The sequence below is a fragment of the Bradyrhizobium sp. Cp5.3 genome (assembly GCF_000426265.1).
In the GTDB taxonomy this organism is placed as follows: domain Bacteria; phylum Pseudomonadota; class Alphaproteobacteria; order Rhizobiales; family Xanthobacteraceae; genus Bradyrhizobium; species Bradyrhizobium neotropicale.
The window spans coordinates 57062-160672 of the sequence record NZ_KE384516.1; the positions used below are offsets into that span (position 1 = coordinate 57062).

87 protein-coding genes and 6 pseudogenes (1 of these 93 running past the window's edge) are annotated in these 103611 nt (G+C 61.2%); 35 read left to right on the top strand and 58 right to left on the bottom strand.

The window, feature by feature from the left end; genetic code table 11:
- The 8 genes from K289_RS0143170 to soxY form a co-directional block, all read right to left on the bottom strand.
- Positions 1-1023 carry the 5' portion of a hypothetical protein gene (locus tag K289_RS0143170; protein ID WP_027556965.1) on the bottom strand. The gene continues 456 nt to the left of window position 1, outside the view, so the window shows 1023 of its 1479 coding nt (coding positions 1-1023); the start codon lies at positions 1021-1023; the stop codon falls past the left edge of the window.
- Positions 1024-1058: 35 nt separating this feature from the next.
- Positions 1059-2606 (bottom strand): amino acid adenylation domain-containing protein, encoded by a 1548-nt coding sequence (locus K289_RS0143175; RefSeq protein ID WP_027556966.1) that lies wholly within the window; start codon positions 2604-2606, stop codon positions 1059-1061.
- A 6-nt stretch (positions 2607-2612) separates the two neighbouring features.
- Positions 2613-3773 (bottom strand): class I SAM-dependent methyltransferase, encoded by a 1161-nt coding sequence (locus K289_RS47525; RefSeq protein ID WP_063614300.1) that lies wholly within the window; start codon positions 3771-3773, stop codon positions 2613-2615.
- A gap of 485 nt (positions 3774-4258) precedes the next feature.
- On the bottom strand, positions 4259-4963 hold the full coding sequence (locus tag K289_RS0143185; RefSeq protein WP_156918514.1) for a c-type cytochrome: 705 nt from the start codon (positions 4961-4963) through the stop codon (positions 4259-4261).
- A complete protein-coding gene (gene soxC / locus K289_RS0143190; protein WP_027556968.1) occupies positions 4947-6224 on the bottom strand; it encodes a sulfite dehydrogenase in 1278 nt (425 codons plus the stop codon). The genes K289_RS0143185 and soxC overlap by 17 nt, the downstream gene beginning before the upstream one ends.
- Before the next feature lie 73 nt (positions 6225-6297).
- Complete coding sequence (soxB, locus tag K289_RS0143195; protein WP_027556969.1) at positions 6298-7995, bottom strand: thiosulfohydrolase SoxB; 1698 nt, start codon at positions 7993-7995, stop codon at positions 6298-6300.
- Positions 7996-8052: 57 nt separating this feature from the next.
- On the bottom strand, positions 8053-8382 hold the full coding sequence (gene soxZ / locus K289_RS0143200) for a thiosulfate oxidation carrier complex protein SoxZ (RefSeq protein WP_027556970.1): 330 nt from the start codon (positions 8380-8382) through the stop codon (positions 8053-8055).
- 46 nt (positions 8383-8428) lie between these two features.
- Complete coding sequence (gene soxY, locus K289_RS0143205) at positions 8429-8893, bottom strand: thiosulfate oxidation carrier protein SoxY (RefSeq protein ID WP_027556971.1); 465 nt, start codon at positions 8891-8893, stop codon at positions 8429-8431.
- 194 nt (positions 8894-9087) lie between these two features.
- Between soxY and soxA the strand changes: the two genes are divergently transcribed.
- From soxA to K289_RS0143220, 3 genes are all read left to right on the top strand, one after another.
- Positions 9088-9912, top strand: a complete 825-nt coding sequence (gene soxA / locus K289_RS0143210; RefSeq protein ID WP_035688354.1) for a sulfur oxidation c-type cytochrome SoxA — start codon at positions 9088-9090, stop codon at positions 9910-9912.
- Between the two features lie 11 nt (positions 9913-9923).
- Entirely contained in the window at positions 9924-10553 is a 630-nt protein-coding gene (gene soxX, locus K289_RS0143215) for a sulfur oxidation c-type cytochrome SoxX (RefSeq protein WP_371260928.1), read from the top strand.
- Between the two features lie 218 nt (positions 10554-10771).
- Complete coding sequence (locus K289_RS0143220; RefSeq protein WP_371260929.1) at positions 10772-11206, top strand: hypothetical protein; 435 nt, start codon at positions 10772-10774, stop codon at positions 11204-11206.
- Between the two features lie 6 nt (positions 11207-11212).
- On the opposite strand, the gene K289_RS0143225 is transcribed toward K289_RS0143220, so the two are convergent.
- The 7 genes from K289_RS0143225 to K289_RS47530 all read right to left on the bottom strand — a co-directional run bounded on the left by K289_RS0143225 (position 11213) and on the right by K289_RS47530 (position 20426).
- Complete coding sequence (locus K289_RS0143225; RefSeq protein ID WP_027556975.1) at positions 11213-12307, bottom strand: YeeE/YedE family protein; 1095 nt, start codon at positions 12305-12307, stop codon at positions 11213-11215.
- A 67-nt stretch (positions 12308-12374) separates the two neighbouring features.
- The gene (locus tag K289_RS0143230; RefSeq protein ID WP_027556976.1) at positions 12375-12752 is read right to left on the bottom strand and encodes a helix-turn-helix transcriptional regulator; all 378 of its coding nucleotides are present in this window, start codon (positions 12750-12752) and stop codon (positions 12375-12377) included.
- A gap of 186 nt (positions 12753-12938) precedes the next feature.
- Positions 12939-14915, bottom strand: coding sequence for a methyl-accepting chemotaxis protein (locus tag K289_RS0143235; RefSeq protein ID WP_027556977.1), 1977 nt, complete (start codon positions 14913-14915; stop codon positions 12939-12941).
- A 157-nt stretch (positions 14916-15072) separates the two neighbouring features.
- A complete protein-coding gene (locus K289_RS0143240; protein ID WP_027556978.1) occupies positions 15073-17427 on the bottom strand; it encodes a TonB-dependent siderophore receptor in 2355 nt (784 codons plus the stop codon).
- A gap of 512 nt (positions 17428-17939) precedes the next feature.
- Positions 17940-18878 carry a U32 family peptidase gene (locus tag K289_RS0143245; RefSeq protein WP_027556979.1) on the bottom strand — a complete coding sequence of 313 codons (939 nt, stop codon included), beginning with the start codon at positions 18876-18878 and terminating at the stop codon, positions 17940-17942.
- 25 nt (positions 18879-18903) lie between these two features.
- Complete coding sequence (locus K289_RS0143250; protein WP_027556980.1) at positions 18904-19881, bottom strand: peptidase U32 family protein; 978 nt, start codon at positions 19879-19881, stop codon at positions 18904-18906.
- Positions 19881-20426 (bottom strand): SCP2 domain-containing protein, encoded by a 546-nt coding sequence (locus K289_RS47530; protein WP_027556981.1) that lies wholly within the window; start codon positions 20424-20426, stop codon positions 19881-19883. Before K289_RS47530 ends, K289_RS0143250 begins: the two co-directional genes overlap by 1 nt.
- 48 nt (positions 20427-20474) lie before the next feature.
- On the opposite strand from K289_RS47530, the gene K289_RS0143260 reads away from it, so the two are divergent.
- Entirely contained in the window at positions 20475-22058 is a 1584-nt protein-coding gene (locus K289_RS0143260) for a UbiD family decarboxylase (protein ID WP_084788983.1), read from the top strand.
- Positions 22055-22651: a UbiX family flavin prenyltransferase gene (locus K289_RS0143265; protein ID WP_027556983.1), complete on the top strand. Its 597-nt coding sequence runs from the start codon at positions 22055-22057 to the stop codon at positions 22649-22651. Before K289_RS0143260 ends, K289_RS0143265 begins: the two co-directional genes overlap by 4 nt.
- Positions 22652-22663: 12 nt before the next feature.
- Here K289_RS0143265 and K289_RS0143270 read toward each other — a convergent pair whose 3' ends face one another.
- From K289_RS0143270 to K289_RS0143295, 5 genes are all read right to left on the bottom strand, one after another.
- Positions 22664-23215, bottom strand: coding sequence for a DUF2478 domain-containing protein (locus K289_RS0143270; RefSeq protein WP_027556984.1), 552 nt, complete (start codon positions 23213-23215; stop codon positions 22664-22666).
- A 16-nt stretch (positions 23216-23231) separates the two neighbouring features.
- Positions 23232-23552 carry a metal-sulfur cluster assembly factor gene (locus K289_RS0143275; RefSeq protein ID WP_027556985.1) on the bottom strand — a complete coding sequence of 107 codons (321 nt, stop codon included), beginning with the start codon at positions 23550-23552 and terminating at the stop codon, positions 23232-23234.
- On the bottom strand, positions 23549-24055 hold the full coding sequence (locus K289_RS0143280) for a DUF2249 domain-containing protein (RefSeq protein ID WP_027556986.1): 507 nt from the start codon (positions 24053-24055) through the stop codon (positions 23549-23551). Before K289_RS0143280 ends, K289_RS0143275 begins: the two co-directional genes overlap by 4 nt.
- A gap of 12 nt (positions 24056-24067) precedes the next feature.
- Entirely contained in the window at positions 24068-25414 is a 1347-nt protein-coding gene (locus tag K289_RS0143285) for a hypothetical protein (RefSeq protein ID WP_027556987.1), read from the bottom strand.
- Between the two features lie 420 nt (positions 25415-25834).
- Positions 25835-26719 carry a ferritin family protein gene (locus K289_RS0143295; protein WP_027556988.1) on the bottom strand — a complete coding sequence of 295 codons (885 nt, stop codon included), beginning with the start codon at positions 26717-26719 and terminating at the stop codon, positions 25835-25837.
- A gap of 206 nt (positions 26720-26925) precedes the next feature.
- On the opposite strand from K289_RS0143295, the gene K289_RS0143300 reads away from it, so the two are divergent.
- Genes K289_RS0143300 through K289_RS0143330 form a run of 7 tightly spaced genes read left to right on the top strand, consistent with a single transcriptional unit; the run spans position 26926 to position 35860 of the window.
- The gene (locus tag K289_RS0143300) at positions 26926-29223 is read left to right on the top strand and encodes a NosR/NirI family protein (protein WP_027556989.1); all 2298 of its coding nucleotides are present in this window, start codon (positions 26926-26928) and stop codon (positions 29221-29223) included.
- 23 nt (positions 29224-29246) lie between these two features.
- Positions 29247-31196 carry a TAT-dependent nitrous-oxide reductase gene (gene nosZ / locus K289_RS0143305; RefSeq protein ID WP_027556990.1) on the top strand — a complete coding sequence of 650 codons (1950 nt, stop codon included), beginning with the start codon at positions 29247-29249 and terminating at the stop codon, positions 31194-31196.
- A 31-nt stretch (positions 31197-31227) separates the two neighbouring features.
- Positions 31228-32568: a nitrous oxide reductase family maturation protein NosD gene (locus tag K289_RS0143310; RefSeq protein WP_035688358.1), complete on the top strand. Its 1341-nt coding sequence runs from the start codon at positions 31228-31230 to the stop codon at positions 32566-32568.
- On the top strand, positions 32565-33485 hold the full coding sequence (locus tag K289_RS0143315; RefSeq protein WP_027556992.1) for an ABC transporter ATP-binding protein: 921 nt from the start codon (positions 32565-32567) through the stop codon (positions 33483-33485). Before K289_RS0143310 ends, K289_RS0143315 begins: the two co-directional genes overlap by 4 nt.
- Positions 33482-34309, top strand: a complete 828-nt coding sequence (locus tag K289_RS0143320; protein ID WP_027556993.1) for an ABC transporter permease — start codon at positions 33482-33484, stop codon at positions 34307-34309. Before K289_RS0143315 ends, K289_RS0143320 begins: the two co-directional genes overlap by 4 nt.
- Positions 34306-34854, top strand: a complete 549-nt coding sequence (locus K289_RS0143325) for a nitrous oxide reductase accessory protein NosL (protein WP_027556994.1) — start codon at positions 34306-34308, stop codon at positions 34852-34854. The genes K289_RS0143320 and K289_RS0143325 overlap by 4 nt, the downstream gene beginning before the upstream one ends.
- A complete protein-coding gene (locus tag K289_RS0143330) occupies positions 34820-35860 on the top strand; it encodes an FAD:protein FMN transferase (protein ID WP_371260926.1) in 1041 nt (346 codons plus the stop codon). Before K289_RS0143325 ends, K289_RS0143330 begins: the two co-directional genes overlap by 35 nt.
- A gap of 126 nt (positions 35861-35986) precedes the next feature.
- On the opposite strand, the gene K289_RS0143335 is transcribed toward K289_RS0143330, so the two are convergent.
- The 4 genes from K289_RS0143335 to xylB form a co-directional block, all read right to left on the bottom strand.
- Positions 35987-36934, bottom strand: a complete 948-nt coding sequence (locus tag K289_RS0143335; RefSeq protein WP_027556996.1) for an ABC transporter substrate-binding protein — start codon at positions 36932-36934, stop codon at positions 35987-35989.
- Positions 36935-37035: 101 nt separating this feature from the next.
- Positions 37036-38079, bottom strand: a complete 1044-nt coding sequence (locus K289_RS0143340; protein ID WP_027556997.1) for a ribose ABC transporter permease — start codon at positions 38077-38079, stop codon at positions 37036-37038.
- Positions 38072-39595, bottom strand: a complete 1524-nt coding sequence (locus K289_RS0143345) for a sugar ABC transporter ATP-binding protein (RefSeq protein WP_027556998.1) — start codon at positions 39593-39595, stop codon at positions 38072-38074. Before K289_RS0143345 ends, K289_RS0143340 begins: the two co-directional genes overlap by 8 nt.
- A 138-nt stretch (positions 39596-39733) precedes the next feature.
- On the bottom strand, positions 39734-41179 hold the full coding sequence (gene xylB / locus K289_RS0143350; protein ID WP_027556999.1) for a xylulokinase: 1446 nt from the start codon (positions 41177-41179) through the stop codon (positions 39734-39736).
- 99 nt (positions 41180-41278) lie between these two features.
- On the opposite strand from xylB, the gene K289_RS0143355 reads away from it, so the two are divergent.
- From K289_RS0143355 to K289_RS52970, 5 genes are all read left to right on the top strand, one after another.
- A complete protein-coding gene (locus tag K289_RS0143355) occupies positions 41279-41734 on the top strand; it encodes an RbsD/FucU family protein (RefSeq protein ID WP_027557000.1) in 456 nt (151 codons plus the stop codon).
- Between the two features lie 400 nt (positions 41735-42134).
- On the top strand, positions 42135-43760 hold the full coding sequence (locus tag K289_RS0143365) for an extracellular solute-binding protein (protein WP_027557001.1): 1626 nt from the start codon (positions 42135-42137) through the stop codon (positions 43758-43760).
- 88 nt (positions 43761-43848) lie between these two features.
- Positions 43849-44964 (top strand): carbohydrate ABC transporter permease, encoded by a 1116-nt coding sequence (locus K289_RS0143370; protein ID WP_027557002.1) that lies wholly within the window; start codon positions 43849-43851, stop codon positions 44962-44964.
- A gap of 90 nt (positions 44965-45054) precedes the next feature.
- Entirely contained in the window at positions 45055-45915 is an 861-nt protein-coding gene (locus tag K289_RS0143375; RefSeq protein WP_156918517.1) for a carbohydrate ABC transporter permease, read from the top strand.
- A 132-nt stretch (positions 45916-46047) separates the two neighbouring features.
- Complete coding sequence (locus K289_RS52970) at positions 46048-46170, top strand: hypothetical protein (RefSeq protein ID WP_256380050.1); 123 nt, start codon at positions 46048-46050, stop codon at positions 46168-46170.
- Between the two features lie 29 nt (positions 46171-46199).
- Here the strand turns inward: K289_RS52970 and K289_RS0143385 are convergent, their stop codons facing one another.
- The 10 genes from K289_RS0143385 to K289_RS0143430 all read right to left on the bottom strand — a co-directional run bounded on the left by K289_RS0143385 (position 46200) and on the right by K289_RS0143430 (position 55499).
- Positions 46200-47213 carry a formate dehydrogenase subunit gamma gene (locus K289_RS0143385; RefSeq protein ID WP_027557004.1) on the bottom strand — a complete coding sequence of 338 codons (1014 nt, stop codon included), beginning with the start codon at positions 47211-47213 and terminating at the stop codon, positions 46200-46202.
- Positions 47214-47254: 41 nt separating this feature from the next.
- Complete coding sequence (gene fdh3B, locus K289_RS0143390; RefSeq protein ID WP_011088224.1) at positions 47255-47851, bottom strand: formate dehydrogenase FDH3 subunit beta; 597 nt, start codon at positions 47849-47851, stop codon at positions 47255-47257.
- A gap of 12 nt (positions 47852-47863) precedes the next feature.
- On the bottom strand, positions 47864-50806 hold the full coding sequence (locus tag K289_RS0143395; RefSeq protein WP_027557005.1) for a formate dehydrogenase subunit alpha: 2943 nt from the start codon (positions 50804-50806) through the stop codon (positions 47864-47866).
- Between the two features lie 2 nt (positions 50807-50808).
- Positions 50809-51027: a twin-arginine translocation signal domain-containing protein gene (locus tag K289_RS0143400; RefSeq protein WP_027557006.1), complete on the bottom strand. Its 219-nt coding sequence runs from the start codon at positions 51025-51027 to the stop codon at positions 50809-50811.
- A gap of 29 nt (positions 51028-51056) precedes the next feature.
- The gene (locus tag K289_RS0143405; RefSeq protein WP_027557007.1) at positions 51057-51836 is read right to left on the bottom strand and encodes a Cro/CI family transcriptional regulator; all 780 of its coding nucleotides are present in this window, start codon (positions 51834-51836) and stop codon (positions 51057-51059) included.
- A gap of 130 nt (positions 51837-51966) precedes the next feature.
- On the bottom strand, positions 51967-52593 hold the full coding sequence (locus K289_RS0143410) for a DUF3306 domain-containing protein (protein ID WP_027557008.1): 627 nt from the start codon (positions 52591-52593) through the stop codon (positions 51967-51969).
- Between the two features lie 11 nt (positions 52594-52604).
- Entirely contained in the window at positions 52605-53120 is a 516-nt protein-coding gene (locus K289_RS0143415; protein ID WP_027557009.1) for a DUF3305 domain-containing protein, read from the bottom strand.
- Positions 53117-54124, bottom strand: a complete 1008-nt coding sequence (locus K289_RS0143420; RefSeq protein ID WP_027557010.1) for a DUF6352 family protein — start codon at positions 54122-54124, stop codon at positions 53117-53119. The genes K289_RS0143415 and K289_RS0143420 overlap by 4 nt, the downstream gene beginning before the upstream one ends.
- Positions 54121-54660 (bottom strand): DUF6505 family protein, encoded by a 540-nt coding sequence (locus tag K289_RS0143425; RefSeq protein WP_027557011.1) that lies wholly within the window; start codon positions 54658-54660, stop codon positions 54121-54123. The genes K289_RS0143420 and K289_RS0143425 overlap by 4 nt, the downstream gene beginning before the upstream one ends.
- Positions 54657-55499 (bottom strand): biotin/lipoate--protein ligase family protein, encoded by an 843-nt coding sequence (locus tag K289_RS0143430; protein WP_027557012.1) that lies wholly within the window; start codon positions 55497-55499, stop codon positions 54657-54659. Before K289_RS0143430 ends, K289_RS0143425 begins: the two co-directional genes overlap by 4 nt.
- A gap of 63 nt (positions 55500-55562) precedes the next feature.
- On the opposite strand from K289_RS0143430, the gene K289_RS0143435 reads away from it, so the two are divergent.
- On the top strand, positions 55563-57533 hold the full coding sequence (locus K289_RS0143435; protein WP_027557013.1) for a 4Fe-4S binding protein: 1971 nt from the start codon (positions 55563-55565) through the stop codon (positions 57531-57533).
- A gap of 3 nt (positions 57534-57536) precedes the next feature.
- Positions 57537-57830, top strand: a complete 294-nt coding sequence (locus K289_RS0143440; RefSeq protein WP_027557014.1) for a hypothetical protein — start codon at positions 57537-57539, stop codon at positions 57828-57830.
- A gap of 6 nt (positions 57831-57836) precedes the next feature.
- Here the strand turns inward: K289_RS0143440 and K289_RS0143445 are convergent, their stop codons facing one another.
- Positions 57837-59129, bottom strand: a complete 1293-nt coding sequence (locus K289_RS0143445; protein WP_027557015.1) for a c-type cytochrome — start codon at positions 59127-59129, stop codon at positions 57837-57839.
- Positions 59130-59409: 280 nt separating this feature from the next.
- On the opposite strand from K289_RS0143445, the gene K289_RS0143455 reads away from it, so the two are divergent.
- Entirely contained in the window at positions 59410-59649 is a 240-nt protein-coding gene (locus tag K289_RS0143455; protein WP_027557016.1) for a hypothetical protein, read from the top strand.
- A gap of 80 nt (positions 59650-59729) precedes the next feature.
- Here K289_RS0143455 and K289_RS50095 read toward each other — a convergent pair whose 3' ends face one another.
- The 3 genes from K289_RS50095 to K289_RS47540 form a co-directional block, all read right to left on the bottom strand.
- Positions 59730-59939 carry a hypothetical protein gene (locus K289_RS50095; RefSeq protein ID WP_063676855.1) on the bottom strand — a complete coding sequence of 70 codons (210 nt, stop codon included), beginning with the start codon at positions 59937-59939 and terminating at the stop codon, positions 59730-59732.
- Between the two features lie 168 nt (positions 59940-60107).
- Positions 60108-60995, bottom strand: coding sequence for a Crp/Fnr family transcriptional regulator (locus K289_RS48160; protein ID WP_084788984.1), 888 nt, complete (start codon positions 60993-60995; stop codon positions 60108-60110).
- A gap of 509 nt (positions 60996-61504) precedes the next feature.
- The gene (locus K289_RS47540) at positions 61505-62173 is read right to left on the bottom strand and encodes a response regulator transcription factor (protein WP_084788985.1); all 669 of its coding nucleotides are present in this window, start codon (positions 62171-62173) and stop codon (positions 61505-61507) included.
- A gap of 584 nt (positions 62174-62757) precedes the next feature.
- Here K289_RS47540 and K289_RS47545 point away from each other — a divergent pair.
- The gene (locus tag K289_RS47545; RefSeq protein WP_145927411.1) at positions 62758-63642 is read left to right on the top strand and encodes a response regulator transcription factor; all 885 of its coding nucleotides are present in this window, start codon (positions 62758-62760) and stop codon (positions 63640-63642) included.
- Positions 63643-63791: 149 nt separating this feature from the next.
- On the opposite strand, the gene K289_RS0143475 is transcribed toward K289_RS47545, so the two are convergent.
- The 6 genes and pseudogenes from K289_RS0143475 to K289_RS51385 form a co-directional block, all read right to left on the bottom strand.
- Positions 63792-65219, bottom strand: a complete 1428-nt coding sequence (locus K289_RS0143475; protein WP_027557018.1) for an HlyD family type I secretion periplasmic adaptor subunit — start codon at positions 65217-65219, stop codon at positions 63792-63794.
- The gene (locus K289_RS0143480; RefSeq protein WP_051311434.1) at positions 65206-67356 is read right to left on the bottom strand and encodes a type I secretion system permease/ATPase; all 2151 of its coding nucleotides are present in this window, start codon (positions 67354-67356) and stop codon (positions 65206-65208) included. Before K289_RS0143480 ends, K289_RS0143475 begins: the two co-directional genes overlap by 14 nt.
- 303 nt (positions 67357-67659) lie before the next feature.
- A pseudogene (locus K289_RS52800) lies at positions 67660-67974 on the bottom strand (cysteine peptidase family C39 domain-containing protein); the annotation flags it as partial.
- Positions 67975-68642: 668 nt separating this feature from the next.
- Entirely contained in the window at positions 68643-71201 is a 2559-nt protein-coding gene (locus K289_RS48165; RefSeq protein WP_051311402.1) for a right-handed parallel beta-helix repeat-containing protein, read from the bottom strand.
- A 301-nt stretch (positions 71202-71502) separates the two neighbouring features.
- A complete protein-coding gene (locus K289_RS53345; protein ID WP_198024907.1) occupies positions 71503-71982 on the bottom strand; it encodes a hypothetical protein in 480 nt (159 codons plus the stop codon).
- Positions 71918-72177: pseudogene (locus tag K289_RS51385) on the bottom strand (integrase core domain-containing protein); the annotation flags it as partial. The pseudogene K289_RS51385 and the gene K289_RS53345, both read right to left, overlap by 65 nt.
- 367 nt (positions 72178-72544) lie before the next feature.
- On the opposite strand from K289_RS51385, the pseudogene K289_RS0143500 reads away from it, so the two are divergent.
- Positions 72545-73019, top strand: a pseudogene (locus K289_RS0143500) (transposase); the annotation flags it as partial.
- Positions 73016-73257, top strand: a pseudogene (locus K289_RS47560) (hypothetical protein). The pseudogenes K289_RS0143500 and K289_RS47560, both read left to right, overlap by 4 nt.
- A gap of 134 nt (positions 73258-73391) precedes the next feature.
- Here K289_RS47560 and K289_RS47565 read toward each other — a convergent pair.
- The 5 genes from K289_RS47565 to K289_RS0143530 form a co-directional block, all read right to left on the bottom strand.
- Positions 73392-74489 (bottom strand): right-handed parallel beta-helix repeat-containing protein, encoded by a 1098-nt coding sequence (locus tag K289_RS47565; RefSeq protein WP_051311404.1) that lies wholly within the window; start codon positions 74487-74489, stop codon positions 73392-73394.
- Between the two features lie 306 nt (positions 74490-74795).
- Positions 74796-76199: a glycosyltransferase family 4 protein gene (locus K289_RS48170; protein ID WP_084788987.1), complete on the bottom strand. Its 1404-nt coding sequence runs from the start codon at positions 76197-76199 to the stop codon at positions 74796-74798.
- Between the two features lie 99 nt (positions 76200-76298).
- On the bottom strand, positions 76299-77123 hold the full coding sequence (locus tag K289_RS0143520; RefSeq protein WP_198024908.1) for a WecB/TagA/CpsF family glycosyltransferase: 825 nt from the start codon (positions 77121-77123) through the stop codon (positions 76299-76301).
- On the bottom strand, positions 77120-78199 hold the full coding sequence (locus K289_RS47575) for a glycosyltransferase family 4 protein (protein WP_051311407.1): 1080 nt from the start codon (positions 78197-78199) through the stop codon (positions 77120-77122). Before K289_RS47575 ends, K289_RS0143520 begins: the two co-directional genes overlap by 4 nt.
- Positions 78200-78555: 356 nt before the next feature.
- Positions 78556-79542, bottom strand: coding sequence for an NAD-dependent epimerase/dehydratase family protein (locus tag K289_RS0143530; protein WP_027557023.1), 987 nt, complete (start codon positions 79540-79542; stop codon positions 78556-78558).
- Between the two features lie 155 nt (positions 79543-79697).
- Between K289_RS0143530 and K289_RS47580 the strand changes: the two genes are divergently transcribed.
- The 6 genes and pseudogenes from K289_RS47580 (at position 79698) to K289_RS53355 (ending at position 84332) form a co-directional block, all read left to right on the top strand.
- Positions 79698-81194, top strand: coding sequence for a UbiA family prenyltransferase (locus K289_RS47580; RefSeq protein ID WP_084788989.1), 1497 nt, complete (start codon positions 79698-79700; stop codon positions 81192-81194).
- 115 nt (positions 81195-81309) lie between these two features.
- Positions 81310-82410, top strand: a complete 1101-nt coding sequence (locus K289_RS50100; protein ID WP_198024909.1) for a glycosyltransferase family 4 protein — start codon at positions 81310-81312, stop codon at positions 82408-82410.
- 187 nt (positions 82411-82597) lie between these two features.
- On the top strand, positions 82598-83278 hold the full coding sequence (locus K289_RS47590) for an FkbM family methyltransferase (protein WP_198024910.1): 681 nt from the start codon (positions 82598-82600) through the stop codon (positions 83276-83278).
- 203 nt (positions 83279-83481) lie between these two features.
- A pseudogene (locus K289_RS53350) lies at positions 83482-83796 on the top strand (transposase); the annotation flags it as partial.
- Between the two features lie 243 nt (positions 83797-84039).
- Positions 84040-84198, top strand: coding sequence for a hypothetical protein (locus K289_RS52065; RefSeq protein WP_198024915.1), 159 nt, complete (start codon positions 84040-84042; stop codon positions 84196-84198).
- A gap of 8 nt (positions 84199-84206) precedes the next feature.
- Complete coding sequence (locus K289_RS53355) at positions 84207-84332, top strand: hypothetical protein (protein ID WP_371260927.1); 126 nt, start codon at positions 84207-84209, stop codon at positions 84330-84332.
- Here the strand turns inward: K289_RS53355 and K289_RS50110 are convergent.
- From K289_RS50110 to K289_RS0143575, 3 genes and pseudogenes are all read right to left on the bottom strand, one after another.
- Positions 84329-84697, bottom strand: a pseudogene (locus K289_RS50110) (transposase domain-containing protein); the annotation flags it as partial. The gene K289_RS53355 and the pseudogene K289_RS50110 overlap by 4 nt on opposite strands.
- Positions 84698-84823: 126 nt before the next feature.
- Complete coding sequence (locus K289_RS0143565; RefSeq protein ID WP_198024911.1) at positions 84824-86167, bottom strand: O-antigen ligase; 1344 nt, start codon at positions 86165-86167, stop codon at positions 84824-84826.
- Positions 86168-86511: 344 nt separating this feature from the next.
- Positions 86512-88026, bottom strand: a complete 1515-nt coding sequence (locus K289_RS0143575) for a lipopolysaccharide biosynthesis protein (protein WP_245284176.1) — start codon at positions 88024-88026, stop codon at positions 86512-86514.
- Positions 88027-88151: 125 nt separating this feature from the next.
- Between K289_RS0143575 and K289_RS0143580 the strand changes: the two genes are divergently transcribed.
- Complete coding sequence (locus tag K289_RS0143580) at positions 88152-89105, top strand: CheR family methyltransferase (RefSeq protein WP_027557027.1); 954 nt, start codon at positions 88152-88154, stop codon at positions 89103-89105.
- A gap of 67 nt (positions 89106-89172) precedes the next feature.
- On the opposite strand, the gene K289_RS0143585 is transcribed toward K289_RS0143580, so the two are convergent.
- From K289_RS0143585 to rfbC, 6 genes are all read right to left on the bottom strand, one after another.
- Positions 89173-90504, bottom strand: a complete 1332-nt coding sequence (locus K289_RS0143585; protein WP_027557028.1) for a UDP-glucose/GDP-mannose dehydrogenase family protein — start codon at positions 90502-90504, stop codon at positions 89173-89175.
- On the bottom strand, positions 90501-91631 hold the full coding sequence (locus tag K289_RS0143590; protein WP_027557029.1) for an NAD-dependent epimerase/dehydratase family protein: 1131 nt from the start codon (positions 91629-91631) through the stop codon (positions 90501-90503). Before K289_RS0143590 ends, K289_RS0143585 begins: the two co-directional genes overlap by 4 nt.
- A 24-nt stretch (positions 91632-91655) precedes the next feature.
- Positions 91656-92306: a PIG-L deacetylase family protein gene (locus K289_RS0143595; RefSeq protein WP_027557030.1), complete on the bottom strand. Its 651-nt coding sequence runs from the start codon at positions 92304-92306 to the stop codon at positions 91656-91658.
- Entirely contained in the window at positions 92287-93642 is a 1356-nt protein-coding gene (locus K289_RS47600) for an NAD(P)/FAD-dependent oxidoreductase (RefSeq protein ID WP_084788995.1), read from the bottom strand. The genes K289_RS0143595 and K289_RS47600 overlap by 20 nt, the downstream gene beginning before the upstream one ends.
- 162 nt (positions 93643-93804) lie before the next feature.
- The gene (locus tag K289_RS47605) at positions 93805-95160 is read right to left on the bottom strand and encodes an NAD(P)H-dependent oxidoreductase (RefSeq protein WP_051311417.1); all 1356 of its coding nucleotides are present in this window, start codon (positions 95158-95160) and stop codon (positions 93805-93807) included.
- Entirely contained in the window at positions 95157-95735 is a 579-nt protein-coding gene (gene rfbC / locus K289_RS47610) for a dTDP-4-dehydrorhamnose 3,5-epimerase (RefSeq protein WP_051311419.1), read from the bottom strand. The genes K289_RS47605 and rfbC overlap by 4 nt, the downstream gene beginning before the upstream one ends.
- A 369-nt stretch (positions 95736-96104) precedes the next feature.
- Here rfbC and K289_RS0143615 point away from each other — a divergent pair, with 369 nt between their 5' ends.
- The 5 genes from K289_RS0143615 to K289_RS52070 all read left to right on the top strand — a co-directional run.
- Positions 96105-96902, top strand: a complete 798-nt coding sequence (locus K289_RS0143615) for a glucose-1-phosphate cytidylyltransferase (protein ID WP_027557031.1) — start codon at positions 96105-96107, stop codon at positions 96900-96902.
- Between the two features lie 253 nt (positions 96903-97155).
- Entirely contained in the window at positions 97156-98319 is a 1164-nt protein-coding gene (locus K289_RS47615) for a glycosyltransferase (RefSeq protein ID WP_245284177.1), read from the top strand.
- Positions 98320-98467: 148 nt separating this feature from the next.
- Entirely contained in the window at positions 98468-99838 is a 1371-nt protein-coding gene (locus K289_RS0143625) for a polysaccharide pyruvyl transferase family protein (protein ID WP_027557032.1), read from the top strand.
- A complete protein-coding gene (locus K289_RS48190) occupies positions 99835-100743 on the top strand; it encodes a glycosyltransferase family 32 protein (RefSeq protein ID WP_198024912.1) in 909 nt (302 codons plus the stop codon). The genes K289_RS0143625 and K289_RS48190 overlap by 4 nt, the downstream gene beginning before the upstream one ends.
- A gap of 905 nt (positions 100744-101648) precedes the next feature.
- A partial coding sequence (locus K289_RS52070) for an alpha/beta hydrolase-fold protein (RefSeq protein WP_245284178.1) occupies positions 101649-103611 on the top strand: 1963 nt, incomplete at its 3' end.

The window sequence follows — 103611 nt, forward strand, 5'->3', positions numbered from 1 at the left end:
GGACTCCAGCGGCCGGTACGTGTTGCGCAGCAGGCGAAAGCCGGCGAGGCGCGCGGTCGCCACGATGATCCCACCGAACACGGTCATGCCGAGGAGATCTTCGACGAAGTAGGCGATCAGGCTGGTCCAGCCGATCCAGCGCGGATAGGGATCGTGGACGATATGGCGGAGCAAAGTGTCGTCGAAGGTCGGCAGCCACAAGATGCCGTGGACAAGCTCATTGAAGCAGCCTCGCCCGACGGCCAGCAGCAGCGTCCATGCCGCCAGCTTCACGCCCTTGAGCTGGGTAACGGCGAGTTCCTCCGGCGTCTTCGCTTCGAAGCGCCGAAGATAGGACAGGCCCTTTCCGAATGGCGTCAACGTCGCTCCCCAGAAGGGATGAAAGACGCTCAATTTTTGCCAGACCGGTGACTGCTCCTTGCCGGCATCAGCCAGCGCATAGGCAAGAAACCAGAGATAGGGCTGGCACGTCACCAGGAATGACCACAGCAGGACACGCGGCATGCCGACAGTCAGCGTCGACTGCGTGGCTAGTACCAGTCCGAGGAAGCCCAAGAGCAGGCACATCGTGGGGCGACGCAACGCCGTGGCCGCGTTACCCTGCAGCACGAGCAGGCCGGAGAACAAGGCGAATACCAGCGTCAGCATCGCCGACTGCAGCAACGGCTGGCTGATACGATCCGTCACACCTTCCTGCGCTGCCAGACGCTCCAGCAGCGGCGTATCAACCAGGAAGCCGCTCCGGTAAAGCAGCAACGACGTCGCGAGCAGGATGAAGATGCGGCGATACGTCCCGGCATAGGCGCACCCCATCGCGAGCGGCGCCGCGGAGAAATCGATGCCCACCAAACTGAGCAGTGCCACGAGCACGGCCACCGCGCCACACAGCGCGATACGGCCGGTCACGCCCTGGACGCTCGTCACGAGCGTAGTATCCCGGTCGATCTCAGGGATCAGACGCCAAGCGGGCCGAGCGCGCGAACGCGCCGCCATACACGCGCTCGGCTGGCTTTCGATGCTCATCGGGAAAGGCGCGCTGGCGGACCGGCTTCTCGCATTCACGAGGCCTTTGCGTGGGCTTCATCAAGCAGCGAGGCAACTGAACGCCGATCTGCCTTGCCGTTGGCGTTGACGGGAATCTCTTCCAGCCAAATGAAACGGCTCGGGATCATGTAAGCCGGAAGACGCGCCGCGCAGTGCTGGCGCAGATCGATCTCTGCCTGCTTCGTCCCCGAATAGGCGGCCAACAGGCGGCTTGCACCGTTGGCGTCGTGAAGCACGGCCGCAAGCGCGCGCGTGATCCCTGTCCGGGCAGCGATCGCATGGTCAATCTCCTCGAGCTCGACCCGATAGCCCCGAAGCTTGACCTGGTTGTCGGCGCGGCCGCGAAAGCGCAGTACACCTGCCCCGTCCACTTCTATGAGATCACCGCTGCGGTAGAGGATCGAGCGATAACCGTCGATCAACGGATCCTGGCGAAACCGCCGTGCCGTCTCCTGCGGATTGTTGATATAGCCGAGCCCTACGCCGGGACCACCCAGCCACAGCTCGCCCACGCCTCCTGTGGCGACCGGCTTCATGTCCTCATCGAGGATGCGGTAGTTGAAATTCGGATTGAGCCGTCCGAGCGGCGCCAATCCCTCGCTTGTATCGAACACCTGCGCAGTAATGTCGAAACCGCTACAGATGCAGCTCGTCTCGGTTGGTCCATAGCAATTGATCAGCTTCGCGCGACCTGCGAACGCGTCGTAGAATCGACGCAACCGCGCCAGCGGATATCCCTCGCCTCCGAACATGAAGCGGGTCACATTCGGTAGCCAGTCGGGCGATAGAAGGTGCATGGAGTCGAGAAACATGAACAGTGTCGGCACCGCGAAAAAGAACGTGCACCGATGCCGCGTGATCTCCGCAACCAGTTCCGCCGGCGGCCGGCCTCTCAATGCGTCGATAGCAACGATGGCGGCCCCATTGAGGAGTCCGGCGTAGATGTCGAACACCGAGTTATCAAAGTAGATCGGGTTGACGTTCGTCAGCCGGTCCGCTGGACCGATGCCAAGATCATTCCCCGCCCACTCGACCAGATGAAGAACCCCCTGATGGGGAATGACCACGCCCTTCGGCTCTCCCGTCGAGCCGGACGTGAACATGACATAAGCCGGATCTGCGCCGGTGATTTCGGTCGTCTGCGGCAGGTCGCTGCCGTCGAATTCGGCGATAGCTTTGCGGAGCTCGGCGCGTGCGGCTGCATCACCGACCACGATACGCGTACCGGGCCCTTCCCTGACACTGAGAATCAAGCTGGCCCGGCACCGGTCGAGCATCAACCGCGAACGCTCCGCTGGAGCGGCGGGATCGAGAAATGCGTACGGTGCACCAATCTTGATGCAGGCCAATGCCAGCGCATAGGCCTCCATGATCTTCGGCATCTCAAGGCAGACGACGGCGCCGCGATCCACCCCCACCGACACGAGCCACCGCGAGAACCGGTTCGCCGTTTCATTCAGCTCTCTGAACGAGCAGCTATTACCTTCGCAAAAAAGAGCGGGTGCCCCCGGCGTGGCGGCCACGATCTCCTGAAAGCGCAGCCCCAGATTATGGCCGACCATCTTCGATCACCCCTCAATCCGCTCGCGGCTGAAGCAATCGTCCGATGCCAAGGAAGGCACTAGCGAAGGAGGTTGCACCAGTTCCAAAAATGCGCGCGGGCTCAATGCAACAACGGCAGAAGGCAAATGCGCATCGGGAAATTGCGCCTGCAGCGCATTTGCAAGCTCGATCCCGAGCTGCTGCCGGTATGCGGCAGCCAACGGATCGGTCGCCATGTGATCGGTTTCCCTTGGATCGGCCGAGGTCAACGGAAGATGGTCTGTCCTGCCGAAAGCAGGAACGTCATCGTGGTCGACGTGCAGCACCACGTCGTATCGATAGCGCGTCAGCTCGTTATCGGAACCGCGCTTGCGCAAGCCTTCTGCGGCGGCGATTCGCGGGATGGATCTGCAGGTGGCATGGAAGAAGCGGGGATCAATGACCAGCTCCCGCTCCTGCGCTATCGATAAGGAAACCTTTCGCTCAAGCCACCGCTCAGCGGCCCCTGGCGGCGCCTTGACGGATTGAACCGCGGCGTGGAACGTTCGCAACAGGCCGAAATGGCGCACGTCGCCCACGAAAATATGGCCTCCCGGCGCCACGACACGAACCGCCCGCTCGAGAACATCCTGTAGATATTCGATGCTGGGGAAGTACTGGACAACCGAGTTGAGAACGACGACGTCGAAGGACTGCGACGGCAAGCCGTCGAAATCCGCTGCTTCGCGCTCCAGCAATTCGACATGGCAAAGGTCCGCCTTCGACGCGGTGAAAGTACGTAAGCGGTGAACGGCGACGGGCGAAAGATCCGTTCCGAAATAGGTCGTGCAGCCGGGCGCAAGCCGCTCGACAAGGAGCCCGACCCCGCAACCGACCTCCAGCACCCGTTTCGCACCCAACCCGCGGATGCGCTCGACCGTGCAATCCAGCCACTCGGCCATAGCAAGTTCGGGAATGGGCTTGTTCGTGAAGTTGCTGGTCCACCCGACGAAGGACGGCGCAAAGCCTTCGTCGCCACGGCTATACACCTGGTCGAACGCGCGGCGCCACTGCAGAACTCGCCGCTCCCGCTCCGCCAGGTAGAGGCGCGATTTGGCAGCCTCTAAGCGATCGGGATCTACCGCGACATAGGCGAGCTGATGGCTGTTCCCGCCAACTCCCTCTTCGACAACGAGCGTGGCGTGCATGACATCTGGGTGTGTCAGCAGCGCCCGTTCAATCTCGTTTGCAGGGAGTGAGCGCAACACACGTACCAGACTTCGACCAAGACCACGTCGCTATCCTAGAAGACGGACTCTTAAGCAACTCTAAATTGGCGCAACCAAAGATGGTGGCGGGGGAGCTGCGACCGCGAGCGGTGCCACCTGCCGGGCAGGCGCATTTGCGGCGCGCCCAATCTCGGTCTCTACGGCGCCGACGACTTCAACAGCACCGATCCCGTGACACCGCTCGGGACTTCTTGCCTTGCCGTCCCGTTCTGACCCCTCAGTACCAACTTGAAGGGGCAAGTTAGACCGCTTTCGCAGGAGTAGTATAACCATCAAGGATTTCAGAATCTTATGGCACGTTCCTAAGAGCGCTTCTCGCCTGCCATAGAGCTCATCGAGCGCCGCACCAAACGCCCGATCATTAATCTCCGGCTCCTTTCACGGCAGCTGTTGTCACACCGATCTCAGTCAACCTTGGGCCCGCTCTTCCCGTCCGGCGTCACATCGACCGAAATCGCCTTGCCGGTGACCTTGGGAAGCTCTCGGCAATTCCTCATGCAGGGATCCTTGTTCCAGAACTTCTTCTCCGACGTTTCGCGATCGTCGTCGAAAAACGCTTCGGCGTTCGGCAGCTTGATCGACGCAAAGTTCTTGTCGTTGAGCTCGAAGTTCTCGTCCTTGACGATGTCGTTGAGATTGAGCAGGAACGCCACGAGTGCGTAGGCTTCGTCATCCGTCAGCGAACGCGCATTGCCGTAGGGCATTGCGCGCCTGATGTAGTCGTAGACCGTCGACAGATCCGGCCAGAAGGAGCCAATGGTCTTGTCAGGCCTGTCCGCCCTCAAGGTGCCCTGCCCGCCCGCGAGCACGGGCCAGCGGCCGGCGCCCTGCCCGAACTCGCCGTGGCATGACGCGCAACGCTCCTGAAAGAGCTCATCACCTTGCTTCACAGTGCCTCGACCAACCGGCAAGCCGCGGCCGTCGGGACGCACGTCGGTGTCCCAGGCCGCGATTTCTTCCGGAAGGGCTTCCCGACCAAGCCCCATCTTGGCGGCCGGCTTGGCAGGCGCCGCGCCAACCCGCGGGCGCTCCGCCGACCACGCACCGGAGAGGCCAGTCATGAGGCCGACGGCAATGCCGGCCGCGAGCAGTCTAGCCCAGCTCGACATTCTCAGAGTCTCCGTTGCGATGCACCAGCCAGGTCTGGATGCCATTGTTGTGATAGATCGAGTTGACGCCGCGAACCTTTCTCAACTCGTCCTTGGTCGGCTGCACATAGCCGGTGGAGTCGATCGCGCGCGACTGAACCATCAGCTCTTCGCCGTTCCAGTCGAAGTCGACGTAGAACCGCGTCAGCGACTTATCCAGCACGGGACCGTCAATCCGCGCCGTCTGCCAGTTTCGTCCGCCGTCGAGGGACACGTCCACGCGCTGGATCGTGCCGCGCCCCGACCAGGCGAGGCCGCTCAATACGTTGCGGCCCTTGTATTTCAGCGGTGCCTGCGGCGACGGGCTCGTCACCACCGATTTCGCATCCATGATGAAGGTATGCTTGCGCGAGCGACCATCGGCCAGGAGGTCGGTGTACTTGGAGGTCTCCTCGCGGGTCTGCCACGGCTGGTCGCCGACTTCGATGCGGCGCAGCCATTTGACCCAGAGATTGCCTTCCCAGCCGGGGATCACGGCACGCAACGGATAGCCCTGCTCGGGGCGAAGCGCCTCCCCGTTCATCGCAAAGGCGAGCAGCACATCGCTCAAGCCTTTCTCGATCGGAAGTGAGCGGTTCATGCCCGAGGCATCGCCCCCCTCGAGCATCAGCCATTTGGCGTTCGGACGCAGGCCGGCCTCGTCGAGCACTACCTTCAACGGAACGCCGGTGTACATCACGTTGTGCACCATGCCATGCGTGAACTGGCAACCGTTCAACTGCGCGCCGCGCCATTCCATGCCTGAGTTGGCGGCGCATTCGAGGAAGTAGATGCGGTTGGTGCGCGGCATCCGCTTGATGTCATCCATGGTGAACACCAGCGGCTTTTCGACGAGGCCGTTGATCATCAGACGGTGCTTGGCCGGATCGATCTCGGCGACGCCGCCGTGATGACGCTCGAAGCAAAGCCCCGACGGGGTGATGATTCCGTCGAGCTCGTGCAGCGGTGTGAAGTTCACCGACGACTCGGCAGACGCCGTCAACCAGGACACATCGCGCCTGATGACGTTCTTTTCGAACTTCGACGGCGATCCGTAGGGCCGCTTGTCGACGCCGTCACCGAGATAGCGTTGCCAGTCCTGCACCTCGGTGATGAGCGGGTCCGGCTTGGTCGTATCCGTGGCCGAAGCACCGCGCGTCATCGCCAGGCCGGCGCCCGCAAGGCTCGCGGCCGACAGAAAGCGTCGTCGGTTGACAAGATCAGCTCGCGACTTGTCCCGCATGGAGCTTACCTCTCTTCATGCATCAAGATATATGAATGTGTTGGACACACAGCATTGCGCGCATGTCCTTCGTTCAGGCGCCGGTGACGCGCACAGCGGAATTGGGAGAGATGGTGACGGCGCCGGTCTTCGAGATGTGCGAAGCAACGACATCCCAGATTGGCGGACCTTGCGTATTCTCGTTGATGCTTGCCCAGCCTGCCACCGTATAGGTCCTGGCTGGATCGATCGGTTGTCCTGACTTCAGATGTGTCATCTGCGATATCCGAGAGCCCATTGGCCTGGATACGTCGATCGCGTAGCCCATTCCCCCGATGCGAACCATGTCACCGCCACCCTGGTAGTACGGGTCGGGATGGAAGATGTTGTCTGCGATATCTTCGAGCGTTTCCTTCAACTGAAGTCCGGTCATCTGCGCCCGATAGCAGTTGGGGTACGTGATCGCGGTGGCATTGGTGACGTGCTCCCAGGTGATCGTCTCGCCCGGAAGGAGCGTACCGCCCCAACGGAAGCCCGGAGACAGCGCAATTTCCACGTCACGTTCGGAGAGCATGGCGTCGCAGATCAGATCGTCGAAGGTGCCGTTGAAGTTGCCGCGACGATAGAGCAGCGAGTCGGTCTTGCCGAGTGGCTTTGCGAGCTCGGTTGCGAAGGGCGCGCGGATCTTCTCGACGAGCGAGGCCATGGCGGGATCGGGCGGAATCGCGTCGGCGAACACCGGCATCAGCTTGAATCGAACTCCAGCAACTTTGCTATCACGCACGTCGATATCGAGCCGCGACACGAACTTGCCATGCGAGCCGGCCGCGATCAGCACGGTGTCGCCAACGCGGACGAGGCCCGGCATCGCGTCATGGGTATGGGCAGTGAGGATGACGTCCAATCCCTTCACGCGTCCGGCGAGTTTGCGATCGACGTCGAAGCCGTTGTGAGACAGCAGAACCACGACGGAGGCGCCGTCCGCGCGCGCCTCGTCGACCTGCTTCTGCAGGTCTTCCTCGCGGATACCGAACTCCCATTTCGGAAACATCCAGCGCGGATTTGCTATCGCCGTGCGCGGCAGCGCCTGTCCGATCACTGCGACCTTGGCGCCGCCGCGTTCGTATATTTTACGCGGCTCGAAGACCGGCTCCTGCCATTCATTGTCGCGGACGTTCTGTGCGAGGAATGCGAAAGGCGCCTTGTCGGTGAGTTCTTTCACGCGTTCGGCACCGTAGGTGAACTCCCAGTGCCCAACCATCGCGTCGACCTTGAGCAGCGAAAGCACGTCAACCATGTCCTGCGCTCGCGTCTTGAGCGAGGTCCAGCTTCCCTGCCAGCTATCGCCGCCGTCGAGCAGCAGCACGTTGCTCTCACCGCGCTCGGCCCGTACCGCCGCGATCAAGGCGGCAACGCGGTCCATGCCGCCCATGCGCCCGTAATTGCGCGCGAGCGAGATGAAATCATCTGATGTCAGCGCAAATGCATCCGCCGAGCCCGCGGCGATCTTGAAGTACTTCCGGAACTCCGCGTCGGTGATGTGCGGCGGCAGCCCCCTCGCCTCGCCGACCCCGAGATTGACGGCGGGTTCACGGAATTGCAGCGGCACCAGTTGCGCGTGGGTATCGGCCACATAGAGGATCGTCAGCCGCCCGAGCGGATCGAAGCGCAGGATGTCGGATTGTGTCAGACGTTGCTGGGCTGCGACCCGGCCGAGAGGACCGAGGCCGCTGCCCGCGAGCAGCGCAGCCGTTGCAGCGGTCGCCTGGAGAAATTCGCGCTTCGATATCATGGTCGCGTCGCACCCATCTGGTAGGATGATCCGTTTCTCGGGCAGGCACCCGGGCCGTCAGGCTACGGTCAGCTTGTTCACGGTGACATGTTCGGAGCCGTCATCGTCCTTCCAGGTGAAGGTGAATTCGCCGCTCTCGACCGCCTTGAAGAAAAACGACTGGTACGGATTGGCCGAGATCGCCGGATGCCATTCGGCTTCGAACACCGGCTTGCCGTTGAAGGCGGCAATGAATCGATTGATGATCTTGCGCGGAATGATCTGGCCTGAGACATCCTTGCGTTGGCCCGATTCCATCTCGTGGGCGATCAGCGTCTTGATCTCGATGATTTCCCCGGCTTTGGCCTGGGCTTGCAGACGGACTTTCGGTATCGGCTTCGCGGTCATCTGAAAAACTCCCCGTGTGATGTAATGCGGAAAAGCGCGCGACCGCTCAGCCGCCGCAGCCGCCAATCGTAACCTTGACGGACGCAGATGCCTTGTAGAGGCTGCCGTTCGACATCTCGGCGAGACAGATGATGTTCTGGGTCTGCGCCAGGCGCATGCGCGCCGATGCGGCGGCCTTGCCGCAAGCCGGCGTGAACTTGTAGCTGACGACGTTGGGCAGCGGATTGCCCTCGGCGAAGATGTGGACTGCCTTGACGTAGTCGGCGTCCGTCATCGGGCTCTCAACCTCGACATTGACCGGAACGACGAGGCCGTTCTCGGCGATTTCGGGGACATCCAGTTTGATCTTGCCGCTCTCGGGCTTCTTCTCCCCGTAAAGCTTGGCAATCGCCGCGGACACTTCGTCCGGCGTGGCCTGCGCACCGTTTGAAGTCACGATCAACGCCAGGCCCGCGAGCCCCGCAATCCTGAGCGTCTCGCGACGCGAATGTTCGATCGACATGAAGTCCATGGCCAACTCCGTTGCATTTCCTCAACGGGCGCTTGGTGCGTGCGCCCAACGATAGTTTCGCTTGACGGCAACAGCCGCGCTCTATCATTATTTGTACATATCATTATATTCTTTTTTTTGAATGTAAAGCGGCTGTTGGGGCCGCATTGGCGGAAAAGTCGCGCAAGACGACCAAAATGAGGAGGAAAAAGTCGATGAATCGTCCCAAGCTTGGGGTTGCAGCCGTTCTGGCGCTGCTTTCGGTCTGGCTGCCCCAGGCCAGCCGGGCGCAGGACGCGGCCGAGAAGGAGATCGAGCGCTACCGCGCCATGATCTCCGACCCGATGTCGAACCCGGGCTATCTGGCGGTCGATCGCGGTGAAGCGCTCTGGCAGGAAAAGCGCGGCACCAAGGGCGTGTCGCTGGAGCAATGCGATCTCGGACTGGGCGCGGGCAAGCTCGAAGGCGCGTTCGCGCAATTGCCGCGCTACTTCGCCGATACGGACCGCGTCATGGATCTCGAGCAGCGCCTGCTCTGGTGCATGCAAAATCTGCAAGGGCTCGACACCAAGGACGTCGTGGCGCGACGCTTCTCTGCTCCCGGAAAACCGTCCGACATGGAAGATCTCGTCGCATTCATCGCCAACAAGTCCAACGGGATGAAGATCAACATTCCATTGAACCATCCGAAGGAGAAGGAAGCGGCGGCGGTCGGCGAAGAAATGTTCTACCGGCGCGGCGGCGTCAACGATTTCTCCTGCGCGACCTGTCACGCCGACGACGGCAAGCGCATTCGCTTCCAGAGCTTGCCCAACCTCTCCAAGGCCGGTCAGACTGCGCAGGAAACCATGGCGAGCTGGCCGACTTACCGGGTTTCGCAAAGCGCGCTGCGGACGATGCAACATCGTCTGTGGGACTGCTTCCGGCAGCAGCGATGGCCGGCTCCCGAATACGCCTCCGACGGCACCACCGCGCTGACCGTGTTCCTGCAAAAGCAGGCCGCTGGCGGCGAAATCAACGTTCCCTCGATCAAGCGCTGAAAGACATGACGATGATCTCGTTCGGCAAGACCCTCCTGGTGGGCGCGGCTCTTTCAATCTCATTCGCTGCATCCGCCGCTGCGCAGACGGCAACGAAGTCCATCGACCTCACGGTCGTCGACAGGTATGTCGCGTCGACCTTCGGCAAGGCCGCTCCGGAATGGCAGGCGCGGATCAAGCCCGACGCGACGCTCGAGACCTGCAACGCGTCCCGAAACGACGTTCCCTCCGCCGAAGCCGACAAGATCACGGCGCGCGAACTGGCGCGCGTGGTCTATCCGGCCGACGGCAAGCTCTTGGGTAACTGGAAGGAAGGCGCCAAGGTCGCCAATGACGGGCGAGGAAACCAATTCTCGGATCCGCCGGGACTCGTCGCCGGCGGCAATTGCTATGCCTGTCACCAGATGGAGCGGAGCGAGCTGAGCTACGGCACGCTTGGTCCAAGCCTGACCAACTATGGCAAGGACCGGAAATATGACCCCGAAGAGGTCAAGCGCGCTTACGCCAAGATCTACGACTCCCAGGCCTTTGCCGCCTGCTCGATCATGCCGCGGTTCGGCGCGAACAAGGTTCTGACCGAAACGCAGATCAAGGACATCCTGGCCTTTCTGTTCGACCCGGAATCGCCTCTCAACAAATAGGGCAGCACATTCGCCCGCCGACCAGCGGGTGATGTCGGGAACGACAATGAATCGACGCGGGCTGATCGAATATCTTCGCGCCCGCGCGTCAATCCGAATGCCGTCGAGGTCGAGGCCGGTGTGGCCGAACTGCTTTCCCTTGCCACGCGCGGCTACACCATCATTCGTCCATAGGGAGACTCAAGATGATATCGACGCGAAAAGCGATGCTGGCGGTAATGGTTGCGAGCCTCGCGCTGCTGATCGGCGCCTGCACTGGAAGTTTCGCGGGGGAGCCGAAGGAACATCGCGTCGCCATTCAGGTCGACCAGGACGATCCCGCAATCATGAATCTGACGCTGAACAACGTGTCGAACATCATCGAGCACTACAGAGCAAAAGGCGAACCGGTCGAGGTGGATGTGATCGCCTTCGGCCCCGGTCTTCACATGCTTCGCGCCGATACATCGCCGGTTAAGGACCGCATCAAGCAGATCACTGATGCGGCCTTCCCGTCGACCATTCAATATTCGGCCTGCAACAACACCAAGCAGGGAATGGAGCGGCGCGAAGGCAAATCGATCAGCTTGGTGCCGGAGGCCACGCTGGTGCCCTCCGGTGCCGTTCATCTCATCGAACGGCAGGAGCAGGGCTGGCCCTATCTCAGGCCGTGACGATTTTCAGCTCCGACCGAACAGCCGGCTGAAATTGCGCTGAAGCAGCGTGCCGGGCGAGTCGTCCACCAGGATTGCGATTCCGAGACGTGCACCCGCGACCATGCCGGCAACGGCGAATGGCCACGACAGCGCGAGCATCGACCCAGCCGTAATGCCCTGACCGATGGTGCAGCCGCCGGCGAGGATACCGCCCGCCCCCATCAAGGCAGCGCCGCAAAGGTGACGGCGCATTTCGCGATCGTCGTCGAAGGCTTCCCATTGGAACTGACCTGCCTGACGGGCAGCAACGTATGCTCCAAGGATGGTGCCGATCACGCTGCCGACGCCGAAGTCACCGAAGGCCGACACGTTCATCAGCCCCGCATAGACCGTTTTGCCGACTGTCGAAACGAAGCTCAGACTCTGCGGACGGTTCGGACCTGCGAAATCGTCATTGAGGATCGAGGTCAGAATCCAACCCGCCGTGACCAGGAGCCCGAGCGCTATGCCCGCCGTGACAAGCCGGGGCGTCCGCCGCAGCCGGACATCGCGCAACGCCAGCACGCAAAGTCCGATACCCGCGAGCGCGGCGATCAACGGCCTCGTCTCAAAGCCGACCGCACGCGAGATCAGGGCGGCGATATCGGTCCCTCCTTCGGGGAGCGGGACAGCGAAGCGTTCGAGAAAGCCGATCCGAAGGTCGGCTAGCATGCCCCGCAGCATGGCGTAAGCCGCAGCTCCAAGGACGAAGACGACGAAGAGACTGCGAAGATCGCCGGTCCCCAATCGCACAAGCGAACCCATGCCGCAGGTCCCGACCAAGGCCATGCCCACGCCAAAGGCGACGCTGCCGATTACGATGGACAGCAAGGGAAAGGCCACGGGCGCATATGACGTTTCGGCAGGATTGAGGATGCCGGCCAGAACGAGGGCCTGTGTGCCGAGAAGCGCGATGCCGAGCGCCAGTGCGAACACCCGAAGGCGGCGGCTGTCGCCGCCGATGAGGAAGTCCTCGATCGCACCAAACGTGCACAATTTCGAACGCTGGATGGCGAATCCAAGCGCGCCCCCAATTGCAAGTCCGCTCAACGCCTGCATCCAGGCAGACATATTCTGCACGGATTCCTCCCATCCCGCCTGCGGTTACGCCGCCAGCGGTTTCCCGCGGATACGATGGCCGCGGTGCTTACTTGTTCTGCGGATCAGGACCGGTCGCGCAGAAGATATCGTAGATGACTGAAATCACTCGACGCACGTCATCATTGGCGAGACTGTAATAGATTGTCTTTCCGTCGCGACGGGTATCGACCATACCGTCGTAGCGAAGACGGGCAAGCTGCTGCGACACGGCCGACTGCCTGAGCGACAAGATGTTCTCGAGTTCGGTCACCGATCGTTCCCGCTCGGCGAGCAGACACAGCAGCAGCAATCGGCTTTCATGCGACAGCGCCTTGAGGAAGTTGCTCGCCTTCCGCGCCTTCCGCATCAACAGATCGAGCTCCGGCGAATATTCTGCTCCGTCCCGGAGTTCCGTCTCGATTTCGTTGGAGAGAATGGAGTTCATCGCGTCTCGTCGCCTGTTTGAGAAAACCGGCAGCTACGGCAGGCCATGGCTTCCGTCCAAATGCGGAACTCGCCAGCGCCTCCGCCGCATACATACATGAATTCGCATATATATCAATGAGCTATGATTGCAAGGCAATCTCCGCTCCGGACACGCGGCGCGATACTTTCGTCCCCGGCCCCGGTCTCACGCGGCGCGGATCGACACCAGGAACTGGCGAACCTCGCGGCGGAGCACTTCCGCCTGGGTCGCAACCTGATCGGCCGAGCTCACGACCTGCTCGGCGGCGGCGCCGGCATCGGAGACGGCCGCCGTGACGACAGAGATGTCGTTGGTCACCTGGTCGGTTCCTGCGGCGGCGCGCTGCACGCTTTGCGCGATCTCCTGCGTTGCGGCGCCCTGCTCGGAAACCGCGTTGGCGATCGAGGCGGAGATCTCGCTGACCTCCGAGATTGTCGCGCAAATCACCTGGATGGCCTCGACGGCCTGCTTCGTCTCCTGCTGGATGACGGAAACCTGCTGGCCGATCTCGTCGGTCGCCTTTGCCGTTTGCGTCGCCAGCGCCTTCACCTCGCTTGCCACCACGGCAAAGCCTCTCCCGGATTCGCCTGCTCTCGCCGCCTCAATGGTTGCGTTCAGCGCCAGGAGGTTGGTCTGGCTCGCGATGTTGTTGATGAGTTCGACGATCTCGCCGATCTTCTGGGCGGCGGAGGCTAGCCCCTGCACGCGCGTATTGGTGCGCTCCCGCTCCTGCGAGGCCCTGCCGACGATCTGCGAGGCTTGGGCGACCTGACGCGTGATTTCAGTGATCGACGAGGAGAGTTCCTCGGCTGCGGCCGCGACCGTCTGCACGCTCGCGGATGTTTCCTGCGATGCGTGCGTGACTGCAAGAGATTGCTGCTTCGCGCTGGTCGCGGTGCCCGACATCGATTGCGCAGTCGATTTCATCGAACCCGCCGAGTTCGAGACTGTCTCGGCTACGCCCTGGACACTCGCCTCGAAGCGATCGGCGAGGCTAGCCATGGCGGCTCGCTTCTCGGTCTCCGCTTCGCGCTTCATCCGCTCCTGCTCGCTGCGGATTCCGGCAACCTTGATCGCATTCTCCTTGAAGACGTTCACGGCCTGCGCCATGCGACCGACTTCGTTTCGGCCCTCACAATCGGGGAGTTCGATGTCGTGCGTACCGGCCGCGAGCTTCCGCATCGCCTCTGTGAGGGTCAGAATCGGACGAGAGATGCTGCCCGAGATCACGAGGCCAGCGATGCAAGCGATCAAGATCGCGACCGTTGCGGCGGCCGTGGCCATGAGCTGCGCATCGGTGATGGCGGAAACGTAGCTGCTGTTGTCCATGACGATCTCGACAGCACCGATCGGCTTTCCGGAGAAATCAACGATCGGACCGAGCAGCGCGGCCACCGGCGTGGCGCCAAGCTCGCCCTTGCGAAGCAGGAACTGGCCTTTCGCTGCGTCTCGATATTCGCCTTGCGAGTAGAAGGTCTTATGTCCGAGTGTACCGCCGAAGGTCGCAAAGCTATCCTTGTCGGCCAGGTGAAACACGCTGTCGACACCGCGGCTTTTCTTGAAGTTCTCAAAGAACTGCTGCCCGAACGATAGACCAAACTCGACCGATCCGACCTGCTTTTCCGCGTGCAGCACGGGCACTACCCCGCGAATCCCAAGCCCGGCTACGCCGCCCTCGAGGCCAAGCACGGTCTTGCCCTGAGTATTGGTCTCGACCACCGTCTTGCGGAATGACGAGAGATCATCGCCGAACTTCTGCGGTTGGTGCACGCGCAGGAAGGACGTCGCCGGCGCCTTGTGGAACTGGAATTGCTCGACCTCGTAGACCTTCTTGAGGTCATCGAAGCCGGCTCCAAAGTATCCGAGCAAGGTCGTGCGATCGTCACGGGACATCGCCTCCTGGATCTGCGGTATCGAAGCCACCACCGCACTCATCGCGGCGGCGCGACGCGATTCCTGCGTCAGGCGGGACTGCAGAGCATCGTAGTGGCTGCGCAATTCGCGCTCGTCGGCACGGTTGACGATGCCGTGGATGATCCAAAGCACCCCCATCAGCACAACGACCGCCGTCCCGGCAGATGCCGTGGCAAGCGCCAGCGTGATCTGCATCCTCAGACCAACATTGCGAAACGGCGATTTCATCGGCCCCCCAGCCAAAAGGCGCTGCACACCTCTCCGACGATGAAATCTCTCAGGACGAAATTAAATTTGCGTTAATCATTCATGTTTGTGAATTTGTTGCGGGACGCTTGAATCAATCGGTCGAACACCCAAGCGATGACCAGAGTAAGAGCAGCGATTACATGTCCACGGTCATCGACAGGAGATACGTGCGCGGTGCTCCCAGGAAGAACGTTCCGAATGAAGCCACGCTGGACCAGTAAGTCGTACCGGTCACGTTCTGAACGTTCGCGCGGAACGTCGTCTTCCTGCCGTTGATCGCCGTCGTGTAGCGGGCGCCGAGATCAAGTCGCGTCCAATCCGGGATCGGCTGCTTGTTCGCGGTATCGACGAACTGCTTACCCGTGTAGATGACGGCCCCATTCAAAGTGAGCCCTCTCATCCACGGGAGATCCCACTCAGCTCCAATATTGGCCTGGATGTTCGGAACGCCGATTGGCGTGTTGCCCAAATTCGCCGCGACGGCAGTCTTCGTCAGGGTGCCATCCAGCAGCGAAAAGCCTCCGAGGACACGAACATCGGGCATGAGTTCGCCGTACACGTTGAACTCGAGCCCACGGACTTGCTGTTCGGCGGTCGCGGCGAAGCGCCCGGCGGATAGCTCGCCGCTTGCCTTCGATATCTGGAAGGCGCTGACGGTGGTTGCGAACCGACCGAAGTCCACCTTGATGCCGGCCTCGTACTGCTTGGCAATGTAGGGCGGAAGCACTTCGCCGAAATTGGAAGCGGCCTGCGGCGCGACGTCGCCCCGGCTTAGACCTTCGATGTAGTTCGCATACAGAGAGACGTTGTCCCGGGGCCGGATGACAAGGCCGACCACGGGAGTGGTCGCGCTCTTGTCGTAGGACGACGTCAGCGTTCCGACATTGGAGAGATAGTTGTTCGCCTCGATGCCCTGGCGCCGGACACCCAAAGTCAACAGGACCCGCTCATCGAGCACGGACAAGGTGTCAGCAATCGAGAGCCCCGTGAGTTCACTGTCCGAGAGCCGAGGGCGCCCGCTGATCTCGTTCGCAAACTGAGTTGGCGCCACTATCGGATTATAGATGTTCGACGTGACCAGACTGCCATTGGTGAGCCGCCGGTACAGCGCATCTTGATAAAACGAGGCCTGGAAGGCGACGGCATGATGGACGAAGCCAGTGTCGAACCGGCCGCGGACGCCGCCATCATATGTGGTTCGATCGACGCTAAGCCCGAAGAATTGGGGCGTCGAGGTCGTGTCGCCGCTCGTGTTGATGATCGTCGGAAGACCGAAGAATCTCTCGACATTGGTCCGAGAGCCGCCGACGTCGGCGAACAGCGTAACCTGATCGCTTAGATCGTATTCGGTGCGCAGCAAGGCAGATTGATCGTTGATGTGCGACCATTCCCAGGGCTGGGTCACGTTCAACCGACCGTCCGGCGCCTTTGGCACTTGTAGGCCCGGAGCCATGAGGAAGGGACGTGACGGAGCGTCGAACCGATCGGTCTGGGCGATGAGGTAGAGCCACGACCTGAACCGTTCGCCCTGATAGTCGAGGGCGAGCGATCCGACACCCGTCGCTTCGGACTGGCGGTCAATGGGCGTATCGCCGTCGCGCACACTGCCGCTGGCTCGCACGCCCCATTCCTTGCTGTCGCCGTAACGCCTCGCGACATCCCAGTGACCGCCGAACCGTGCGGCCGAGCCGTAATCCACCGTGAAGCGGGTCAAATCATCTCCCGCGCGCTTAGGCACGACATTGATGACGCCGCCGACGCCGCCATTGGGTGCGATGCCCGAGAGCGCGGCCGAGGGGCCCTTGAGGACTTCGATGCGCTCGACGTAATCCGTGAAGATGCGGTATGTCGGCGCGATCCCGTAAAGGCCCTCGAAGGCAAACTCACCGTTGTTGCCTTCGTTGATCGGGAAGCCGCGAATGTTGAAGGAATCGAGCACACCGCCCGTTGGGTGGGAACTGCGCACGGAAGGATCCAGGATCAAGGCATCCGCGGCCGTCGCCGCCTGCTGATCCCGGATGAACTTGTCCGTGTAACTCGTCACGTTGAACGGTGACTTCATTGTGTCCGTATTTCCGAGCAGTCCCAGCCGCGCGCCTTGAGCGACCTGACCGCCTGCAAAGGCAGGCACGATGCCCGACTGCGATGGCTTCGATTGCACCGCGACCGTTTCGGCTTGCGGAGCACCAGGCGCCGTGGGGCGCCGAGAAGTTGATCGGACCGGGACAGCATTTCGGCTGGTCGGTGCACGGCGAAGCGACCGTTGCGTTGGAGCATCGACGGTAACGGGTGGAAGCGAGTTCACGCCTTGCGGTGTTTGGGATTGAGCGGGCAACTCGAACCACGCCAGCAACGCTACTCCACCCAGCAGCTTCGCACCAAAGCGAGCTACCGTCCCAACCTCACCTGCACGTCGCATTCCCAGAAAGTCCCTCGTCAACAGCACGTCGCCCAACGTGAAATGGCACCACGCTCGGCCTGCAACGACCATGAATCGAAGATCCGCTCTCACGTCAGAGTTCGGCTTATCGCTCGTGAATCAGTTGCTTCGCAGACTCGCACTCAGGCTTGGTTGCCTACGTTATTGTCGGCAACGTCCGATTGCTCGCGATCCGCACCGCTTCTTTAGAGAGACGCCATCGTGGCCGCAACGCAAATGCGCGCGCTGCGAATTAGAATGTCTCGATCATCGACGACTCGTGTCGGTCGACATCGCGTTTGGAAACACTCCAAAGATGCCTGGAAGATTCCAAATCATTGCTGTTGAGGGAAAGGCCATGCTTTTCCTGGACGCGGCAACGCTCTCGACCTCGTCATGGACCGGCTGTTGCTGGTCACTATCTCGTTGCCATCGCTCTCATCGCGACGACATGCCGCGGTACAAGATGTGCAGATGAAAGGGCTCGTGATGAGCTCTCGCGGTGGTTCAATGGGCCGACGTTGAGCGACCGCACCAGGGGAAACTAGCCAACATCTGCCCAAGGGCTCGCTCTTGATGGTGCTTCACTGAGAGTCTCGATTTGCGGCGCTGAGCCGTTGCTCATCTCCTGACCGGGTACGACGATAGACGTGACCTGGCTCTGCCCACAAGAACCCATTCGAAAAGGGTACACCGGGATAGACTGCGGCAAGGCGGCGGTTGCCGCCGTGGATGTCGTCACGACCGTCCAACACGTCGCGAAAGGTCTTGGCGACGACGACCATGTCGCAATCCTGCGGCGACAGGCGCAGCGAGCCAACGTGGCTCTCGCGCAATGAACCAGCGTCGCCCAGCAAATTGGCGCAGGTGTGAGACAGGGTTTGCACGCCGTTGATGGTCAGGAAGTCCTGCTGCTCCAGCGTGTTCAGGAGGAGACCATCCGGGTCCTTCTCGCAGACGAAGCGGCAATTATCCTTGGTGAGCTTGTGAAGGCGCGCATGATAACAACGGGCGGAGATCGCCAGCGGCACCCTGCCGAACGCAAACACCTCGATCGTGACATCGGGAATCGCCCTCGCGATCGTCGCCACCGAGGACAGCGGCAACTCTGGCGGCAGGCAGATGCGCCTCGCCCCGCGCGCGGCGTGAAAAGCCGCGCTTGCCTCGTTGTAGATGTTGACGAATGGCCCGATGGCGTGCGGCCGGCCGGCGAGCGTTCTGAGACAGGTCAGGTCGTTCACCTCGATCGACACGTCCTCGGCCGCGGCAAGCTCTTCCGTCTGACGGCGCTCGCGCCGCAACGAGACCAGGATCAGCGACCCCAGCAGGACCTGCTTGCCTGCTTTTTGCAGCCGTTCGACCACAGCCGGCATGTGGGCTGCGAGGAACGGCGAGCGCTTCGAGCAGACGATCTCACCGACGGACACGACATCGACCGGCGCCTCGTCGGCGATACGGAAATAGAAGTCGCGCCATCGTTCCGGCGCCCAATTGTACAGAACTGGACCGAGGCTGAGTTGCATCGATGGACCTCAAATATTCGAAAGATTACCGCCACGTCTTGCGATAGGCGCCGAGGGTGGAGGCCTGCCCTTCGGTGAACGATTTCAGGCTCGCAATGTCCGCCTCACTCCCGCTCTCGAGCGCGGCGAGCGCATGACGGAAATGGCGCACCACGCTTTCGACATAGGCGCGGCCGCGCTGGCGGCCCTCGATCTTGAGCGCGGTCACGCCGGCATCGCGCAAGCCCTTGAGAAGGGTCGTGGCATCCAGGCTAACGGGATCCTCAAAAATGTAGCCGGCGCCCTGTGCAGTCGAGAAGCGCCCCTTGCACAGCGTCGGATAGCCCGAGGGCTCGCTCGATCCGAATCGGTTGATGGTGAATCCGCCCAGCCTGGAGTTCGTCCCCTGCCCGGTCTGTTCGTAAGCCACATGGCTTGGAGGTGAGCAGACGCCCTGCATGTTCGGCGACTTGCCGGTGGCATAGGACGACAGCGAGCAGCGCCCTTCGGCCATCACGCACAGGCCGCCGAACACGAAGACCTCGGTCTCGCAGGCCGACTCCCTGGTGATCTCGACAATCTCCGGCACGCTCAAGACGCGGGGCAGCACGACGCGCCGCGCTCCGAAAGTCTCGGCGTAGAAGGCGATGGCATCCGGATTTGCGGCCGCGGCCTGCACCGAGACGTGCAAACGCTGGTTCGGATGGCGCCTGGCGGCGTAGTCCATCAATCCGACATCGGCGAGGATCAGCGCATCGGCGCCGGCGCTCACCGCATCGTCCACCGCGCGCTGCCAGATGTCGACGGCCGAGGCGCGCGGAAACGTATTGATCGCCACCAGTATCCTCGCGCCGCGGCTATGCGCTAGCGCAATCCCCTTGCGCAGCTCGTCGCGGCTGAAATTCAGCCCTGGAAAATTTCGCGCGTTGGTTTCATCGTTGAAACCGCAATAGATCGCATCGGCGCCAGCATCGATGGCGCTCTTCAGCGCAGCCGGCGTGCCGGCAGGACAGATCAATTCCATCATCTGAATTCCCCGCCTGGACGCGACGAGCCGATCACGCGGTAACGCGCGGCCTCAAAGGCGCGCCTTGCCGACCCGGCCAGCGGACCGAACAGCGAGGATAGCTCGGCGGCAAGATCGAGCTGGGCGTCGTCGATCGCATTGCGCAGCGCGAGCACCGCTTCGACATCGCCCTCGACGACGAGCTCGCGCGAGAACATCAAGGCATCGCCATCGACCTTGCCTTCGAGCAGGGCCAGGAGATTGGCGAGCGAAGCCGCGATCCGCGCATCCACACCTCGCGGCAAATCGCGCACGACGGATAGACGCGGCGGCATGGCTTCGACCACGAAGGCGAACGGCAGATCGATCGGCTTGATGCCGAACCGCGCCCGAGCGTGATCGCCGAGCCGGTCGAAGATTGCAGGGTTGCGCCGATGGATGCGCTGCAGGACACCGGCGAGAACGAGCTGCAGCGGCAGCAGAGGCAGGGGACGCATGGCAAATGCGACGAGCGGCGGGATCGTCGGCAACGGGCCGGGCGATGCGGCGGACGGATCAATCATGGGAACACATCTGGACGGATTGCGCGCAAATGTATTTGAGCCGGAACAATGAGAACCGAAATCAACCCGGCTAGCTCTGGCTCTTCTCAAGGAGCTGGTTCATTGCAGCGTGATGTCCCGCGCTTTCGCGCATTGTCCGACTTCCTGCGCTTCATCGAAAGCCGGGGACAGTTGCGACGCATTCGCGAAAAAATCTCCGTCGTCCACGAGATCACGGAAATCCACCGGCGTGTACTCGGCGACTGCGGACCGGCATTATTGTTCGAGCAGCCCGTCAAGGCCGACGGTCGTCTATCGGACATGCCGCTCCTCACCAATCTGTTCGGAACGGTCGAGCGGATCGCCTGGGGATTGGGCATCGCCCCCGATCGTCTCGAAGAGCTTGGCGCGCTGATGGCCGAACTGCGCGCGCCGCAACCACCGCACAGCATCAGAGATGCCTGGAACAAGGTCCCGCTCGCGCGCGCCGCACTGGCGACGCGCCCACGCACGCGCACGGCGGCGCCGGTCCAGGACTGCGTCACGATGGGGCCCGACATCGATCTCGCAAAATTGCCCGCACAGGTCTGCTGGCCTGGAGAGCCTGCGCCGCTGATCACCTGGCCACTCGTCATCACCTTGCCGCCTGAATCCGCGATGGCCGACCAGGAGGAGAATGTCGGTGTCTACCGCATGCAGGTGCTCGGCCGCGACCGCACCATCATCCGCTGGCTCGCGCATCGCGGCGGCGCTCGCCATCACCAGCAATGGAGGGCGATCGGGCGCGATATGCCGGTTGCGATCGTCATCGGGGCCGATCCTGCCACGATCCTCGCCGCAGTCTTGCCGCTGCCCGAGACGCTGTCCGAGCTGCGCTTCGCCGGCATCCTGCGCGCCGAACGGCCCGACCTCACGCCATGCCTTACCGTTCCGCTCGCCGTCCCTGCCGAAGCAGAAATTGTCATCGAGGGCTTCGTCTCCGCGACCGAAACCGCGCCGGAGGGACCCTATGGCGATCACACCGGATATTATAATTCCGTCGAGGAGTTTCCCGTGATGCGCGTGACGGCGATAACCAGCCGACGCCAGCCGATCTATCTCTCGACCTTCACGGGACGGCCGCCGGACGAGCCCTCGCGCATCGGCGAGGCGCTCAACCGCCTGTTCGTGCCGCTCATCCGGCAACAATTCCCAGAGGTGACGGACTGCTGGCTGCCGCCGGAGGCCTGCTCCTACCGCATCGCGATCGCCGCGATCAGGAAGCGCTATCCCGGCCAGGCGCGGCGGCTGATGCTCGGTCTGTGGTCGATGCTGCCGCAGTTCAGCTACACGAAACTCCTGATCGTGGTCGACGACGACATCGACATCCGCGATTGGCGCGCCGTGATGTGGGCCGTCTCGACCCGCAGCGACTCTTCGCGCGATCTCGTGACGCTCACCGACACGCCGATCGACTATCTCGACTTTGCCTCGCCGAAATCCGGTCTCGGCGGCAAGCTCGGCATCGACGCAACCACAAAGATTCCGCCGGAGACGGATCGGGCCTGGGGCGCCCCTCTGACCATGGACCCTGCCGTGACCGCGCGCATCGACGCGATGTGGTCGAGCCTCGGGCTGACCGAAGCGCCGGCACCCTCTCCGGTTTCCGTATGAGCGAACGGCAAGGCATCATCGTCGGCATCAGCGGCGCCTCGGGCGCTGCGATCGGCGCGCGCATCGTCGAGCTGCTGGCTGACAATCCGCACTACGCGGTGCACCTCGTGGTCTCGCCGGCGGCCGAGCGTACGCTGCAGGAGGAGGTTGGCGTCGACGCGCTTGCGCGGCTGCGCGCCCTGGCCTTCCGCCACCATCTTCATTCGGACATCGGCGCCTCCATCGCCAGCGGCTCCTATCCCGTCGCAGGCATGATCGTCGCTCCGTGCTCGATCCGTACGCTCTCGGCCATCGCCTGGGGACAGCTCGACGACCTCCTCGTGCGTACTGCCGACGTGCAGCTCAAGGAACGGCGCCGGCTGGTGTTGCTTGTCCGCGAGAGCCCGTTGCATCTCGGCCATTTGCGGGCGATGCTACAGGCGACTGAGATCGGCGCAATCATCGCCCCGCCGATGCCGGCCTTCTATCTGAGGCCACGGTCGCTGGCCGAAATGATCGACCAGATCGCGGCCCGGGCGATCAATCTGCTCGGCCTGGAAAACCTTCTCGCACCGGCGAAAGCCTGGTCCGGCTCGCGCTTCGAAGGCGTGTAGACAGCGGAGTCCTCACTTCAATCTCGCTGCCCATTGCTCGATCTCGTCGATGTCCTCGGACAACTCGACGGAGAGCGAGCCGGCAAAATCCCTCCAGGCCTGCAAATTTGTCTTCGGCACGCCGATGACGACCGTAATCTGGCGATCCATCGCGCTGGCGATCAGGTCGAGCAGTCCGCCACCGGAGCACTCGGCCTTGCCGAACTTGTTGAGGATCAGCAGGTCCGGCCTGTTGTCCATGTTTCCTTCGATTCGGGCAGCGGCTTCGGTCAACGCCGCCTCATCGAGCCTGCAGCCCGCGGCACCTGCGCCGCGATCCTCGAAGATGGAGGTGCAGCGACCGGTGCTGAGATCTTCCAGCAAGACATCGCATCGCCGGTTGGGGGCCTCCGACACGCGGCGTTGCAGCACGCCGGCCAGCGACAGCCCGAGGCTGCGGCATTGCGTCACCAGCGCCGCAAAGGCTGCATCGGGATACACGTTATCAGCATAGACGATCGCCGCAAGCGATGGTGCGAGCTTCACTTTTTCTTCGCCGGCTGTTGCAGGCTTCATTGCAGTCATTGGAATTCACCTCGGATCAGTTCACTTCGGCAAAGCCGAGCGATGCCTTTACGCCGGGCGAGATCATCCAGGGCTGCCAGGGCGGATCGAACGTCATGGTGACTTCGACCGACTCCACGCCCGGAACGAGACACGCGCTGTTGGCGACGCCCTCCTTGAGAAAGGACGCGGCGGGACAGCCTCGCGTCGTTGCCGTCATGGTAATGTGCGCGACGCCGTCGTCGACCGATACGTCATAGACAAAGCCGAGGTCGATGATGTTGTGTCCGAGTTCCGGGTCGATCACGACTTTCAGTGCCTGCCTTATCTGCGTCACAAGATCATCGCTGGCCGTCATGCGAGCACCCTCACCGTCAGCCGGTAGACGTCCTTCTGCGGCGTGAAGCCGCCGCGCCACTGATGGCCGCGCTTGGTCAGCTCCCGAAACAGGAAGACCGGTTCGCGACTGAGCAAGGCGGAGAGCGTCTGCCCGGGCGCGAGCTGCTCCGCCGCGGCCAGAATTCGAACCATCGGCTCCGGCGGATCGAGGTCACGGTTGTCGAGATGAACCACGGGCTCCGGCCAATCGCCATCGGCCAGCGCGGCGGGCGCCGGTTCAGCCGCTTCGAACGAGCCGACGGGCATGAACCGGATCTCCCATTCGCCGGCTTCGAGCTCGGCTTCCTGATGCGCAAAGCCCTTGCTCGCCATGACGTCAAACAGAGGGACCGGCTTGAAGGGGGCATAGAGCCGCAGGCCCTGCCCCGGCGCGAGCCGGTCGAGCGCGGCCATGATGATCGAGAACGGCTCGCCGCCTGCGCGCAGGATTGGCCGGACATCGACGTCGATGAATTCGCTCATTGCAGTCTCCTTTCAGTTTCGCGAGATCAGGAGGTGCGGCACGGCTGCTCCCGTCGGCAGGCGCAACGGCTCCGCCACATCCGCGAGCCGCCGGGCCCTGATCAGCTCCTCACCCAGGCCGAGCGTCGCAAGCGTGACGACCGCGAGAGCGACGCGGAAGCCGAGTGCCGCGTCGATCAACAGCATCAACGTTGCCGCCCAACTCCCGGCAAAGAACAGGACGAACCATTTTGTCGCGCGGCGCTCGGCAACGAGATCCTGCACGCGGGGCGTCGGCACTCTGCCCATCACCGGGCCGTAGGCCTCAAGCCAGGTCAGGAACGGGACGATCTTGTAGAGATTGGCAAGCACCAGGCCGGTGAGCCAGCCGAACGCGACAAGGAAGACAAGCGCCCCGACATGCGACTGGAAGGAACCAGCCGCAAGAAGTGCGGCGCCAAGGATTGCGACCGCGGCGAGGCTCGCCAGCGACAGGACGCTCATGCGCGTGTTGAGCTCGAGCGCGCGGCGCCTGCGGGTCCTGTACAGGCTGAGCACATCACGGCCGTAGGCCATCAGCGATAGCAGCGCCGCGGCTCCTGCAAGCAGAAGCACCAAGTCCAGCCCGGTCGCACACCAGAGCGCAAGCACGCCACCGACAACACCGACGGCCAGCGCGGTTAGTCCGGCAAGCCAGGCAAGCCGACCCAGCCTCGCCTCTCCATCGGGCGCGAGCATGAACATCGCAAGCAGGCGATAGCTGACGCCCATCGCCGTGAATGTCAGCCATCCGCCAAGTCCCGCAATCGCATGGATCGGAACGCCTGACACCAACAGGTCCGGCCATTGCGCCCCCACGGCAGTTCCGGAAAGCACCAGGGAGAACATGCCGCCGAATATCGCCGTGACACAAATGCAGGCAAGCCCGACTGCGGCGAACCGCGCCGGCCCCGGCAGCGGACGGGCCAACCAGAGCGTCATGCCGAGATTGGCAACCACCAGCACGAAGCCGGCAATCAACAGGCCCGCGCCGACGGGAAGCAGCCAGCGCGGCCCGTTGATGTGACCGCCCAGGGCCAGAAAGCCTGCGAGCAGGATGGTCAGCCCAAGCGTCAGCAGCGCAAGAGCCGGCAGCGTCCAGCGCTCCGCATAGAGCGGCCTTGCGACCAGCACCGGCACGAACTGGAACAGCGCGCCGCAAACGACCATGCTCAACCAACCGATGCAAACCATGTGGACGATGACGAGCGTGTCCGGTCCTCCGATGTCGTCATTCGGAAAACCGAATCCGGCAACCATCAGAACTTCTGCAAGCAGCAGCCATACGATTGCGGCCGCGAAGTAGCTGATGGCCCATTTGCAAAGGCTGGTTCCGATCACGGCTTGCTTCCCATCGCCTGCACACACAATCCTGTGCCAGCGCTCGAAAAACGGTAAGTAGTTGCAGCCACGACCTCTTTGTCGAGGCACAAACTCGAGCGCCTATCGCAGCGGTCTTTGCGCCAGCGCAAGGAGCGCTGCGGTGCGGCAGCCGATGAACCTGTGACCACGGGAATCGGGAGGATGGCTTGCGAAAATTGCGAAGGCTACGCTGGCGGAGCCGCAAAGTGGCCAGGGTCGAACGGAGACTTTTCGAGACCGTCTTCGTGGGATTATTGCGAGAGATGACGGCCGAGATCGAGCCGGGCCCGCGTTCGCGCGAGAATAGCGCCGGCGGCCATTCGGCCGGCTCCTCAAAATCGGAAACCCGCCCCGGCTAGCGATGCCACGCCCCTGAAATGACGCGGCGCAGTCACGACACTAGGAACTCTTCACGTTCAGGGACCGCAACCAAGCGAGTCGCGCGATTGCGCGCCCGGCGAGCCTTTGCAACTTGTCGAGGCGAGCCGGCTCGCCGGCATTCTCGGCGCTCTCGAGATATGCGTCCACCAACGCCTCAGCGATGTGCTCGGCATCACCCTGCGCAAGACTTGAAGGAAATCGCCCGACGCCCGCGGCTTCGACAGCCATCTCGGTCGTTTCCATCAGCAGTTCGTGCGCCCGGTTGGCCACCGCCCCGGTGTGAGCGCGCTCCAGCTCAACGACAAGCACGGCCAGCCGACGTTCGAGTTCGCCTGCGTCGATGTGGCCGGCTGCGGCGCTGCCTTGCCGGCCGGCTCGCATTTCATCATGCTCCCGGTGGTAGGCGCGGCGCCGCTCTTTCCTGAGTGTTGCCACGTGGCCCAATTCCTCTTGCGCCATCGCCTCGGCGGCCTTCTTGATTTCAGCGTCTTTCGAGTAGGCCGACAGATAAGCCCAGAAGGCGAACGCACGCTCCTCGTTGCGTACCGCCATCGCGAGGGCGCGATACGGCGTCATCAGCCGCGACGCCTTTATCTCCGCGGCCGTCCCGGCGTCAAACGTGTCGGGGACATCCCAGCGAACGAGGGCGGGATCGGGAGCCTTATGCCGGCGCGATTGCGACCACCTTGTGACACTGTCAACATGCTCGCGCTCGGCCGCAGCGAGATTTGCAAAAACCTCCGCCAGATCGACCTTCTTCTGACGCCGCATCTCCTCGGCAAGGTCAGTGTATCTCGTTGCTGCCTCCTGCTCCATGGCGTGTGCGAGTGCGAACAGTTCATCGAGCGAGTGCAAGGTTCCGGCCGGCTCGGATCCCAGGAGGAGAGTTTTCGCGAGCAACATGACACACCTGGCCCAGTTTCTTTGTCCTAGATCAAACCCGATCAGTCATTGGGCGACTAGACAACCGTCACGAACAGGAGTCAAACCGCGATGGCTGGATCATCGATCCCATTAGGGCCGTCCGCGGCAACGGCCACTGCTCGCAGATCAGACAACGAAGGAATGCGCATCTTCGATCGATGCGCGATTCCGCGCTGAGGTGCGTCATGGTCTGGTGTCCTTTGGATGCGTCGCGGGCGTTGCGTAGCGGCCTGATCCTGACCGTCCTCCTCGGCGTGTTGGTGACTTTCTGGACGCACGCCGCCTGCGCAGCCAGCGACGTGGCAGGCTTTTTGTCCAAGGTCCAGCCCACGGACTTCTTCCCATCCGCCGATCGATTCGGCCCCCCGCAAGGCGACCCGCCTCTCGTCCCCGTCTACCGCGGCGATCAGCTTCAGGGATTCGTCTACCTCAATTCAGATTTTACCAATTCTGTCGGCTATTCCGGCAAGCCGATCCACATCCTGGTCGGGATCGATCCCAACGGCGTCATCACCGGCGTGAAGCTGGTCGATCACAAGGAACCGATCGTGCTGGTCGGAATACCGGAGGCCCGCATCGTCGGCGCCATGAATTCCCTGATCGGCAAGGACATGAAGCCGGTTGCCAGTGGCGCCGAGCATCCGCCGCAGGTCGACATCGTGAGCGGTGCGACCGTCACCGTACTGGTAATGAGCGACAGCATCGTCCGCTCCGCGGTGCGGCTGATCCGCACCGGGCGCGTCGGAGCGGGCGGCGCCGCCGCGGCCTCTGCCGCTTTACCGCCAGTCACCAAGACGCTCGATCTCGAGCGCAGCGAGGTACGTGATTGGGCGAGCCTCGTCGGGGAAGGTTCGATACGCCGGCTGCACCTGACCATCGACGACATAAACCAGGCTTTTGCGAAGTCCGGCAACGCTGCGGCCGCCCAAAATCCCGAACCTGGCGACGCAGGTGACAGCTTCGTCGACCTCTACGTGGCGCTCGTCACCGCGCCCACCATCGGCCGCAGTCTGCTCGGTGACGACGGCTACCAGCGACTGAAAGAACGGCTGCAGCCGGGACAGCAGGCCATTCTGGTCGCCGGAAACGGCGTCTATTCGTTCAAGGGCTCGGCCTATGTGCGGGGCGGGATATTCGACCGGATCGAGGTGCTGCAGGAGGGTTCCAGCACGCGCTTTCGCGATCGCAATCATACCAGACTTGGGGCGCTGGCCGCTCCAGATGCACCCGAATTCCGCGAGATAGGCCTGTTCGTGACGCCTCCGGAATTCACGCTGGATCCGACGCATCCGTGGCAGCTTCAGCTGCTCGTTCAGCGGAGCCTCGGCACAAGAGACAAGGCGTTCCTCACCTTCGATCTCGACTACGTCCTGCCTGATCGCTACATGCGCCGCGAGCAGCCGGCTGTGACCGTGCCGGCCAGCGCTCCGGCGCCAAGCGCCCAAGCGCCCGCCCCGCAATCTGTCTCCGCCGGCGAAGGCGAGGAGCCGCTGTGGATGCGGATCTGGCGCTCCGAGCCGATTTCGATCGGCATCACCGCTCTCATGCTGGCGGCACTCACCGGAATCTTCTTCTTTCAGAACATCCTCGTGCGCCGACCCGTCTTCTACAATTGGGTACGCAGGGCTTACCTGGCTTTTGTCCTGGTGTGGCTTGGCTGGTACGCGAACGCGCAGCTTTCCGTCGTCAATGTGATGACCTTCTCGAACTCCCTGATCACGGGATTCCATTGGGAGTTCTTCCTTGCCGCGCCGCTGATCTTCATCCTGTGGGCGGCGACTGCCTCGGCTCTCCTGTTCTGGGGACGTGGACCCTTCTGCGGCTGGCTGTGCCCGTTCGGCGCGCTGCAGGAGCTCACCAACACCATCGCGAAGTGGCTGAAGGTGCCCCAGATCACCGTGCCGTGGAGTCTTCACGAGCGGCTATGGCCGGTCAAGTACATCATCTTCCTTGGGCTGTTCGGGCTGTCGCTCTACTCGGTCGATCTGGCCGAACGGTTCGCCGAAGTCGAGCCGTTCAAGACCGCGATCATCCTGAAGTTCGCACGTGGCTGGCCATTCGTGCTCTACGCGGTGGCGCTTCTCGTCGTCGGCCTCTTCATCGAGCGCTTCTTCTGCCGCTACCTCTGTCCGCTCGGTGCCGCGCTCGCAATTCCCGGCCGCATCAGGACGTTCGAATGGCTTCGCCGCTGGCAGGAATGCGGATCCCCGTGCCAGCGATGCGCCAAGGAATGCCCGGTCCAGTCGATCCATCCCGAAGGGCACATCAACGTCAACGAGTGCATCTACTGCATGCACTGCCAGGAGCTTTACTACGACGACCAGCGCTGCCCGCACATGATCCAGGTCCGGCTGAAGCGCGAGAAGTTCGCGGCCATGTCCTCGCCAGCGATGCGCGCGGGCGGCAAGGGTCCCGCGACCGTCATCACCGCCGGCGGCAAGCCTGTCGGCGCATCATCCGCCATCTCTCCACCAGCAACCTGAAACCGAAAGCCGAGGAGGCAATCATGAGCGAGAACGAAAAAGCAAAGGGCGTCAACCGACGGACTCTGCTGGGGACAACGGCGGCCGCAGCTGGCGTGGGCCTGGCTGGCGGAGCGGCGATGAAAGCCGGCGGCGGCTTCGTCTCGACCGCGGACGCGCAGACCAAGGCCGCTGCACCGAAAGCGCCGGCTGCCCGGCCGGCTGTGCAGAAGACAGAGGTCGCGCCCGGCGAGCTCGATGAATACTACGTGTTCTTCTCGAGCGGCCAGTCCGGAGAGATGCGGATCATCGGCCTTCCGTCGATGCGCGAGTTGATGCGCGTTCCGGTCTTCAACCGTTGCAGCGCGACCGGTTGGGGCCAGACCAACGAAAGCCTCAAGGTTCTGACGGAAGGGATGCAGCCGGCGACCCGCGAATTCCTCAAGAACCGCGGCGGCACCTTCATGAACGGCGACCTGCACCATCCGCACGTCTCGTTCACGGACGGCACCTACGACGGCCGCTACGCCTTCATGAACGACAAGGCCAACAGCCGCGTGGCGCGGGTGCGGCTCGACATCATGAAATGCGACAAGATCATCGAACTGCCGAACCAGCACACGGTTCATGGCCTGCGACTGCAGAAATATCCGCGCACCGGATACGTGTACTGCAACGGCGAAGACGGCGTGCCGCTGCCAAACGACGGCAAAATTCTCGACAATCCGAAAGAGTACCACTCCATCTTCACGGCGCTCGACGGCGACACGATGAAGGTGGCCTGGCAGGTGATCGTCAGCGGCAATCTCGACAACGTCGATTCCGACTATCAAGGCAAGTACTGCTTCTCGACCTGCTACAACAGCGAAGAAGGCGTCACCCTGGCCGAGATGACGGCCAGCGAACAGGATTGGGTCGTCATCTTCAACCTCAAGCGAATCGAGGAGGCGGTCAAGAAAGGCGACTTCAAGGAAATGAACGGTGTACCCGTTATCGACGGCCGGAAGGGCTCGCCATACACCCGCTATGTTCCGGTCTCGAACAATCCGCACGGCATGAATACCGCTCCCGACGGGATCCACATCGTGGCGGCCGGGAAGCTTTCACCGACGGTGACCGTGATGGACGTCCGCAAATTCGATGATCTATTCGACGACAAGATCAAGCCGCGCGACGTCGTCGTCGCGGAGCCGGAGCTCGGCCTTGGCCCGCTGCATACCGCCTACGACGGCAAGGGCAACGCCTATACGACGCTGTTTCTCGACAGCCAGGTCTGCAAATGGAACATCGAGCTGGCCAAGCGAGCGTTCAAGGGCGAGAAGGTCGACCCGATCATCCAGAAGCTCGACGTGCACTACCAGCCGGGCCACAACCATTCCTCGATGGGCCAGACCAAGGAGGCAGACGGAAAGTGGCTGATCTCGCTGAACAAGTTCTCGAAGGACCGCTTTCTGAACGTCGGTCCGCTGAAGCCCGAGAACGACCAGCTCATCGACATTTCCGGAGACAAGATGGTTCTGGTCCACGACGGTCCGAGCTTCGCCGAGCCGCATGACGCCACGATCGTCCATCGCTCCAAGATCAATCCGATCTCGATCTTCGATCGTGCGGATCCGATGTTCGCGGATGCGGTGAAACAGGCCAAGGCCGATGGCATCAACCTCGAGGCGGATTCCAAGGTCATTCGGGATGGCAACAAGGTCCGCGTCTACATGACGGCGACCGCGCCCGCCTATGGCCTCGAGCAGTTCCAGGTCAAACAGGGTGACGAGGTGACCGTCTTCATCACGAATATCGACGCGGTCGAAGACCTGACGCACGGCTTTTGCATCGTGAACTACGGCATCCAAATGGAGATCGCGCCGATGGCGACGGCGTCCGTGACATTCATGGCCGATAAACCGGGCGTCTACTGGTACTACTGCTCCTGGTTCTGCCACGCCATGCACATGGAGATGAAGGGTCGCATGTTCGTCGAACCGAAGTCGGTCTGATCGGAGCGGCATCGTGGGCCTCTTGTCACGCATGTTTCCGGCGGCGCTGGTCGCCGCCGGATTTTCCAGCTTCGCCGACGCGGAGACCTTGACGGCTGCGCCAGGCCGACCGCTCCAAGCGTTGCTGGATGGTGCTCGCGCCGGCGACGTTGTCGAACTTGCGCCGGGTGAATATCACGGCTCGGTCCGGATCGACCGTCCTTTGGAGCTGGTGGGGAGGCAGGGCGCGGTGCTTGATGGCGACGGCGCCGACAGCGTCATCACCGTCAGCGCACCCGACGTCACTGTCCGGGGCGTGACCATCCGAGGGTCCGGCCGCGATCTGCAGGCGATGAATTCCGGAATCTTCCTTCAGAAGTCGGCCGAACGCGCGAAGATCGAGAACAACCGTCTGGTTGGAAACCTGTTCGGCATCTACGTGCATGGCGCCCAAGGCTCGCGGGTCGTCCACAACGAGATCGAGGGACTGCGTGGCGGGCGTCTTAGCGAGGCAGGCAACGGCGTCTCGCTTTGGAATGCGCCCGACGTCACCATCGCGGACAACGTATTCCGCTATGGTCGCGATGGCATCTTCTCGATTTCAAGCCGCAACGACCGTTTCGTCAAAAATCGCTTCGAGCAGGTTCGCTTCGCGATCCACTACATGTACACCAACGACAGCGAAGTGAGCGGCAACGTTTCGATCGGTAACCATGTCGGGTACGCCATCATGTATTCGAGCCGGCTGGTGATCCGCGACAACGTTTCCGATCACGATCGCGACCACGGACTTCTGTTCAACTACGCGAACTACGCCGAGATCGACGGCAACCGCGTGACGGGTGGCCTGCTGAGCACGGCGATGGACGATGCGGAAGACGGTCCGAACGACGAGCGCGGCATGCTTCCGGAGCCGAAACGGGAGCGAGCTCTTCGAAGCGGCCCCGAAAAATGCGTCTTCATCTACAACACCAATCACAACAAGTTCCGCAACAACTGGTTCGAACGCTGCGCTATCGGAGTGCACTTCACCGCGGGCTCCGAAGGCAACGAAATCACGGGCAACGCCTTCATCAGCAACGCCAACCAGGTGAAATACGTCGGCACCAGACACTTGGACTGGTCGACCGGTGGGCGGGGTAACTACTGGAGTGACAATCCGGCGTTCGACCTCAACGGGGACGGAATCGCTGACACGGCCTACCGGCCGAACGACCTGATCGATCGTGTGCTCTGGACAGCGCCAGCCGCGAAGGTTCTCATCAACAGCCCCGCGGTCCAGGTGATCCGCTGGGCCCAGGCGCAGTTTCCGGCGCTGCTGCCGGGCGGCGTGATCGACAGCCACCCGCTGATGTCACCGCCGAAGCGCCGCACGGCCGAGGAAGCGCGATGACCCGCACCATACGCGTCGCCGACGTCACCAAGGAGTACGGACCGGTCAAGGCCGTGCGCGGGGCTTCATTCGAGCTGGACCAGGGCGAACTGGTGGCGCTGATCGGCCATAACGGCGCCGGCAAGACCACGCTGATGAAGCTGATGCTCGGGCTCATCCGGCCGACCAGCGGCTCGATCGAGGTCCTCGGCGACAACCCCGCCGCCGGCGAGTTCGCGGGCCGCCGGCAGCTTGGCTATCTGCCGGAGAATGTCTCGTTCGATTCCGCGCTGACAGGCCGGGAGACGCAAGCCTTTTACGCCCGGCTGAAGCGCGAGCCGGTGACGAAGGCGCTCAACCTGCTCGAAACCGTCGGACTTGGGCCTGCCGCGCGCCGTCGCGTTGGCACGTACTCGAAGGGGATGCGGCAGCGGCTGGGGCTTGCCCAGGCGCTGATCGGTCATCCGCGGGTGCTGCTGCTGGACGAGCCGACGACCGGGCTCGATCCCGAACTGCGCCAGACCTTCTACGAGGTCATCGAGCAGCTTGCGGCGGACGGCACGACAGTGCTCTTGTCCTCGCACGCGCTGACCGAGCTCGAGGAGCGCGCAGGGCGGGTGATCATCATGAACCGCGGCTTCAAGGTCGCAGACGGATCGATCGACGAATTGCGCCGCCTCGCCCGGTTGCCCACCAGGATCCGTCTCAAGGTGGCGGGACTGGCCGCGAGCGAGATGCCGGCCTGGGTCCCGACGGATACGATCTGCCGGCGGCTCAACGGGCACATCGTCGAGATCGATGCTGCGCCGGAACGCAAGATCGAGCTTCTGCATCGCGCGACGGCGTCGGGCAATGCCGTGGAAGACGTCGATGTGGTGCCGCCAAGTCTCGACGAACTCTACGCTCACTTCCTCCGGCAGTCGGAGCGGACGCCATGAACGTGCTGATCATCGCGGCAAAGGAAATTCACCAGGCCATCCGCAACCGCTGGGTGCTCGCGGCGACGCTCCTGCTCGCTGGACTTGCCTTGTCGCTGACCTTCCTCGGCAGCGCGCCGACCGGAAACGTCGGCGTTCGCGCGCTCGATGTCGTCGTCGTCAGTCTTTCGAGCCTGACGATCTTTCTCGTTCCACTCATCGCGCTTCTGATTTCGCATGACGCTATCGTGGGCGACATGGAGCGAGGCACGATGCTCTTGCTGCTGAGCTATCCGGTCGCGCGATGGCAGGTGCTGCTCGGCAAGTTCCTTGGTCACCTTGCGGTGCTCGCCTTTGCCACCTGTCTCGGCTATGGCCTGGCCGTCGGGGCGCTCGCGGCCACTGGCAGTCGCATCGATTTCGACAGCCTCCTCGCCTTCGCCGCCATGGTCGGCTCCTCGGTGCTGCTCGGCGCCGCATTCGTCGCGATCGGCTATCTCGTCAGCGCCTTCGCGCGCGACCGGGGCACGGCCGCCGGCATCTGCATCGGGCTGTGGCTGCTGCTCGTCCTGATCTACGACATGGCTCTGCTCGGCGTGCTCGCGCTTGACCAGGGCCGCAGCATTTCCGCAACCGCGTTGAATGCGATGCTCCTGTTGAATCCGACCGACGCGTACCGGCTGTTCAATCTGACCGGATTCGCCAATGTCAGCACCTTCGCGGGGATGGCGGGACTCGCCCAAACCACCTCTCTGACCATGCCGGTGCTTCTGGCCGCCCTGCTCTCCTGGACCATGGTGCCGCTGGGCCTCGCAGCGCTTGCCTTCTCGCGGAGAGAGCTATGAAGCGCCTCGGCATCGCTCTCGCTCTCCTTATTCCGCTTGCGCTTGTCGGCTGCGGCGAGAAGGAGGCTGCGAAGCTTCCGCCGCCGCACCGGATGACCGCCGAAGTGGTCGGGCACTACTGCGGCATGAATGTGCTCGAGCACCCGGGACCGAAGGGACAGATCTTCGCCGCGAGCCTGATCGAACCCGTGTGGTTCTCATCCGTTCGGGACACCCTCGCCTTCACGATGCTGCCGGATGAGCCCAAGGACATCCAGGCGATCTACGTCTCCGACATGGGCAAGGCGCCGAGCTGGGACAAGCCCGGCGCCGACAATTGGGTCGAGGCACGCAAGGCGCAGTTCGTGATCGGCAGCCGAGCCAAGAGCGGCATGGGCGGAGACGAGGCGGTGCCGTTCTCGGACAGGTCGGCCGCGGAAAAGTTCATCGCCGAGAATGGTGGACGCATCGTCGCATTTGCGGACGTGCCGCACGCCTACGTGCTTGGGTCGGGCGAGAAGAACACAGCGGATGATGGCGCCTCCGGGCGCGGTTCGGCCGACTGAGGAGAGCGTTATCATGCCAATGCTTTCTCGACGACGTTTCATCAACATCAGCGCCGCATCGGCGGGCCTGGCGCTCGCGCCGCTCGGACGCGCGGTGGCTTCGGATGCGGACGTCGCGGTCTGGCACGGCACCATGCTGGGCGCGACTGCAACCCTGAAAATCCATCATCAGGCAAGAGACGAAGCGGAACGTCTGATCGCGGCGGCGTGCTCTGAAGCCCGCCGCCTGGAGCGCCTGTTCAGCCTGTACCTGCCCGACTCCGCCCTGGTCGAATTGAACCGGACCGGAATTCTCGTCGACCCGGCACCGGAGTTGGTCGACCTGCTCTCGGACTCGCGCCGCTACGCCGAACTGACGGACGGGATGTTCGATCCGACCGTGCAACCGCTATGGACGCTATACGTCGAGCATTTTTCGAGCGCCGGTGCAGACCCGTCCGGTCCGCCGCAAGCGGCGGTGAAGGCGGCGCTTGGCCATGTCGACTATCGGCGTATGTCTATTAGACGGGATCGCATCGTACTGCCGAAGGGAGCCGAGCTCACGCTCAATGGCATCGCGCAGGGCTATGTCACCGACAAGGTTGTCGATCTGTTGCGCTCACAGGGGATCGCACAAAGCCTCGTCGACATGGGCGAGACGCGGACGATCGGATCGCGACCGGACGGCAGCCCGTGGGAGGTCGGAATCGCCGATCCCGAGCACCCGGGGCGGATTGAGACGACGCTGCGGATCGTGGATCGCGCAGTGTCGACGTCGGGCGGCTACGGATTCCGGTTTGATCCCACAGGCCGCTTCAACCACTTGTTCGATCCAACCAATGGCGGCTGCGCCAGCCTCTATCGCAGCGTCACCACGGTGGCGTCCAGCGCCACCGCGGCGGATGCGCTGTCCACGGCTTTCAGCCTGATGCCGGAAGCGCAGATCCGCTCCTTGCTGCCGAAAACCGGTATCGAACGGGTCCATCTGATCGACGCAGCCGGAGGCGTTTCCGAGCTCGTCGCGTGACAAACCAGCTAACTTGAACTGCCGCAAGGTTGCCCCTACGGGCAGCGTCGATCAAAACGTCGCCCGTCGTCTCGTGTTCCGGCGCACCCTGCAAGGGACGGCCTTCAGCGAAAAGACAGGAGCGGGCTACTGCGAACGGTCCGAGGTCCACCCTTTATACTCGGCGACATTGTCCCGGGTCACGAGCTTCGAAGGCAACAGTTCCACGGTCGAGGCCGGCTTCTGCCCGTTGAGAATGCCGACGCCGACCTGCACGGCGCGCCGCGCCATGAAGAACGGATCCTGCGAGGCAGAGGCCTGGACCTGCGGCGACTGCGGATCCTTCAGCGCGGCCTCGATATCGGGAGCGCCGTCGACCGCCGTGATGACGATGCCGCTGCGGCCTTGCTGACGCGCCGCGAGATCGGTACCGATCGCCTGTGGGTCGTTGATGGCGAAGATGGCGTCGATCTTGGGGAAGCGCGTCAGATAGCCCTGCGCAACGGTGAGGCCGCCCTCGCGCGAGCCCTTGCCGTCCTGATCGCTGGACAGGACCTTGATGCCGGGATTCTTGCCGAACACGTTCTTGCAGCCGGTGACGCGGTCGATCACGGCGGAAACCTGCGGCCCGTTCTCGATGATGACATCGCCTTTGCCGCCCAACTTATCAACGATGTACTGGCAGGAAATCTCGCCGGCCTGGACGTTGTTCGTGGTCACGGTAGCGTCGGCGCCCTCGGCTGCCGTGTCCACCGCGACGACGATGATGCCCGCGGCCTGCGCCTTCTTGATCGCGGGGCCGATCGCCTTGGGATCACCAGGGTTCAACAGGATCAGGTCGACGCCGGCGGCGATGAAGTTGTCGATCTGTGTCACCTGCTTGCCGAGATCATATTCAAATCCGACGGTGGTGATCTTCACATTCGGATTGGTCTTCTTGGCTTCGAACTCGGCACCCTTCGACAGCGCGACGAAGAACGGGTTGCCCATCGAGCCGAGTGAGACGCCGATCGCCTTGAGCTCCTTGGCGGATGACGGCGCGGTGCCGAGCGCAAGCGCCATCGCAGCGCCGGCGAGCGTGATCGTCTTCAACATTGCCTTCCTCCCTGGTCTATCTTGATCCCCGACACGGCAGACCAGTTGCCGCAGCGGAACTTCGCATCGGGCGCAGCGCGCTCAAGTGCGCGTCGAGCCTTTTAGGTTCTGGCGGAGCCTTGCAGCCGGTAGCGATCCAGCGCCACGGCTCCGATGATCACCAGACCCTTGATCACATATTGCCAGATGTCGGATACGCCGATCAGAATCAGGCCGTTCGAGAGAACAGCAATGATCAGCGCGCCGACCAGCGTTCCCCAGATCGAGCCGATACCGCCGACGAAGGAGGTGCCGCCGAGGATCACTGCGGTGATGGCGTCGAGCTCGTAGGACTGGCCGAGCTGAAGACCGTTGGCCGCGTAAAGCCGCGCCGCCTGCATGGCGCCGCCGAGCCCGGCAAACAATCCCGACACGCCGTAGACGAAGATCAGCACAGCCCAAACCTTGATGCCGGCGAGCCGCGCCGCGCTCTCATTGCCACCGACCGCGTAGATGTGCACGCCGAGCACCGTACGGCGCAGCACCAGCCACGAAACGAGGATGACGAGCAGCGCAATGACCGACAGCCAGGGAATCGAGATCACACCGGGAATGAGCGTGAGCGAGCCGTTACCGATGAAGGCGTAGGGAATGGAAGGATTGAACACAGTGGTGTCGGCGCCGAGCAGCCGCGCCAGCCCGCGCACGGCGGTCAGCGAGCCCAGCGTCACGATGAATGGCGGCAGACGCAACAGCGCGATCAGCGCGCCATTGACGACGCCGAAGCCGAGGCCGGTGAACACCGCAACCGGGAGCCAGAGCGCACCAAGGTCGGGCAGTTTCGAGATGGTCAACCCGGCCATCGCAGAGACCGCGAGGATGGAGCCGACCGACAGATCGATGCCGCCGGTCAGGATGACGAAGGTCATGCCAGCGGCAAGCACGGTGTTGACGGCGGCCTGTTGCAACACGATTCCGAGATTTTGTCCGGTGAAGAAACGGCCGTCGGACAGGAAATGAAAGCCGATGCACAGGACCAATAGCACCGGCAGCATGCCGGCGGCACGGATCAGGAGCCGCAAACGCTGACGCTTGGTCTCCTGCGCAGCCGCGGCGCTGGCCGCCGTGCCCGAGTTTGCCTTTGCCTGCGAGGAACTGTCATGCATCGAGCTGCTCCATGCCGGTCGCCAGCGCCATGATATCTTCCTGGTTCAAGGGCGATGCCGCCTCCCGCCTGATCTCACCGGCAATGTGCCCGGCACGCATGACGATGACGCGGTCGCAGATGCCGATGATCTCCGGCAGATCCGATGAGATGACCAGGGTCGCAGTGCCCGACTTGGCAAGATTGTCGATGATCGAATAGATCTCGGATTTGGCCCCGACGTCGACGCCGCGGGTCGGCTCGTCGAGGATCAGGACCTTGGGCGCCGTCGCAAGCAAGCGCGAGAGCAGCACCTTCTGCTGGTTGCCCCCGGAGAGCGCGCCAACGTTGACACTGGCATTGGCGGCGCGGATGCCCAGCGCCGCAAACGCCTTGCTGGCGCGGTCGCGCGCCTTGTCGCGATCGAGGACATAGCCGAGCTTGGCATCGCGGCCGAGCACCGCGAGATTGATGTTGTCCAGGCACGACATGTCCAGGAACAGGCCGAGCGCCTTCCGGTCTTCGGTCAGATAGGCGATCCCGGCATCGAGCGCCTCGCCGGGCGTGCGAATCTCGATCGGGCGTCCCTCCAGCTCGAGCCGGCCGGAGGTTTTGGGCGAGGCGCCGATGATGAGATGTGCAAGCTCGGTGCGGCCCGCGCCGATCAGGCCGGCGAGGCCGACCACCTCGCCCGCGTGCACGGTGAGGGAGCAACCCTTGACGCGCTGGCCGTCGGCCATGTCGATTGCTGCGAGCACGGGATGTCCCCGCCCCGCCTCCGGGTCATGGTCCTTCTTGTAGAAAGAGGAGACGTCGCGTCCCACCATCAGCCGCACGATGGTATCGGCGCGGATCTCGGGCCTGTCGAGCGAGCCGACCAGACGGCCGTCGCGCAGAACGGTGACGCGGTCGCCCAGCGCGTAGACCTCGTCCATACGATGTGAGATGTAGATGATGGCGAACCCCTCTGCGCGCAGCTGGCGGACCAGCGCGAACAGCCGCTCGCTCTCGCCGGCCGACAGCGCAGTGGTCGGCTCGTCCATGATCAGTATCTTTGACCTCGCGTGCAGTGCACGCGCGATCTCGACGAGCTGGCGCTGGCCCATCGACAGATGCGCCACCAACGTCGATGGCAGGAAATCCGCGCCCAGCCGTTCCAGGATCGGGCCGACGCCCTCGCGCATGGCGCCGCGCGCCAGCAACCCCGAATGCGAGATCTCGCGGCCGAGATAAATATTCTCCGCAACACTGAGATTGGGGGCTAAAGATAGCTCCTGATAGATGATGGAGATGCCCGCGGCACGGCCGCCCAGCGGGCCTTCGATCCGCGCCGGCCTGCCCTCGATGCGGATCTCGCCGCCGGGATCAGGGCGATAGGCGCCCGACAATATCTTCATCAACGTCGATTTGCCGGCGCCGTTCTCGCCCATCAGCGCATGGATTTCGCCGGCATAGACCGTGAGATCGACGGCTCGCAGCGCCTTGATGCCGAAGAAGGACTTTGAGACCCCGCGCATCTCGAGGATCGGATCGTTCATCGTGCCTCCCGATGCACAATGCGTTTCCCACCCGCGTCTCGATTTTTTGCCAGCGCGGTTCGCGCATTAAACAAAACGCCGCGGCACAGGGCAATACCGAAGACGGCATACCGAAGTATGTGCAACGCCAGGTCGACGCTACTGGCGCGGCCGGTACAGCTCGCGCCAGGCAGGAAGCCGCTCGGCATAGGCATCGACGAGCACGCGTTCAGGTTCGAACGTCTCGACGCGTCGCGGCGGGGTGCAGACGGCGTCGATTGCCTCGCCCGTGACAGCAAGCCGCCCCAATCTCGCCGCACCGAACGCCGCGCCGGTTTCGCCTTCGGCAAAGCGATGGATCGGAACATTCAGAACATTCGCCAGCACCGACAGCCAGAACCGGGACCGTGAACCGCCGCCGATGACATCGGCTTCAGGTACCGCGATTCCGACATCCGCGAGCACGTCCCGGCAGTCCGCAAGTGCGAAAGCGACGCCCTCGAGCACGGCCCGGACGATCGCCCCACGATCGGTGCCGTGGCTCAAACCATCGAGCATGCCGCGCACGACGGGATCGTCGTGCGGCGTTCGCTCGCCCGCGAGATACGGCAGGAAGCTCACAGGAGACGGCGCCTGCGGGCGCGACCCGAGCGGCGCCAGCAGCTCGGCCTCAGCGACGCCGAACAGGCGTGCGATCCAGGCGAGACAGGATGCCGCCGAGAGGATCGCACCGGCCTGAATCCACATTGTGGGGATGGCATGGCAGAACGTGTGCACCGCGCGATCCGGGTTGGCGGCAATCCTGCTGGTCGGCGCCAGCAAAGCGCCTGATGTTCCCAGCGAAATGAACGCGGTGCCCGGCCTGATCGCGCCGATGCCGATGGCGCCCGCTGGATTGTCACCGGCACCGCCCGCGATCATCGGCCGCCTGGCCATGCCCCAGCGCTGCGCAAGTTCGCTGCGCAGTGTTGCTGCGGGCGCGCAACCCTCGACCAGACTCGGCATGTGATCGCGCGACAGGCCGGTCGCAGCCAGCGCTGCATCCGACCAGTCCCGGCGCGCGGCGTCGAGCCACAGCGATCCCGATGCGTCCGAGACGTCCTCGATCGCTTCGCCCGTCAGGACCAGGCGCAAATAGGCCTTCGGAAGCAGGATGAGTTTCGTCGCCGCAAAAATCTCGGGCTCGTGCGTCGCGATCCAGAGCAGCTTCGGCGCCGTGAATCCGGGCATCGCCTTGTTGCCCGACGTCGCACGCAAGGCGGGCCAACGTTGTTCCAGAATACGACACTCGGCGGCGGACCGTCCGTCGTTCCAGAGGATGCAAGGCCGCAACGGCTTTGCGCTGGCGTCAAGCAGCGTGGCGCCATGCATCTGGCCGGACAGTCCGATGCCTTCGACCGCAGCCAGCTCGCCGGCATGCGTCACCTTCAGGGCATCCAGCGTGGCAAAGGTCGCATCGATCCACTGCGCCGGATCCTGCTCGGAATAGCCCGGCAGCGGCGAGGCCGTCGTCAGCGGCCGGCTCTCGCTCGCGATCACGCGCTGGGCCCCGTCGACGAGAACGGTCTTGACCGCCGAGGTGCCGAGGTCGATGCCGAGATACATGGATGACTACAATTGCTGACGTTGGTATGGACGACGGCGTCGCCACGTCGGATAGTCCAATCAATCCAAGAAGCCTGATCGCGTCAAGGGAGCCGCTGCATGCTGAAATCGATCGACCCGCTTCTCAATGCGGATGTACTCTACGCCCTGCGGTCCATGGGGCACGGAGACGATCTCGTGCTCTGCGACACCAATTTTCCCGCTGACGCCGTCGCCCGCCAGACCGTACTGGGGCGGCTGTTGCGCATCGACAACGTCTCCGCCGGCCGCGCCGCGCGCGCGATCCTCTCGGTGCTGCCGCTCGACAGCTTTGTCGAAAAGCCGGCCTCTCGCATGGAGATCGTCGGCCAGCCCGACGAAATCCCGCCGGTGCAGCAAGAGGTCCAGGCCACAATCGATGCAGCGGAAGGACGCTCGTTTCCCATGGGATCGGTCGAGCGGTTTGCCTTTTATGAACTCGCCAAGAAGTCCTATTGCGTGATCCAGACCGGCGAACGGCGCTTCTACGGCTGCTTCATTTTCAAGAAGGGCGTCATCCCGCCCGATGCGGCTTGAGGTGAACACCTCAAGCTGAGCCCACCCAGCGGCCACGGCGACGGCTGCACCCCCGGCATAATGTGACATCGAGACGATGTCGCGCTCGCGGAACCTCGCGTCCATCATCGGCGATCGCAACATCATCTCGCGGGCGCATTCGTCTTGCAGCGCGGCATCGCGACGAGTCCGCTCGTCGCTCGTCATTGACGCCACGCGCGGCCTCAACTCCGCGTCCGTTCGTTGACTTTGATTCGTGCCGTTGCATACTCGACGGCGGCCTCTGTCACCCATCACGACGACACCGAAGTCCACGAGCGTCACGATCTCGAAGTGCTCCGGTGAGTCAGACTTCAGATCAAGAAAGTCAACAAGGGAGGGTATCGCGGTGAAACACCAAGATCATGATCGGCGTTCCGAAATGCAGCCGAACCGACGCACGGTGTTGAAAGGCGCAGCCAGCGCGGCCGCGTTGGGCACGACAGGCGCGCTCGGCACGTTCTCCGAGCTTGCCTTGGCCCAAGCCAATCTGCGCGCCCAGATCACGCAAATTCCCGGTGTCGGCAAAGGTGCGCCGACCGACGCCGACTGGCAGAAAGTCGGCGAGCTCTGCCTCGGCCCGACCAAAGCGAGCATCAAGGAAGGCGAATTCAAGGGCGTCGAGCTCTCCTTCATGGGACTGAACAATCAGAACCTGCACAATCTCCTGTTCCGCGGCTTCCTGAAGCCATGGGAGGCCTATACGGGCGCGAAGATTTCCTGGATCGATCTCGCCCAGGCCGACTACAATCCGCGCTTGCAGCAGGCGATCGCGACCGGAACGGTCGACTTCGACATCCTGGAGATGGGTGCGCCGTTCGAAGGCGACGTCTGCGGCAAGGGGCTGGCCTCGGAGATGCCGGACTGGGTCAAGAAGCAGATCGATATTGACGACTATGTCGACTACCTGAAGCCGCCGGTCGGAACCTGGGACGGCAAGACCTATCGCGTCACCATCGACGGCGACTGCCACAACTTCAACTACCGCACGGACGTGTTCTCCGACCCAACGCTCGCCAAGGCCTGGAAGGACGCCGGCAACACCAGCGAATGGGGTGTGCCGAAAACCTGGCAGCAGGTGCAGGCCGTGACCAAATTCCTCAAGGGCAAGAAGATCAAGAACCAGAACGCGTTCGGCTATCTCGACGCGCCTAAGCCCTGGGGCGGTTTCGGCTTCTATTTCCTGGCGAGCCGCGCCTCCGCCTACGCCAAGCATCCTGATGACAAGGCCTGGCTGTTCGACATCGACACGATGAAGCCGCGCATCAACAATCCAGCCTGGGTGCGCGCCATCCAGGACGTGATCGACGCGCTGCCGTTCGAACCTGCCGATCAGCTCAATGCCGATCCGAACACCACCGGCTTCCAACAATTTCTGGCGGGCATCGGCTCGATGATCCCCTGGTGGGGCGACATCGGCCAGGTGGCGAAGGCGAGCGACACTTCCGTGGTCGGCGACGTCGTCGGCTTCGACATCCTGCCTGGGTCGGACGACGTGTATAACTCGAAGACGGGAAAGTGGGACAAGCTCGCGAGCGGGCCGAACCATGCGCCGAACTGCGCCTATCTCGGCTGGGGCGTTTACGTCATGGCGCGGGTCAATGGCGACGAGAAGAAGCACAAGGCGGCATGGAGCGCGGCCGCGCATCTCGGCGGCAAGGATCTGTCGCTGTGGATGGTGATGTATCCCTCGGGCTTCCAGGCCCACCGCACCAGCCACTTCCAGTTCGACGAGTGGGTGGCCGCGGGCTACGACCGCAAATACATCACTTCCTATCTGAACTCGCAGCTCGGCTCCTACAATCATCCGAACCGCGCAGTGGAGCCGCGCATCCCCGGCATCTTCCAGTATTACAGCATCGCCGAAGACGAGCTGACGAAGATCTTCGCCGGCAGGGTCGATGCCCAGACCGGCGCGAACAACATCGCCGCCGCCTGGGAGAAGCTGACCGACCAGATCGGCCGCGAACGGCAGATCGGGCTCTACAAGGCGTCTCTCGGCACGTAGCTTCTTTTGACTGCGAGACCCTTCCCAACCCCGGCTGGCGCCGCTTCAGGCGCCAGCTCCTCTAGCAAGATCGCAGAGTCGGATTGCGATGCAGAGTTCGGTCGACTTGAGCAATGATCGCCTCGCGCCCGCCCCCCGGCGGGCTAGCGTCAGCCGGAAGAACGCAGGTCGGGCGCTGGTCGCGTTCGCTTCGCTCGGTCTCCTGCTCGTGATCCTCCTGCAGGGACTGCACGCAACCGGTTCAATCGCGGCAGGCTTTTCGGATTGGCGTCCGATCATGATCGCCTACGTGCTGTGGGCTATCGCGTTTGGGGTCGGGCAAATCATCATCAGAGGCGAGCGTGGTCAGCGCGCGCTGTTTCTGCTGCCGGCCGTGTTCTTCACGGTCGCGGTCGTAATATTTCCTACGATTTTCGGGCTCTACATCGCGTCACTGGACTGGAATCTGTCATCCATCGACGGCCCGCGTTTCAGCGGTTTCGATAATCTTAGGGGAATGCTGAGCGACACCTACTACTGGAACGCGCTGGGCAACATGATCTTCTACACGGTCGCAGTGCTCGGCGAATATGCGATTGCGTTTGGGCTTGCTTTGCTGCTCAGTGCCGATGTCCGTGGACGAAGGTTCTTTCGTGTGGTCTTCCTGCTGCCGATGATGCTCAGCCCTGTCGCGGTGAGCTGGATGATCGGCAAGTCGCTTTTGGAGTATCGCTTCGGACCTGCGGCGACGCTGGCGCGCTATCTCGGATGGGAAAACCCGGCCTTCTTCGCCTCACCGTGGATGGCACGCTTTAGTATCCAGGCGATGGACGCATGGGTCTCGATCCCCTTCATCATGATCATCCTTCTCGCAGGCCTCCAGGCGATGCCGAAGGAGGTGCAGGAGGCGGCCAAGGTCGACGGCGCGAATGGCTGGCAATCATTCTGGCACGTCACCTTCCCGATCATGCTGCCGGTCAGCATCACCGTCCTGATCATCCGCATCATCTTCAAGCTGAAGCTCGCCGACATCGTGATCAACGTCACCGCGGGAGGCCCGGGAGGAGCAACCGACACGGTGTCGAGCTTCATCTACCGCGTCTACCGCGACCGCTCGAATGTCGGATACGGCACGGCGCTCGCTATGGCCTATCTGCTGTTGATCATCGTGCTGCTAACGCTGTTGTTACGGCTGGCCAAGCGCTGGACGCAAAGGGTCATGTAGGGTATCGCAAAGGGAGTTGCTCGATTGGCTGTAACGACCGTAGCATCCAAGCCCGTCCGAAGGCATCCTGCAGCACCGCGCGCCAAGCGGATGCTGGGCCGCATGCTGATCTACGCTGCACTCCTGTTCTGGACGTTCATCTGCCTGTTCCCGATCTACTGGACCGTCACGACCTCATTCAAATCGGCAGTCGACGTGACGCAGGCCCACCTGATTCCCTGGGTCGATTTTCAGCCGGACTGGAAAGGATGGCGCTCGCTCGGCTTGTCGCCGGACACGCTATTCGGCACCTCGACGGCGCGCTCCGAATTCGTGAACCGCTTCGTCAACAGCGTCATCACTTCGGTCGGTGCATCGCTGCTCGCGCTCCTCCTCGGATCGCTGGCGGCCTATGGCCTGAGCCGCTTCCGCTACAAATTCGCCTGGATGCGCAACGACGACATCCTGTTCTTCTTTATGTCCCAACTTATCCTGCCGCCGGTCGTGCTCGCGTTGCCGTTCCTTGTGCTGTACAAGGCACTGTCTCTGCTCGATACGACGTTTGGCCTGATCCTGCTCTACACACTGACGGTGCTGCCAATCGTCATCTGGATCATGCGCGACCAATTCAACGCAATTCCGATCGAGCTTGATGAAGCCGCTTTTGTGGACGGCTTGTCGACCTGGGGCGCGTTTCTTCGCATCATCCTGCCGCTCGCGCTCCCCGGAATGATGGCGGCATTCATTCTCTCGCTTGTGCTGTGCTGGAACGAGTATTTCTTCGCGGCGCTATTGACCAGCACGGACGCCAAGACGCTACCCGTGATGGTGGCGAGCCAGACCGGCTCGCAAGGCATCAACTGGTGGTCGATGGCGGCGCTGTCGACGGCGGCGATCATCCCGCTCGTCCTAATCGGCATTTTCCTCGAGCGCTACATTGTCAGCGGCTTGACTACGGGAGCGGGAAAGTAGCTCGCAAGGCCAGCCGGGCCCCTCACTTCGCGAGTTCGACCGGCCCGACAAGAGTGACAGATGGAGATGGGTCGTTTTTCGCGACCGGACATCCTATATAGTCATCTGTGACTCACTTGTTGGAGGACAGCGATGAAGGCCTTCATCCTTGCCTGCGTTGCGACGATCGTGATTGCTGCGGCTGGAGTTGTCGTGCTCGACAGCGTACAGCAACCCGTCGCCGAAGCTTTTGCGACGACGGGCGTGCGTCTGTAGGCAATGCGCCGCCTGCTCTATTCGCTGCCCTATTCGGCTGCGGATGCGGCATGGCGGGGCCGCGGCTGAGAATCGTTCGGGCCGCTCCGTGCCGATTGCTGGTCGAGCCACAGGCTGTGGTGCTCACGCGCCCAATTGACATCCACCTCACCTGATCCCATCGCCTCGAAGGCTCCCTCCATCCCGATCGTGCCGATGTAGATGTGAGCGAGCATCGCGGCGATGAACAGCACGGCCACGATCGAGTGAACGACCTGGGCAATCTGCATGCCCTCGATTCCCGTCAGGTAGAACGGGAACATGAGCTGATACCCGGTCGCAGCGACGATGCCACCGCCAATCACAACGATCCAGTAGATGCCCTTTTGACCGGCGTTGAAGCGGCGCGCCGGCGGATGATCGTGACCGATCAGGCCACCGCCACGCTTGATCCACTCCAGATCCACCTTGTTCGGGATATTGCCGCCGATCCACATCAGAAAGATCAGCACGACGCCAATCGTGAAGGGAAAGCTCAAATAGTTGTGGGCGAATTTCGCCCATTGCGACCATTCGGAGAAGGCATCGAATCCAATCAGCGGCAGCAGCAGCGGCCGTCCGAACGTGATGTTCAGTCCCGAGATCGCCAGGATGACGAAGCAGGTCGCAGTCATCCAGTGCACGAAACGCTCAAAGGTGTTGAATCGCACGATGGTGCGGCCGGATCGTCCGCTTTCGAGGCGGACCATGCCGCGCGTCAAATAGAAGATCACGAGCACCGCCAGCATGCCGAGCATTGCAACGCCGCCTATCCACCGTAGCGCGACGTTGCGGAATTCACGCCACTCCCGGCCAGCCGGTTGCACCAGCACGCTGGAGCGCTGGTCGGGAATGCTGACGCGTCCCTGGATCCGGTCCATCTCCTGAAGCAACTGGCGCTCGTTGACCGAGCTCGCCGTCGGATTGACCTGCTGGGCCAGCGACGGTGTCGGAACTGCCATGATCAACAGAAGCAACGCCCACGCGCCGATGGCTGGACGAATGAACCTTGCAAATGAGGACATGAACTCCTCCCGCATCTGTGCCGCGTCGCCCGCGGCCTGCTTCAGGACTCGATCGTCTCGCGATAGGCGGTCTTCCAGCCCCACGCGCCTGAACCGTAGCCGCGCTTCAGCACGCGCTCCTTATATATCTGGGCGATGATCTCGCCGTCGCCGGCGAGCAGCGACTTGGTCGAGCACATCTCGGCGCACAGCGGCAGCTTGCCTTCGGCGAGGCGGTTCGCGCCATATTTCTCGTATTCCTCCTTGCTGCCATCGGCCTCGGGGCCGCCGGCGCAATAGGTACATTTGTCCATCTTGCCGCGCGAGCCGAAATTGCCGACCTTCGGATATTGCGGCGCGCCAAACGGACAGGCGTAGAAGCAGTAGCCACAGCCGATGCAGAGATCCTTGGAGTGCAGAACCACGCCGTCGGCAGTGGTATAGAAGCAGTTCACCGGACACACTGCCGCGCATGGCGCATCCGTGCAGTGCATGCAGGCCATCGAGACCGAACGTTCGCCCGGCTTGCCGTCGGCGATGGTGACAACCCGGCGCCGGTTGATGCCCCAGGGGACCTCGTGCTCGTTCTTGCAGGCCGTGACGCAGGCGTTGCACTCGATGCAACGGTCGGCGTCGCAGAGAAACTTCATACGTGCCATCGTCGTTGCTCCTTATGCCGCCGCGATCTGGCAGAGAGTGACCTTGGGCTCCTGCATGCCCGTCGCGGGATCGTATCCGTAGGTGGTGATCGTGTTCGCGCTTTCGCCGAGCACGATCGGGTCGGTGCCCTTCGGGTAGTTGCCGCGAAGATCCTTGCCCGCAAGCCAGCCACCGAAATGGAAGGGCATCCAGGCAACGCCCTTGCCGACCCGCTCGGTGACGAGCGCCTTCATTCTTGCCCTGGAATTGTTCTCGGCGCCCGTGACCCAGACCCAGCCGCCGTCCTTGACGCCGCGCTCGGCTGCATCGGCGGGATTGATCTCGATGAACATGTCCTGCTGCAATTCGGCGAGCCACGGGTTGGTGCGCGTCTCCTCGCCGCCACCTTCGTATTCGACCAGACGACCGGACGACAGGATCAGCGGGAATTGTTTTGCAATTCCCTTCTCCACCGCAGCTTTCTGCACGGAGAAGCCGATATTGGGCATCCGGAACTGCTTGGCGTCGGGCAGCGTCGGGTATTTGGCGACGAGGTCGACGCGCGGTGTGTAGATCGGCTCGCGGTGGACCGGGATCGGATCCGGCAAGCCGAAGGCATTCATGCGCGCCTTCCCGTTGCCGTAGGGTACGCAGCCATGCGCCAGCGCGACGCGCTGGATGCCGCCCGACAGGTCGAGCGACCACGACACTGTGTCCGGATTGGCTGGATTGACCTTGTTGATCACGGCCATTTCCGCTTCGGTGAGCTCAGTGTCCCAGCCGAGCTTCTTCAGGCTCGCCAGCGTAAATTCCGGATAGCCGTCCTGGATTGCCGACCCCAGGGAGTACGAGCCATCCGCGAGCAGGCTCACCTTCCGCGTCGTGCCGTCCGGCAGCTTCTCCTCGCGCTCGAGGCCGAACCGCGGCCGGAACGTGCCGCCGCCATCCATCACGTGCAGATTGGTATTGTAGAGCAAGGGCGTGCCGGGATGCTTGACCTCCGGTGATCCCCAGCATGGCCAGGGCAGACCGTAATAGTCGCCGCCGACCTCGGGATCGTCCTTCGGCGCCCGCATCGTCAGCATGTCGAACTTCGCCTGGTTCTTCATGTGCGCCTTGAGGCGCTCGGGCGATTGTCCGCAATAGCCGGTCGACCAGCTTCCGCGATTCATCTCGCGTAGCACATCCTCTGCTTCAGGAAGATTGTTCTCGACCTTGATTTTCTTGAACATTTGGTCGGCGAAGCCAAACTTCTTCGCCATCAGATAGATGATCTCGAGATCATCCTTCGACTCGAAGATCGGCTTCACGATCTGCTCGCCCCATTGCAGCGAGCGGTTGGAGGCAACGCGCGATCCCTTGCACTCGAATTGCGTGGCAACCGGCAGAATGTAGACGCCATCCTTGCGCCCCGCCTCGACGGAGAGCGAGGCCCAGGTGGTCGGATGCGGGTCGGCGATGACGAGCAGTTCGAGCGCCTTCAACCCATTGAGGGACTCAGGGATGCGGGTAATGCTGTTGGAGGCGTGTCCCTGCACGAACACCGCCTTCACATTGTCCTTCTGCGCGACCTGCTCCTTCGGCAGCGTCACCGCTTCGAACCAGCGGGTCAGCGGAATGCCGGGGGTTTCCATGATCTGCTTGGAATCGAAGCGTGACTTCAGGAAGTCATAATCGACCTCCCAGACCCGCGACCAATGCTTCCAGGCACCTTCGGCGAGGCCGTAGTAGAACGGCAGCGTGACGATATCGAGCCCGACATCCGTCGCGCCCTGCACGTTGTCGTGGCCACGGAAGATGTTCGCGCCCTTGCCCGGTCCGCCGACATTGCCGGTCATCAGAAGCGCGATGCAGCTCGCCCGCACATTGGCGGTACCGACGGTCTTCTGGGTCTGGCCCATGGCCCAGATCAGCGTCGCCGGCTTCTCGGTGGCAAACATCTTGGCAACGCGCTTGAGCTGCTCGCCAGGAATGCCAGTGACGCGCTCGACTTCGTCCGGAGGCCATTTATCGACCTCCTTCTTGAGATCGTCGAATCCATAGACACGCTGCCGGATGAACTCCTTGTCCTCCCAACCGTTCTGAAGAATGTGCCACATGATGCCGTAGAGCACGGGGATGTCGGTGCCCGGCCGCATCCGCACATATTCGGTGGCGTGTGCGGCCGTGCGCGTCAGGCGCGGGTCGATGACGACAAAGTTGGCCTTTTGCAGCTCCTTGCCCTCGAGCAGATGCTGCAGCGAGACCGGATGCGCCTCCGCCGGATTGCCGCCCAGGATGACCTGTGTCTTCGCATTGCGGATATCATTGTAGCTGTTGGTCATCGCGCCGTAGCCCCAGGTATTGGCGACGCCGGTGACGGTGGTCGAATGGCAGATGCGGGCCTGGTGATCGGTGTTGTTGGTTCCCCAGAACGCGCCGAGCTTGCGGAACAGGTAGGCGCCTTCATTGGTCATCTTGGCCGAGCCGAGCCAATAGACGGAATCGGGACCCGACTTCTCACGTACAGCTTGAAGTTTGTCGCCGATCTCGTTGATCGCGGTATCCCAGGAGACGCGGGTCCACTGCCCGCCCACCAGCTTCATCGGATAGCGCAGCCGCCGCTCGCTGTGCACGAGCTCGCGCACGGACGCGCCCTTGGCGCAATGCGAGCCGCGATTGATCGGCGAATCCCAGCTTGGCTCCTGGCCGATCCATACCCCGTTCAAGACCTCGGCCGTCACCGTGCATCCGACCGAGCAATGCGTGCAGATGCTCTTGCGGACGGCCGCGCCTGCGGTGAGCGGACCGGCCATCGCCGCTTCCGCCTTGCGCACGCTGCCGACCGGCAGGGTGCCGAGCGCGGCGAGCGCGCCGCCGGCAAGACCGGATTTGCGCAAGAAGCTGCGGCGGTCGAGACCGCCAGCCTGCCCCGCGAGGGACTCGGCAACGGAACCGTGGCGCAGGGACTGCTGGTGTGCTCGCTTGATCAGCATGGTCAGCCCCCCTTAGCCGGATAACGATTGACGCGGTAAAAGGCCTTGACGTGATCGGTTTCCTTGTAGCGCGCTTTGCGCTTCTCATCGTTGGTTTCGCTGTCGGCCTGCGCGGACCCGACCAGCGGTGTCGCGAGTGTCGCGCCGGCGCCCACCGTGCCGATGCCGACCTTGCGGAGAAAGGCGCGGCGCCCAACTGTGGTTTTGCTGTCTTCACTCATCGCATCTCTCCTGGACCTGCAGTTGCAGGTCAGTTGGCGAATGTGAATGCTTCCGTCTCGATCTCGATGAAGGCGCGCCCCAGTGCGCCAACCGCACGATAGAAGATGGCGCTCTCCGCGCTCTCGATGTCGGCGAACAGCCGCCCCATCCAGGGCGCGACGTGTTTTTCGAAGAAGGCGCGCTGCGCCTCGAACGACGCCGCGAAGCGGCCTGCCGCGAAACCTGCCATGATCTCGCACAGAATGGCCGCGTGATCTTCTGGCTCCGAATTATTCGCGACGCGCGCGATCCCGGACGCAGCGAGGTCGGCGCGCAGGCGCGACAACGGCCGCTCGTTGAGAAAGCCGGTCAGGTAGTAGGAGGCATAGGGCAAGAGCTCGCCGCGGCCGAGGCCGATGAACAGATCGAAATATTCGCGTTCGACCTTCGCTGCGACCGCGTTGGCGGCGGCTGCAGCCAGCTCGGCATGCGCGCGCCCGAGCGGCGTCGCATCACCGGTCAACGCTGAGAGTTGATCGAGTAGTCTTCCTGACGGTGCCGCGGATAACAGCGTCGCGAGTAACAGATATTGCTGCGCACGTGCCGCATCGACCGGATCAATCGCCTCTTTGGACAAAAGCGGCTCGCTGTACAGATCAGGCCGCAAGTCATTGCGCGATACGCCGGTGGCCGCTTCGACGGCAATCACCCGTTGCGCGGGCACCTTGCTCCAGTTCGAAACGGACGGCTGGCTGATGCCGATTTTGCGCGCAAGCTCTGCAACGCCGCCGGCGGCGTCAATGGCTCGCTCAAGGCCATCATCACGCACGTGGACCTCCCATCAGAGTCCGAGGTGCTTGATTTTTCTTATGTTACAAAGCGCTAGGCGAAGCGTAGTCCCGGTTCCGCGGGGGGTCAATTGCCCCATAGTCTGAGGCTATAGCCCTTTCGTCGGGGGTTTAGCGAGGCAGCGCGCCGCCATGCGTGTGGCGCCGAACCAACATCCGTTCGCTTTCAGAGCTCTCAGCGACAGTTGGTTGCGTTGCAGCAGGAGCAGGTGCTGGTTCAGTGGTCGCGGCTTCTTCGGCGACGACCTCAGCGTCCGACGTCACGCCCTGGCGCAATTCCCGCGGAGAATCCGTGACTTCAACCGGAGGCTCGGACAGCGCCTCAGCTGATTTGCTGAGGCCGCCGACGATCTTGTCCACGAACGCAGCCAGCTCTTGTTCGGAGCAATCCAGTGGACCAAAGCCCGGCATCGCGGTCGGATCGTTGAAGTCCCAGGCGTTTTCGGCAAGCCCGACGAAGTCGCGAATGGCGGGGTCGGCGATCCAGGCGCGACGAAGCGCCGCACGCGTCAGATCCTGCGGAATCCCTTTGCGGAGGAATGCCTTGATGTCGGTCGCTGATGTGATCGAGTCGATCGAAGGCAGGCTCGAGATGTCGAATTCCGCTTCGTCGTCCTTCGCGACGGGCGGTGGTGCTGTTTGCATGTCGTCGTGCGTTGCCGGGGCCGGTTGCGTGGCGTTCGCCCTTGCCTCCTGCTTGCGACGGGACCAGCGTGCCAAAAACTTGTCCTCGCCCAACTTGTCCTCACTCATTCGTGTCCGCCTTCATGCTGCCGGCGCGCGAGCGCCTCCGGATCGGCCTGCCGCCGCTTGCGTTTGAAGAACTCGCGTTCGACGTGGTGCTCGGCAACGAAGCTTTCAATCTGCTCGCGCAGCATCTCCGGCATGGGAACCGCCTCGACAAGATTCGCACCGGCTTCCGTGAACGCCTCGCCTTCGGCAGGATCGGCGGTGGCGGCAGCCACCGAATAGGGCCAGGCGCCTTCTGCCGGCGACAATACGGTCCAGATGCTCGGACTTCCCGAGGCGAGATTGTCGCGATAGCGCGCCGTCTCGGAACTGTAGAGATCGACCATGGCGCTGCCGGCGTAGAACAACGTCGTCCCGTCCTCTTCGCGCAGCACCGTCCAGGGCTTTGTGTCCAGCTCGTCCGGCAGCACGGCGACGGCACGCCAGACAAAGTCGGTCCACGGCGAGTCCGCCCTGTGCCGCTCGACCACGATGCCGACGGGGATGCGCACAAGCGGCAGCGCGGCCGGGCTCATGTCACCATCTCCAGGTGTTTGATCGGCAACCCCGTCAGCAGGTTCTGCGGCTTCATCCGGAGCTTGTGATCGGAGCTCATCGACAGAATGAGATAGACCGGCTCACCCTGCATCTCGGCTGCAGCCGCGTTCGTGTCTGCAAACCTCAGGCGGAACAATGAGAGCACGCGTGCGGCGCTGCGATCATCGAGCCGCTCGCCGTGCCAGAGACGGTCGCCAAGCCTGGTCGCATCAGTGTCGAGCCCGACATACCAGGTGAGGTGCGCATCACGCAGCTCGCGCAGCGGCTCGATGCTGACGTCGATCCCGAGCAGATGGGAGATCCAGCGCGCCATCGCCTGCGCCAGCGCGCTCGGCCCGCGGCCGCCCGCGGTGAGGTCGAACGCCATGTCAAAATGGTCACTTCTAGGCCAATAATCGTCGGCATTGTCCTCGCTCAAGACGTCCAGCTCGGCATCGGTCACTGCCCCCAGCATCGACATCAGCGAGAGCACTGGCGTCGGGCTCTGTCCACCGACGACCTCTTCATCGCCGAGCAGCAGGGCCCGTTCTTGCGGCAGGATACGCTGCGGGCGGAAGAACAGCTCGGCTGCGCGCAGCACGAACGGATCATCGCAGCCATCGAGCGCATTGCGCAGGATCACGTGCACGAGCTGATTGACGAACAGCGGCGGCACATCGTTCGCCCCCGACCGGACGGTTGCAAGATAGGCGGCCTCCAGCGTCGGATGCCGCACCAGCAGATCGCGATAGGCAAGCACGAGCCGCCAGTTCTCCCTCGCATCCGCATCGACAATCGCAGCGATCTCGTCCGCGCTGACCGGCCGGCGGGGAACGGCGAGCAGCTCGCGGTGCAGCCGCCGCTCGACCGGGCATGCTTCGTCCGGCGGAATCAGCTCGGGACGGACGAAATAGGCTTTCAGGAACTCGTCGGTGACGCAAAGCCCGCCGCTCTCGTCACGATCGAGCAGATGGTGGCCGCACGCGATCCAGAAATCATTCATCGGTGCCGCGGCTCCTGGTTCATATCGGCAAGCCTCAGATCGCTGTCGGGCTCGACATCATCCTCGACTTCCATGAACGAGAACGCCTTGCTGTGTCCCTGCCCTGCCCGCAGTTGCAGCCTGCGGAACGACTCCCGAACTTCGCCATCGCTCACCGAACGGTGAACCGCGATAAGCGAACTGATCGGATGGGTGCAGAGCGACTGCGCAAAGGCGACCTCCTCTTCCGCAGCCGTCCGCGCGGTTGCCAGATCCGGCGCGCCGAAACGATCGATGAGTTGCCCGGCGAGGAGTTCGATCAACGCCCGGCAATCGTCGTCGGTTGCCGGCACAATCTGCACCAGTGTCGACCACCCCCAGGATTGCACCCCGAGGAAGCCGCTGCGGAAGGCCGCACGCGCCTTGCCGCTCATGGCCGTCGGATCCTGGTCGCAGAAGCGGAACGCGCCGGAGACGGCCCATTCGCCAGGTTCGGCCGGCGCGTCGAACACAAAAGTGTCGGAGGGATCGAGCGCGATGGTGCGCAGCAGTTTCACAGCCGCAGTCCTCCAAGCTTCGGATCGAGCCAGGACGGCGTGGCGAGCGCCTTGACCAGTTCGCTCCGCTCGGTCCGGTCAGTGTTGATGCGGCGTGCGAGGAGATCGCCGCAATCATCGATCCGCAGGACGGTTTTCCGCTCGCGGGCCATGCGACTGAGATAGTCGCGCGCGACGCCGTCAAAGCCATCGACCTGCCAGCTATCGATCACGCGCATCAAATGCCGCGCGAAGCTCTCGGTCACCTCTACGGCGCCCGCTTCGCCAAACCCCTCCTCATCCAGCGCGGACGCGAGCGGATGAACGCCGGGCCCCTGGTCGGCCATTGCGACCGTCCGGATCATCGCGCCAAACACCAGCCAGGCGGGCGGCTCATCCTCGCGCGCGGACGACGGCCATCCCATCCGCCCGCCGCCGACCAGCCCCCCGTCAATCTCGACGGCGTCGGGCCAGCCGATCGCGACCGTCTTGTTCGGCGGCGCATAGGCGCGAAGAGCGTCAGTGAGCGCGACCATGCCCGCGTAGAAGGCGCGTCGCGCGGTGCTCAAGGGTTCGCCCGGCTCGAGCACCACGGCGAATTCCGCAAGATCGAACCGGCCGACGCACACCAGCGTCCCAGCGCCGCTTTTGGGTGCAATGCGGCAAGCGTGGGCAAAGGCGTCTCCGCTCTCACGCAACCGGACGAGCGTGAATGGCGGCGGCAGATGGATCGGTTCCGCCAGGGAAACGTGGCTGGTTGGGGTCGACCGCAGGGCCGTCCTCCACTTTCCTTTTCTTCCCGATAGTGAAAATCTATACGAGGTGCAGGAACGGCGCGAGTCCGTAAGACGGCGCCGCACTGGCGGAGGGATCACCTGGAGCAGCCAGCGAAGACCGTCCTGATCTGCTCGTGTGAAGACACGATGCGCCTTGACGTGGCCGCGATCCGGCGTGGATGCCCCAATTGCGAGATCAGGAGCCATCGCCATCTCTGCGGCGCAGAACTCGATCATTTCCGCAATGCCGCAAAGGCGGACGGCCCGCTGACGGTCGCCTGCACGCAGCAGGCCGCGCAGTTCACCGACGAGAGCGGCGAACGCCCTGGCGGCATCAGCTTCGTCAACATCCGCGAGACGGCCGGCTGGTCGCGCGACGGCGCGAATGCGGGCCCGAAGATGGCGGCGCTGCTCGCGGCGGCTGAGATTCCCGCGCCGGACTATCCGTTGGTCACTTTGACGAGCGACGGCATCATCCTGATCTATGGGCGCGACGAGGCCGCGATCGAAGCCGGGCGGCTGCTCGCGGATCACCTCGATGTCACGGTCATGCTCAAGCAGCCGGCAGACGTCACGCCGCCTGGCACGGCAGTGTTCCCGATCGTGAAGGGCACGATCCGCAACGCGCGGGGACATTTTGGCGCCTTCGAGCTCACGATCGACGACTACGCTCAGCCGCACCCATCTTCGCGCGACCGTTTCGTGTTCGAAGCCCCGCGCAACAGAGCGACCTCACGCTGCGATCTCGTGCTCGACCTCTCCGGCGAGGCGCCGCTGTTTCCCGCGCACGACCTGCGGGACGGCTATCTCCGCGCGGATCCGAGAGATCCCGCTTCCGTGCTGCGTGCCGTGCTCGCCGCTCGCGATCTCGTCGGAAGTTTCGACAAGCCGAGGTACGTCGATTTCACGCCCAGCCTCTGCGCGCATTCGCGCTCGAAGCTGATCGGATGCCATCGCTGCCTGGATTTATGCCCGACCGGCGCGATCACGCCGGACGGCGACCATGTCGCTGTCAACGCAAACATCTGCGCGGGTTGCGGGCAATGCGCGGCGGCCTGTCCCACCGGCGCTGCATCCTACGCGCTGCCGCCCGCCGACACCCAGTTGCAGATCCTTCGCGCCATGTTGCTCGCCTATCGCGAGGCTGGCGGCACGCATCCGGTGCTGCTGCTGCATGACAGCCAGCACGGCACGCCGCTGATCGATGCGCTCGCCCGTCATGGCGACGGATTGCCGGCCAACGTGCTTCCCCTCGCCGTCAACGAGCTGACGCAGGTCGGCCTCGAGGCCATCATCGGCGCATTCGCCTATGGCGCGGCTGCCGTGCGGTTCCTGCTGCGCACCAAGCCGCGACATGCAGTGACCGGGCTGTCGCAAACGATCGCCATGGCAGACGCCATTCTGGCTGGCCTCGGATTTGACGGATGCCGTGTGGCGACGATCGAGACCGACGACCCCGACGTGCTCGGTGCACAACTGAGCGCGATCGAGCCCCTTGATTGCGTCGTGCAGCCCGCAACCTTCAAGACGGTCGGCAAGCGGCGCGATCTGCTGCGATTTGCCTTGAGCGAATTGCATCACCTTGCGCCAAAGCCGGTCGACGTGATCGCCCTGCCGCAAGGCGCGCCGATCGGCGCGATCAGCGTCAATACCGAGGGATGCACGTTGTGCCTGTCCTGCGTCTCGGTCTGTCCGACCGGCGCGCTCCGCGACGATCCCGACCGCCCCGTGCTCAAATTCGTCGAAGACGCCTGCGTGCAATGCGGCCTGTGCCAGAGCACGTGCCCCGAAAAAGTCATCACGCTCAAGCCGCAGATCGATTTCCGCGCGGCCCGTGCGCCCGCGGTCGTGATCAAGGAGGAAGAGCCCGCGCTTTGCATCCGCTGCGGCTCACCGTTCGGCGTGAAGAGCACGATCGACCGGGTCGCGGCAAAGCTCGAGGGCCGGCATTGGATGTATCCTGCCGGCGACAAACGGCTCGAGGCCTTGCGCATGTGCGCCGATTGCCGCGTCATCGTCATGAGCGAACAGCAGTTCGATCCGATCCAGGACGTTCCGGAACGCGCGCCACCACGGACGACGGATGATTATCTGCGCCAACGCGAGAACAAGGAATAGCCGATGCCTCGTTTCATGACGGTTCTGTCGACATGCCTTATCGCCACGATGCTTGCCGGCACGGCCGTCCCCGCCGCCACCCTCACCAAGGCGGAAAAGGTCGCGCTCAAACAGGCGGTCGTCGCCTGCAAGGCGGAGGCAAAGGGCAAGAAGATCAAGTGGCTGTCACGCCGCAAATACGTCAACCAGTGTGTCGTGACGGCGCTCAAGGAACATCCCAGCATCGATGTTGCTCGCATGCTCGAGGAGCGCCCTGAGCTGACGAATATGCCCGTAGAGCAATGGCCGGGGTATTAGATCGAGCTACTTCGATGTCGCACGCGCCAGAAAGTCAGTGAGCGCGCGGCGATCTTCGGCTGAGCCGATGTGCTGCTCCGGCATCTTGGTGCCGGGCGTATAGGCGTTCGGCCCGATTTCGAACAGCTTTGAGACAGTCTCCGGCGTCCAGACAATGTCCATCGCCCTGAGTGCGTCGGAGAAGCGGTAGCCCGGCAGCGAAGCGATCCTCCGGCCGAAGAGCCCGGCAAGCGTCGGGCCGGCGCGCTGCACCTCCGTCTCCGACAATGTGTGGCAGGCGACGCAGGCCCTGAAGATTTCGGCGCCGTGATCGCCGGCATAGGCGGCGAGCGGATCCGCCGGCGTGCCCAGCACGTTCAAACCGATCGCTTCGCCGGTCAGTGCATTCCAGCGCCTGATCTTGCCGTCGGCGTTGCCGGTCAGGAGCGTCGCGCCATCGGGCAGGAACGCAACCGACCAGACCGGCATGCCGAGCCCGGCGAGCGTTCGCACCACGCTGCGCGTTTTGCGATCGACGATCGTCACAGTGCCGTCAATCGCCGCCGCAGCGATCAAGGCGCCGTCATGCGAGATCGCCAGGGTAACGATCGGCGTGGCGCTGGCCATGACCTCGCCGTTTCCCTTGCCATCGGCACTCAGCATGCGCAGCTTGCCGTCTGCTGCGCCGGTGACGATTTCGCCATCAGGCGAGATGGCTACGGCATTCAGCGGCGACGGCACCGTGACGACCTCGGCGCTGCCGTCCGGCAGGCGCCAGATCCGCACCGTGAGATCATAACCCACGCTCACCAGTGATTTTCCATCGGGGGCAAAGGCCACGCCGTTCACGTTTTGCGAGTGGCCTTGCAGCACGCGCGTCCCACCGTCGATCAGCGATGAAATCCGCACCGTGTGGTCCCACGAGGCTGATGCGAGCTTCGATGCATCAGGCGAAACGGCGAGCCCGGCAATAGGTCCCGCATGGCCCTCGAGAACCCTGTCCGGCTGCGGCCGGCCCGGCACCCAGATGGCGATCTGGCCGTCCGCACCGGCCGTTGCCATTCTTCCATCTCCGAGGAAGGCAACCGCATTCACCGCGCCCGAATGGAAGCGCAGGACCTGCTCGGCGGACTCGGTTGCGAGGGACCATCGGATCGCTGCGGTGTCGAAGCTACCCGACAGAACAGTCTTGCCATCGACCGAAACGGCGATCGCACGGACAGGTCCGCCGTGTCCCGCCAACTGCGCCTGCGCGGGCTGCAGCGCAAGGAGCAGCGAAGCCGTCAGAAGCACGGTGGCGAGACGCAAGGTCAAATCCATTAGCCGTCGGAGATACTCACAGCGACGCCCCGTGCCATTCTGCCTGGCTTTTGCGGCACAGCCAAATGCCGACCTGCGACGCCCGTCAGCTCCTGCCGGCGATCATTCTGCAGATCTCGCGTGTCCGTTCCGACTGGCTTGGGGCCCTTGGGCAAAAACGCACCCGTTTGATCCAGCTCAACGAGGGGACCTCGCATTGGTTTCAGGTGCGACAAGCCGCGCCTTGAAAGGCGACCTACATGATCGCAGTCTTATGGCGCCTCACAAATCGAGGCCAAACATGCAGATTCACCCGAAGACATATCTGCAGCTCATCTCGCGGTTGTGGCACTTTCGCGTGTTTCCGCCGCGACACCGCGACTCGCCCGCCCGGGACGCCTCGCCACTGCTGATCTACATCGTCGCCGTGCTAGCGCTGCTATTGGCTGTCCTTGAGGTTGACCTCCACCGCGAGTTGCTTCAGTCCTTCGGACTGCTCGGCGATCCCGCTGGGATCAACCCGATTTTTATGGGCCCTTGAGATACAGCCTATGACGCTGCGGCTCCCGCAGGCGAACAAACCGCCTGACGCAATGTTCAGGACGCACGGCAGCATTCTCTCTATGGCTGTGCTCCCCTTGGAAACACCAGGGATCGATCTTCGAAATCTTCAACCGCCAGTCTGCCCTGTTGCGCCTTATGCATCTCTCGCATAGCGGGCATCCCTGCCACCGATGCGCGATTCTCCGAGGATGGATGCGATCGAAGCATATTCGTCGCGCCCACGATAACCGCGAGGGCGGTAAGGCCGGAGATCATCAGGAGCTTCATGCGAACCTCCGTTGGTTCTGCGAGAGTAGAAGCTCTGACTAGTGCAGGCCTCGAAGCCGCCGTGTGAGATCCCTCACATTTCTCATTTTCTTGATGATGCCCGCCACGCGTCCGGAACGGGAGCAGAAACCGGCCCTGCACGGCGAAGCCGACGATTGCTTCGAAGATCTATAGTCCGCCGCGCGGAGAGTGAGGATAAGTTGCGGGCAGCGGCGTTAGTCCGGCGACTGTCAGGACCAGAGGCGTGACGCGGTGATCTACGTCTTCAGACGTGCGAGCTTCGGCCTGACACTTGCTCCCGAATTCCTCCAGGCCCGCGCGCTTCTCGAACATCGCCGACAACAGAGACGCGAGTGGAGATTTCTTCTTCAACTCCTCGACGTCGACGACGCGGATCGCATGGCGGCTCTCTCGCTCGATCAGGCCGCTGTCGCAGAACCTCATCATCGTGCGGCTCAACGTGTCGCAGTTGATGACGAGATAGTTGGCGATGTCGGTGCGCGACATCGGAAGCTCGACCGTCACGCTGCGGGAGTCCATGCGCTCCTTCCTCAGTGCCAGGGCCAGGATGAACGAGGCGACGCGCTGCTCGGTCTCGAGACGACCGACCAGCAATTGATGAATGTTGGCACGTGCCAGTTGATTGTGGCACCGCATGACCAGGAACGCCCAGTAATCATGCGGCGGCACGATCCGATTGGCGGAGGGCGGATCCAGGGACACCAACGATGCGCGAGTGATCGCCCTCAGCGAAACGCCGGGCGCGGGAAGCACCGTCGCGGCCGACAGCACGTCGCCGGCGACGAGAAAGTCCAGCACCTGCAACTTTCCTTTGGCCGGCGTTGCGTCAATTGCCAGCATGCCCTCCCGCAGCACCACCACCTTCCCCGGCGGAGGAAGCGGAACGCGCTGCTGCGAGTTGAGGTGCAGGCAGTCGCCATCGGCGCAGATGTATTCGATAAATTGTCCGACTTCGTCGAGCGGCGGGTTGAGTGTGGATGAACGCAATTGCGGTGGAGAAAGATCTTCAACAAATGGCTTGCGCCGGGGGATCATTGCGGGGCCCTCTTCGGGAGCCTTGGCGCTGACCTCGCGTCAGCGACGAGCGCTCGAAAATCAAATGAATAGATAAACAGCAACGCAGAGGGCGAAGTGTATCACGCGCAGCCGCCGATCGAACGGTCATGAGGGGGTAGACCTCATGCGCCGCATTTCGAATCGAGAATACCCTTTTGGTGGTAATCCCAAATTGCGGCGCTGGGGCTTGATGCGCTTGTCGGATTCCACTCTTTGCGGACGCAAGCCGCATCCCGGTTGAAGGCGCCACTACAATGCCAAAGCGCGGGTGTGTCCAACGAGAAACCCTGTCGCGCGTCAGAGTTCTCCATCGGAGACGCGCGCGGGCACATCCAGGCATCGCGCGCCACATCATCGTGCGGCCGCGATGCTGCCTGACGTCAGTCCTCGATGAAACCGCTGTCGAGATGCATGGCCACCGCCACAAACTGTCGCCGTCGATGAACACGGCCGGATCGGAGAAAGAGTGTGCTGGCGACAAACGCCATTCAGCTGCGGCGAATGCGTGGCCGCCCCTTTTTTGGAGCCACTTCACTCGCGCTGCCGACCCGAGCGAGAGCAAGTGCTGCCAGCACCGTGCGATTGGAGACCTGGAGCTTCTGGAAGACATGATGAAGATGCACTTTGATGGTGCCATCCGAAATATTCAGCCGGCGCCCGATTGCCTTGTTCGACAATCCTTCCGAAACCAGACGTATGATCTGGCGTTCGCGATCCGTCAGCGTCATCAAGGCATCCTCCGAACCCTGATCGCGAGGAGCCGGCCTAGGCAGAGGCGAAAGGTCGCGGCCTTCCGCGATTTGACGCAGGGCCTGCAGGAGTACTTCTGGCGCCACGTCTTTCAAGAAGATGCTGTGACCATTGATCGCAGTTGACGCGACCAATTCGCGCCCCTGCTCCGCCGTCATGAAGAACACCAATCGCGTCTGGAGTTCTTCCGAGTTCACAATGGAAAGAAGTTCGAGGCCGGACAGACCGGGCAGCGCGACATCGACGATGGCAATGTCAGGCTCGAGATTGCGCAGCGCCTCAATGAAGCCCGCGCCATCACTGCAGGACGCAACGATTTTGAAGTCGCGGTCGGCTTCGAGCAGGCCACTTAAGCCCAACAGCACCACCGGATGCCGGTCCGCTATGACGACACTGATACGACCCATCTGGGCGATCCCAACCTCCCCCAACGTGATGAACCGCCCCTGACCCCCGCTTATTCCGCAAACACTGCCACGTTTTCCCTAGCGGCACATTCCGTAGGATGCCGGTAGGATTGGTACGAACGACCCCACCCTAGCACACGAGGTTCGCCGATTCTGTTAAGAAGAATACACAATCCTTGCTAATCATTTTATCGTTAACTCGCGCATAGGATGCATAATTGCAACCTATAGCGGCGTTTTTTTGCCCGCCGACTTCAAAGCTGCAGCCGCGCGACATTTAAGCTCACCCCCAGAGCGCCTATAACCAAAGATATATATGGATATCGGTAATTCGAATCTAACATTCAGAAAAGGCTCCGCGAAATAATCAAGGCTTTAGGAACTACGGGGTGCGGACCCCTCGAGTTCTGCCAAGGAGAGCGACGAAAGGAGACAAGAGAGGACTACGACAGCCGCGATCTACACGATGGGACCGATTTCGAGACCAAGACCATTTCAGGACCAAAACAGCATTCCCTCGTGCCAGCACCGGATGTCGACTGCCCCGTCTAGATTGTCATTGCGTCAAGGGCTGGGAGTGAAAAATGTTGAGGCGACGATTTATCGCAACGGTTGTTATTGGAAAAAGCGTATTAATAAGAGAGGGCATCGCCGGAATATTGAGATCGGCGAATTTTCGCACTCTGACCTCTGTATCATGCGTTGATGACCTGCCGCCGGGCAAGCTGCAACCGCAAGATCAGCTGGCCTTAATGCTACATACCGGCGACGAGTTCGATACGGTGATCGAGCAACTCGAATTCCTGCGGGATCGCAATCCAAAAGTTCGTATTGCGATCGTCACCGATCACTATCGGCGGGACGAGATGGTTGCCGCGTTTCGCGCGGGTGCCAACGGCTATTTCGTCGATGCCATGACGCGCGACGCCTTCATCAAATCCATTGAACTGCTGATGATGGGCGAAACCGTCTTCCCACCGGCGTCTCTGATGTCAATTGCACTCGAACCGGAGCGCGATATTGACCGAAAGCTGGAGCGGCAGGACAACGGCGATCCCAGACTCCTCGCCATGGAGGAGGACCAGCCGGCGCAGCAGTTGTCACCGCGCGAGAAATCGGTTCTGCGGTGCCTGATCGCGGGCGACTCCAACAAGTCCATCGCGCGCAAGATCGACGTCGCCGAGGCGACCGTAAAGGTTCACGTCAAAGCGATCCTTCGCAAGATCCGGGTTCAGAACCGGACCCAGGCGGCGATCTGGGGAATGAACCACTGGTTTCCGGCGCCGTCGGCAAACACGAGGATCGGCGCTTCGCCTCCGACCGTCCAGATCGGCAAACGGCCCTTCGATACGATCGACGTAGCGTCCAACGTCGAGCCGATCGAGGCATCGCCTCCGATGGAGATGCCGACGCCGCTGCCAAACCATGTGAAGGCGCGTCGTTACGGGCGCCTGCTTCGAGGCGATTGAGCCGCGGCGACACGTCACGCTTGGCCTGTCCCGCGTTGGCGGCATCGAGCTCGCGGCGGCATCCGCCGCCGTAGGGCTTACCGGTCCATCGGTCGCCGCCGCAAGCGGCCCGAGCGTGAGTTCGCTTTTCGCGCTCGAGCCCCCTCTTCCTATCGCTCACGCAGCGCTTCTTGCTTGTATCTCGCCAACGGCGAGAGCAGGTAGCTGAGGATCCTGCGCGCGCCGGTCTTGATCTCGACCGTCACGGCCATGCCGGGACCCAGCTTGACCAGCTTGTCCTCGACCTGCATGTGCGACCGATCGAGCGATATGCGCGCGGCATATTCCAGCTCCTGACCCTTCGGCTCACTGCCGCCCTGGGCCGAGCCCGCCGTCCGGTCATTCGAGCCGCCCTGTGGACGGTCGCGCGTGATGGCGTCCGACGATACGCTGAGCACGTCGCCGTGGAGAAGCCCGTAGCGCGTGAAGTTGAAAGTATCGATCTTGATTTCCGCCTTCTGTCCGGGATGGACGAAGCCGATGTCGCGGTTGGAGAGCATGGCCTCGATCTCGAGCTGGCTCTCGCTTGGAACGACCACGGCGAGCGCCTGAGCCGGCGTCACCACACCTCCCACCGTATGGACGGCGAGCTGTTGCACGACGCCATCGACCGGCGCGGTTAGCTGCTGGAGTTTGGTGCGCCGCTCGGCCTTGATCACCTCCTGCTGAGCGCTCGCAGCCTTCTGCTCGGCTTTCGCCAGCAAGTCATAGGTTGCGCGCCGATACTCCGCAGCGGTCTTGTCCTTCGTTTCCTTCAGCAGGGCGATGGCCGCGTCGGCTTCTCGCAGCCGGCTCTGTTGCAGGAGAAGATCCTGCTGCAGCCCGACGAGCTCCTGATACTCCTGGAGATAGACGACCTTCGAAGCCAAGGCCTTTTCGACGAGACCTTTGCGGATGTCGACGCGCTCCTGCAGCACCGGGATCGTCGCCTCGAGCTTCGCGACGCTTGCCGACGTCGTCGCCCGCTCCGCCTCCTTCTGGCCTTGCTGGCGCTCGATTTCGGCGAGCTTGGCATTCTGCTCGGCGCGCTGGCTGATCAGGAACTGACGATGCATCTCGACGTCTGCGGCGCTTGCGCTTTGCGGCGGCCGGAATGCGGCGAGCGGGTCCTGCGCGAGCGCAGCCCGCAGCCGCGCGACGTCGAGCTCGGCCGCAACGAGATCGCTCTTCTGGCGCTCCTGATCGGCTTCCGTCATGGTCGGGTCGAGCTCGATCAGGACGTCGCCGGACCTGACGCTCTGCCCATCGCGCACGTGGATGGCGCGCACAACGCCGGTCTCGAACGGCTGGATTAGCTTGGTGCGTCCGCCCGGCACGATCTTGCCGGTAGCGGTCGCGACGATATCGACTGTACCGAATGCCGCCCATACCAGCGCGATGCAGAACACCGCGATGATGCTCGCCGCGATCGCGCGTCCGACCGGCGACGGCGGCGATTCCGTGATTTCGAGCGCCGCCGGCAAGAACGCAATTTCCTGCTCGCGGCGACGAACCTCGGTTCGCGGAAATGCGATGATGTTTCGGCTAGCGGACGTCATGGATACCGGCCTGCAGATAATGAAGGTTTGCGTAACGCCCGTTCGAACGGATCAGCTCATCATGGCTGCCGTCCTCGACGATGCGGCCATGCTCGAGCGTGATGATCCGGTTCGCATTGCGCACGGTCGAGAGCCGATGCGCGATGACGAACACGGTCCGGCCGGCGGCAATTCGCCTCATGTTCTGCTGGATCGCGCGCTCGCTTTCGTAGTCGAGCGCGCTGGTTGCCTCGTCGAGGATGAGGATGCGCGGGTCGGTAATGAGTGCGCGCGCAATCGCAACGCGCTGGCGTTGCCCGCCGGACAGGCTGCTGCCGCGTTCGCCGACGACGGTGTCGTAGCCCTCGGGCAGCTCCAGGATGAAGTCGTGAGCGCCGGCGAGCGTGGCAGCCTCGATCACGCGCTCCATCGGCACGGCCGGGTCGGCTAGCGCGATGTTCTCGCGAATGGAGCGGTTGAACAGCACGTTCTCCTGCAGGACGACGCCGATCTGGCGTCGAAGCCAGGCCAGATCGACCATCGCGAGGTCGACGCCGTCGACCAGCACGCGGCCGCTTTCCGGCACATAGAGACGCTGGACCAGCTTGGTGATGGTGCTCTTGCCCGAGCCGGAGGAGCCCACGATGCCGACGACCTGACCGGGCTCGACGTTGAACGACACGTCGTGCAGGACCTCGGGGCCGTCGATGCGGTAGCGGAAGGTCGCATGCTCGAACGTGACCTGCCCGCGGATCGGCGGCAGGGCAGCCCGGCCGGGATTGAAGCTCGGCTCGGGAATGGTGTTGAGGATGTCGCCGAGGCGATCGATCGACAGGCGGGCCTGATGGAAATCCTGCCACATCTGCGCGAGCCGCAGCACCGGCATGCTCACGCGGGCGGCCAGCATGTTGAACGCGACCAGTTCGCCGACGGACAGGTCGCCGCCGATTACCAGCCTGGCGCCGAAGTAAAGCGTCGCGGCCACGACCAGCTTGTTGATCATCTGGACCGCCTGGCTCGCCGTGTTGTTCAGGCTGAGCACGCGGAAGCTAGCGCTCACATAGGCGGCGAGCTGCTCCTCCCAGCGGAGCTGTATCTGCGGCTCGACCGCCATCGCCTTCAACGTCTCGACGCCAGTCACGCTCTCGACCAGGAAGGCTTGGTTCTCGGAGCCACGATTGAATTTTTCGTCGAGGCGTCGGCGAAACAGCGGCGCGGCTCCCGCGGAAATGCCGATGTAGAACGGGAACGACGCCATGACGATCAGCGTCAACGTCGTCGAATAATAGAACATCACCGCAAGGAAGACGAAGGTGAACAGGAAATCGATCACGAGCGTGAGCGCCGAGCTCGTCAGGAACTGGCGGATGTTTTCGAGCTCGCGGACGCGCGCAACCGAGTCGCCGACACGGCGTGCCTGGAAATAGGCGATCGGCAACGCCATCAAGTGACGGAACAGCCGGGCGCCGAGCTCGACGTCGATGCGGTTCGTCGTGTGCGCGAACAGATAGACACGCAGCGTGCCAAGAACGGTCTCGAACACGGTCAGCGCGACAAGGCCGATGACCAGAACGTCGAGCGTGCTCATGCTTCGATGTACGAGCACCTTGTCGATCACCACTTGGAAGAACAGCGGCGAGATGAGGGCAAAGATCTGGAGGAAGAACGAGGCGACCAGCACTTCGCCGAGAAGGCGGCGATATTTGTGAACTGCGCCGACAAACCAGCCGATATCGAAGCGCCGGGACAGATCCGTCAGGGCCGCGCGCCGGGTCATCAGGATGATGTCGCCATCCCAGATGGCCTCGAGTTCGGCCTGCGTCATAGTTTCGGGGCGGGGCGACAACGGACGCTGAACGAGGAGCGTGTCGTCGACGAACTTGCCGAGAATCAGGAATCCGCCATCGCGCAGCAGAGCGATGCCCGGCAGCGGAGTCACCGCGAGCCGGCTCCAGCTCGTCCTCTGTGCCCGCGCCTTGACCCCGAAATCCTTGGCACAGCGCAAAATTTCGGCAACGCCGACGCGCGCCGTGCCGATCCGGTGCCGGATCTGGCCCGGGTCGGCCGCAATGCCATGGCAACGCAGCAAGATGGCCACGGCAATGAGCCCGGCCTCATCGTGGCTCTCGGATTGCGCGAAGGCTGCCTCGACCGGCATATCACTACGATCGGCGAAACTCGCAGGCATCAAAACGTCGCGGGCGCGCATCAAGGCGTCGCGAGCGCGCATCAGCGCATCGCCGGCACGCCTCGCCAGCTCACGCCCGTGGGTGGCTGCGACAAGCGTATGAAGCACGCGGGCGCGCATCAGCGCGTCCCTGGTACGCCCCGCCAGCTCACGCGCGTGGACAGCCAAGCCGGCAAACGCATGAAGCACCCGATTTGCGACATTCTGCGTTCCAGTCAGGATCAGACGGCCATCCCAGATCTCTTCGAATTCCGCGCGCGTCATCACCTTCGGAGACGTCGAGGCCGGATGCAGCACCAACGCGCCGCGGTCGTCGACCTTTCCGAGCAGCAGAAATCCGCCGTCGCGCAGCGATGCGATTCCGGGTAGCCCGATGCCCGCAAGTCGCTTCCAATGCGTAGTCCGCGAACGGACCTCGACTCCAAACTCGCGCGCGCAGCGAAGCAGCGCGGGGATACCGATCACACCGCCCTCGCATCGGTCGAGGAGCTGGTCGGGCCCGGCGTTCACGCCATGAAGGCGCAGGAAGAGAGCCAGGGCTCGAAGCCCCAGATCTGCGGCGTGGGCATTTCCGTTCTGGATCGCCATTTTTTACTCAACCCTTCGCGGCTACCCGGCCGCGTTTGATGTTCCTTATGCATTTCAAAACTGTTGGTACCGCAGCCTGACACCGGGCTGCGGAAGCGGATCAGTGCTGAGGCCTGGTCAGGAACGGGTCCTCACACCAGATGGCGCCATTCGATACCGCCAGCACGATCTGAACGCATCGACCCGGCCGGAGTTACCGGCCAACGCACTTGTGGACACTCGACGAACTTCTTGGCAGGCCAAGTTGAAGACCGGGATTCCACTGCCGCGCATCGCGAAGGCACGCGACATACCGCATGCTCGCAGCCTAGGACCACGAGCAGATTTCAAAGCATTGCAGCCTCGAACCGCGAGGGGATTTCAAAGCAGCGGGATTTTGGAAGCTGGCCCCCCAACTGCTGGGCCGGTGGTTAATAAGCAAAAATGGCGAAAAAACTTTCGAAATGTGATTTATGCACACGTATTCAGGCCCCATGTATTTTGCGCCGACACGAGCCGATTCGTCGGAAGACACGCACTCGATTTTTCTGTCGGATTAACGCGCGAAATTGATAATCGAATGTTTCGCGGCCATGGCCGCGTGCGATGTTGCTTCTCATGCATTTCCAAGACTGTCCAAGACTGATGGTGCCGCACCCAGGCGCCGAGCGCCTGGGTGCGGCAGTGGATCAGTGTTGAGGTCTGGTCAGGAGCGACGAGTTCTGTGCCCAGGTGTTGCCATTCGACACGGCTGCCACGATCTGACCGGGGTCGACCCGACCGGTGTTACCCGCCAGATACTGATTCAGCAGTGCGAAGCTCTGGCTTGCCAGGGACGATGCAGTCGATCCGCTCGCATGCGAGGTATCCGCCGCCGTGATCGGCGACGCAGAGGTCGCGACGCCTCTGTTGGCGACCAGGTCCCTGATCTCGCTGAGCAGAGCAGACCCCTGGCTCGTGCCGGTCGTGGTGGTCCCGCCGCTCGCGACCGAGCTGCCATGGTGGTGCCAGCATCCATGGCCATGGTCATGGCCTGAGGCCCCTGTGTCCGTGCCGGTCGACGGCGTCCCAGTGGAGGTAGTCGACCCGCGAGGATCCGTCACGGTGATGGTCTGCGGCGATGCCGTCGAGACCGCACCGGTGGTCGGATCCTTCGCGCTTGCCGTCAGCGTAAGCGTCGCAACCGGCTGACCTCCGCCCCTGTAGTTCGACGTCAGCGTCAGTCCGCCGTCGACTTGCGCGGCAGTCAAGGTGATGTCGCTGCCATGGAACTTGGTGCCGTCGCTGGTGGTGATCGTCTCGTATCTCGGCAGCCCCTTGATGTTCAGGGTAACCTGATCATTGGAATCAGTCGTTGTCACCGTTGTCCCAAGGTCGACATGACCGCCTCTGCCAGCCACCCAGAGCGAGTTATCCGCGACGGAGAGGACCGGCTTGGTCACGGACGGCGTCGATGGGGTGGTCGGGGTCGTCGGCGTCGATGACGGCGGATCGATCTGGAGGCCGGAGAACGTCTTCAGCGCGCCCGACAGGTTCGCTGCGAGACCGCCGGAGTCCTTGATGCTCGCCCCGTTCGGGAGATTGACCCCGGTGATCGCGAGCGCCGGAGTATTCGTGTCGGTCGACGCGACCGTGGTCTTGAAGGTGAGCGAGTTCGTGCCCGAGCCACCGACATAGGTCGCCTTTGCACCATCGTTGAGCGACAGCGTCGGCGTACCACTGACGGTCACGGCCTCGCTGAAGCCGAGCGTCAATGTGATGGTGTCGCCGGGTAGCTCGACTCCCGTTCCCGGTGAAGCGGAGGCCTGGGTCACCGTCGGCGCGACGTTGTCGGGGGTTGTCGGCGTCGTTGGGGTGGTCGGCGTCGTTGGGGTGGTCGGCGTCGTCGGGGTAGTCGGGGTCGTCGGCGTGCTCGACGAGTTCGAGATCTGGAGACCCGAGAACGTCTTCACCGCACCCGAGAGGTTCGCTGCGAGACCGCCGGAATCCTTGATGCTCGCACCGGTCGGCAGATTGACCCCAGTGATGGCGAGCGCCGAAGTATTCGTGTCGGTCGACGCGACCGTGGTCTTGAAGGTGAGCGAGTTCGTGCCCGAGCCACTGACATAGGTCGCCTTTGCGCCATCGTTGAGCGACAGCGTCGGCGTACCCGTGACGGTCACGGCCTCGCTGAAGCCAAGCGTCATTGTGACGGTGTCACCGACGTGCTCCGTTCCCGTCCCCGGCGAAGCGGACGCCTGAGTCACCGTCGGCGCGACGTTGACGGGGGTGGTCGGGGTCGTCGGGGTCGTCGGCGTGGTTGGGGTCGTCGGCGTCGAGGGCGCGCTGGGCGCGGTCGTCGTGTTGTTGGTTACGCTGTTATTGTTGGACTGGTATACGAAAATTCCGTTGGTCGACGCCCCATTGTTGTTGTTCGTGTTGTTTCCGTAGATGGTGTTCCCGGTGATGGTGGCGTTGTCGGACTGGTACGACTCGATGCCGGGCCCGCCATTGCCGTAGACCGTGTTGTTTTGGACAAGGAATCCTCCAGTGTATCCGGAATTGGAGTCTAGGATGATACCTTCACCATCGGTGATCTCTCCAGAGGAGAACGCATTCGGAACCAAGTTTGCGTTATTGTAGGAGGTGTTGCCGCTTATGATGATGTGGGCACCGGGATTCGTGTCCAAGTTCTTGGACGTATTGACGGTAATGCCGCTATTGGCATACCCTGACCAGTTTGCGTTGTCGTGCACAACGTTGTTCAGAATTTGCAGATAATCAGCTCCGTCTGAACCAATGCCACCGCCGGGTTCGTTGTAGACCGTGTTGTTCGCGATCGTGATGTGGTTTGGCAGCGGCACACTGTCGCTTGACCCGATGTATATGCCGTTCCCATTGAGGGCAGGGTTGCCGGTTTGAGACCCCACCGCAGTGGTATAGTTGGCCGCACCGCCTCTTACAGTGAAGCCCTCAACCACGATGTTGGATGCTTGGATCATGATGCCGTTCCAGGCGCCGGTGCTGTCGATGACAGGCGTCTGTCCGGGAGCAGCTTCAAAGGTGATAGGGGCGCTCGCGGTACCACTGGTGGTAATCTGCAGCACATTGCCGCCCGGCTCCCCGGTATAAGTACCATTCATGACCTCGACAGTGTCACCGGGTTTCACCAGATTCGCGGCTGCCTGCAAGGTAGCCAGAGGAGCATCCGCGGACGTGCCCGCGTTGCCGGACTGACCAATTTCAGAGCTCACATAGTACGTCGTCATGCATTATCTCTCCCACACGGCGGACCCCAATTCGTCACCGAGCATCAACGCAGCACACCGATCACCGGCGTTTGAACTGCACCACCCACTCGATTTTGAATCAGCCGCTGAACTACCCCGTCACCCAATGCGGAATTCGCCGCGGGCGAAGACTTTTTTAAGACGGTTTGTGGACTCGAACAGGGAGCTTTTGAGTATCACCGCCTAAGTTGAGGCTGCGACCATATACCAACGGATAAATGTAAGGCCGATCGTTTAACCCAAAGAATATTTCTTAGTGCAGTTGAATAACGCAGATTGCTCAAAGAACCAAAAATCGAAACATTTTCGCTTTTACCCACAAGCCACCGCACGATGAATTGCGCTCAACTTCGGGCCCGCGAAAATTCCCTTTGAGCACAACATCATCCGCTCGCAGACTAAAGGGCTTCGAACCGCAGCAGAATAAACGGTGGAAAATAACCCTCCGATTAAGAAACGATGTCCCCGCACCTAAATATCCGACTCGCCCGCGATTAGAAACACGGCGGACGCGATCAAAGCGATGGCCCCGGAATGTGGCAGTCGCCCCAGATCTGTTTTTGAATAAGTCAGCGAACTGAATACCCTTATCGGTGAGTACGACTTCGATCTTGTAGGGAACGGCCTCGACGAGCTGGGCCGCTGGCGTGAGAATCGCCGGATGTTGTGGTCGAGCGACCCAGTTGGCGATTTCTGGTGCGGGCGTCATCGAGATCGAAGAACAGAGTCTCGTTGAGGGCTCATCGCGCATCCGGCCCATTAGACCTCTCGATGAAGCCGTTCTGCATGGGCCTTCCCGGCGCGATGAAGTGCCAGACCATGGCTATGTCCTTGTCCCAGACGAGCATAGCATTGCAGGTGAGCTCAGTGCCAGGGTCAGACACGATCTTCCTGGCTTTCCGCACCGTTCGACGATCATCGTCCGCTCGCGGGCGACGGCGTCCGTATCCGGAATCCGTGGCTCTACAAACACGGTGCAATGGCGAACATGTCAGGTGCGGAATGTCGGCTGCAGGATGTAGAGGCACTCATACAGCGGCAACAAAGTGAGCTTGCGGAATGCAACGATGGCCGTCCGGCACAGGGGAGTCGAGGATGGCTTCCTCGGTCCCGGGTATCGTCACCGACGATCTGGCGCTCCACCTGGCTATCGACGTCGGGGTTGATCCCGGATCGGCCCGCCAGTCTTCTCAGACTGTCTTGACCATGTCGTATCGCTCGAGGGCGGTGCGTCTGGATGTCGCATAGCGGATGGCCTCGGCGAGTTTGGATTTGCCCGACAGGCGCGGCAGCTCCTTGTCCCACAGGTTGAGGAGCGTCGCGCGATCGAGCGCTCCATCAATGGCAGGAGCCCCGGAAGGGCGTCTGGAGGTACGGCAGACTCTGAGATGGCCCCTCGTCGAGGACCTTTAGGTCTAAATGCGGGAGCAGCTCGCCAAACTCTCCCGCGGACACGACCTAGCCAAAGCGTTCAACTACACCCTGAAGCGATGGGCGAGCTTCACGCTGTTCCTGGAGCACGGACTCGTGTGTTTCTTCAACAATGCTACCGAACGTGGCTTGCGAGGCATCGCTCTTGGACGCAAGTCTTGGCTGTTCCGCGGGTCTGATCGCGAAGGGCGACGCGCCGCAGCGATGTACAGCTTGATCGTCACAGCCAAAATGAACGGCATCGATCCGCAAATCTGGCGGCCTATGTCCTTACCCGCATCGCCGCCCACCCAGCTCATCGGCTCGACCAGCTCCTGCCCTGGGAAATGAACGCCTGTATCGGCGATCTCCGCTCGAGCGGCATGACCACACACGTCAATAAGATCCATCACGTCACCATCATCACCCAGGTCGCGAAGGACTTCGGTGAAGACGAAGATTGGCTGCGCGACATCGCCATTGAAATGGGGATCGAGGACGGGGGTCATCTGGGTCTATGGCGTCGAAGATGACGGCGTCAAGGCGTTCACCGACTTCGGAATCGAAAACCTGATCGAGCTTATTAGGTAGCTACAAAGAGAAGCCTGGACTGCTCAGGCGGTGACCCTGCGGCCTGCGCCGAATGGATAAGGATGGTGTTCGATTGTCAGGAAATCTTGTGGTTTGCCCCAGGAGTTCATGAGAGCGAGCATATGTCCGTAGTTTGCCGGGCCGTTGGTCTGGAATCAAAACGAGGATTTACCGTTCAGGGGCGGTCGTGATGTTGTTGGTTATGATGTTATTGTTGGACTGGTATATGAAAATTCCGTTGGTCGACGCCCCATTGTTGTTGTTCTTGTTGTTTCCATAGATGGTGTTTCCGGTGATGGTGGCGTTGTCGGACTGTCTCGACTCGATGCCGGGCCCACCATTGCCGTAGACCGTGTTGTTTTGGACAAGGAATCCTCCGGTATATCCAAAATTTGAGTCTAGGATGATACCTTCACCATCGGTGACCTCTCCAGAGGAGGAAATATTCGGAACCAGGTTCGCATTATTGTAGGAGGTGTTGCCGCTTATGATGATATGGGGACCAGGATTCGTATCCAAGTTCTTCGACGTATTGACGGTAATGCCGCTATTGGCATACGGTGACCAGTGTGCGTTGTCGTGCACAACGTTCTTCAAAATTTGCAGATAATCAGCTCCGTCTGAACCAATGCCACCGCCGGGTTCGTTGTAGACCGTGTTGTTCGCGATCGTGATGTGGTTTGGCAGCGGGACACTGCTGCTTGGCCCGATGTATATGCCGTTCCCACAGACTGCAGCGTTGCTGGTGCTATACCCCGCCAACGCTTGGCTCAAGCTGAAGTTGGCCGCACCGCCCACTACAGTGAAGCCCTTAACGGTGATATAGGATGCTGAGATCATGATGGCGTTCCAGGCGCCGGCGCTGTCGATGACAGGCGTCTGTCCGGGAGCGGCTTCGAAGGTGATTGGGGCGCTCGCAGTACCACTCGTGGTGATCTGCAGCACATGGCCGCCCGGCTCCCCGGTATAAGTACCATTCATGACCTCGACAGTGTCACCGGGCTTCACCAGGTTCGCGGCTGCCTGAAGGGTGGCCAGAGGAACAGTGGCAGACGTGCCTGCGTTATTGTCATGCCCGATTGCAGAGCTCACGTAATAGGTGGTCATAGATCCTGCCGGCGAAGGAGTGCCGGCGCTGCACAGAATTGTCGTTGGCGCCGTGCCGATCAAGTTGCCGTTTGCTGATCCGCAAATTCCGTCCACGGCCTGGGCGGCGCCTATGCCAAGGAAAAGCATGCCCGCAGTAACAAAAAGCGCTCTCAACATTTTGCTGTACCGGTCCTCGTCATGAGCCCGAACTTCACAAATGGGCTCTTAGAGTGTTGCTGCCCGTGGTCGAAAGAACAGATGTACTCGGCCAGCTCGGCAATTTTGCTGGGAGTATGCCTCCGGCTCTTTGAAATCCCCGTCCTGTATGAAGATGTCGTATTTACCGGGATCCATGAATTTCCACAAATTTTCAAATTTTATTCCCTTACCGCGGCAGCGTCAGCGTGTGCACTTCGACGAACACCATAGGGTCGTGGCTAGGATCGATCTGCTGCCTTCCAGCACATTCGTAGCCTTCCACATTCAATCTTGATGAACGTTGGCATGATCTTCAGCTCCTCCGCAAAGGTCATCCGACGCGGTGCTTCCCACTGAAATCGTGCGGCTCCCGCCAGCCCGCACACTACCATTGGAACTGCGCGTCCTCCCTGAGTCAGTTAGGTCAGAACATTCTTCATGAAACGTCTCCGTTGAGTGCGCACCCGCTGGCATGAATTCCATGGCGCGATCATAAAAGCGCTTGATGCGTTCTGCTAAGATGAAATCCTGTGCGCGGGCGACCGCGCCCGCAGACAAGACAGCAAGCTTCTCTGGCGACGCAAGCAGCCGGCATACTTCCTGGGCCATCATTGTGGCGAGCTGCGCGCTATTTTGACCGTTGTGCTTTACGACGACACCGGAGCTCGGCGTCACCATGTCTCTGGGACCGCCTAGATCAAGGCAAACGACTGGTAAGCCATGAGACATTGCTTCGAGCACTACAAAGCCGCCGCTGTCATGCAGGCTTGGAAAAAGGAAGAGGTCGTGATTTCTGTACAGCTCGAACAACGCATTCTGTGGCAGTTGCGGAATGAATTCCACGCTGCCGAGAAGTTTGTTGTGCCTTATATCGTCTTCGAGCCTCGATCGTTCCGGGCCGCTTCCTACGATCGTGAAGCGGGCATTAGGGATTTGCCTCACGACCTCGGCAAAAGCCCTGATGGCTATATGAACGCCCTTCCAGTAGAGCAGGCGACCGGCGTAAAGAAAACGCGGCGGTCCTGAGGAGGAGCGCGGCAGGCGACCGCTGGGGAGGTTTGGAAGGCCGAGTTGCGTGAAGACCGTCGCCTTGTTGCGGAGGGCGCCCTTAAACAGATTCTGGGTGTCCGCTGTGGAAACAAAAATAACGGAAGCGCGAGCCAGACCACTCCGGACCAGTGGGTTCATCGCAATGGTCGAATTGGACAGATCTCGTATTCCTTCGAGTATCCTGCCCCTTAAGCCTATTTCGTCCCGCAGTGAGGGCGGAGACGTTTCCCCGCCTCCGACCGGCCCTATAATGAGCGGTGCTGCAAGTGCCCCCAAGAACGTCGGCGCGCGAATGCCGGCCCATGTGAGATGGTGGACGACGTCGAAGCCGACTTGCTGGTGCAGGTCGCGTGCGTCACGCAGGGCTGCGCGCTGCCAGAGCACGTTGTAGGTTCTCTCCCATTTGGGTTCGACCGCCTGTTTGAGGGGCCATCCCTTAACCTCAGGGAAGACCCAATGGATACCGTCGAGGCCCGGGATCTCGTCACATGCGCGCTTGATCGAGTCATGATGTGCGGGGGATACAAACGCCCAGATTTCGTGGCCCAACCTGTGGGCTTCGGTCGCCCAATTCCAGCCAACAGCATGGTCAGAACCACGATTGGGGGCGCACGCATAGGCTGAAATCAATAGCTTCATGTAGCTACATCATGTGCGTCTCGATGCGACACATCGTTGTCGGCACTATTGTTTTCCGACGGCGGTGGAGATCTATTTCCGAGATGAAGCGTGCAGGGTTTACCAATCTCGAGCGTAGGACTTCCACCCGGCAAGCTGTTGAAACGCCCGGACGACAAAAATGGAGTTGTAGACGAGGTAGCGGTGAGCGAGCCGCCGAGGCTCCGACATGAGACGAAAGAGCCACTCCAAACCTGAACGCTGCATCCATAGCGGCGCCTGAGGCTTCGCGCCCGCGGCGAAATCGAACGCCGCCCCCACGCCAAGTAACGCAGCGGCTTCAATTTTGCCGACATGGTTCACGATCCATTTGTCCTGCTTCGGCATTCCGAGCCCGACCCAGACGTAGTCGGGACGGGCGTCGTTGATGGCCTGGATATCGGCGGCGTCTTCTTCCGGCGTGAGCGGCCGGAACGGAGGGGACCGGTAGCCAGCGATGGTCAGGCCCGGGAAGCGCGCTACGAGGCGCGAGACCATTGCCTCGACGACACGAGGGCTTCCTCCGTAAAAATAGTGTCGGTGGCCAGTCTGGGCCGCCCTTTCGCACATCGCCATAAGCAGGTCGGGTCCATAGACGCGCCCCGCATTGGGATAGCCGCGGCGTTGGCACCACCAGACCAGAGGCATCCCATCCTCCGTCGTCAGACCGGACCGGTTCAGAGCGCTTCGAATCTCGGGATCTCTCTGCGCTTCCATAATGCCGTGAACACAAGTGCAGAGGACGTATTCGCGGCGTCCTTCGGCTTGCCAATTTTCCAATATGTTGATGGTTTGCGGAAGATTCACCGGCGTGACGCCGACTCCAAGAATGTTCACCCTGGGAATCTCGCTCGGAATGCCAGCCAGGATTTGGCTGTTTTCTCGTTGGTCGGCCAGATGTTTCACGATATCAGCCCTTTCTCCACCGGCTTCGGGCGGTCAAGTGGGGGCCCGAACAGATCAGCGTGAAGCTGCTCCAGTCGAGCCGCGTAGTGACGCACGTCGAATTTCTCGAGGAAACGGGCGCGCGCGCCACTCGCCAGCCGCATCCGAAGACTTTCGTCTTCGATCACGCGGACCAATGTCTCGGCGAGCGCCGCTATGTCTCCGGGAGGCACGAGTATCCCCGACACCTCCGGCTTGATCACTTCCGAATGCGCGCCGACCGGGGTTGTGATCACGACGAGGCCATGGGACAGGCCCTCCAGCACCGACATCGCCAACCCCTCGGCATAGGAGGGAAGAACTAGGACGTCGGCATTGGCGCACAATTCGCTCGTGCGCCTCTGATCGAGCCAGCCCGGAAAGCTTAGCGAGCCCAGGATGCCGAGGTCCTTCGCAAGGTTGCGGTACTCCTCGATCGGTCCGTCCCCCGCGAGCGTTGCACGCCAGCGCAGGTGCCTTACGGCGGGGCTGGCGAGGGCCTTCAGCAAATCCGGCACACCCTTTCGAGAGCCGAGGTGCCCGAGAAAGAGCAACTGACACGGCTGTCCAGGGGCCGGACGTCCATCGAGATCTGGGAGAGGATCCGGTACCGCGTTGGGAAGGACGGTCATGCGGTCCTTGCGCAGCTGGAACAATTGGGAGATCACTTCGAGGTCTCGCCGTCCAAGTACGATGACTGCGGCTGCACGGCGAAACATCGTTGCAATCAGCTTTTTAACAAAGGTCCCCCGGCTGCGGTAATATGCAGCGTAGTCGTAATCATGGAGATGCAGGACGTAGCGCAATCCAAGTGGCCGGCAGATGGTCAGGAGAATGAGCTTGCGAATGGTGCTGCCGCGGCCTGTGATGTTGACGTGTGCCACGCAGGGCGACGAAAGACACGCGCGAGACAGCGTAAGAATGGCGCGGCCAAGATAAGCAATGGACCCGACGACGTGCAGCGGTGACGAGCCGAGGTACCACGGGCCACGTGAATCGACGACCTGGTAACGAAATCTTTGTTCGGTCTCTTGGTAGGCTTGGAGGAAATAACCCATCTGGCGGCCAATTCCACCGCCATGCTCCAGTCCGCCTGGAGTAACAATAAGAACGGTGCGCGTCCGGAGCCCGTGAGTGACAGCGTCGTCGCAGTTCAATTCACAATCCACTAGTTGCTCCCGCCTGTTCGGCGTGTTTCGTGCAGTCCGTCTCCGTTGCAGCCGCATCACTTGCACAGCGGTAGATTTGGCTTACTCATGGATGGAGTCCATTCCAGCCAAGCGTTCTTGAGTTTGGTGCGTCTTGAGCGAGATCCTCGAAAACCAGCCAGTCGTTTGACGTCATTTCCGGCTTGGGCTTCAGTGGATGAAGCGATCCGACTCGGAAAATCCAATTCAAAGACCTGCCGTCGTCCTCATGCCACCCGCGCTTTGGGCATGACGTTCCTCGCCGCTTGGGCGGCAATCCACTGGTAGGTCGGTTCCAGCCCCGCGCGGAGCGATCGGCTCGGCTCCCAGCCGAGATTCTCCCTGATCAGCCGGTTGTCGGAGTTCCGACCTCGCACGCCCTGAGGTCCGGGCACGTGGTTCTTGCCAATCCGCTTGCCGGCGATATCCGCCACCATGTCGACAAGCTGGTTGATTGTGACCATTTCTTCCGAACCAATGTTGACCGGGCCGGAGAAGTTTGAGCGCAACAGCCGCACGGTGCCCTCGATACATTCGTCGATGTAAAGGAATGAGCGGGTTTGCTCGCCGTCGCCCCACACCTCGATATCCTCGCCGTTGCGCGCCATGGCAACTTTGCGACAGACCGCGGCCGGGGCCTTTTCGCGGCCTCCGATCCACGTGCCCTCCGGTCCAAAGATATTATGATAGCGCGCGATGTGGGTCTGCACACCGTAGTTTCGCCGGTAAGCCAGATACAGGCGTTCGCTGAACAGCTTTTCCCAACCGTACTCGCTGTCAGGCGCGGCCGGATAAGCCGAGTCCTCCGAGCACTTCGGGTTTTTCGGATCTTCCTGGTTATAGGCCGGATACATGCATGCCGACGACGAATAGAAGATCTTTCTGACGCCGCGCTTGTGGCAGGCGTCTAGTACGCTCGAATTGATCGTGACTGAGTTGTGCATGACGTCGGCGTCATGCTCGCCGGTGAAAATATAGCCGGCGCCGCCCATGTCGGCGGCGAGTTGATAGACTTCATCAAATCGGCGGTCCACGACGGCACGACAAAATCCCTGATCCCGCAGGTCGCCTATGACGAAATCGTCGGCTTGGGTTTCGGAGAACTCATGAAATTTCAGATCGACCCCGCGAACCCAAAATCCGTCCTTCTTGAGACGCTTCACGAGATGGCCGCCGATGAATCCACCGGCTCCGCAGACCAGGGCGCTTTTCATTAATCCTGTCCTATTATTTTCGCATTAATTAATCCGATAGCCAAAATAATGTTTAATAATTTAAAGTCAACAATTTAATTCTGTTCAAAATTAATGGCCTGTATTAATGTCCTTGTGCCAAGCAGTGAATGCGGGGAGCGAGCTCGGGGCAGCGAATGGACATACTTGCAGACGCTAGTTACGCCGACCAGCCTGAAAGCGCCGACGTCAGTTATGCCAACCGGCCTGCTGAAAGCGCCGACGCCGAGATCCCGCTTGTCGTCGATCTCGACGGTACCTTGGTGCGATCAGACCTGCTGGTCGAATCCGCATTCGCCTATCTGGGTGTGAACCCGTTTCGGATCTTCTCGCTTCCCGGCTTGATGCTGCAAGGGAAGGCCGGGTTGAAGGACGGCATCGCCGCCAAGACAGCCATTGACGCGACACATTTGCCCTACGACGAGCGCGTGCTTGCCTTGATCGAGGAGGCGCGACGCGAGGGGCGGAAGATCTACATCGCCTCGGCGAGCAACGAGCGCTACGTCGCAGCGGTGGGAGCCCACGTGGGTGCCGACGGATGGTTTGCCTCGAACACGTCGGTAAACCTCTCCGGTGAGACCAAGGCACGTCTCCTCGTCGAAGCCTTCGGTGAAAGAGGTTTCGACTACGCCGGCAACGACCGCGCTGATCTTCCGGTCTGGGCGGCCTGTAACAAGGTTTGGGCGGTTAATCCGTCGCGTGGCGTTCGAAGCGCACTCGCTGCGAGCGGTGCGGACGTGGCGATCGTCGTGTCGCAGGGCGGGCGAGCCAAGGCGTGGATCAAGCTCGTCCGCGTTCATCAGTGGGCCAAGAATGCATTGGTCTTCGTACCGCTCCTCACCGCGCACAAGTTCGGCTTGGGAAGCTTCCTGGAGGCGTTCGGTGCCTTTTTAGCGTTCTCGACCGCCGCATCCGCGGTCTATCTCGTCAACGATCTCGTCGACCTCGATGCGGATCGCAAACACCCCTCGAAGAAGCGGCGCCCCCTGGCCGCCGGCACGGTTCCGATTCTGACCGCATTTCCCGTCGCGTTCGGCCTGCTCGCAATGGCATTCGCGTTCGCGCTGTTCATCGCGCCGCTCTTCCTGGGCGTGCTCCTCGTATATCTCACCCTGACAACCGCCTATACTTTCTTCCTTAAACGAAAAATGCTTGTCGATGTCGTCGCTCTCGCCGCGCTCTACACAATCCGGGTGATCGGCGGCGCCGCAGCGATCTCGGTGCCGGCGTCGGAGTGGTTACTCGGCTTCTCCATGTTCATCTTCACCTCGCTGGCGCTCATCAAGCGGTACGTGGAACTCGCCGCGCTCTTCGACACCGATCTACCCGATCCCTCGAACCGCAATTATCGCAAGTCTGACATGAACATCGTGGCGGCACTGGCGGCGGCAGCCGGCTTCAACTCGGTCACTATTTTCGCGCTCTACATCTCTTCCGACGCGGTGAAGCAACTCTATCACCATCCCAAAGCGCTCTGGCTGGTGTGTCCCATTCTCATGTATTGGCTCGGGCGGGCTCTCATGATGGCGCATCGGCGACTGATGGATGACGATCCCGTCGTCTTCGCCCTCAAGGATAGGAACAGCCTGTTGGCCTTCGGACTGATCGGCCTGATCATGATGGGAGCGGCGTGAGTGGAGAGCCGAACAGCTTCGCGCCACTTGGCGTACAAAACTCCAGAGACTCTAGCCGCTGTTGGATGAAACTCGGTGGCAGGTCAGAATGTCCTGATGAATGAGAAGTGAACACATGAGAATCTGCTTAGTTGCGCACGAGATTCCAGATTATTGTATTGAGTTTGCCGAGACGATCGCAGAGTCTGCCGACGTCCTGCTGTGCATCGCCGCTAAGCATCTTTCGCCAGATCGATCAGCGTCGACGCGCCGTTTGGAGATAAAATGGTTAAATTGGCCGCGGCAGCGCAATCTTATCGGCAGCGCAGTTTTTATGGCGCGTCTCGCTCGTCAAATTCGGAGATGGAATCCCGATATCGTCCATATCCTTTTGGAGAGCAACGTATGGACTAATCTTCTGCCCTTTCTTCTCCGGTCCCGGCCACTTATAACTACCGTCCATGATGTTAAGCTGCATCCAGGCGACGTCAGTTCGGCTAGGATACCGCGATTCTTCATGAAGTTGCTTGTACGGCAATCGGACGCAATAGTCGTACACGGCGAGGGTTTGCGCCGAGAGGCAGCGAAGGAGTTCCGCATCAAATCCGAAAGGATCTTTGTTTTTCCGCACCCGCCGCTCCTTCGTTACCGGCACGCAGCCCAGAAACATGGATTCTCAAAACCCAGCGACGGTGTCTTCCGTGTTTTATTCTTCGGACGGATCTACGAATACAAGGGCCTGCGTTTCCTGCTTCAGGCTGCACCGCTGATCATGAGATCCGTTAGTCATTTGAAAATTGTAATAGCTGGCGCCGGGGATGATTTTCAGAAGTACGACAATCTTGTTTCTGACGTCACTAGCGTGCAAGTGCACTACGGATTTGTTTCAGTCGATCAAGCGGCTCGTTTGTTCACTGAAGCCGATGTGCTAGCGTTGCCTTACATTGAGGCATCCCAGAGCGGCGTCCTCATGGTCGCAATGCCGTTTGGATTGCCGGTTGTTGCAACCGACGTCGGTGAAATCGCTGACACCGTCAAATCGACAGGAATCGGCCTAGTCATTCCACCCCGAGATGAAGTAGCCCTAGCCAAGGCCTTGATTGAGGTCGCTTCTGATGAAGCTCTCAGGAACCGTCTTTCGAAAAGTGCTGCGGTCGCGATGAGCGGCGGGTATTCTCGAAGAGCTCTCTCCAGATGCGCAATCGACATCTATGCACACGTTCTGAAGTCACGATGACTTTGACGCCACTTGCAACACAGGTCGGCCACCGAAGGGCAAGCCTGATCGTTGCACCTGAGCCGCATATTTTAAAGAGGCACCCATGACTTTACGCTCACTCGTTGTGCGATTATTCGTGCCAAAGAAGCTAGTTGTGCGCAGGCACGCTATGGCGGCTTGGCGCGCGGGGGAGCCTGAGCTGAAGATGATTCCGACCCTGTGTGAGAAGTCTAAGATCTCGATCGATGCAGGAGCCAATTACGGTGCGTATACATTTTTTATGTCGCAACACTCTCGAGAAGTGATAGCCGTCGAGCCGAACCCAAGATATGCTAATCTTTTGAGGAATGGCACGAAGGGAAATGTGAAAGTCATTGAAGGCGCCGTTTCGGACCGGAGCGGCGAGGCGGTTATGCGAATACCTGTTGCAAACGAAGAATTGGGAATGGCCACGATAGAGCCGCAGAACAGCCTGGACAACGTCGACACGACATCTTTGCCCGTCAAATTGCTGACACTCGACTCGCTTGCGACGACCGGGGTGAGCTTCATTAAAGTCGATGTCGAGGGGCACGAACTTGCGGTGCTTCGTGGGGCACTCGGGATCATATCGCGCGACTTGCCCGCGATCCTTGTCGAAGCAGAAGAGCGGCACCGCCCGAACGCGGTCGCCTCGACATACGATCTGCTCCGTCCCTATGGGTATCGCGGCTTTTTTCTACTCGGAAACCGGCTTGCGAGCATCGATCAATTTGACGTGGGCAAGCATCAGGACGTGCGGAGGCTGGCTTCGGGCGGTGATGCCACAGGCAGTTTGCGGTATGTGAACAATTTTCTTTTTTTGGCGCGGGACATCGATGCAGCTCTCAAGCGGCTCGTTGCGTGATCGTGGCAACGGGGGGTGTCGCACCGCTCGGCGAGGTGCCGAATGTGGACCAAAGAGAACCGCTGCCGCTTAAAGCGCGGATTGCGCCGGGTCGAGGCGCCTGTCATCGCGCGACCAAGCGATTTGAACCTCCTCCGATGAGTGGACACCTGTAGTAGGCTCGGAGAGCCTGGAGGTGTCGAACGAAAGGACGTCGACGTCGGTCGTTCACGGAGGAGTACAAGCGAAAAGCCGTTGAACTCGTGGTATCGGGCGGACGGTCAATCACGTCCGTTGCCAAGGAACTTGGGCTGCGCAACTTCATCTTGCGTCGCTGGTTGGCGAAGCTGGAGCAGAAACCGACGGCGGCGGCGCGGCACGCCATAACGCAGGTGACGCCGCCGTCGGCGGACCAGGCTGCGGAGATCGCTCGGCTGCGGCAGGAGAACGAGCGGCTGCGCATGGAACGCGACATTTCAAAAAGTCGATCGCGATCTTCGCCGGAACGCGGACATTCGCTTCATCGAGGATCATCGTGAGGTTTACCCGGTGCGGCTAATGTGTGCCGTGCTCGCGGTCTCGCCGGCCTACTATTACGCCCGGCGGGGGCAGCCGGTGAGCGCACGAGCGAGCGCCAATACCACGCTGCTGGCGGCGATCCGCTAAATCCATCGAGGCAGCGGCCGACATTATGGCAGCGCGCGGGTACATGCCGCATGCCGCGCTGCCGGCGCAGGGATGAGGCGCCAGCCGTGGTCGGGTCGAACGATTGATGCGTCGACATGGCGTCCGTCATGGTGCCGCCACGTCGGGTCCGCACCACCGACAGCCGCCATACCCTGTCGATCGCACAGAACCTGATCCAGTGCCACTTCACCGCCGCCGCGCCGAACTTGCCGACATCACCTACATTTCGACCGGAGAAGGCTGGCTATACCTAGCCGCCGTCGTGGACCTCTTCAGCCGCAAACTCGTCGGCTGGGCGATGCGAGACCGTCTGCGGACTGAACTTGCCTCGTCCGCATTAACGATGGCGATCCAGCGGCAACGTAAGCGCCAAGCTGAGGCCGTTTAGGCTTTGAAGTGCCAGGGCATGAGAGCATCGATCTGAGAGATCGGCCAGCGCTGCACGATCCGTTCGAGAGTTTCCGTGAGCCAGGCGTGCGGATCGACATCGTTCATCTTCGCGGTCTGCAGAAGTGTGGCGATGGTCGCCTAGGTCCGGCCGCCGCCATGGCTGCCTGCAAAGAGCGCATTTTTTCTTGTGATGGCTTGCGGCCGGATTGCAAGCTCGACAGTGTTGGAGTCGATCTCGATACGGCGGTCGCCTAGAAAGCGCTCGAGGGGGCGGTGGATCGCCTCGGCAAGTTTGGACTTGCCCGACAGGCGCGGCAGCTCCTTGTCCCAAAGATCGAAGAGCGCCGCGACGATCGCGGCGGTTACAGCTGCGGCCGGCCGGACCCTAACTCCTCCTGGAAGAAATATGCAGTGGCGGGTCGGTCCGGATGAGTTCGATCAGGCTTTCGATACCGAAGTCGGTGAACGCCTGGACGCAGTGAATGCAGGTCAAGGTTTTAGGCGTTGAACGTCGGCGCCGGTCGAGTTACGACGACTAGATTGCCGCGCTAACACTGCTGCCGGATCGTGAGCCTGCGACTGCCCAAGCCGTCGGTGCGTCAGATAATTCTGCCGCCGTACTGCTCTCATTGTTCCTTCGCACATGAGCCAGAATACGAAGAAGAGTATTGTCCAAGCGCTAGAAAAGTCGATCAAAACCGGCTCTGTCACTCCAATGATGACGATAGCACCGCTGCACAGCAATGATGATGTTCCGAGTTCTCTGGCTGACGTTCGCAAGCAGCGGTACGCCGACCATACGCTTCTTAAGAAGATGACGGAGATCAATGTCGTGCCTATCACGCCTACCTCCACCAACATCTCCAATAATCCATTGTGGGCGGTCGGAATATTTGCCCAGCCCAACTCTTCAGAAATCGCGTTTGCAGCTGAATTGGCCGCCCCCCAGAATGCGAAATAACCCCAGCCCGCGATTGGTCGTTCATAGATTTTTTCTACTACTAGAGCCCAAAGTTCTGTACGACCAGTTAGCGTTGCGTCTTTTCCGAGTATTTCTAGTACGGGATCCGGGAACAGAGTCAAAGCCAGGGCGATCGCTCCCGAAAGAACTGCTACAGATGTACTCAGAACCCGTGTAAGTCCGCCCCTTCTGTAGAGACAGATGAAAAACGTCATTAGACACAAATAGAGGGTTACCGAGATTGAAGTTGAAGATCTGCTGGCAAGCACCACCACTAGGAACACTATCGACCTAACGACGCTCCAAAATCGCGCCTGCCTGCTCGCCGCGGCCCGCAGGATATGCATGTTAGCAAGCACACCTGCGGCCATCACTTGACCAAGTACATTTTTAGCAACGAAGATTCCTCGTAACGCGAGCGGGACCTCGGCGGGGGTCACGAGAGACTCGAACAAATCGGGGAGCGCGAGCGCGCTTCTCGGATCAAAGGCGAGCAACGCGAGCGAAGCAACGGCCGATAGCAAGCAGACCGTGCTCATCAAACCCGTGAACTCACGATCAGTCAGACGGGCCGCCATGCCGATCACGCCAAGAACAAAGAACACATATAATCCCCCCCGTCGCGCTGTGGTCCACGGGTCGACCGACCAAGCGATTGAGAGCAGGAAAAACGATACCAAGGAAATAGCAAGGAGCTCCCCAGTGCTAATGCCCTTGGTCGTACGGACTCTGGCCAAAAACAGCGCGAGACAAGCCCACACAAATCCAAGATTCAAGGCCGCTGCCAATGCCGTCGTGGTCGCGGGTCCGTCTTGAGACTCGCCATAATACATCCGAGATAAAATGCCAAACACGCCAACCGTGTGCAGCACGAAGAAGGCAGATGCTAGATCTAAATAACTCCATCGGAACACATAAGGTCCGGATCTTCTAATTGAGCTCATAATGGGTCGAATATGTCCCGTTTAATGTGAAGTCGAAATTGTTGAACGACGCGGCGGCAGCTAGACAATGGTACATCGAGGCGCGATCCTGGCAAGGTCTTCATCGTCAACGCACTGATGACCATCATAGCCTACGCCTTCCTGCAACATCGTCGCCTCGCCTCGGATGTCATCCTGGAATCTTACCGCAACGTATAAAGCGCTTTTACGATTGCGGCATGGAATTCATCCCGCGCAGCGAAGCGGCCGTCGCGCGACGGCTTGACCATGCGCTATCGATTCCCCAGCAGGTCCTGCACGATCGAGCCGGCGACCTTGATCGGCTCGACAAGCCGAAACATGCCCACGACGATAGCGAGGTAGATGCAAGTACAGCAAGCGCCCAACAACAAGACGCGAACGAAGCTGGAATAGTCGGCAAAAGCCTCCACTTGCAACCACCAGCCTGCCCCTGCAGCACAGATTGCGCCGATCAGTTGGATGCCGACGGCCCGGATCACGAGCGCAGCGCCAATACCTATGGGACGACCAGCATAGGTTATCGAAGGTACGGCAAGGAGCGAACTCGCCACAACAATTGCAACGGCGATTCCCTTGGCACCGAAGGGCAGGCCTCCGATAATCGCCACGACCTGAACAACAGCCGTAATGATTCCCCAGTTGCGCCAGCGGTCTGCTCTCCCGATGGAAAGATGCAACCAGCCCTGTGAGCCCTCAACGACCTGGAGAACGCCACGCAAGGCGAGAATGCTCAGGATTAAGCCGGCCATCCGCCACTTCTCTCCCAACAATATCACCGTCAGGTCTTCCGCGACGACCGACAGAATCGCCGCCGCGGGCATGAAGAAGAATGCCAGCGTAGACAATGCGGCTTCGTACTTTTTCCGAAGAGCGGCTGGATCGGATTGAAGTTTGCTGAGGGCCGCGCTTGCGACCATGTGTAGCTGAATAAGTGCCGAGAAGATCGAGTTCTCATACAGCGCGGTGGCGTTTTGATAATATCCAACCTGGTCAGGCCGGTAGAACAAGCCCAGCGCAATCCGGTCGACCGATTTGGCCATCGTATAAATGACCGAAAAACCTACCACGTGTTGGCCAAACCGGATCATCGGCCTCACGTCACTGTCAAAGGCCGGAAATCCAGGTCTCCATCGGCATACAAACCACGCCCCAACGGCAATACAGAACGTGCTTACGACCGGACGCAGCACCAGCGCCCAATAACCCGATCCGAAAATTGCGACAACGACCGCAACGACAATTCCTGCCAGTGTGCTGAGAACCTGTATGTTGGCGATCTTACTGAACTGCATCGAACGTCGTAAAAGCGCCAAGTGCTGGTTTGACACTCCTCCCAGCACGAAAGTGATTGCAATACACAGCGCGATCGGCTCCAGCCGGGGCTCGCCATATATCCATGCAATCAACGGGCTGCAGGCAGCCACGATCACCGCAACGGCCAACCCAATGCCGCTACTGAGCCAAAAAAGGGAGTTGACCTGCCCTCGCGTTATCTTACTTTTTTGTACTGTAGCGTCTCCGAGGCCAAAGTCGATGAGCAGTGGAGCAAAGCTCGTCAGAACCGTGACGATCGCGACCAGCCCAAAATCCTCCGGCGCCAAGAGCCGGGCCAGGATGACCGCGGAAACGATCTGGAGAGCGCCATTCCCGTATTGCATCGCGACGGCGACGAAGCCACCGCGCAAGGCGCGGCGCCCCAGATCTTTCGAGTCACTGTGGTCCTCAAAATAACCCGCTACGCTGTCAACCATACCGTTATTAATCACCTTCGCTCATCCAGAAAATAACTGTATAATACACCTTCGGATTAATCTCGCTTCCCATAATTGATAAACCGGCTGCAGATACTTCGCGACGATGGTGGCTTGGTTACCGAGCAAGGAATTTTCTCATGAAAGTCAGTGAACCCGTCTATGACGCTTCTCAGTCGATCTTCGCGAGAGCGGCAAAGTTGAGATTGTTTGGAAAGTCGCCTGCCACGGCCTATTTGCGGTTTAACAAGCCGCTCTGGGAATTCATTCCGCGCGGCCTCCAGAATTCCAATCCTGTTCACGCGTACGGAACCTGGCTTCAGAGCCTGGTTCGCCTCAGCGCCACGCGAGAACAGTATTTCGGAACGTTCTTTCTCCGAAACCGTCCAGCCTTGGAACTGATGCGCCGTATTGCCGACAAGAAGCCAAAGGGCGCAACCTTGAGAATTGCCGTGCTCGCGTGCAGTGCTGGCGCCGAGGTTTACTCGATCCTTTGGACAATTCGCTCGGCTCGACCCGACCTCAAGGTTTCCGTGCGCGCGGTGGACATTTCGCAGAAGATTCTGAACTTTGCTGAAAATGGCGTGTACGCGTCCGATACCACCGGACTGGTCGGCTCCTCGATCTTCGAGCGCCTGACCGCGCACGAAATGGAGCATATGTTCGACTGGAAAGGCGACGCGGCCAGTGTAAAGCCCTGGCTCCGAGAGGGGATTACGTGGCAGCTTGGCGATGCTTCTTCGCCCGAGCTGATCCGCGCTTTGGGACCTCAGGACATCGTGGTGGCCAACAATTTCCTTTGCCATATGGAGCCGCCAGCGGCAGAGAGCTGTCTGCGGAATATTGCGGGTCTGCTCGATCGTGGGGGATGCCTGTTTGTTTCGGGCGTCGATCTCGATGTTCGAGCAAAGGTCGCGCGAGAGCTTGGATGGCGGCCGATCCCAGAGTTGCTCGAGCAAATCCACGACGGAGATCCTTGCGTCCGAAATGACTGGCCCTGGAAGTGGTGGGGTCTTGAACCGCTAAATCGCAGCAAGCCCAATTGGCGTAGTCGATATGCGGCATTCTTTGAGGTCAACGACGGAAACGGCTAGAAGCCGAGGTCGATCTTCGACTCGCCAAACGCGATAGACTCCTCCCTTGATCCGAGGTCAAGCGCCACTAACGCCCGATGCCCTCGTAGTGCGCGAAGGCCTCCGGATCGAGAACACGGCGCCCATCGACGACCAGAGGACGTCTGCCAAGCTCTTTCAGCAAGCCAGCGAGCTGTAAGAACTCCTTCCATCGCGTGACCAGAATAACGACCTGCGCGTTGGCGACCGCCTCGCGGAGCGATTCCGCCAGATCCACGTCCGTCAGATCCGCGTGTCCATTCGGGCGCGCGACAGGGTCATAGGCCGTCACACGCGCGCCTTCCATCTTGAGTTTGCGAATGATCGGAAAAGCCGGGGATTCGCGCACGTCATCCGTATCGGGCTTGAACGCGATTCCGAGTATGGTGACCGTCACATCCTGCAGCGACGCGAAATGGCGCCGGATCAAACCCATTATCTCGTCGATCTGTCCCTTGTTAACGTCGAGAACGCTCTGCAGAAGATTCAGCGTCAGGCCCTTTTCGCGCCCCTGGCCTATCAATGCTGTAACGTCCTTGGGCAAGCAGCTCCCGCCGAACCCGCAGCCTGGCTCCAGGAAGCCGACAATGGGCGCCGTCACTCTCTCGCCGCCAATACGCGTTGTGAAATATCCGGCTTGATGCACGCCGCGCATCACGTCGGCTGCGTCCACATTGCCGACCGCCCTGCACAAGCGCGCAATCTCGTTCGAGAACGAGATCATGGTAGCCAGCACGGCGTTCGACGCGTACTTGATCATCTCCGCAGTCGTCGGACTGGTCACGATGCGCGGCACCGCTTTGTCGAAGCCGGAGTAGAGGTCGCGCAGGACATCATGCGTGCGGGCATCTATACCCCCGAGCACCAGCCGGTCCGGATAGGAGAAGTCAGAGACCGCGGTGCCCTCGGTCAGAAACTCCGGGTTCATGCCCAGTCCGAACCCTTGCCCCGCAATCTTGCCGGATGCTCGTTCGAGCGCTGCTCGCACAACACCCACCGTCGTTCCGGGTATGACCGTGCTTTTGACGATCACGGTGCTGTAGCTGGCCTTGCGCCGAAGCGCACCACCGATCTCGGAGGCTGCCGCCTCGACATAGGAAAGATCGATCTTGCCGTCGGCGGCAGGCGTCCCCACCGCAATGAACGTCACGTCGGTCGCCGCTACCGCCGCGGCCAAATCCGTGGATGCCCGCAAGCGCCGGCCGACGTGGCGCTCCATGAGCTCCGACAAGCCCTTCTCGTGGATCGGCGACCGCGCCGAGTTGATCATCTCGACCTTGCCGGGATCGACATCCACGCAGGTGACGTCGTGCCCGCACTCGGCGAGGCAAGCGCCCGTCACCAAACCCACATAGCCCGTGCCGATGATTGAAATCTTCATTGCGCGGCCGCATTCCGGTTGTGGTTGTACCAGATCAACGATCGGTAGATGCCGTCCTCGATCAGGACCTTGGGCGCGAAGCCGAGTTCATTGCGCGCCTTGTCGATGACGGGGCAACGGCGGTTCGGATTGTCGATCAAATAATCTGCTTCGTTGCTCTTGCCCAACACGACCTTGCCCCGGTAACCGCAGACTTCGGCAGCCGCCTTGACGATGAGCTCCGCCAGATTGGCGATGGAGATTTCCGGACGGTCGATGCCGATGTTATAGGGCTCGCCGGCACCGCCGCGCACCAGAACCTTGAAGTAGCCGGTAATCGCATCGGTCGCGTAGCAGAAGGTCCGCGTCGGGCTGCCGTCGGACAGCATGACGATGTCGCGCCCCGCGAAAATATCCTTCGCAAAGTCCGATATCACGCGTCCATCGGTAATCTTCAATCCAGGACCGTAGTTGTTGAACGGCCGCGCCATGCGCACCGGGATTTCCTCCTGCCTGGCGTAGACGACGCACATCGTCTCACCGAAGCGCTTGGTCTCGTCGTAGCAGGCCCGAGGGCCGGTGCAGGAGACGTGGCCCCGGTAGTCCTCGGGTGTCGGTATGGCCGCCGATACGGGGTCGCCGTAGATCTCGCTCGACGAATAGAACAGAAACCCGCGCAGCGGCTGGCCCCTGTCTCGCTCCGCCACGGCATAGTCCAGCAGGTTGCGCAAGCCGTTGACGTTCGCGTCGATGCACTTGAGCGGTTGGGCGCGATAGAAGATGGGTGAAGCGATGCCCGCAGCGTGGACGACATAATCGAAATGGCCGATATCCTTCGGCAGCGGTTCGATCATGTCATGGCGCCGCAATTCCAGGTCAGCGCGCCCGCGCAGGGCTTCGAGCCATTCGGGCACACCGCGCGCGTAATTGTCGTACACCGCGACATTGATCTTGCCGCCGGCCGCGCGCGTATCATTCCAGTGCAGAACGGATTGAACGAGGTAGTATCCGAGGAATCCGCCGCCGCCCGTCACGAGCAATCTTCCGCCGGACATGGCGCCGAACTCGGCGGCTAGATCCGCACAGATCGCATCCAGGTCTTCATCCAGGAGCTCCTGCAACCCAATCAACTGTCTGTGCTTGCGCATGTACGAAGATTCCATCATTTGAACCTAGAGAACGAGCTTTCGCGCGTGGAAAGCCTCGGCGTAGCGCGTTGGCGAGTTGCACTCGACACCGCGAAGGCGCATGTGACCGCGAAACAGGTCCGCGTCGAACCATTGGTGATTGATCTGTGAGGGAAAACTCTTCAGCAGGGTCGACACCTTCTTGTCGACTGTCGCCTCCGACAGCGGACAAAAAACTCCCGGGTGCGTCAGATCCCCTTCATATTTCGGAATCTCGTATTCCAGGATCGTGTGATTGCGGAAGGTGTTCCACGTCAGCTCCGAAATGACGCGATGATCCTGATGCCGGTCGGTGAGGTAGTGAGTCATGATAAGATCCGGTGCGCCCCACTTGCGCATGTCCTCGAACGCGTCCTTGACGTCGGCCACACAGGACGGGAAATAGCTGCCGCGAAACCTGTGAACATGCACAGTGAGATCGGCGCCCGCTGCGCCCAGCAGCGATTCGGCTGCTGCGCGCGTCTCGGGCTCGCGCACGTCATCTCCGGAGAAGAGCACCCAAACGAAACGCAATCGAGGATAGCGCTTATGCAGCTCGATCAGCGTCCCGCCGCATCCGATCTCAATGTCGTCGCAATGGGCGCCCAAGCAGAGGATCGTACCGTCCGCAGGGAGATCAGGCTTGAATCGCAGCATGGTCTTCGCCCAGAGAGGATCGCCGGCTGGTTCTGGAAAGCGCCTTGTTGAGCGCTTTCTCGCCACTGACGAAGGATTGGTCGGTCCAAAGGTAGGCCCAATCCCCATAGCGGCCGCAATATGCGATGCCGATATCGTCGAGGAAGCCGTGAACCGCTGCCGTGCAGGACGTCGCCTCCAGATCGAAGATCACGTTGGCATAGGGAATGTGCATGGCGCCGCGGTACAGGATGCGATCGTCCTCGCGCAATATGCCGCACTGCCTGAGACCGGCGATGACCGGCTCGATGCAATCCTCGGGCCGCCGGTCGAGGGGCCTGTACTTCTTGGAGAAGTAGCACTCCGCCTGCAGGCTCCCGCATCCGGGAGGAACGTTGTGCGGAGATTGCAGATGCGGCGTGCTGAGACGGCTGAAGAAGATGTCGCGATCGTAGAAGTAGGTCCAGTGAGCGTCGATGAGGTCTTCCCGATCGATGCCGAGGTTGACGATGACGGCTTCGCTGCAGGCCAGCCGTTCGGCCGCCTCGAGAACGTCTCGCGGTACTCCCTCGATCATCGGTATCAGCTCAGGCAGCGGAATCGACGAAATCAGGGCGTCGTATGATGCCGCCGCGCCGTTCTTGAAGTGCAGCAGGCGTGCCTTCGGATCGATGCGAACGACCTTGTGACCGAGCTTGATGTCGGCCATTTTTTTGAACGGCTTGAGGTAGCTGACAAAGCCGCCGCGACTTGGATAGCGAAAGCCGCTGTTGTAGTTCACATTGGCCGTGCTCGGCTCCAGGGCGCCGCGAAACACCTCATCGAGCTTCGGGCGATACATTCGCGGGCCAATCCACTCCGTGCTCAGGTTGGACGCCGTCGTGGTGTGGTATTTCCACGTGTATTCCATCGGAAACGTTTCCGAAAACGTCTTGCCGTAGCTTGCGCGCAGCCAGTCCTCGTAGTTGCGAATTGGCGGCGTTTCGGTGCGCTGCGCCACTTCGACGAATTCCAGCATGATCTTGGTGACCAGGTCGGTCGGCAATCCGTACAGGTTGACCTGGGCCGGATGCTTGATCCAGTGCCCCCGCCAATAGTTGTTGATCCGCGTCGGCGTGCTTTCGTATTTGCCGCCGATATTGGCCGCGAGCAGATCCTTGATGCGGCCATCGTCAGTGAACGACACGTGCGGCCCTTCATCGAAGACCCAGCCGCCCGGAAACTCGTGCGACGCGGTATGGCCGCCGACGTAATCGTGCATGTCGTACATCACGGGGCGTGGTGCGCCGGCCGCCTGCGCGGCGTGCGCAGCACCGAAACCCGCCATTCCCGTACCCAGTATCGTGATACTCGTCATCGCCAGTTCATCCCTTGCGATTATTCGATGGACTCGCCACCAATCCTGTCACCAAAAGGCTTTCAGCCAGTCGGCGTCGTCTTGGGTGGCGCGTTCGGGGCCCTGGCGCTCTTTTGTTTGCCATGAGACGAGCCCCTTCCTGCATTTCCGGATCGCGTTGGCTCAAATGGGGGAGAGTTGCGTGTCCTTCTCCGATCCGAGCGGCGCTTGCGTGGATTGCGAGCGCGAAGGAGCCGTCTCCAATGGCCAGCGCTGGTTCTGCTCCCGCCAAAGCTTCTCCGCCAACCGGCCGCGCGGTGACTCGACATCGTTGAAGGAAATGACCGCATCCTTCGCGATGTCCCGCCGCAGCACGCAGCCTTCGGACAAGCCGATCGGCAACGCGTCGACGGCTCTGGCCGCCGCGCGATTGTCGATCAAGCCATAGGAGCAGAAGCCACCGACGCCATCCAGACGCTCGCCGGCCTTGAGGTCGCGCTTGGCGATGGTGAGCACCTCGCAGACCGGCCCCGCGAGCGGCGCCACCGTCGGATCCTGATGAACCACCGCGCGGCCGATCGTGGAAAGAAGTTGCACGTGCGGCAGGTGAAAAGGCGTGTAGAAAAGGTAGAACGGACCGTCGCCCAGCTTGTAGTAGCTCAATTGCGCTTGCTTGAGCGGCGCGTCCTCGTGAACGATGACCCAGGCTCCGGTCCCTGGCATCGCCCCTACTGAATAATCCACGATACCGGTCTTGAGCATCTCTTCGGCCGGCAGCAGTTTCGTCAGCTCCCTCACATATGAGCAGGACGGGCCGTGCATGCCGCGGCGGCCAACGTGGAAACCGGTCGCGTTCGCCAGGACCGTGGTTTCCATCGACAGCTTGGTCGAGTCGGCGAAGGAGGTGACCTTGTGCACATCCTGGCCGTACTTCGCGGCAAACTCACGCTGGGTTTCCGGGGTCCGGTAGTGATCCACCATCCCCTTGATGTTGCCTGCGGCCACAGGACGAAAACCGAGGGAACGCAGGTAACGCAGAAGCGTCATGGCGACACCCGGCTCGTCGCCGTCCGTGTGCGTCACCACCACTCCCGCACTGTCCGCTCGCGCCTTGAGGATCGGTCCCAACAACGAGTCCAGCTCTGCGTTGACCAGGACGACATGCTTGCCGTGCTCGAAGGCCTCCAGAACCGCGCCGGCCGCAGTCTCGATCGTTCCCGTCGCTTCGACCAGGATGTCGATCGCCGGGCAAGTCGTGAGCACCGAGGGATCATCCGTCAACACCGGAATGCCTGACTTGATCGAGGCTTCCGCCGCCCGCGCCGACGTGACCCGGCGCCATTCCTGAAAGCCGGCTTCGCGGAAAGCCCTTTCGCCATGCTCGAGGGTTCGGTTTGCGATGGCCACCAGACGCATGCCGGGCGCCGGCGTTCCCAGTTGCAGAGCAATGGCCCGGCCGGTCACACCGGCTCCCACCAGTCCTATGCGGATTGGGTTGCCGGTGGACTCGCGTTGCAGCAGAGCGACGTCGACGTTCATAGGAACCTCTCTTTCATAGGGTTGTTCTGCCCCGGCGTGTTGCCCTGCCCCTGCATCAAGGGCCAGTTGCGGTCCTGCTCCGAGATCGCCGAAACCGGCAGCGGCCACTGAATGCCGAAGGCCGGATCATCGAATCGTGCGCCCCGGCACGATTCCGGCGCGTAGAACGCCGAGGTCAGGTACAGCGCCTCGGAATTATCTTCGATGCTCTGAAATCCGTGCGCACATTGCTCGGGAACGTAAAGCATGCGCCCGTTTTCCGCGGTCAGCTCCACGCCGCACCATTGCCCGAACGAAGCCGAGTCCGGTCGGAGGTCGACGGCCACGTCAAAGATCGCGCCCCTTGTGCAGCGCACCAGCTTCGCTTCGAGCGCAGGCGCAATCTGCAGATGCAGTCCGCGGACCGTGCCCTTGCACGGGTTGAATTGCATGTTGGCCTGGACCGGCAGGAAGTGAATTCCATGTTCTTCGAATTCCCGCCCGCACCAGGCGCGCATGAAGCGGCCGCGTTCATCGTGACGCGGATCGGGATCGATGATCCAGGCACCTGCTACTTGGGTCCTTGTGAAATGCATCGCGGCCCCTGCCCCAAAATGCGCACACAGCGCGCTGGCCTAAAATAATACCGTAACTTTTAATTCGCCTGCAATTAAACCGACCATTATCACTATTTAATGCCGCGACAAAGCAGAATATTGATTATACCTGCGATTTAGAATATAAAAACAAGGCGAGATAAAAAATCGCACGCTAAGCCATTGCAACTACGCGACAAATTGCCCATGCCAGGAAAGTGCGATCTGATTTAATGTGTTGTCGGCGCCTCGTCGCCGAAATTAACTTTTTAATCCTGCCATGGAATTTGAGGAGCAATATGATCGGGCAGATCCCCGCGGTGGCCGGCTGAAGGATGGTGAAGCTCCAGATTTGAGAGGCGAAGAGCCATGAAGGTTGTTTTATTCTGTGGAGGACTTGGTACGCGGATACGCGAGTATTCCGAGGCGATTCCAAAGCCGATGATACCGATCGGCCAACAGCCCATCCTCTGGCACGTCATGCAATACTACAGCCGATACGCGCATCGGGACTTTGTTCTGTGCCTTGGCTACAAGGCCAACGTCGTGAAGGACTACTTCCTCAACAACAGGCAGGCCGCAAACAGCGACTGTACGGTCTCGCATTTCGGCAAGAAGATCGAATTGCTCGGCGAAGCTCCTCCGGATTGGAGTGTCTCGCTCGTGGACACGGGAATATGGCGCAACATCGGTCAGCGCCTGCTGGCGGTCCGCCATCTCGTGCAGGACGAGGAAATATTCCTCGCCAATTACAGCGACGGTCTGACCGACGCTCCGCTGCCGGAAATGATTGATCACTTCAAGAGAAGCGGCAAAATCGCCTGCTTCATAGCCGTGCACCCGCCGATCACCTTCCATCTGGCCGACATCGACGAGAACGGCCTCGTGCGCGGAATGAGTGCGAGCCAGGACTCCGGGATATGGATCAATGGCGGGTATTTCATTCTTCGAAAGGAGATATTCGACTACATTGAGGAAGGGGACGAATTGGTCGTGCAGCCCTTCAAACGCCTCATGGAGCGTGGCCAGCTTATGGCGTACCGCTACGAGGGATTCTGGCGCGCCATGGACACCCTCAGGGACAGGCAGGTCCTCGAGGAGATGATTGAACGTGGCGATACGCCATGGCAACCGAACCAGAATGTTGCGGCCGCGATCAGCGCATGACGGCGCTTCAACTCGCCGGACGTGGAGATTGGCCGTCGGGGCCATGCTGGCCATCGCATCCGGATGACATCGAAATTCAGCCGGGCGGCGTCTCGTTTGAAGCGTTAGTGGGCCCTGGCCCGGCATCCGTTGTTCAACAAAAACTTTCTCCTTTCGTACTTTAGTAGCCAGCGATGCAATCGCGGGCTCAGGAGCGATCGGAGGCAAGGGCGGACGAAGCCGTTCATTGGTGTGAAGGTAAGCGAGTTTGGTAATGACAAAAGAGATTTCCATGGATGCCACACTTAGTAGGCCGCCGCGCGTGCTTCTCTATTCGCTGAGAAATATTTTCGGGAAAGCTCTCTTCAGGTGTCCTCACTTCGAATTCGAAGACATCATCCGCGAGATTGATAATGTCGAACTGCTCGCTCCTGAGCTGGACCCTCATTGCAAACGTTCCATGCTCGCCATGCGATTGGCCTACCACGCTCCCATCGCGCTAAATCCAGGCATTCGGGCGAAACCGGCAACAACGAATTACGACTTGTTTGTTGCTGTCTGCGGCGGGCTCGCCTTTCCGCTCGACTTTCTGATGATCGATGCTGTCAGCAAGGCGAAAGACATGTGCAGAACGTCTGTGTGTATCATCGACGAACTCTGGGTCAAGCAGATGCACAGGCATCGTCACTTTCTGCGCGTCCTCGAGAAGTTCGATATCGTCATGCTGTACTACAGTCAGACGGTGAAACCGCTGGCCGAGCAAATCGGCCGCAAGTGCATTTTCCTGCCGATCGGAATCGATACGATTGCATTTTGTCCTTATCCGACGCCGCCGCAGAGAGTTGTGGACGTTTACAGCATAGGGCGTCGATCGGAAATAACGCACCAGCGGTTGCTGAGAATGGCCCAGGAAAACGGCCTCTTCTATCTCTATGACAGCATCGGCGGGCATGAGTCCATCAACGCAAAGCAACACCGGGCGCTTTTCGCGAACGTTGCAAAGAGGAGCCGATACTTTATCGTCAATCCCGGGCTGATTGATCGACCGGAAAAAAGAGGCAATCAGTTTGAGATCGGCAACAGGTACTTCGAAGGCGCGGCCTCCGGAGCCATCATGATCGGAGAGCGTCCCGCGAATGAGGAATTTGGTAAATTATTCGATTGGCCCGACGCCATGACCCACCTGCCCTATGATTCGGAGGACATCGATGTCGTCATCAGGCGTCTCGACCGGGATCGCGAACGACAGGACGCGATAAGGCGAACCGGTGTGATCCAGTCCTTGATGCGACATGACTGGGCTTATCGGTGGGAAGCAGTACTTAAAGCTGCAGGTCTTAAACCCATGCAAGGCATGGCCGAAAGAAAACAACGTCTCAAGAAGCTTGCGGAGCTCGTCTCGCAAAGCGAGCGGTTGGAGACGGAAAAGTTGGCTTGAGCTTTTCGAGGTGCAACATCTTCGGTAGCATTTCTCCATTCCGCGAGCCTGTCATGTGCTCGAAAAGAGACACTTTGCCGCCCGGTTGTTTTCCGGCAACCACTCCGGCTCGTTGTTCCAAATGCATTTGTTGAGGTAAGGGGGTCGCATGTCGCTGGCGAATCGAAGGATCGGTCTTCTCCACCATGTCGGTGGCGGCAACCTCGGCGATGAGGCGACCTTGGAGTCGGTTGCGGAAAACATAAAGCGGCGATGGCCGACGGCAGAAATAATCGCGTTCTCGATGAACCCCGATGACACAAACACGCGGCATGGGATCGTATCTCATCCTATCCGGCAAACCGGCTGGAGCGTTGGGTACAAGCCTGCCGAAACAGATGCGACTTTCAAAGCAAGCGTGAAGGCGCTTGTGCGCAATTGCCCGCCGCTCTTCTCTCTGCTCAAAGCAGGCAACGCAGTTGCTCGCCAGACCACTGGGATATTGCGCGAGCTGCATTTCCTGACGTCATCGTATCGTCACATCAAGTCCCTTGACCTCTTGATCGTAAGTGGCGGCGGACAGCTCACCGAGAGGGACGGCCCCTGGGGATTCCCCTATACTATCTTCAAGTGGATCGTACTCGCGAGATGGGCGGGCGTCAGATGCATGTTTCTGAACGTCGGCGCCGGACCGCTGACTGGTCCGCTGAGCAAGCTTTTTGTGCGGCGGGCTTTGGCTGCCGCGCAATATGTCTCCTTACGCGATCAGAAATCCCGAGACCTTCTTGATGAGATCGGGTTCAAACGCGCGTGCCCGGTGTATCCCGACAGTGCTTACGGTCTTCAGTTCGCACTTCCTTCGAATGTAATCCCGCTCGAAAGACGGTCTCACCCCATCGTCGGCTTCGCGCCGCTTCCCTATCCGGGTCCCCGCGTGTACGCTGCAGAAGAGGATCAGATTGTCTATGACGTTTTCATTGGAAAGCTTGCCGGCTTCGCGTCTTGGCTGCTTGGTCAATCGTGTGCCCTCACGGTTTTTGGCACCGACATCGGCGTTGATCCGATGGCCGTCAAGGACTTCGAGACGGTTCTGGCCAATCAACTCGGCATCAATTCCACATTATACAGCGTCGACCGCACCGCTTCGGTGCACGATCTATTGGCGACAATGGCTCGGATGGACTTTGTCGTTACATGTAGGTTTCACGGGGTGATCTTCGCGCATTTGTTGAACAAGCCCGTTCTTGCAATAGCCCATCACCCGAAGGTCAGCGATTTGATGGCGGACCTTGGGCTGTCGAATTATTGCGTTGACATCCGGAATTTCGATTTGAATCTCCTGACGGACAGATTTGCGTCGATGATCGCCAACGCTGAAGATATCAAGAGCCGCATGGCCGTGACCACGACGAGAAACAGGCAGCGACTCACAAATCAGTTTGATGAATTGTTCGATGCTGATGCTGCAGCGACCATGGCACGGGAGCCTAGCTGGAGTTGGCGACGGCGCGACCAGACCGGCAGGTTATCATGCGGATGACAGACAAGATTCCAAGACGCATCATTCAGGTATGGGGCACGCTGTCGAGCCCGGACACCACGACGGACAAGACCACAGGCCTGCCGCTCTTTGCCAAGGCGTCGGCTGCAAATCTGCGTTTGCTGAATCCTGACTTCGAGTACCTGCTGTTCGACGATTCCGAAATCGATCAACTCGTTGATGCCGAGTTTCCTCAATACCGGTCGGTGTTCGACTCGTTCTCCGAACGAATTCAGCGCTACGATTTCTTTCGATATCTTGCCGTCTATCATTTCGGCGGGTTCTATTTCGACACCGATGTGTTCTTGGCATCCGGTCTCGACAATCTGCTTGAATTTGGCTGCGTGTTCCCGTTCGAGCACCTGAGCGTTCAGCGCTTCCTGATCGAGCAGTACGGCATGGATTGGGAAATTGGCAACTATGCCTTTGGCGCGGCGGCAGGCCATCCGTTCCTCGAAGCAGTCATCAAAAACGTTGTACGGGCACAGCGGTATCCCGAGTGGTCGGAAGCAATGCTGAAGTCGATCCCCCGCATGTTCCGCTCGAAGTACTTTGTAGTCGATACGACAGGACCTGGCCTAGTGTCCCGGACACTAGCAGAGTATCCGGGCGCTCGCGACCAGGTGAACGTACTGTTTCCGGAGGATGTCTGCGACTCAAAGGATTGGTATCGCTTCGGGGACCACGGTGTCCATCTTCAATTTGGTTCGTGGCGCAAACCGGAGCCGTTGCTGTATAGGGTTACGTACAGGTATTGGGAGACGACGACACGGAAAGCGGTCCTTAGCGAGAGCCTTAAGCGCGGCGGGAGAAGGTCATTAGATTTCAATAGTTCGACGGAACGACGTCAGGAGGCGTCGCGCACAAGCAGCTCGTTGCGTCCTCGCGTTGCTTCGAAGGACTAGAGCAGCCGCCGGTCACGTTGAGAGCCGAGCGTATGAGTTGGGCAAGCGAGGCCGCGATTGTGGTTTTGCCCTTGGGCAGAGCTGATGTGACGCCGATAACCCGATTGGAGGTCTTGTCGGGACTAAGGTCCATCCCCAGCTTGATCGACGTACGGACTCGGCAAAACGCGATAGGGGGATATCGACGACGGTCTCGTGAACAGCCGAACGGGTCGAAACAATTCGTCGCAAATCATTAAACGATGCTGACCGCGGTAGCGAATACGCCGGTGGGGACAATCACCAAATAACGCTATGGCGAAAATGGATCATCACGCCAAAACTATCTCACTCGGCTGGATTGCTCTGCGGTTCGCCGATGAACGGCGCGTCGGTTCCTTCGGTTTGCAGCATATTTCTCTGAAGCATCGGGTGTTCGCTCGCGCCGCTTGTTGGTCTCGTCGGGCGACCAGCGCCATTTAATCTCACTGCGTCATATTTTCGCTCCTGCCAGATTCCGCGGCGCTTTCCCGAGGATGCTCATTCACCTGCGCCCTAATCTCTGCACTTTCGATCGTCCCCGCCCGAAGCCTTCTGCGCACCCGCAACCCGACGCTTGCTCGCGGATTACCGGCCATCCCATGAATGGTCCGGAGACGGACCTGTGGAGCCTGCCTTTTTGCATCTGCAGTCAACCCGCCTCGATCCCGAACCATTGAGGTCACAGCCGGGCGCCCCCAATAGCAACACGATTAAATGTGCGTCATAACGCGCATTTAAATATATAGATTTAAATTATAAATTGCATACATAATAAAAAACTCCTGATGGCGCGCCGGAGAATACAGGCGCCCAGCAGGCGCGCCGTAACTCCATTTTTGTCGTTTTTCGCCCTGGCAGCGCTACGTGAGATTGAGAGTTAATCGATGAGGACCACGGTTAAGACATTTGGATCCACTCGCCTTGTCCAGGATGGAGACTTCTTTTTTCTCTATTCAACCGGCGGCATGGTAGCTGAGCTGATGTATGGCGGAGCGCCGGGTCTAGCCGGCCAATTCGGCACAATCGCGCCGATAGGGGCCGAGCAGGCGGCGAGCGGGTACGAAGTTACCTGGAAAGTGCCGGGCGACGATACGTATTCAGGATGGCTCATCAACAATAGCGCAGCGAACGCCGCGTTGCAGTCGATGGAGATCGGCTTCCGGCCGGATCTTAACGGCGACGGCACGATTGGCCCTGCTACCCCTTCTTCACCTCCTCCCGCATCCAACCCCGTCGTGGTCGAGAGCTTCGGATCGACCAGCCTCACGCAAATCGATACTCGTTTTTATCTTTATGGCAGCGACGGCACGGGCCCATCGCTGAAATACCATGGCGCCGACTATGTGGTCGGTCAATTCGGCCAGATAGCGCCGATTGCGGCCGAGCACACGGCGACCGGATACGAGGTCGCATGGAAGGTGTCGGGCGCTGATCAGTATTCGGTCTGGGCAACCGACAACAACGGCAATTATGTTTCGAACATTCTCAGCAGGGTGTCCGGGACGAACACCGCGCTGCAATCGATCGAGACCAGCTTTCATCAGGACCTCAATGGCGACGGCACAATTGGCTCGCCTTCTTCACCTCCTCCAGCATCTGACACGATAGTCATCGAGAGCTTCGGATCGACGAGCCTGACCAAGGTTGGCACTCTTTTTTATCTCTACGATAGCGGCGGCTCCGGCCCATCGCTCAAATATCAGGGCGCGGACTACGTCAGCGGTCAATTTGGCTCGATCACGCCGATTGCTGCAGAGAAGACGGCAAGTGGCTACGAGGTCGCTTGGAAGCAGCCAGGCGTCGATCAGTATTCGGTGTGGGTCACGGACAACAACGGCAACTATATCGCGAATATTCTTCGCAACGTGTCGGGAGCGAGCACCGCGCTGCAGTCAATCGAGGCCAGCTTCCATCAGGATCTCAATGGTGACGGCACGATCAGTTCGCCCAACCAAACGTCATCACCGCAGTTCGTTTATCAAGGCGTCGACGCCGATGGCGCGCAGCTCTATTCGGTGACATGGTCGACTGCGGGCTTGCAACCGTTCGCCGTTCGCGTGCTGGCTCCTGACCATCCGTCGACAAATGTAGCACATAGCTTTCTCTATGCGCTTCCGGTCGAGGCCGGACTCGCTCAGTCAGCGTGGGGTGATGGTCTGGAGCAACTCCAGCGACTCGACGTGCAGGATCGATATAATGCGACGATCATCGAACCGATCTTCCCTATCGCGCCGTGGTATGCAGACAGCACCACCGATCCGACCATCAACTACGAGACATTCATGGCGACGCTATTGCCCGCGTGGGCGGATAGCAATTTTGCCACCACCGGCACCGAGGACAACTTGCTGATTGGCTTCTCGAAGTCTGGCTACGGTGCTCTTGATCTGCTTTTTAGACATCCCGACGTGTTCGATGCCGCTGCCGCGTGGGATTTCCCCGCGGATATGGCGAATTACACCGATTTTGGAGCGGACGTGAATTACGGTACCGATGCAAATTTTCAAACCAACTATCGGTTGACCGACGCTTTCATCGACGCCTGGAAGACGCCGTTCACGACTGAGAATCGGATCTGGATTTCCGGATATGACCAGTTTGGATCCGACCTCTCGGACTTCGATGCTCTCCTCACATCGGATGGAGTCTTGCACACGCTTGGCACGCAAACGTACCATGTTCATAACTGGTTCAGCGGTTGGCTGTCCGGCGCTGTAGCAGGACTTTATGGACTCGATGATGGGCCTGTCGTCGAGAATCTCGGAGCGACCATCTTAATAAAGGTTGGCACGCATTTCTATCTTTACGACAGCAGCGGCACCGGCCCATCGCTCAAATATCAGGGCG

Bases quoted from the DNA above. Each gene is read 5' to 3' on its own strand.
- K289_RS0143175 (WP_027556966.1), bottom strand. From the start codon at position 2,606: ATGGTCGGCCATAATCTGGGGCTGCGCTTTCAGGAGATCGTGGCCGCC.
- K289_RS47525 (WP_063614300.1), bottom strand. From the start codon at position 3,773: ATGCACGCCACGCTCGTTGTCGAAGAGGGAGTTGGCGGGAACAGCCAT.
- K289_RS0143185 (WP_156918514.1), bottom strand. From the start codon at position 4,963: ATGTCGAGCTGGGCTAGACTGCTCGCGGCCGGCATTGCCGTCGGCCTC.
- soxC (WP_027556968.1), bottom strand. From the start codon at position 6,224: ATGCGGGACAAGTCGCGAGCTGATCTTGTCAACCGACGACGCTTTCTG.
- soxB (WP_027556969.1), bottom strand. From the start codon at position 7,995: ATGATATCGAAGCGCGAATTTCTCCAGGCGACCGCTGCAACGGCTGCG.
- soxZ (WP_027556970.1), bottom strand. From the start codon at position 8,382: ATGACCGCGAAGCCGATACCGAAAGTCCGTCTGCAAGCCCAGGCCAAA.
- soxY (WP_027556971.1), bottom strand. From the start codon at position 8,893: ATGGACTTCATGTCGATCGAACATTCGCGTCGCGAGACGCTCAGGATT.
- soxA (WP_035688354.1), top strand. From the start codon at position 9,088: ATGAATCGTCCCAAGCTTGGGGTTGCAGCCGTTCTGGCGCTGCTTTCG.
- soxX (WP_371260928.1), top strand. From the start codon at position 9,924: ATGATCTCGTTCGGCAAGACCCTCCTGGTGGGCGCGGCTCTTTCAATC.
- K289_RS0143220 (WP_371260929.1), top strand. From the start codon at position 10,772: ATGGTTGCGAGCCTCGCGCTGCTGATCGGCGCCTGCACTGGAAGTTTC.
- K289_RS0143230 (WP_027556976.1), bottom strand. From the start codon at position 12,752: ATGAACTCCATTCTCTCCAACGAAATCGAGACGGAACTCCGGGACGGA.
- K289_RS0143235 (WP_027556977.1), bottom strand. From the start codon at position 14,915: ATGAAATCGCCGTTTCGCAATGTTGGTCTGAGGATGCAGATCACGCTG.
- K289_RS0143240 (WP_027556978.1), bottom strand. From the start codon at position 17,427: ATGGTCGTTGCAGGCCGAGCGTGGTGCCATTTCACGTTGGGCGACGTG.
- K289_RS0143245 (WP_027556979.1), bottom strand. From the start codon at position 18,878: ATGCAACTCAGCCTCGGTCCAGTTCTGTACAATTGGGCGCCGGAACGA.
- K289_RS0143250 (WP_027556980.1), bottom strand. From the start codon at position 19,881: ATGGAATTGATCTGTCCTGCCGGCACGCCGGCTGCGCTGAAGAGCGCC.
- K289_RS47530 (WP_027556981.1), bottom strand. From the start codon at position 20,426: ATGATTGATCCGTCCGCCGCATCGCCCGGCCCGTTGCCGACGATCCCG.
- K289_RS0143260 (WP_084788983.1), top strand. From the start codon at position 20,475: ATGAGAACCGAAATCAACCCGGCTAGCTCTGGCTCTTCTCAAGGAGCT.
- K289_RS0143265 (WP_027556983.1), top strand. From the start codon at position 22,055: ATGAGCGAACGGCAAGGCATCATCGTCGGCATCAGCGGCGCCTCGGGC.
- K289_RS0143270 (WP_027556984.1), bottom strand. From the start codon at position 23,215: ATGACTGCAATGAAGCCTGCAACAGCCGGCGAAGAAAAAGTGAAGCTC.
- K289_RS0143275 (WP_027556985.1), bottom strand. From the start codon at position 23,552: ATGACGGCCAGCGATGATCTTGTGACGCAGATAAGGCAGGCACTGAAA.
- K289_RS0143280 (WP_027556986.1), bottom strand. From the start codon at position 24,055: ATGAGCGAATTCATCGACGTCGATGTCCGGCCAATCCTGCGCGCAGGC.
- K289_RS0143295 (WP_027556988.1), bottom strand. From the start codon at position 26,719: ATGTTGCTCGCGAAAACTCTCCTCCTGGGATCCGAGCCGGCCGGAACC.
- K289_RS0143300 (WP_027556989.1), top strand. From the start codon at position 26,926: ATGGTCTGGTGTCCTTTGGATGCGTCGCGGGCGTTGCGTAGCGGCCTG.
- nosZ (WP_027556990.1), top strand. From the start codon at position 29,247: ATGAGCGAGAACGAAAAAGCAAAGGGCGTCAACCGACGGACTCTGCTG.
- K289_RS0143310 (WP_035688358.1), top strand. From the start codon at position 31,228: ATGTTTCCGGCGGCGCTGGTCGCCGCCGGATTTTCCAGCTTCGCCGAC.
- K289_RS0143315 (WP_027556992.1), top strand. From the start codon at position 32,565: ATGACCCGCACCATACGCGTCGCCGACGTCACCAAGGAGTACGGACCG.
- K289_RS0143320 (WP_027556993.1), top strand. From the start codon at position 33,482: ATGAACGTGCTGATCATCGCGGCAAAGGAAATTCACCAGGCCATCCGC.
- K289_RS0143325 (WP_027556994.1), top strand. From the start codon at position 34,306: ATGAAGCGCCTCGGCATCGCTCTCGCTCTCCTTATTCCGCTTGCGCTT.
- K289_RS0143330 (WP_371260926.1), top strand. From the start codon at position 34,820: ATGATGGCGCCTCCGGGCGCGGTTCGGCCGACTGAGGAGAGCGTTATC.
- K289_RS0143335 (WP_027556996.1), bottom strand. From the start codon at position 36,934: ATGTTGAAGACGATCACGCTCGCCGGCGCTGCGATGGCGCTTGCGCTC.
- K289_RS0143340 (WP_027556997.1), bottom strand. From the start codon at position 38,079: ATGCATGACAGTTCCTCGCAGGCAAAGGCAAACTCGGGCACGGCGGCC.
- K289_RS0143345 (WP_027556998.1), bottom strand. From the start codon at position 39,595: ATGAACGATCCGATCCTCGAGATGCGCGGGGTCTCAAAGTCCTTCTTC.
- xylB (WP_027556999.1), bottom strand. From the start codon at position 41,179: ATGTATCTCGGCATCGACCTCGGCACCTCGGCGGTCAAGACCGTTCTC.
- K289_RS0143355 (WP_027557000.1), top strand. From the start codon at position 41,279: ATGCTGAAATCGATCGACCCGCTTCTCAATGCGGATGTACTCTACGCC.
- K289_RS0143365 (WP_027557001.1), top strand. From the start codon at position 42,135: ATGCAGCCGAACCGACGCACGGTGTTGAAAGGCGCAGCCAGCGCGGCC.
- K289_RS0143370 (WP_027557002.1), top strand. From the start codon at position 43,849: ATGCAGAGTTCGGTCGACTTGAGCAATGATCGCCTCGCGCCCGCCCCC.
- K289_RS0143375 (WP_156918517.1), top strand. From the start codon at position 45,055: ATGCTGGGCCGCATGCTGATCTACGCTGCACTCCTGTTCTGGACGTTC.
- K289_RS52970 (WP_256380050.1), top strand. From the start codon at position 46,048: ATGAAGGCCTTCATCCTTGCCTGCGTTGCGACGATCGTGATTGCTGCG.
- K289_RS0143385 (WP_027557004.1), bottom strand. From the start codon at position 47,213: ATGTCCTCATTTGCAAGGTTCATTCGTCCAGCCATCGGCGCGTGGGCG.
- fdh3B (WP_011088224.1), bottom strand. From the start codon at position 47,851: ATGGCACGTATGAAGTTTCTCTGCGACGCCGACCGTTGCATCGAGTGC.
- K289_RS0143395 (WP_027557005.1), bottom strand. From the start codon at position 50,806: ATGCTGATCAAGCGAGCACACCAGCAGTCCCTGCGCCACGGTTCCGTT.
- K289_RS0143400 (WP_027557006.1), bottom strand. From the start codon at position 51,027: ATGAGTGAAGACAGCAAAACCACAGTTGGGCGCCGCGCCTTTCTCCGC.
- K289_RS0143415 (WP_027557009.1), bottom strand. From the start codon at position 53,120: ATGAGCCCGGCCGCGCTGCCGCTTGTGCGCATCCCCGTCGGCATCGTG.
- K289_RS0143420 (WP_027557010.1), bottom strand. From the start codon at position 54,124: ATGAATGATTTCTGGATCGCGTGCGGCCACCATCTGCTCGATCGTGAC.
- K289_RS0143435 (WP_027557013.1), top strand. From the start codon at position 55,563: ATGCGCCTTGACGTGGCCGCGATCCGGCGTGGATGCCCCAATTGCGAG.
- K289_RS0143440 (WP_027557014.1), top strand. From the start codon at position 57,537: ATGCCTCGTTTCATGACGGTTCTGTCGACATGCCTTATCGCCACGATG.
- K289_RS0143445 (WP_027557015.1), bottom strand. From the start codon at position 59,129: ATGGATTTGACCTTGCGTCTCGCCACCGTGCTTCTGACGGCTTCGCTG.
- K289_RS0143455 (WP_027557016.1), top strand. From the start codon at position 59,410: ATGCAGATTCACCCGAAGACATATCTGCAGCTCATCTCGCGGTTGTGG.
- K289_RS50095 (WP_063676855.1), bottom strand. From the start codon at position 59,939: ATGAAGCTCCTGATGATCTCCGGCCTTACCGCCCTCGCGGTTATCGTG.
- K289_RS48160 (WP_084788984.1), bottom strand. From the start codon at position 60,995: ATGATCCCCCGGCGCAAGCCATTTGTTGAAGATCTTTCTCCACCGCAA.
- K289_RS47540 (WP_084788985.1), bottom strand. From the start codon at position 62,173: ATGGGTCGTATCAGTGTCGTCATAGCGGACCGGCATCCGGTGGTGCTG.
- K289_RS47545 (WP_145927411.1), top strand. From the start codon at position 62,758: ATGTTGAGGCGACGATTTATCGCAACGGTTGTTATTGGAAAAAGCGTA.
- K289_RS0143475 (WP_027557018.1), bottom strand. From the start codon at position 65,219: ATGACGTCCGCTAGCCGAAACATCATCGCATTTCCGCGAACCGAGGTT.
- K289_RS0143480 (WP_051311434.1), bottom strand. From the start codon at position 67,356: ATGCCGGTCGAGGCAGCCTTCGCGCAATCCGAGAGCCACGATGAGGCC.
- K289_RS48165 (WP_051311402.1), bottom strand. From the start codon at position 71,201: ATGACGACGTACTATGTGAGCTCTGAAATTGGTCAGTCCGGCAACGCG.
- K289_RS53345 (WP_198024907.1), bottom strand. From the start codon at position 71,982: ATGGGCCGGATGCGCGATGAGCCCTCAACGAGACTCTGTTCTTCGATC.
- K289_RS47565 (WP_051311404.1), bottom strand. From the start codon at position 74,489: ATGTTGAGAGCGCTTTTTGTTACTGCGGGCATGCTTTTCCTTGGCATA.
- K289_RS48170 (WP_084788987.1), bottom strand. From the start codon at position 76,199: ATGAAGCTATTGATTTCAGCCTATGCGTGCGCCCCCAATCGTGGTTCT.
- K289_RS47575 (WP_051311407.1), bottom strand. From the start codon at position 78,199: ATGGGTTATTTCCTCCAAGCCTACCAAGAGACCGAACAAAGATTTCGT.
- K289_RS0143530 (WP_027557023.1), bottom strand. From the start codon at position 79,542: ATGAAAAGCGCCCTGGTCTGCGGAGCCGGTGGATTCATCGGCGGCCAT.
- K289_RS47580 (WP_084788989.1), top strand. From the start codon at position 79,698: ATGGACATACTTGCAGACGCTAGTTACGCCGACCAGCCTGAAAGCGCC.
- K289_RS50100 (WP_198024909.1), top strand. From the start codon at position 81,310: ATGAGAATCTGCTTAGTTGCGCACGAGATTCCAGATTATTGTATTGAG.
- K289_RS47590 (WP_198024910.1), top strand. From the start codon at position 82,598: ATGATTCCGACCCTGTGTGAGAAGTCTAAGATCTCGATCGATGCAGGA.
- K289_RS52065 (WP_198024915.1), top strand. From the start codon at position 84,040: ATGGCGTCCGTCATGGTGCCGCCACGTCGGGTCCGCACCACCGACAGC.
- K289_RS0143580 (WP_027557027.1), top strand. From the start codon at position 88,152: ATGAAAGTCAGTGAACCCGTCTATGACGCTTCTCAGTCGATCTTCGCG.
- K289_RS0143585 (WP_027557028.1), bottom strand. From the start codon at position 90,504: ATGAAGATTTCAATCATCGGCACGGGCTATGTGGGTTTGGTGACGGGC.
- K289_RS0143590 (WP_027557029.1), bottom strand. From the start codon at position 91,631: ATGCGCAAGCACAGACAGTTGATTGGGTTGCAGGAGCTCCTGGATGAA.
- K289_RS0143595 (WP_027557030.1), bottom strand. From the start codon at position 92,306: ATGCTGCGATTCAAGCCTGATCTCCCTGCGGACGGTACGATCCTCTGC.
- K289_RS47600 (WP_084788995.1), bottom strand. From the start codon at position 93,642: ATGACGAGTATCACGATACTGGGTACGGGAATGGCGGGTTTCGGTGCT.
- K289_RS47605 (WP_051311417.1), bottom strand. From the start codon at position 95,160: ATGAACGTCGACGTCGCTCTGCTGCAACGCGAGTCCACCGGCAACCCA.
- rfbC (WP_051311419.1), bottom strand. From the start codon at position 95,735: ATGCATTTCACAAGGACCCAAGTAGCAGGTGCCTGGATCATCGATCCC.
- K289_RS0143615 (WP_027557031.1), top strand. From the start codon at position 96,105: ATGAAGGTTGTTTTATTCTGTGGAGGACTTGGTACGCGGATACGCGAG.
- K289_RS47615 (WP_245284177.1), top strand. From the start codon at position 97,156: ATGACAAAAGAGATTTCCATGGATGCCACACTTAGTAGGCCGCCGCGC.
- K289_RS0143625 (WP_027557032.1), top strand. From the start codon at position 98,468: ATGTCGCTGGCGAATCGAAGGATCGGTCTTCTCCACCATGTCGGTGGC.
- K289_RS48190 (WP_198024912.1), top strand. From the start codon at position 99,835: ATGACAGACAAGATTCCAAGACGCATCATTCAGGTATGGGGCACGCTG.